Source organism: Novosphingobium sp. UBA6272, from assembly GCF_002440635.1.
In the GTDB taxonomy this organism is placed as follows: Bacteria; Pseudomonadota; Alphaproteobacteria; order Sphingomonadales; family Sphingomonadaceae; genus Novosphingobium.
Genome location: NZ_DJUW01000033.1, coordinates 1 through 113,855, shown reverse-complemented (window position 1 = coordinate 113,855; position 113,855 = coordinate 1). Strand labels below are relative to the sequence as shown.

Here is a 113,855-nt window from a genome sequence, read left to right as displayed (position 1 = left end):
GGACAGCGGCTCGTCGAGCAGCAGCACCTTGGGGCGCATCACCAGGCTGCGGGCGAGGGCGACGCGCTGGCGCTGCCCGCCCGACATCTGATCGGGCTTGCGATCCTCGAACCCGCCCAGGCTGACCAGTTGCAAAGCCTCGCGCACCCGCTCGTCACGCTCGGCCCGGCCGACGCCGGCGATCTTCAGGCCATAGCCGACATTCTCCGCCACGCTCATGTGCGGGAACACGGCGTAGGACTGGAACACCATGTTGACCGGTCGCTTGTTGGGCGGGATCCCGGCCATGTCCTGCCCGTCGATCAGGATCTGGCCCTCAGTCGGCAATTCGAACCCGGCGATCATCCGCAGCAAGGTGGTCTTGCCGCAGCCTGACGGCCCCAGCAGCACGAAGAATTCGCCGGACTTGATATCGAGCGAGACATTGTCGACCGCGGTGTGCTTGCCAAAGCGCTTGGTGACGCCGCGGATCTGGATGATGGGATCGGCTTCGGACATGTCAGTGGGTTTCCGCAATGCCCTTCACCCCTTGCAGCTTCAGAGCCACGGCGGTGAGAGCGATGGTAAGGAGGATCAGGATGGTCGATGCGGCATTGACCTCGGGCGTGACCGAGAAGCGCACCATCGAATAGACCTTGACCGGGAAGGTGATCGTATCCGGCCCGCTGGTGAAGAAGGTGATGACGAAATCGTCGAGGCTGAGGGTGAAGGCCAGCAGTGCCCCGGCAACCAGCCCCGGCTTCATGTGCGGCAGCAGGATATCGCGGAAGGTGGCCCATTCGCTGGCGCCCAGGTCCTTGGCGGCTTCCTCCTGCTCGCGGTTGAAGCTGGCCATCCGCGATCGCACCACCATCGCCACGAAGGGGAAGCAGAAGGTGATGTGCGCGATGGTGATCGCCGAGAGGTTGAGCGGCCAGGGCAGGTCAGTTGGCCAGTCAACCTTGGCGAAGAAGATCAGCATTGCCACGCCCATGCAGATTTCGGGGACGATGATCGGCAGGCTCATCACACCTTCAACGGCGCCTTTCAGCGGGAAGCGGAAGCGCCAAAGCATGACCCCGGCGAGTGCCCCCAGTATCACGCTGACGACTGTGGCCAGCGCGGCAATGGTCAGCGAATTGACCAGCGCTTCGACCAGGGTGTCGTTGTTGAGCGCCTTTTCGTAGTATTTCAGGGTGAAGCCCTTCCAGGCGACATTGCGCTTGGAATCGTTGAAGCTGAACACCATCAGCACCAGCAGCGGGGCATAGAGGAACACCAGCGTTGCCCCGACCCACAACCGCATCCAGGTCTTGCGGGTATATTCGAGCGGGGCGACCGGGCGGCGGGCGAACAGGGCCATCAGCGCGCCTCCTTCTTGCGATCGCCGCGCAGCGACTGGATCGCCACCAGGATGAACATCGCGTAGATCAAAAGGAATGATAGCGCCGCGCCGAACGGCCAGTCATTGGCCCGCTTGAACTGGCGCTCGATCACATTGGCGATCATCTGGCTGTCGGTGCCGCCCATCAGGTCAGGCGTCAGATAGGCGCCGAGCGCCGGGATCAAGGTGATCATCACCCCGGCGGCAATACCCGGGCCGGCCAACGGAACCACGATCTTGGTCAGGGTGCGGAAATGCCCCGCGCCCAGATCGAGGCTGGCCTCGATCAGCGACTTGTCGAGCCGGTCGAGCGCGGAATAGAGCGGCAGGACCATGAAGGGCAGGTGGACATAGACCAGCCCCAGAACCACGGCGAAATTGTTGTAGAGCAGCGGGACCGGGGCCCAGGCCTCCAGCGGTTGCAGCCCGACCAGGGTCTTGAGCCAGCTGGCCCCGTCCCACAGCGCGCCGAGCCCGCGGTTGGCATAGCCGTTGGAGCCCATCAGCATCATCAGCGCATAGGTGCGGATCAGCAGATTGGTCCAGAACGGCAGCATGATCGCCAGCAGCAGCCAGGGCCGCCACTTTTCCGCGGCAAAGGTGATCGCCATGGCCACCGGGAACCCGATGATCAGGCAGATCAGCGTCACCAGCGCGGCGACCGCGAGGCTCTTTCCGAAGATCGAAAGATAGAGCCACTCGGTCGCGCGCTTGTAGTTGTCGAGCGTGCCGGTGATGGCGATGTCTGCCGGCCCGGAATTCTGGCCGAAGCTGTAAAGCCAGACGATTCCCATCGGCACCAGGAAGAACAGCACCAGCCAGAACAGCGGCGCGCTGGCAATCGCCGCGAACGGGCGGCGGTGCTGTTTCCAGTCTTGCAGCGACATGGCCTTAGGAAGCCCGAACGCGGGTGAAGGCCTCCTCGTAGAGCGGCTGGAGCTTGGGATTGTACTGGGCGTATTCGCACTTGGCGAGCAGCTCTGCGGGCGGGAAGATCACCGGGTTGTTCTTGTAGTCGTCCGGCATCAGCGCCTTCGCGGCGGCATTGGGGGTGGGGTAGAGGATCGTTTCGGTGATCTTCTTGCCGGCTTCCGCGTCGAGCAGATAGTTGATGAAGGCATGGGCATTCTTCGGGCGCGGTGCACCCTTGGGAATGCACAGGTTGTCCGAATTGAACTGGCTGCCTTCCTTGGGCAGGACGAAGCCGATGTCATCGTCTTCCTTCATCGCCTGCGCGATATCGCCGTTGTATTCCAGCACCAGATCGACTTCGCCCTTCAGCAGCATGTCCTGGCCATTGTCTTCGTGGAACGCCTTGATGTTGGGCTTCTGCTTGATCATCATCGCTTCGATGGTCTTGATATCGGCCTCGGTCAGTCCGTTGACCGACTTGCCCAGATACTTCGCATAGAGCCGGAACATGTCGCCGGCTTCCGAAAGCACCGCGATGCGGCCCTTGTACTCATCTGAATCGAACAGCACCTTCCAGCTGTCGGGCACCGCGTTCACCTTGGACTTGCGATAGCCGATCCCCAGGGTCAGCCAGGTATAGGGCATCGAGTGCTTGCGCTTGGGGTCATAGGCCACGTCGGTATATTCGGGCGCGATGTTCTTGAAGTTGGGGATCAGCGAGTGATCCAGCGGGGTCAGCATATCGGCCGCGGCCATCCGCTCGACGAAATCGTTCGAAGGCACGATCACGTCATAGCCGGCATTGCCCGCGCGCAGCTTGGCGAACAGCTCGTCATTGCTGGCGAACAGCGTCATGTTGACCGCGGCGCCGCCGGCTGCCTGGAAATCGGCCAGGGTCGTTTCGCCGATGTAGGTATCCCAGTTGTAGAAGTTGAGCTTGGGCTCTTCGCCGGTCGGGGCGATCTTGGTGGTGCCGCCGGCTGCCGGTTTCTCGTCCTTCTTGCCGCAGGCCGCCAGTCCGCCCAGGCTGATCCCGATCGCGGCCACGCCCAGCGATTGCAGCAGCGAGCGCCGGCCGAGGCGCAGATTACCCGAGTTTTCGATTCCGCTCATTGCACCACCCCTTATTGGACCCTCTTCTCCACCGGTGATGCTAGCGGCTTGCGCGCGCTTGCCAAGCACCGAAGCGAAGAGAATGCCCGCTCTTGCGCGGGGGGCCAGTAGATTATACGAAGCGATAGCTATCGAAAAAACCGATGAACATCACTTTTCGCCAGATTCGCTACTTCATCGCCGTTGCAGAGGCGCGCTCGGTTTCGGGCGGATCGAGCGCGGTCGGGATCTCGCAAAGCGCGGTGACCGATGCGATCCGCACGCTCGAACTGGAAACCGGGGTCACCCTGTTCCACCGCCATGCCAAGGGCGTGACGCTGACCCGCGAGGGGCATCAGTTCCTGCGCCATGCCCGCTCGATCATCGGCGCGATCGCCGACATGGCCGGCGGGGTCGGCCGCGATCAGGACCAGACTGCGGGCACGGTGCGGATCGGGGTCACCCCGGTGGTGACCGGCTATTTCCTGACCGACCTGCTCAGCCGCTTCCGCAAGCTGTTCCCGCGGATCGAAATCAATCTGGTCGAGGACAAGCGCAGCTATATCGAACACATGCTGGTCGGCGGCGAGCTCGATCTGGCGCTGCTGATCGTCTCCAACCTGGAGGAACGCAGCGCGATCGATCACGAGGTGCTGCTGCGCAGCGAATGCCGCGCCTGGCTCGCGCCCAGCCACCCGCTGTCCGATGTCGACGGGCTGACCCTGGCTGAACTGGAAAACGAACCGGTCGTCGCGCTCCAGCTCGACGAGCTGGAAGGGCTGATCGACGGGATCTGGGGCAAGTTCGACCACCCCCCGCGCGTCGCCTGGCGGACCAGCAGCATGGAGGGCGTCCGAAGTCTGGTCGGCACCGGGGCGGGGATCACCCTGCTGCCCGACCTGGTCTATCGCCCGTGGAGCCTGGACGGCGACCGGATCATCGCCAAACGCACCCGCGAAACGCTGCCGACGGTCGACATCGGCGTCGCCTGGCGAAGACTGACCCGGCACAGCGAGGCGGCGAGTTTGTTTATGGAGACGGTGCACCAGCACCGGCGCTAGTTCCTCCCCCTTGGGGGAGGGGGACCATGCGAAGCATGGTGGAGGGGTACAGGCGAGTGATCCTGACCTCCCCGGCCAGCTCGGGAACACTTGCCTGTACCCCTCCACCACCTGCGGTGGTCCCCCTCCCCGTTCCGGGGAGGAACTAGGCGTTCCTTAAGTACCAGACATAATCCAGCTCGGTCACTTCGGCCATGAACCGGGCCATCTCGACGCCCTTCACCGTCGTGTAGTGCTTCACGAACCGCTCCCCCAGGTACTGCTTCATCAGCGCGGACTTCTCGAAGGCTTCGATCGCGGCGGCCCAGTGGTTGGGCAGGCGGATGTCGGCGCCTTCGGCTTCATAGCCGTTGCCGACCACCGCCGGGCCCGGATCGATCTGGTTCTTGATCCCGTGAAGCTGCGCGGCGAGCACGGCTGCCATCGCGAGGTACGGATTGGCGTCGGCCCCGCAGATGCGGTGCTCGACATGGCGCGAGGCGGGTGAGCCAGCGGGAATGCGCAGCGAAACGGTGCGATTGTTGACTCCCCAAGTCGCCGCGACCGGGGCATAGGAATTCGCCTTGAAGCGGCGGAACGAGTTGGCGTTGGGGGCAAAGATCGCCATCGAATCCGCCAGCAGCGCCTTCATCCCGCCGATCGCATGGCGCAGCAGCTCGGTGCCTTCAGGCTTTTCGCTGGCAAAAGCGTTCTTGCCCTGCGCGTCGTTCATCGAGATGTGCAGGTGCATGCCGCTGCCGGCGGTTTCGGCGAAGGGCTTGGCCATGAAGGTCGCCTCCATCCCGTGCTTCACCGCCACGCCCTTGACCAGGCGCTTGTACATGATCGCATCGTCGGTGGCGCGCAGCGCGTCGGGCTTGTGCCGCAGGGTGAATTCGAACTGGCCGGGGGCGTACTCCGAAATCCCGCTCTCGAGCGGCAGGCCCTGGATATCGCAGGCCTCGTACAGCTCGTCGAAGAACGGCTTGAGGTCTTCCATCTCGCGCAGGCCATAGACCTGGATGTCGCTGGAACGGTGATCGGTCAGCTGGCCGCGCGCGGGAACCGGGCGGCCGTCCTCCAGATCGCAGAGATAGAATTCGAGCTCGACCGCGACCACCGGGGTCAGGCCTTCAGCGGCCAGCCCGTCGATCACCTTGCCCAGCACGTGGCGCGGGTCGAGGTCATTGGGGGTGCCGTCAAGCTCGTAGAAGCTGGTCAGGAACTGCGCGGCATTCTCGCCCAGCCACGGCGCGCGGACCAGGGTGCCGGGGACGGGGTAGACGTAGCGGTCGGCATCGCCGTCTTCCCAGACCAGCCCGGTCTCCTCGCAGTCGCGTCCGGTGATATCGACCACCAGCACCGATCCGGGCAGGAACCGGCCGCTTTCATAAACCGCGATCACCTCATGCTGGCGCAGCCGCTTGCCGCGCGGCACGCCGCACATGTTGGTGAAGATGATGTCGATCGCATCGATATCGGGATTGGCCGCAAAGAAGTCGGTCGCTTCCTGGGCCAGGGCGCGCTTGTTTGAGCTTTCTGCAGGCATGGTAATCTATCCAATCAGCGTCTTGAGGCAGTCGTCGAGCACTTCGGCCAGGCGGTCAACCTGGGACTGGGTGGTGGCGGGACTGACCAGGGTCATGTTGTGGAACGGCGCGATCAGCACGCCGCGGTTGATCAGGAACAGATGGAGCGCGTGTTCCAGCGCTCCGTGCATCTTGGCGCGGGCCTCGGTGCCGTTGCGGGCCGGCTCGGCCTCACAGATGAACTCGCCGCGGCTGCCGATGTGGGTGACGTGCCAATCGAGCCCGCGTCGCGCGATCACTTCGCGCAGCTGTTCGGCAAGCTTTTCCGCCAGCGGCAGCATGTGATCGTAGGCTGCCGGGGTCATCACTTCGGTCAGGCAGGCGCGCATGGCGGCCAGCGCCAGGGCATTGGCCGATAGCGTGGTGCCGATCCCGGAATGGCCCTTTTCGCCTTCGTCGCGGAGCCGCTCCATCCGTTCGGCCACCTCGGCGGTGAAGCCATAGACCGCACAGGGAACGCCGCCGGCCACAGGCTTGCCCAGCACGAACATATCGCCCGGCGGTCCTAATGTGGCGCTATAGCCCCCGTAACCGGTGCTTATCGTGTGCGTCTCGTCCCAGACCAGCAGGGTGCCATGCCGGGCGGTCAGCGCGCGCAGGGCTTCCAGATGGCCGGGATCGGGCAGGACCATGCCGACATTGGTCATCGCCGGTTCGGCCAGTACGCAGGCAATATCACCCCCGGCGAGTGCGGCCTCCAGCGCGGGCAGATCGTTGAATTCGATCACCACGGTATGCTCGCGCACATCATAGACCTGGCCGACCAGGCTGCAGCGCAGCTCGGGCAAGCCGTCGCGCAGGTCGACGAACACATCGTCGACCGCGCCGTGATAGCAGCCGTTGAAGACCAGCACCTTGCTGCGCCCGGTAATCCCGCGGCACCAGCGAATCACCGCGCGGTTGGCCTCGCTGGCGCTGCTGGTGACCTGCCAGAACGGCAGCTTGAAGCGCTTTGCCAATTCATCCGCAACCACCACCGCGTCTTCGGTCGGGAGCATGTAGGTGAGGCCCCGCGCGCCCTGCCGGGCCAATGCGGCGGCGACCGGGGCGGGGGAATGACCGAACATCGATCCGGTGTCACCCAGGCAGAAATCGTCATAGCGGTGCCCGTCAACGTCCCACAGTTCCGCGCCAATCGCCTTGTCAGCAAACAGCGGGAAGGGGGTGTCCCAATCGAGCATCCAGTGGAACGGGACACCCCGGTGCCAGTGCCGCGCCGCCGCTTTGGCCAGCTCGGCCGAGCGCGGGTTGGCGGCACCATAGCGTTCCCGCTCGGCGGCCAGCATGGCGGCGATGGCGGCGCCAGCGATCACAGCCGGTCCCTCAGCGCGTAATAGAGCATCCCCAGCACCGACAGCGGGTGGCGCAGCAGCGGCCCGCCGGGGAAGGGGCGGCCCGGCAACTGGGCGAACAGGTCGAACCTCTCGGCGGTGCCCTGCATCGCCTCGGCGATCAGCTGGCCGGCGAGCGTTGTCACCAGCACCCCGTGACCGGACCAGCCGTGGGCATAAAACGCATTGCCGATCCGCCCCATATGCGGCAGCCGGTTGAAAGTGACGCCAACCATCCCGCCCCAGGCATGCTCGATCGGAACGCCCTTGAGCTGCGGAAAGACCCGTTCGAGATAGCGCCGGACGAACCCGGCAACATCGGCCGGCGGGCGCGGGGTGTACTTCTCGCCCCCGCCGAAGATCAGCCGGTTGTCAGCGGATAGCCGGTAATAGTTGAGCACGAACTTGCTGTCCGCCACCGCCGCGCCCGAGGGGATCAGGGCCCTGGCCTGGGCTTCGGACAGCGGCGCGGTGGCGACATTGTAGTTGGCGATGCCCATGGTCATCCGGCCCAGCCGGGGCTCAAGCTCGCCCATCGCGGTATCGCAGGCCAGCACGGCATAGCGCGCGGTGACCTTGCCCTTGGCGGTGCGGGCCACGACCGGACTGCCATGGTCGATCGCAGTCACCCGGCTGCCTTCGAAGATCCGCACGCCAGCCTTGATCGCCGCCTCGGCCAGGCCAAGGGCATAGTTGAGCGGGTGGAGATGCCCGCCGTTCATGTCGATCATTCCGCCATGGTAGATCGGACTGGCGACGAAATCGCGGACGTCCCCGGCGCTGACGATCGATGACAAGGGATAGTCGACGAGCCGCCGCAGACAATCGAGTTCGCGCTTCATGTCGTCGAGGTGTTCGCGTTTGGCAGCGGCGTGAAAATGGCCGTGGCGCAGGTCACAGGCGATTGCATGCTGCTTGATCCGGCCGCGGACCAGATCCCCGGCGCTGTTGGCCAGCAGGATCAGGCGGCGGGCATGATCCTCGCCGAAGTGCCTGACGAGTTCGCAGGCGCCCCAGCGCAACCCTGGGATCATCTGCCCGCCGTTGCGCCCCGAAGCGCCCCAGCCGATCCGCTCGGCCTCCAGCAGCATGACCGAGAACCCGGCCTCTGCGGCATGCAGCGCGGCAGACAGGCCGGTAAAGCCCCCGCCGATCACGACCAGATCGGCGGCCTCGTCACCCGCCAAAACGGGCTGGGCTGGAAACGGATTGGCGGTTGCCGCGTAATAAGACGGCGCGTGCGGCAGCATCCTAAACCTTCAGCAGCAGGTGTTCGCGCTCCCACGATGAAATCACCGACTGGTAGGCGTAAAGCTCGGCGTCCTTGATCGCCCAGAACACTTCGAAGAACTCTTCGCCCAGCAGGCTCTTCACCGGCTTGCATTGGTAAAACCGGTCGAGCGAAGCCTCGAGCGTGCGGGGCAGCGTGCGGGCCCGGTTATAGGCGTTGCCTTCCAGCATCTTGGGCGGAACCATCCGCTCTACCATGCCGACATAGCCGCAGATCAGCGAGGCGGCGATGGCCAGGTAGGGGTTCGAATCCGCCCCCGGGAGGCGGTTCTCGACCCGGCGGTCCTTGGCTTCGGAAATCGGCACGCGGAACCCGCAGGAACGGTTGTCGCTGCCCCAGTGGACGTTGATCGGGGCGGCGGTATCGGGCCGCATCCGCCGGAACGAGTTCACATTGGGTGCGACCATCGGCAGGATCTGCGGCATCAGCCGGACCAGCCCGGCGATATGGCTGCGGAACAGCGCCGAATCCTTGCCGTTGTTGGTCGAAAAGACGTTCCGGCCGGTCTCCATGTTGAGCACCGACTGGTGGATGTGCATGGCGCTGCCCGGCTGATCGGTCATCGGCTTGGCCATGAAGGTCGCATAGACCCCGTGTTCCAGCGCGACCTGGCGGACGATCCGCTTGAACAGCAGCACCTGGTCAGCCAGCGCCAGCGGATTGCCGTGGATGAAGTTCACTTCGAGCTGGGCGGCACCTGCCTCGTGAATCATCGTGTCGATGTTGAGTTCGGCCTTTTCGCACCAGTCATAGATCTGCTCGATGATCTCTTCGAACTCGCCCAGCGCCTCCAGCCCGAAGGCTTCGCTGGCGGTTTCGGCGCGGCCCGAGCGGCCCGGCGGCGGAACCAGCGGAAAGTCCGCGTCGATGTTCTTGGTGACCAGATAGAATTCGGCCTCCGGCGCGATCACCGGCTGCCAGCCCTTGGCCTCGTACAGCGAAAGCACCTTCTTCAGGATCTGCCGCGGGGCGATCTCCACCGCCTTGCCCGAGGCATGATAGCCGTCGCAGATCACATAGGCGGTCGGCGTCTTGAAGCCCGGCGCCTCGCGAATGGTCGAGGCGTCGGGGACCAGGATCAGGTCGGGATCGAAATCGGGTACGATATGCTCGATATCGTCGGGATAGCCGCCGGTGACGGTGACGATGAAGACGCTACCGGGGATGCGCAGCGTGCGGTCAGTCACCGATTTGATGAACTTGCCGGCCGGAAGTACCTTGCCGCGCTGGATCCCGTTGATATCCGGGACAATGCATTCCACCTCGCTGATCCCGCGATCCTTGATCCAGCTGGCGATGTCGGTGGTCATGTTGGGTCTCGATGGTAACGGCGGATGCGGGGCGCTTCACCCGGCATCCGCCTATCCTAGCTTAGAACCCGAACTTGAGCGAGGCTACCACCGTCGCATCGCCGGCCGTGGTCAGCGAATGGGCCGTATCGACATAGTCGACCGAACCGGTGAGCCCGCTGCCAAGATCGACGCTGAGGCCCAGCAGCCAGTCCTTCTTGTGATCGGCAAAGGCGCCGTTCTCGAACCCGAAGGTGCCGTGGACCGAAACCGGTCCCTTGCCCAGCGGAGCCTCGCCCGAGATGTAGACATAGGTGTTGTCGTTGCCGCCCAGGTTGTCCTGCTTGGGGGCATAGGCTACACCGACCTTCATGTCTGCCGGGCCGACCTTGGTGCCGACCGCGCCATAGACTTCGAAATAGTTGAAGCCGGCATTGTCGAGGTAGGTGTAGTATATCCCACCGACATCGAGGTTGACGTTGCCGACGTCCTTGGAAAAGCCGACCGTCCAGTCAACCTCCAGGTCATCGGCCTTGCCGGTGCCGAGATCGGCGTTCGATGCCCAGGCCGAGGCATAAAAGCCGGATTCGTGCGTCACGCCTACTGAAAGCGTCGCTTCGGGATCCTTGCCCGAGAGCGAGATGCCGCGAAAGCGGTAGTCGCTCAGCACGCCGATTTCGCCTTCCAGATCCCAGGTCGGGGTCGCTTCTTCCCCGGCGGCGGCTTCTTCGGCATGGGCGACGGCCGGAATTGCGGCGAACGGCACGGCCAGCGCGGCGGCGGCCAGCAGATGCGTAATTTTCATTTTGCAGTCCCCTCATCTTTTTTACGCGAACGATCGTGCTTGCTGGTTTACCGGGGTCGGACGCGGGCGATATGGCTTATTGCTCGTACCATCCAACCCGCGCCTGCGACCACAAGGGGCCCCGGCCGATCATTGCAGAAAGGCAGCATGGCGGCAAATTGCCCGTAATGCCAATGGGATTTATTGGAGCTATGGCTATCGGCTTTTCCGATAGGCAAGCTTGATCCGAACCGAATAGCTTCACTCAACCGTCCAACCTATCACCTATGCTCAGCGCCACGGAGTAGCCATGTCACAGGGTAACGACCTTTCCGCTTTCTGGATGCCATTCACCGATAACCGCGGGTTCAAGGCCCAGCCGCGGATGTTCGCTTCGGCACAGGGCATGCATTACACCGCTACCGCCGGGCACAAGGTCCTCGATGCCACGGGCGGGCTGTGGTGCAGCAACGCCGGGCACTGCCGCGCGCCGATTGTCGAGGCGATCCGGGCTATGGCCGGCGAGCTCGACTTTGCTCCGACTTTCCAGCTTGCCCATCCCAAGGCCTTCGAAGCGGCGTCGCGGCTGGCGCTGCTGATGCCGGAAGGGCTGGACCGGATCTTCTTTACCAATTCGGGATCGGAAAGCGTCGATACCGCGCTCAAGATCGCGCTCGCTTATCAGCGTTCGCGCGGGCAGGGCAGCCGGACCCGCCTGATCGGGCGTGAGCGCGGCTATCACGGGGTTGGCTTCGGCGGCATCTCAGTCGGCGGGATCGTCACCAACCGCCGTCAGTTCGGGACGCTCCTGGCCGGGGTCGATCACATGCGCCACACGCACGATCTCGCCCGCAATGCCTTCAGCCGGGGCCTGCCCGAGCATGGCGCGGAGCTGGCCGACGATCTGGAGCGGATTGTTGCGCTGCACGGGGCCGATACCATCGCGGCGGTCATTGTCGAGCCGGTGGCGGGCTCCACCGGGGTGCTGATCCCGCCGCAGGGTTATCTGCAGCGGCTGCGCGAAATCTGCGATCGCCACGATATCCTGCTGATCTTCGATGAAGTGATCACCGCTTTCGGCCGGGTCGGCAAGGCCACCGCCAGCGAGCGCTTCGGGGTCACGCCGGACCTGATCACGATGGCCAAGGGGCTCACCAATGCCACGGTGCCGATGGGCGCGGTCGCGGTGCGGCGCGAGATCTACGAGACCGTGGTCGGCAATGCCGGGCCGGGGATCGAGCTGTTCCACGGCTATACCTATTCGGGCCACCCGCTGGCGGCGGCTGCGGCCTGCGCCGCGCTCGATCTCTATGCCGCCGAAGGGCTGTTCGAACGGGCGATCGAGCTGGAGAGCTATTGGGGCGACGCGGTTCATTCGCTGAAGGACGCGCGCCACGTGATCGATTGCCGCAATATCGGCCTGATCGGCGGGATCGAACTGGAACCGCGCCCGGGCGCCCCGACCAAGCGGGCGATGGAAGCCTTCCACCGGGCTTTCGATCAGGGCCTGCTGATCCGCGTCACCGGGGATATCATCGCACTGTCCCCGCCGCTGATCCTCGAGAAAAGCCACATCGATGAGATCTTCGGGAAGATCCGCGAAGTGCTGGCGACGATCGACTAACTGAGCGCGCGGGCCACGCTGACGAACTCGGCCACGGTCAGCGTTTCGGCGCGGCGCTGCGGATCGATGCCGAGCTGATCCAGCGCGGCGAGCGCGCCGGGCAGCCCCTTCAGGCTTTGCCGCAGCATCTTGCGGCGCTGGCCAAAGGCTGCCTCGGTCACCCGTTCGAGCATCCGCGCCGATACGCCTTCCGGCATCGCCGCCGGAGTAACATGAATGATCGCGCTCATTACCTTGGGCGGCGGCGTAAAGGCGCTGCGGTGGACCTTCATCGCCAGCCGCGCCTCTGACCGCCACTGCGCCAGCACCGCCAGCCGGCCATAGGCATCGCTGCCGGCCTCGGCGACGATCCGATTGGCCACCTCAAGCTGGAACATCAGCGTCAGCGAGGCCCATTGCGGCGGCCAGCTTTCGCCGCCCAGCCAGCCGGTGAACAGCGCGGTGCCGACGTTGTAGGGCAGGTTGGCAACGATGTGGAACGGGCCCTCGATGCCGTGGGCGACCTTTGTGGCATCGCCGTGGATCACCCGCAGCTGGCCCGGAAAGGCCTCGTCCAGCTCGGCCAGCGCGGGCAGGCAGCGCCGGTCCATCTCGACTGCGGTAACCTGCGCCCCGGCACGCAGCAAGGCGCGGGTCAGGCCGCCCGGTCCGGGGCCGACCTCCAACACCTGCTGACCCTGTAGCTTGCCCGGGATCGCGGCAATCCGATCGAGCAGTTGCTCGTCGAACAGGAAATTCTGGCCCAGCGCCTTGCTGGCGAACAGCCCATGGCGATTGATCACTTCGCGCAGCGGCGGAAGATCAGTCATCGTAAAGCCCAAGCCGCCGCAAGGCGCAGTCTCCGGCCATCCGGATCGCCGCGATCATAGCCCCGGGATCGGCCCGGCCGGTCCCGGCAATGGCAAATGCGGTGCCGTGATCGGGGCTGGTGCGGACCACCGGCAGGCCCAGGGTGACATTGACCCCTTCATCGAAATCGAGTGCCTTGAGCGGGATCAGCGCCTGATCATGGTACATGCACAACGCCACGTCGTAGGTTTTGCGCGCACGGGCGGTGAACAGCGCGTCGGGCGGATGCGGCCCGGTTACGGCCAGGCCCTCGGCCAGCAGATGCGCAATCGCGGGGGCGATGATCCGCGCTTCCTCATCCCCCATGCGGCCTTCCTCACCGGCATGAGGGTTGAGCCCGGCAATCGCGATGCGCGGATTGGCGATCCCGAAGTCGCGGATCAGGGCCATGGCGACAATCCGGGCCTTGCGCTCGATCAGCGCCGAGTTCAGCTGCCCTGGCACTTCGGACAAGGCAATGTGGACCGTCAGAGGCACCGCGCGCAGCTGTGGTCCGGCCAGCATCATCACCGCATCACCGGGGGCATAACCGCAGGCATAGGCCACGAATTCGGTCTGGCCAGGATGTTCGAAGCCGACTTCGGCCAGACGCGCCTTGGATACCGGGGCCGTGACAATGCCGGCCACTTCACCGGCCCGGGCCAGCCCGGTCGCTTCGCGCAGGCTGGCCAAGGCCAGCGCGGCACCATCACGGTCCGGTTCACCCGGCCGATAGTCTCCATCGGCTCCGTCGAGCACCGGCAGGGCATGATCGAAGCAATCGAGCGCTTCATGCGGATGGAAGACGGCCCGCACCGGAACCTGCAACCCCCGCCGCTTGGCAGCGGCGCGCAGGATTTCGGGCCCACCGGTGACCAGAAACGGCATTAGTCCATGCGTGTGACGCGCGGCCCAGGCCGCCGCGATCAATTCGGGGCCGACTCCGGCGGGGTCGCCCAGCGATACCGCGAGCGGCGCCCCCTCCATCGCCAGATCAGTCGCCGTAATCGATCACCGCATCGCGGCGAAGGTCGCGCATGTAGGTCTGGGCGCGCCGGTTGATCCGCTCATCCTCAAGCTGGGCCTGAACTTCTTCGAAGTTGACTGAGCCACCAGCCTTGGGATCATCGCGGCCGCACAGCATCAGCACCCGGACTCCGTCCTGGATCGAACCGAACGGCGGGGTGGTTTCACCCAGTTGCAGGCCGAGGACCAGTTCCTGCAACGGCCCCGGCAGGTCGCGCGCCTTGATCGCCTCGTTGTTGACCACTTCGGCGCCAAGCTGACCAGCTATCGCATCGGCGGCGGCGCAGCCCTTGGCGGCCTTGATCTTGGCGGCGAAATCCTGGGCCCGGGCTGTAGCTTGGGCTTCGGTGGTTCCGGCCGGGAAGCTGATCGCGATCTGCTTGAGGTTGAGCGTGGCATCGCGCGGATCGGCGGTCAGCACCTTGCGCTTGTCGATCAGCACCACGATCGAGAACCCGCCGCGTACTTCGATCGGGCCAGCGAGCTGGCCAGGCTGGAGCGTCTGGACCACCGGATCGAGCTCCGGCGGGAGAACGCCAGCGCGAATCCAGCCGAGATCGCCGCCGACTGAAGCGGTCGAAGCTTCTGAGAATTGCCGGGCATAGCCGACAAAGCTGCCGCCCTTTTGCAGCTGTTCGACGATCTTCATCGCGTTCTGCATCACGGCGTCGCGGTTTTCGGGATTGGCCGAAAGGAAGATTTCGCCAACCCGGTATTCTTCGCTGCCGCGCGCGGCTTCCTGGCGGGTGATGTTTTCGCGAACCTCGTCCTCGGAAACATTGACGAACGGGGTAACATTGCGGCGCAGCAGCCGCTGCCACGAAAGTTCGCCACGGATCTGGCGCTTCAGTGAATTGGGCGAGGATCCGATCTTGGCCAGATAGGCATCGAGCTGCTTGGGGTCCTGGCCGAAGTTCTGCCGGGCGATCCGCTCATAGCTCGCATCGACCTCGGCCTCATCGACTGCCATGTCCTGGGCCCGGGCTTCCTGAATCTGGAGCGTTTCGTCCATCAGATTACGCAGCACCTGCTGGCGCAAGCGGCCCAGTTCCTCTTCACCGATCTTGCCGCCGCTGGCCGCGACGATCAGCGCGACGCGCTGGTCGATATCGGTGCCGGTGATCACTTCGCCGTTGATGATCACGGTGGCCTTGCGGACATTGGGATCGTTCTTGCCGAAAATCACGGGGTTGTCGGGCAGGGCCAGATTGCCGCCCTGGGTGGGCGGCACATCCTGTGCGGCGACCACAACCGGCGCGCACAGGGCAAGGGCAGCGGCGGAGAGGGCATAGCTGTGAAGACGGGTAAGGCGGAAGCGCAAGGGGCGTGTCACCGTGTAAAATTCCCAATAGAGACGGGCGAAAGCCGCGCCAGACTTGCCGGGGCCAATGCCGAACGCTGGCTTAACCTTGGCTGACGCAAGCGCGGATAGCGCGATTGCACCGACTTAGCCAAGGCTAAAAGCCGAGGTTCTTCACCGCAATGTGAATCTGGAAGGTATTGCCCTTTTCGGCGTCCCCGGTCCCGACATAGTCGCGCCGCCAGGTGACGTTGATTTCCAGGCAATCGTCCTCATAGGCCACGCCGACGCGGGTGCGGATCGGCTGGAACCCGTCAACCCCGACCAGGCTGGGATCGTCGTTCAGGCCGGTCAGGTCGAACACGCCCGAGCCGAACAGAGACCAGTTGCGGGCAAAGCTTACCCGCCCGGCGATGCGCAGTTCCTCGCGGTCCTTGAGATCCTCTATCCCGGCGCCGACATCGCGGTTGAGCCGCAGGTAGCCGACCTCGAGGTAAGTGCCTTGCGTTCCGACAGCAGCGTCGAATTCGTTGCGGCGGATCGCCAGGTTGTCCTTGTCGAGCCGGAACCGGTGCGTGACCTTGACCACATCGCTGAACCGCACTTCGGTGCGCCCGACCACGTCCGAAGTCCGCTCGGACAGGCCGGTGCCATCGGGCAGCAGGGTCGAATTGTTCGACAGCCGATAGCTCTGCCCGATCGTGGTGTTGATCCGCAGGCCCGGCCGTTCGAACTGCCAGTCGAACCCATAGGTAAAGCGGACCCCGTCCTCGATCCGGTCATAGCCGGGGAAGCGGTTAAGCGCGAAGAGGTTCGAATCCTCGAGATCGATCGCGCGCGCATCCTCGTTCGGCACTTCGAGATTGCGCAGCTTGGGGGTGGCGACGATCTGGATTCGCGGAGTCAGGACCTGGGTTCCGCCGAGGAACTCGCCGACCAGCGGCCATTTCAGGTCGACTGCTGCTGCCGCCAGCCCGCGGGTCTGCCAGCCGGGGTTGCCGCGATAGGAAGCCGTGGCGGTCAGCGCATTCTCGTCAGAATGATAGACATCGCCGCGGGCCAGCGCGGTGACGGTCACTTCCTGACCCCACGGCGTGATCCGGCGCAGGTCCCATTGCGCGCTGGCAAAGGCGCGCTGACTGTCCTGCCCGGCAGTGCGGGTGATCGCCAGGCTGTTGGCCTGCAACTGGATCCGCCCGCCGAGCCAGGGATCGGTCAGGCGGCGGCGATAGTCGATCTCGGGCAGGGCGATCGGGACCAGACCCTGTGCGTCGTTGACCCGCAGCGTCTGCGTGGCCCAGCCGGAAATCGCCAGGTAGCTGTCGGGATCGATCCGTTCGAGCTGGATGGTGGAACGTAGCCGGTCATCGCGGCTGATGTCATAGCGGCGCAGGAAGGTGCGGTCGGAAGCGACGCGGCCCGAAAAGGTCATGCTCCAGTTCGGATCGAACTGATAGCGGCCATTGGTGAACAGGTAGCCGCGAAAGTCCGGCTGGCTCGCCGCGACCGGGCCGCCGACCGGGATGCGGCTGGAACGCGTAACGTATCCGGTTGCCTGCAAGGCGCCGTGCTTGGTCAGCTGACGGTATTGCGCCGAAACCATCGGCGGTGCGGCGGTAAACAGATAGCCGGTGATCGCCACATCGCGGTTGTCAGACAGCCGCTGGTACCAGGTATCGGAGATCTGCACCCCGTTCGAGGCGGAGAACTTCAGGTCCGGAATGAGAAAGCCCGAAATCGGCCTGCCATCGGTGGCGATCTTGATCCCCGGCAGTGGCGGCAGGCGCAGCCCGAACACTTCGGGACGGGCGCCTTCGAATTTCACCAGCTTGAGCGCCGGATCATAGATCACCCGCTTGGCGGTGATCCGCCAACTGGGATTGCGCGGGCAGCCCTTGTCGTCCTCCACCGCGCAGGCGGTGTAGGCGGCATTATGCAGCAGCACCCTGCCATCATCGAGCCGCTCGCCCTTTACCGCCGCCAGCCGCCCGCCTTCGCGCAGCGCCAGCAGCATGTTTTCCATCGCCCCGGCCTGAAGTTCCTCGGTCAGCTCGAGACTGTCGGTGAACAGCTGGTTGCCGTCGGCATCGACGAAGCGGATGTTGCCTTCGGCGCGGATCTTGCCGGTCTTGCGGTCCCAGACGAGGCGATCGGCGCGGACCGACTGGTCACCCCGGCGCAGCACCACGTTGCCGAACACGGTCGCCACATCGGAATTGTCGTCATAGCTTGCGCCATCGGCCTCGAACTGGATCTGGTCGTCCGCCGCGGCCGGCGGCGGTGCAACCTCTGCTGCCGCCGGCTCGCTCACCGCCTCTTGCCCATGCGCCGCCAGCGGACAGCCGAGCGCGGCGAGCGCCAGCGCGGCAACACCGGTCCGGATGCGTTTCGGGCACAGATCATGTTGCGGCAAATCACGCCGCTCGGGCAGGAGCATGGCTTGCCTATCGCACCGCCCGCGCCTAACTGCAATCCACGCCATCAGCATGCGGCAACGCTTTGTCGCTGGGGCAGCATTTCCAGTGGGAGCCACCATGCAAATCGAATTCCTGTCCGGTCCCGTTGTGCCGACGACCAGCCCGATCGCCTATGTTATCGATCAGGAAGCCATTCCCACCAGTCTTGAAGCGATTGTCGCCGAAGGCGCGCGGGCCAGCCGTTTCGTGGGCAAGACCGGGCAGTTGCACGAAGCCTTTGTCAGCCGCGACGGCGCCGTGGTGCGCGTGGCGCTGGCCGGCGCGGGCGAGCCGGGCGGCAAGGATCGCAGCGCCGCGCTGGAACGCGCTGGGGCCGCGATTACCGCCAAGTATCTGGCATCGGGGGAAAGCGCGCTGACGATCGATTTCACCGGGACCAGGCTCTCGGCCGGGGATGTCGTTTCGGTCCTGCTCGGTGCCCGGCTGCGCGGCTGGCGCTATGACAATTACCGCACCAGGCTGCCTGAGGAACAGAAGGCCAGCCTGAAGGCGATCAAGGTTGCCGGCGCGCCCGAAGGCAGCGAAGCAGCCTGGGCCGTCGAAGCGGCGCTGGCAGACGGGATCGAGTTCACCCGCGAACTGGTCACCGAACCGGCCAACGTGATCTACCCCGAAAGCTTCGTCGAACGCGCCCGGGCCCGGATGGCCGGGACCGGGATCACCGTCCGCACCCTCGACGAAGCTGAAATGGCGGCGCTCGGCATGGGCGCATTGCTGGGCGTGGCGCAGGGCTCGGTCCGCAAGCCGCGGCTGCTGATCATGGAATGGAACGGCGGCGCTGCGGGTGAGCGTCCGGTGGCCTTCGTCGGCAAGGGGGTCACCTTCGATACTGGCGGAATCAGCCTGAAACCGCCGGCCGGCATGGAAGATATGAAGTGGGACATGGGCGGAGCCGGGGCGGTTACCGGCGCGATGCTTGCGCTGGCCAAGCGCAAGGCCAAGGCCAATGTCGTCGGGGTCTGCGGCCTGGTCGAGAACATGCCCGATGGCAATGCCCAGCGCCCGGGCGATGTGGTCACCACCATGTCGGGCCAGACGGTCGAAGTGATCAATACCGACGCCGAAGGGCGGCTGGTGCTGTGCGATGCGATCACCTGGACCCAGAAGGAATTCAACCCGACTGCGGTGATCGATCTGGCCACCCTGACCGGGGCGATGATCATCAGCCTTGGCCATGAACACGGCGGGATCTTCGCCAATGACGATGGCCTTGCCGACAAGCTGCTGGCTGCCGGACGCGCTTCGGGGGACAAGCTGTGGCGGATGCCGATGGGCCCGACCTATGACAAGCTGATCGACAGCCCGATTGCCGACATGAAGAACGTCGGCCCGCGCGAAGGTGGCTCGATCACCGCTGCGCAGTTCATCCAGCGCTATGTCGACAAGGGCACCCCCTGGGCGCACCTCGACATCGCCGGAATGGTCTGGGCCAGCAAGCCCGGCCAGACCTGGGACAAGGGCGCGACCGGCTTTGGCGTGCGCGTGCTCGACCAATTCGTGCGGGACAATCTTGAGGGGTAATGCGGGTCGACTTCTACCAGCTCAGCCAGACCCCGGTCGAAGGCGCGCTGCCGCCGCTCGCGGCGAAAATGCGCGAGGCCGGGGCCAAGGTGCTGGTGGTTTCCGGCGATGATGCGCAGCTTGCCCGGATCAGCGACGCGTTGTGGGGGGTGAAGGAACAGTTCCTCGCCCATGCCCCGGCGGGCGGGCCGCACGATGCGCGCCAGCCGATCCTGCTGGCTGACAACCTCGCTCCGGCCAATGGCGCGACCTATCTCGCCCTGGCCGACGGGCAATGGCGCGACGGGGCCGAAGCGTTCGAGCGGGTGTTCCTGCTGTTCGACGGCTCGACCATCGACGATGCCCGCGCGACCTGGCGCGCGCTGGGCGAGCGCGAGGGGATGGAGCGCAACTACTGGCGGCAGGAAGGCGGCCGCTGGACCAAGGCCGGCTGACGTATCCGCATCTTGCAGCGCAGCATTTTCCCCGCTAGGGGCGCGGCCAATCTCCCAAACCATAAACCTCGCAAGGAACATCGTCATGGCGGTTACCCGCACCTTTTCGATCATCAAGCCCGACGCCACCCGCCGCAACCTGACCGGCGCGGTCACCAAGATGCTGGAAGAAGCCGGCCTGCGCGTCGTCGCTTCAAAGCGCATCCACATGACCCGCGAACAGGCCGAAGGCTTTTACGGCGTGCACAAGGAACGCCCCTTCTTCGGCGAACTGTGCGATTTCATGATGAGCGAGCCGGTTGTGGTGCAGGTGCTGGAAGGCGAAGACGCCGTCACCCGCAACCGCGACGTGATGGGCGCCACCAACCCGGCCGATGCCGCCGAAGGCACCATCCGCAAGGCATTTGCATTGTCGATCGGTGAAAACACCGTCCACGGCAGCGACAGCGAAGAGAATGCGGCGATCGAAATCGCTTTCTTCTTCAAGCCGGAAGAGATCGTCGGCTGATCGCCAAGACGGCAAACAAAAGGGCCGCCGGAGCAATCCGGCGGCCTTTTTTGTGTTTTGACTCGGTGAATTGACACAGCGCAAGGCACCCCGCGCGACCTTGGCCGATTCCTGTTGGCATCAACGCCAGACAAGGGAGACGGCATGTCGCATACCCCCCATGAACTCGCCGACGAGTTTCCGAATGACCACGCGCTGCTGCACGAACTGAAGCTGCACAACTCCCACTTCGTCACACTGGCCGACCGCTATCACGAAGTGAATGGCGAGATTCACCGGATCGAGGCCGGGGTTGAAACCCCCTCGGACGAATATGCCGAAACGCTCAAGAAAAAGCGGCTGGGCCTGATCGACGAGATTTCCGGGATTGTTGCCAAGGCCAAGGCCGAAGCCTGATCAAATCGATCCTCCCCATTTGGCTTCGCAAAGCGGGGAGGATCGGTTAGCCTGCCGCGCAAAGGAGACCGGCGATGCGCGGGATGGGTGCAACCGAGGGCGAGGATTGCCCGTTTGAGTTCAATTTCGATCCGGCCACCTTCAAGGTCGGCGACACGGTCAGCTATCGGGTCAACACGATGGAGGACTGGCCGTTTGTCGGGACCCTGCTGGAAGTGCATGCCGATTACGTCGTGATCAGCCCCGGCCCAACCGAGCCCGACGCTCGCTACAAGGGCACGCGTGAGAGCAGGCCGATGGTGGACGGGAGCGAGATTGGATAGCGGCCGGCTGCCCGCTATGGGACTGTCATGCTTGGGAGCGGTCGTTCCAGACACGGCGCCATTGCGGACTCCGGAAGTATGGCCCAGAATATCTGGATGTACGCTCGTCGCGCAATTGTCCTAGTGGCCTTTCTTACCCTCGTCGGCCTCGCTGGGTTCCTTGCAATGGAGCTTGTCGAAGAACGTTGGAAGACGCGCATTCGGGACGAAGATGAACCCTTCGTTCGACTTGCCTACCTGCGAGAGGGCGCGACGAATGACGAAGGCGTGCGCCACCTGATGAAACCGCTCTATCCTCGGGTGATCCGCTTCCCGAACGAAGTCTGCGTGCAGCTCAATTCAAAAATGGGCTGGACTGATGGCGGCAGCATCTACTGCTTTGATCCGAAAAATCGCAGCGCAACCCGCTCGTTTCCGGTGCGTCCTTAGCGTCCGCTTTCCCCAACACATAAGACATTCGATTGACCAACTTGGCGAGCCATTGGCCGACGTCTCGCTTGCTCCGCGTCTGACTAGGCGCCCTAAAACCCGTCCGCGGCGTCCATCAGCGCCGTCAGCTTCTTCGGCGCAACACTCCGCCAGGACCGGGCCAGCCATTCCGCCACCGCATCCCAGTCCGTATCGCCCAGATCGAGCCGGATGCCGATCCAGCCGTCGCCGAAATAGGCCGGACGGTAATAGCGATCGGGGTCGTTCTCGATCAGCTGGGCCTGTTCTTCCGGCCCGCTGATCTTGACCAGCAGTGCGGTCTTGCCGTCGCCGTGGTGATCGTTGGAGACCCAGGCGAATTTCTTGCCCTTGATGATCCCGAAGCAGGGCATGCCGTGGGACAGGCTCTCTTCGGCTTCGGGCAGGGCCATGGCCCGTTCGCGCACCTGCCCGGTCAGCCATTCGGGCGAGGTCGCCTGGCTGACCAGCGCGGCGAGGCAGCGCGAATAGAGCTGGTGCTCGGCAATCAGCACCCGCGCGGCCAGGCTGTCGGCCGTGTCGCCGGGTAGCACTGCCACCGGGGTCTGGCCCAGCACCGGCCCGTCGTCCAGCTCGGCGGTAACCAGGTGGACGGTGCAGCCGCCATGGCTGTCCCCTGCCTCCAGCGCACGGTCGTGGGTGTGGAGACCCTTGTATTTGGGCAGCAGGCTGGGGTGAATGTTGACCATCCGGCCTTCCCAGCCGCTGACGAACTCCGGCGTCAGGATTCGCATATAGCCGGCCAGCGCGACATACTGCGCGCCGCTGGCCCGGATCGCGGCGTCGATTGCCAAGTCGTGCGCCGCGCGGTCCATGCCTTTGTGGGGCAGGACGAAGGTGGGCACGCCTTCGGCCTCGGCCAGCTTCAGCCCGCCGGCTTCGGGGTTGTTCGAGACGACCAGCACAATCTCATAGGGGCAATCGGCCTGCCGCGAGGCATAGAGCAGCGCGGCCATATTGGTGCCGCTGCCCGAAATGAGCACGGCGACCGGAGTGCGCTGCGAAGCCATCAGCTCCTCTCCATTTTTGGCGAATGCCACAAATGGGGAGGTGGCTGCCGCGACATGCGGCAGACGGAGGGGGAATGGCGCAAGGGTCGATACCCCTCCGTCATTCGCTGCGCGAATGCCACCTCCCCATTTGCGCCTGCGGCGAAAATGGAGAGGACCTTATCCAAGGTGAACGGCTTCCCAGGCATCGCGCGACGACCACACTTCTGCGCCGCCTTGAACAGTGCAGCCGCGCGGGCCGGGCTCGATCGCGCCGATCACGTGGACTGTCTCACCCGCGGATTCCAGATCGGTCTGAACGCTTGCCGCGTCAGCGGCGCTGACCGCCAGGACCACGCCGATCCCGCAGTTGAAGGTCCGCGCCATTTCGGCCGGTTCGATGTTGCCCTGCGCCTGCAGGAAAGCCATCAGCCGCGGCTGCTCCCAGGCACCGGCATCGATCCGGGCGTGCAGGCCTTCGGGCAGGACGCGCGGGACGTTTTCCAGCAGGCCGCCGCCGGTAATGTGGGCCAGCGCGTGGATCCGTCCGGAACGGATCACCGGCAGCAGGCTCTTCACATAGATCCGGGTCGGTTCGATCAGATGGTCGATCAGCAGCCGGTCCGCATCGAACAGGGCCGGGCGGTCGAGCTTCCAACCCTTGTCCGCCGCCAGTCGCCGGACCAGCGAATAGCCGTTCGAATGGACCCCCGAGCTGGTCAGGCCCAGCAGCACGTCGCCGCTGGCGACCTTGTCCCCGGTCAGCTGCTCGCCGCGCTCGACCGCGCCGACGCAGAAACCGGCCAGGTCATAGTCGCCGGCCGCGTACATCCCCGGCATTTCGGCGGTTTCTCCGCCGATCAGCGCGCAGCCGGCCAGCTTGCAGCCTTCGGCGATGCTGGCGACAACCCGTTCGGCAACCCCGGTCTCCAGCTTGCCGGTGGCGAAGTAATCGAGGAAGAACAGCGGCTCGGCGCCCTGGACGATCAGATCGTTGACGCACATCGCGACCAGATCCTGGCCGATCGTGTCGTGCCGGTCATGGTCGATCGCCAGTTTGACCTTGGTGCCGACGCCGTCGTTGGCGGCGACCAGCAGCGGATCGGTATAGCCGGCCGCGCGGGGATCGAAGAACCCGCCGAAGCCGCCGATTTCGGCATCGGCGCCGGGCCGCGCGGTCGCCTTGACCAGCGGCCCGATCGCCTTGACCAGCGCGTTCCCGGCGGCGATCGAGACGCCGGCCTGCTCATAGCTGTAAGACTTTTCAGACATTGCAGGCGCGCCTAGCGCTTTCCCGCTTGGATTTCCACGGATGATTGGGCAAAAGGCCTTCGGTTTTCCCCGATGGCTGTCGCAACCTTCCTTTCCTCGCCGCGCTTCAGGCGCCCCGGCCCCGCCGCTACGCTGCTGGGCGGGCTTGGTATTGCGCTGGCGGCAGCGCTGCTGCTGGTCGGCCCGGACCGACTGATTGCGCAGATCGAAGGCGATCGCGGGATCATCCCGGTGGCCAGCACATCCGACATCGAGATCACCGGGATCGAGGTCAACACCACCGGCGACAATGCCGAGGATGCCCGGCTCAACGGCTGGCAGGAAGCCGCGCGCAAGGCCTGGGCCAAGGCCGGCGGCCCGGCGATGGCCGATGGCCAGATCCAGTCGATGGTCGGCGCCGTGGTGATCGAGCGTGAGCAGATTGGCCCGCGCCGCTATGTCGCGACGTTGAGCGTGGTGTTCGACCGGGCCCGGGCCGGGCAATACATTGGCGGCAAGGTTGGCGGACGGGCCCATTCGGCCCCGCTGCTGGTGATCCCGGTGCTTTATTCGGGCGGGACCGCGCAGGTTTACGAGATCAAGGGCGCCTGGCAGCGCGCCTGGGCCGAGTATCGCGCCGGGACCAGCCCGATCGACTATGTCCGACCATCGGGCGGGGCGGGCGATTCGCTGCTGATCACCGCCGGGCAGCCGGGACGGCGCAGCCGCGCCTGGTGGCGCAACATTCTCGACCAGTTCGGCGCTGCCGACGTGATCATGCCCGAAGCGCGGCTGGAGCGGCAGTGGCCCGGCGGGCCTGTGCGCGGGGTGTTCACCGCGCGTTACGGGCCCGACAACACCTTCCTCGAGAGCTTTACTCTCACCGCCAATGACGAGGCGGGCGTGGCCAAGATGCTGGGCGAGGCAGTGGTGCGGATCGATGCGATATACGCCCGCGCGCTGGCCGAGGGACGGCTCAAGCCTGATACCACACTCAACGTGCGCACCGGGCTCGATCCGGGCCTGGCCGCGCTGATTGCCGCCGGGCAGGCACCCGAGGCCGCACCGAGTGCCGCGCCGACAGCAGCCGCAAGCGCGGCGCCAACTGCGACGCCGACCGTGGCGGCCCCGGTCGAAACCCGCACCTTCACCGTCCAGTTCGCCTCGCCCGATGCCGGTGCGGTCGATGCCGCGCTGGGCGCGGTACGCGGCTCGCCGGGGGTCAAGGGCGCCTCGACCACCAGTCTCGCAATGGGCGGGACCTCGGTCATGCGAGTGACTTACGAGGGCGATATCGGCACGCTGGCCGATGCGCTCCGGGCGAGGGGCTATAGAGTGACCGTCGGCGCCAACGCGCTCTCGATCCGGCGCTGAGATGTCGCAGATCGTCCTTCCCTTGAACGTCGGGAGCGGTGCGCCTTCGCGGATCGTACTGGGCAGCGCCAACCGCGCCGCGATCGAGGCGATGGCAGCGGCCGCGACCTGGCCGTTCCGCACCGCGATCCTGTTCGGCCCACCGCGCTCGGGCAAGTCGTTGCTGGCGCGCTGGTTTGCCGAAAGCGGCGCGGGCGAAGCAATCGACGATGCGCCCCTGCTCGACGAGACTGAACTGTTCCACCACTGGAACCGCGCGCAAGAAAGTGGCACCCCGCTGCTGCTGACCGCGACCGGGGGAGAGGAGAGCTGGCGCATCGCACTGCCCGACCTCGCTTCGCGGCTCGGTGCGGCGCTGCACCTCGAAATCGGCACCCCGGACGATGAGATGCTGGGCGAGCTGATCGCGCTCCATGCCGAACAGCGCGGGCTGGCGCTGGGCCCCGATGCACTGGCCTATCTTGTCCCGCGCACCGAGCGCTCCCATATCGGGGTCGAGCGGCTGGTCGCGGCAATTGACCGGATCAGCCTTGAGCGCAAGGCGCCCCCGACCCAGGGGATCTGGCGTGAGGCGCTTGAAGAGGTACTGGGGCCGAGCGAGCCACGCTTGCTTTAAGCCCCGGTTTGAGGGACAATGGGGGTACGATGTTCGACGAATTGACCCGTTATCTGGACTCGGTGGTCGCCCGCGATCCCAGCCCGCGTTCCCGCTGGGAAGTGCTGATGTACCCCGGAGTCTGGGCGCTGGGCCTGCACCGGGTGGCGCACTGGCTGTTTGAGGCGGAGCTCTATTTCGCGGCCCGCTTCGTCAATACCTTCAGTCGCTTCCTGACCGCGATCGACATCCACCCGGGGGCGAAGATCGGGCGCAATTTCTTCATCGACCACGGCTTTGTGGTGATCGGCGAAACCGCCGAAATCGGTAACAACGTTACCATGTACCAGGGCAGCACGCTGGGTGGGACCAACCCGACCAATGGCGAGGGCGGCAAGCGCCACCCGACCCTGGGGGACAATGTGATCGTCAGCCTCGGCGCGGCGATCCTCGGCCCGCTCAACGTCGGGGCAGGCGCAAGGATCGGGGCCAATGCGGTGGTCACCAAGGACGTGCCCGAAGGCGCGACCATGGTCGGCATCCCGGCCAAGCCGACCCTGGTCGAGGTCAAGCCTGAAACCCAGAACTTCGTGCCCTATGGCACCCCCTGCAGCGAACGGTTCGATCCGGCGACGCAGAAGCTTGAGCTGCTCCAGTGCGAAATGCAGGTCATGCAAAAGCGGCTGGCCCAGCTGATGGAAGAGCGTGACGCGCTGGCCGCGAAGCAAAGCGCCGGGCGCAAGGGCAAGGCCAAGAGCGCTTGAGCGCAGAGGTCACGCCTTTCCCCATCCACGCGGTCCGGGCCGCGCAAGTGGGGTTTGAACGGGACGAACTGCAGCGCATCCTCGATCTATACGGGCGGCTGGTCGCCGCAGGGCAGTGCCGCGACTATGCGATGGATTTCGGCAAGGATGCGGCGGTCTTCTCCGCCTTCCGCCGCGCCGCCGAACGGCCGATGGCGCGGATCGAAAAGCGCCCGTCGCTGCGCGGCAAGCAGGGCATGTGGGCGCTGATCGGCGAAGCCGGCCAGATTCTGAAACGCGGCCACGAACTGGCCGGCGTGCTGTTCCCGCTGGAGCGCAAGCTGCTCAAGCTGGTTGAGAACTAAGCCCCTCCGTTCCACATCGTACCTTATTGGCCCTTCCCCATTGGGGAAGGGTTGGGATGGGGGTTCCACGCCAGCGTCGACGTTCGGCTTTGCCTCACTCCCCCACCCCTAACCCCTCCCCGACGGGGAGGGGGATCAAGATGCTGGCTCGATCAAGTTCGGAAAAACCCCCAACGGAAAAGGCCCCGCCGCAGCGCGGCGAGGCCTTCTCCCTGAACCTTGCCGGTTCTTACGCGGCGCTTAGCGCCATGCCGCGCGGCAAGCGATTCTGCATCCCTCCCGGCAGCCGGGCGACCAATGCCGAGCGGATCGGGGTCCAGAAGGCCGAGAGCGCGAGCAGCGCTGAACCGATCACGAGGCCGGTGAGGGCAACGTTGAGCTCAACCGCGCCGAACCGGTCGAACAGCCAGGTCAAGGCGATCAGCACATAGGCCAGCGCCGAAACCAGCAGCGCCCGGCGATCGACCGCCAGCGCGACCATGCCCATCAGCACATAGACCGCGAGCACGCCCAGCGCCGAAGCTGCGCCGATATTCTCGCCCTCGCTCACCCCCAGCCAGTTGAACAGCGGGTGCGCGATCATCGGCGCGGCCAGCAGGTGCAGCCAGAAGGCGACGTCGCTGCGCCGGGTCTCGCGGGCCGGATCGGTCATGTCCCAGCGCATCGCCACCGCGAAGACGGCGATGCCCGCCAGGAACACCAGCGGCAGCAGATAGGGCTCGGGATCGGTGTCGGCATTGACCGCCATCAGGCCCGATACCGCCAGCGCGATCGTGGTCAGCGCCAGTGCAGCGGTGCCGGCCGCCACCGTGATCGGCACCATGAAACGCCGCCAGTGGACATAGGCCGCGGCGGCGGAAATCAGGCCGATCCCCGCGCCGATCATGGCTGTCACCGAATTGGAGAAGTGCGGCCGGGTCGAATCGATGATTTCGATCGGCACTGCGGCAACTCCGCCGACAAAGGCGAGGAGCAGCACGATCGAAGGCAGCGCCATACGGCGCTTGCGGGTAAAGAATTCGGCCAGCATCCAGGCCGCCCCGGCCACCAGCAGCCCTGGCACGCCCGGCGCAATGGCATTGCCGATCCCGGCTGCCGCCACCAGCAGCAGTACGGCGGCAATGGTCACGAAAATATCGTTGAACCCGGTAATCAGCCGGAAATGCTCTTCATCGGCACTGGGCGCGGCGCGCATCCCGGCCGCGTGGACGCGCAAGGCCTCCGCCGCGTCGTGACTTATCACGCCTGCGGCAACCGCCGATTGCAGGTCTGCTTCACTGTACATGGCTTATCCTCCCCTGGGGAATGGGGGGGAGTGTGGCAGAGGTGTGTTAGTGTGTCAATACGGTGTCCGTTATTGACTCCAAAGGGAAACAGGCAGAGCCTTCGCTGCTATCATGGTTATCCAACGGCGCTTTTCCCGTATCGCGGCGTCCCTTGCCGCCTTGTCGCTGACCCTGGCGCCAAACGCAGGTCAGGCCTGCACCCTGATCGCGATCGAGGAAATCGGGACCAACCATATGCGGGCGAAGTGTCAGCAGGCGCTGGCCAGCCCCAAACGGTTTCTGGCCAAGCTCAAGGCGGACGCGTTCGATTGGGCGGAATTGCGCGACTATGTCGTGGCGTTTGACGACGGCAAATACGGCTGCCGCAAGAACAAGCGGTTCGTTTTCCGCATGCTGGACAGCTATTATTCGGTAGGGAACCGCAAACTAACCGATCCGGCACTGTTGCAGCGTTATGCGTTCAATTTTTCCGAAGATGCAGACCCGGCCAAGCGGGGCTACGTCTACAACCTCCTGTGGCTGTTCACTGAGAGTGGAACCTACCTGCCGATGGGCTGGACCGAAGCTGATGCCCGCGCCTTTGTCGAAAGGCCGGAGCATTGGCCGATTGCCTTGGCCAAATTCGGCAAGATGCGCGCGCGCGATGACGCCGTCTTTGCCAGTCTCGTCGATCCGCAGAGCAGCCATTTTGACCGTCAGCGCGCGCTGAAATTGCTGGATTTCCCATCGAAGCATTTGAGGCAGCGTAAAATTCTGGTGGCGGAATTGTTCGCCGATCCCCGGTTCGGCCCGCCCGAATATGCGATAGCCGAGCGATTGCTGCCGGTTGCGGCGCTTTATCCGGTAGAAGAGGAAAGTCCGGCGCGGCAACAGGCTCGGGCAATCTGGGGCAGGGTGATCGATGCCTACAATCAAAGCGGCGATCCGGCCTTGCGGGCAAAGGCAGACGATCTGCGCGCAAAAATGGCGCCACTGGCGCTGAATGGCTGGCCGGTGGTTGCTCCGGCAAAGGACGGCCGCGTCTGGCTCTCGCCTGCTGATTGGCCGCAGAAGGTGCGCAATCCCTTTGTAGGGGTGCAGCTCCGGGCGGCCCTGATGAACGCAAACGACTATCCGTCCCGGGCCCTGCGCGAAGAGCGGACCGGCAAGGTAACCCTGGCCGTCCGCTTTGGTCTGGACGGCAAATTTGCTGCTCTTGATGTGGTGCGGTCCAGCGGACACACCGATCTTGACGAACAGGCGGCGAAAACCATTCTCCGGCGGTTCCGTCCAAAACTGACTGAAATGACGGTCGAAGGCTATCAGGGCCGCGAGGTGATGGTCCCGCTGGTGGTGGTCAATTGGGACATCTCCGAAGAAAGCGGCGAGAACGGTGAAGTCGGGCTTGGCCACTTTTCCAGCGGCGTGCTTTCCGTCGTTGCCCTCTCGCGCTTCGCGGATGTCAATCAGGGTTACAGCTGCGGGATTCCCCCCTCCATTTTCGTCTGATCCTGTTGGAGTGCGGCTGGCGGCCTGACGTGTAACTCTTTCCTACATCGCCCAAATCTGCCTTAACCTGGGCGATGCAGCCCGACTCCCCCGCCCGCAAGGCCAAGGCCCGCCACATCCGCATTCCGCCGTTCCTGCCGGTGCCACTGCGGGTGCGTGCGGATGGCTGGACGGTGCTGCGGCAGGCGCAGTTCCTGGTCGCGCTGGCGCGGACGCGGTCGGTTGCGGCGGCGGCGCGCGAGGTGGGGTGCTCGCGGGTTTCGGCCTATGAACTGCGCGGCCGGCCGGGGGCGGAAAGCTTTGCCGCGGTGTGGGACGGGGCGCTGGCGGGCAATCCCTGGGCCGTGCCGAAGTTTACACCCCAGCAGCGCTTGCGTGCTGCCGCCGAAGGGCTGGTCAGGCCGCTGGTCTGGGAGGGGCGGTGTTACGCAATCGCCCGGAAATACGACACTGCGGCGCTGCGCGGGCTGCTTGCGCGGTACGCCCGGGTCCGCCGCAAGGGCTGGGCGCGGGGTGGAAATTCACAGGGTTTGGATGGGGGTTTGTTGTGAACAATGGGCGGGGCAGATCCTCCCCATTTTTGGCGAATGCCACAAATGGGGAGGTGGATCGGCGCAGCCGAGACGGAGGGGTTTGGACGCTGGCGTCGTTACCCCTCCGTCAGCCGCCTTTGGCGTCTGCCACCTCCCCATTTGGCTTCGCAAAATGGAGAGGATCTATGCGATCAGCCCAGCCCGCCGATCTTGGCCAATGCGGCCATCACCACCTGGCTCTGTTCGCCGCCCGACTGGGGGACGATCTCGCCCGCGCGGTCGATGATCTGGTCCCAGTGCGCGGCGATGCCTTCGGGGGTGCGCTCGTCTGCGGGGAGGGCCACGCCCGGGGTCAGCGTGATGTAGGCCGCGTGATAGGCGCCCGCGCCCGCGCCGCAGATCATGTTGGTCGGCGCATCCTCGCTGACCAGGTAGAGCGCCATCGGCGCGACGTTTTCAGGCTTGAGCGCATTGAACAGCATTTCGGGCATGCCGAGGTCTTCGGTCATCCGCGTGCCCGCCACCGGGGCCAGCGTGTTGACCCGCACGTTGTACTTCGCGCCTTCCAGCGCCAGCGTCTTGGTAAAGCCCGCCAGGCCCAGCTTGGCCGCGCCATAATTGGCCTGGCCGAAGTTGCCGAACAGGCCGGTCGAGCTGGCGGTGTTGAGGATCCGGCCATAGGCCTGCTCGCGCATCAGGTCCCACACCGCCTTGGTGCAGTTGGCGCTGCCGTTAAGGTGGACGTCGATGACCAGCTTCCAGTCGGCCATGTCCATCTTGGCAAAGCTCTTGTCGCGCAGGATCCCGGCGTTGTTGATCAGCACATGGACGCCGCCCCACATTTCCTTGGCCTTGGCGACCATTTCGACCATCTGTTCATATTCGGTGACTGAGCCGCCGTTCGACATGGCTTCGCCGCCGGCTGCCTTGATTTCTTCGACAACCTTGAGCGCGGCGTCGGAATGGCCGGTGCCGTCGCGGCTGCCGCCCAGGTCATTGACGACAACCTTGGCCCCGCGCGCCGCGAGTTCGAGCGCATAGGCCCGGCCCAGGCCGCCGCCAGCACCGGTGACGATCGCGACGCGATCCTTGAACGAAATGGTCATGAGCGATTCTCCGCTGAAAAGGGGTTATCCCGCTGGGGAAGCGGGCGCGGCATGGCATGCGGCGCAAGGGCTGGCAATATGCCGCAGTGCAGCACTTGCTTTCCCTAGCGTCAATCCCCAGCGCAACGCAGCCGCAGCACCGAATTCCGGTGCGACTCGGACGGATCAAAGGGTGCGAAGGGTGGGCGCCAGTTCGTCGAAATGATCGATCACCGCGTCCGCGCCCAGTTCGTGCAGCGGGGCATCGACAAAGCCGAAACTGACCGCCACGCAGGGCATGGCGGCGGCCTGGGCGGCGCGGGTATCGAAGGTGGTGTCGCCCACAAAAGCCGCGCGCCCGCCGCCGCATTGCTTGACCATTGCCTGGAGCGCCGCTGGATCAGGCTTGAGCGGGTAAGTGCCGCCGCCGATGATCGAGGCGAAGCGGGGTGACAGGCCCAGCTCGTCGAACAGCTTCACCGCCAGATGATGCGGCTTGTTGGTGACCACCGCCAGTTTGACCCCGGCTTCTTGCAGTCCGTCCATCATCTCCGCGCCGCCGGGAAACAGCGCGGTGTGGTGGGCGATGTTCTCGCCATAGTAGCCGACCAGAACTTGCCGCAGCGCCTCAAACTCGATCCCCTCGTCCCCGCCAGTCAGCGCCAGTGCGCGGCGCAGCATCAGGCCGGAACCGCCACCGATCAGGTTGCGGACCTCGGCATAGGGCACCTCGGGCCTGCCAATCGTGCCCAGCGCATGGTTGAGGGCAACGCCCAGATCGCGCGAAGTGTCGAGCAGCGTGCCGTCGAGGTCGAAACCGACGATATCGAAGGGAATTGTCATCCCTTCGGCCCATACTGGCAAAACCCCCGCCAACAACCCCGTTCGTCCTGAGCTTGTCGAAGGACTGTCCTAATTGCGTCAGCGCATGGTGGCACGAAGAAAAAGGCAGTGCTTCGACAAGCTCAGCATAGTCGGGGGTGGTGGCGGGGCGATGGTCCCATAACGATTGTGGAATCGGCAAGCATTTGGTGGCATGGGGCTTAACCATGAGTTCCAAACACGCCCTCGCCATTGTTACCCTCGCCGCCGGCAAGGGCACCCGCATGAAAAGTGCCGTGCACAAAGTGCTGCACCCGATCGCCGGTCGGCCGATGATCGAACACTTGCTGGCCAGTGCCGCTGAGCTTGCGCCGGAACGCTCGGTGGTTGTCGCGGGGCACGGCCGTGAGCAGCTGGAGGCGCAGCTTGGCGACCGTGCGGCAATCGCGGTGCAGGACCCGCAGCTGGGCACCGGGCATGCGGTGCAGCAGGCGGAAAGAGCGCTGGCGGGTTTCGCTGGTGACGTGCTGATCCTCTATGGCGATGTGCCGTTCGTTTCCGCTGAAACGATGCGCACGATGATCGATCGGCTCCACGGAGCCGACAATCCCGCCGTGGTGGTGCTGGGCTTCGAACCCGCCGATACGCTCGCTTATGGGCGGGTGATCACCGATGGCGACCGGATCGTGAAGATGGTCGAGCACAAGGACGCCAGCGAGGCCGAACGCGCCTGCCGCCTGTGCAATTCCGGGCTGATGGCAGTCCGCAGCGCCGACCTGTTCGGCCTGCTGGCGCGGGTCACCAACGAAAACGCGCAAGGCGAATACTACCTGGTCGATGTGGTCAACGTGGCCAATGCCGATGGCCGAACCTGCGCGGTGGTGGTCACCTCCGATCCGCACGAGGTTGAAGGAATCAATTCCCGCGCCGAACTCGCAACCGCCGAACACCGTTGGCAGAACCGCCGCCGCAAAGCGGCGATGGACGATGGGGCCAGCCTGATCGCGCCCGAAACCGTGTGGTTCGCCTGGGATACCGTGCTGGGGCAGGACGTGCTGGTTGAACCCAATGTGTTCTTTGGCCCTGGGGTGACCGTTGCCGACAATGTCACCATCCGCGCCAACAGCCATATCGAGGGCGCGAGCCTCGCCTCCGGCGTCGAAGTCGGCCCCTTCGCCCGCCTGCGCCCCGGCGCGGTGCTGGAAGAGAAGGCCAAGGTCGGCAACTTTGTCGAGGTCAAGAAGGCCACGCTGGGCAAAGGCGCCAAGGCCAATCACCTGTCCTACATCGGCGATGCCGAAGTGGGGGCCGGGGCCAACATCGGCGCGGGCACGATCACTTGCAACTACGACGGCTACTTCAAATACAAGACCGTCATCGGCGAACGCGCCTTTATCGGCAGCAATTCGTCGCTGGTCGCCCCGGTGAAGATCGGAGCCGACGCGATTGTTGCGGCGGGCAGCGCGGTGACTCGGGATGTGGCGGCGGGCGAACTGCGGATCGTGCGCGGGGAACAGCTGGTCAAGCCGGGCTGGGCTGACCGGTTCCATGATGCGATGAAGAAGAAAAAAGGTGGGAATTAATGGACGTCTATCAGTTGATGGCTGCGCTTTCTTGGCCAATTGTAGCGCTTATCGCGATAGCGGTCCTTGGGCCTGGAGGTGTCTTGAAAGGTGCCGTCGGGGAATTGGCGAATAAGTTCATGAGTATAAACAGCTCGGTCAAAGAGTTCAAAGAGGCAGTGGAAAATTTCAACGAAAATCAACGATCTTTCGGCACTTCAATTTCCGCGATTAGAGAACTCAATGGGGAACTTACGAGAATCTCAGGAGCACTGGATTCGGTTCGCAAAAATACCAGTGAGATTGTGATATCGCAGGGCAAGACGGAAATTTCGGAACGCCAATCGGATGAGTCCGATGCACCTGAAATTAGTGATTTGGCCGATCAAATTGAACTTAGCCCAAGCGAAATGTATGAGCGCATTTTCGAGCGATGGTCTTGCATACAAGAGCTGCTAAAAGCTCGAGTGGGACCAGACATTTTCGACGGTCGATCAGTTGGATCGATGGCTTGGTTGCTAACTGACCGCCGGCGTAAGGTAAAACATATCGAGTCGGCCGATGCTGAGTTGATCGGACACCTTCACTCTCAGTTCAAACGATTCGTCAGACTTTCAAACAGCAAGGATGAATGGTTAACGCCTGAGGTCTATTTGAACTTTGTTCGTGGGTCGGAACGGGCAGAGAAAATATTGACATGATATCATGATATGATATCAGTATATCAATGACTCGAATCCTCGCCGATCTGCCCGATGAAGACATCAAGTGGCTCGATGCCCGTGCGGCCGAGCAGGGCAAGTCGCGCGCCTCGGTGCTGCGTGAGGCGGTACAGGCCTATCGGGCTGAAGGCGGTGACGATTGGCTCGAGGCTGGATTTGGCTTGTGGGCGCGGCATGGAATTGAATTCGATCCCGTTGAATACGACCGCAAGCGCCGCGCCGAATGGACCCGGCCCTGGGACGATGATTACGAGGAAGTACGCGCGGAATCGCCCGATTGCTTCGACGAATACGATGATCGCGAGCGAGCGCATTATCTCGCGCTTCAAGCCAAAGCGGCGGCCAAGCGCAAGAAGAACGCTGCATGAGTGGCTACAGCTTCGATGCCAATATCCTGATCGATGCGCTTTGGGATCATCCACCAGCTCATGCGGAAATCAGGCGCGCAGGGGCCAGCGGTGCTCGCATCTGGGTCAGCCGGATGGCATGGGTCGAAGTTCTGTCGAAAGGCAGTGATGCCACATTGCGTGAAGCGATGCGCTTTCTCGCACGGTTCAGTGTCGATGAGGTCGACGAAGAAATCGCGCTTCGTGCGGCTTCATTGCGCCGTGAGCGACCCCGTCTCAAGTCGCCAGACGCGATCATCCTTGCTTCGGCGCAAGTTCGCGGGCGGGTTCTGATAACGCGCAACACCAGAGATTTTCCCGCGCAAATGCCCGGCATTCGCGTACCCTACAGTCTAGAGCGAGGTCTGACCTAAATGTGCGGCATTATCGGCATCGTCGGCAAGGAACAGGTAGCGGACCGGCTGGTCGATGGCCTGCGGCGGATGGAGTATCGCGGCTATGACAGCGCGGGCGTCTGTACGGTCCACCAAGGCCAGCTGATCCGCCGCCGCGCGCCGGGCAAGCTGGTGAACCTGGTGCGCGAACTCGCCCGCGATCCGGCGCCAGGCACTACCGGGATTGCCCACACTCGCTGGGCCACCCACGGCGCGCCGACTGCGGCCAATGCCCACCCGCACGCCACCCAACACCTCGCGCTGGTCCACAACGGGATCATCGAGAACTTTCGCCAGCTGAAGGAGTCGCTCACCGCGCGCGGCCGGACCTTCGAAAGCGAGACCGATACCGAAGTGGTCGCGCATCTGGTTTCCGAGCAGGTCGAGGCCGGGCTGTCCCCCGCCGACGCGGTCAAGACGGTGCTGCCGCAACTGCGCGGGGCCTTTGCCCTGGCGATCGCATTCCGCGAACATCCCGACATGCTGATCGGCGCGCGGCTGGGCTCGCCTTTGGTGCTGGGCCATGCCGATGGCGAGACATACCTCGGTTCCGATGCACTGGCGCTCGCCCCGCTGACCCAGCAGATCACCTATCTCGAAGAAGGCGACTGGGTGATCGTGACCCGCGAGGGCGCGCAGATCTATGACAAGGACAACCAGCCGGTCGAACGCGAGGTTACCACCTCGGGCGCTTCGGCGGCGGAGATCGAGAAGGGCAACTACCGCCACTTCATGCAGAAGGAGATCTTCGAGCAGCCGACCGTGGTGGCGCAAACGCTGCGCAGCTATATCCGCCAGCTGGATCAGACCGTCGCACTGCCGCAGTTCGATTTTGACCTCTCCAGCATCAACCGCGTCACCATCGTCGCTTGCGGGACCAGCTACTACGCCGGGATGGTCGCCAAGTACTGGTTCGAGCAGTTCGCGCGCCTGCCCGCCGACATCGATTTTGCATCTGAGTTCCGTTACCGTGAACCCGTGATGGAGCCGGGCGGGCTCTCGCTGTTCATCTCGCAGAGCGGGGAGACCGCCGACACGCTCGCCGCGCTGCGCCACTGCAAGGCGCAGGGCCAGACCATCGCGGTGGTGGTCAATGTTCCCACCAGCTCGATGGCGCGCGAGGCCGACTTGCTGCTGCCGACCCATGCCGGGCCGGAGATCGGGGTTGCCTCGACCAAGGCCTTCACCTGCCAGCTCGCGGTGCTTGCTGCGCTCGCCGCACATATGGCGGTCAAGCGCGGGCGGATGAACCGTGCCGAAGAGGCCGAGGTGGTCAAGCACTTGCTCGAAGCCCCCGCCAGCCTCAACGCCGCGCTGGCCCACGACGACGAAATCGCGGCCATGGCCCACCTGATCGCCCCGGCCCGCGACGTGCTCTATCTGGGCCGCGGGCAGGACTATCCGCTGGCTTTGGAAGGTGCATTGAAACTCAAAGAAATCAGCTATATACATGCCGAAGGTTATGCATCGGGTGAAATGAAGCACGGCCCGATCGCGCTGATCGACGAGGCGGTTCCGGTGATCGTCCTCGCGCCCTCAGGTCCGCTGTTCGAAAAGACCGTCAGCAATATGCAGGAAGTCCGCGCGCGTGGCGGCAAGGTGGTGCTGATCAGCGACAAAGCCGGGATCGATGAGGCTGGTGAGGGCTGCCTGGCTACGATCGAGATGCCATCAGTCCACCCCCTGATCGCCCCGCTGGTCTATGCCGTGCCGGTGCAATTGCTGGCATACCATGTCGCCTGCGTGAAGGGCACCGATGTCGATCAGCCGCGCAACCTGGCCAAGTCGGTAACCGTCGAGTGAGGCTGGAGGGCGGCTGTCACTGCGGCGCGGTACGCTTTGCTGTTGAGGTTGAGCCACCGGTGGAACTGCTGGATTGCAATTGCTCGATCTGCGCCAAGTCTGGCCTTCAGCATCTGATTGTACGCCATCAGGATTTTGCGCTTCTGTGCGGTGAGGAGGCTTTGCAGTCTTATCGCTTCGGTACGCGCGCAGCGGAGCACCTGTTCTGTAAGACCTGCGGGATCAAAGCGTTTTATCAGCCGCGCAGCCACCCTGGTGCATGGAGCATCAATTTCCGCTGCCTTGATCCGGGCCATGGCCTTGAACCAAAGGTACAGTCATTCGACGGTCGCAATTGGGAACAGGCTCGTGCCTTGCTCGATCAAACCGCACGACCGACCTGAATTACGGTTTTCGCCTCGTAAACTTTACGGGGCGCTAACAATTTCATCCTAATCAGGGCGCGTGAGCAAGCCTGACACCGCCTCGTCCACGTTGCCCAGAAGCCTGCCGGTCATGGCGGTTCTCGGTCTGACCGATCCCGCCGAAGGGGATTGGGGGCGGCTGCGTGGCTTGCAGTACTCCAGTCTGGCGCGGAACACGGTCGCACGCGGCCTGGCCCACGGCATCGCCGCGCTTGGCGTGCTGCGGCTCTACTACGGCTCAATCCATATCGCTGCATTGATCGGTTGGATCGCCGTATTGGCGGCCAGCCTGTTCTATGGTGCCAAGATCGACAAGGCCCTCGGAGATGCCGATCGGCGGCGCATTTCCAAGGAGGAGGTCAATCGCCAGACGCTGAGTTCGATCGGCAATGCGCTGGTCTGGGTGGTGCCGCTGGCGACATTTGCGCCGTTCAGTCCACCGTCCGCGCAGCTTGAACTTTGGGCGGTCTGCGCCATGCTGATGACGGCATCGGCGATGCTCCTTCCGGCCGTGCCGCTTGGCAACTTGCTGTTTGCTGCGATCGTCGGTGGGGCTGCGCTGGTCAGCTTCCTGTTCGGCGGCTCGATCGAAATGGCGCTGCTGTCTTTGGTATTTATGGTAATCGTCGGGCTTGGCGCGATTGAGAACGCGCGATTCTTCCTGACCGCCCGGATCGCCGAATCCGCCATGGCCGAGAAAAGCGAAGTCGTCTCGATGCTCCTCCGTGAATTCGAAGAGGGCGAGGCCGATTGGTTGTGGCAAATCGATCCTTCGCGCCGGGTACGCTCGGCCAGCCCGCGATTTGCTTTTGCCTTGGGGCTGTCGCCCGACGAGATCGAAGGCAAACCCTTTATCCAGCTGATCGCAGGTCCGGCCTGGGACACCGGCCAGTTCCCATCAAGCCTCCATGACCTGGCCGAGCGGATCAAACGGCGCGAAAGCTTTTCAAACCTGCTGGTCCGGGTGACGATCAACAACCAGCAACGCTGGTGGGAGCTTTCGGGCACCTCAAAACTGGACGAGGACGGCAACTTCGACGGATTCCGCGGGGTCGGTTCGGACGTAACCGAACAGCGTGAGTCGAGCGAGAAAATCGCGCACATGGCGCGTTACGATACCCTGACGGGCCTGCCCAACCGGATGATGGTGACCGAGGCGCTGGGCGAAGCGATGCGCTATGCCGATCAGTGGCGCACCCGCTGCGCCTTCCTGATGATCGACCTCGACCGGTTCAAGTCGGTTAACGACACGCTGGGCCACCTGATCGGCGATCAGTTGCTGGCGCGCGTATCGGAACGGCTCAAGTCGATCATGACCGACAACGAACTGGTCGGCCGACTGGGCGGCGATGAATTCGCGATCGTGATCCGCGACGCATCCGATCACAACCGGGTTGTCCGTGTTGCCGATGCAGTGATCGAACTGCTCTCACGCCCGTATGAAGTCGAGCATCACACGCTTTACATCGGTGCTTCGGTTGGCTCGGCGATCGGTCCGCGCGACGGCACCACGGTCGAGACGCTGATGCGCAATGCCGACCTTGCGCTCTACCGCTCGAAGGAAGAAGGCGGCGGGGTCCACCACGGTTACGAGCCTTCGCTGCACCAAGAGGCCGAAGAACGCCGTAAGCTGGAATTCTCGCTGCGCCGCGCGCTCGAAAAGAGCGAAATGATGTTGAACTATCAGCCGGTGGTCGATGCCAAGGACGAAACCATTGTCAGCTTCGAAGCGCTGCTGCGCTGGAACAGCGAGGATCACGGCTTTGTCAGCCCGGCCAAGTTCATTCCTCTTGCCGAAGATACTCGCCTGATCGTGCCAATCGGCGAATGGGTTCTGCGCGAGGCTTGCCGCGAGGCGGTGCGCTGGCCAAGTAACATCAAGGTTGCGGTCAACGTGTCAGGTGAGCAGTTGCTCGATCCAGGCTTTATCTCAAGCGTAGTGACTGCCCTCAGCTCCAGCGGCTTGCCGGCCCAGCGGCTTGAGATCGAAGTGACCGAATCAATTTTCGTGCGCGATTCCAGCACTGCGCGGGCCGCGCTCGAACAGATCATGTCACTGGGCTGCGGGATCGCGCTCGACGATTTTGGGACAGGCTATTCCTCGCTCGCCTATATCCGCAACCTGCGCTTCTCGACGATCAAGGTCGATCGCTCATTTGTGACGGGGGCAGCGCTGGGTAATCCGGAAAGCCTGGCGATCATCCGTGCCGTTGTGGCCATGGCCGAAAGTCTGGAGATGTCGACCACCGCCGAAGGCGTGGAAACCGAGCATGAACTTGAGGTAATCCGCCAATTGGGTTGCCGCAAGATCCAGGGTTATTACTTCGGCCGGCCTATGGGCGCAACCGAAGCGCGCGGCCTGTTCCAGGGCTCGCAGCTGCGTCAGGCCAACGCCGGTTAGGCTGAGGCCAGCGCGTTCAGCGCACTTTCAAACAGCGCGCGGCCATCGGTGCCGCCCTGTTCCGCCTCGATCATCCGTTCCGGATGCGGCATCATCCCGAGCACGTTGCCGGCCGGGTTCAGAACACCGGCGATGCCCCGGGCCGAACCGTTGACGTCCTCACCATAGCGGAACGCCACGCGGCCATCGCCTTCCAGTCGGTCAAGCGTCTCGGTGTCGGCGAAGTAATTTCCATCGTGATGCGCGACCGGGATCGTGATCGTCTGGCCGGCGCTATAGCGGCCGGTAAACAGGCTTTGGCTGTTCTCAACCGTCAACGCGACTTCGCGGCAGACGAAGTTCATCCCGGCATTGCGCAGCAGCGCGCCGGGCAGCAGGCCGCTTTCGGTCAGCACCTGAAAGCCGTTGCAGACGCCCAGCACCGGAACCCCGCGATTTGCGGCGGCAATCACGGCCTGCATGATCGGGCTGCGTGCGGCCATCGCGCCGGAGCGCAGGTAGTCGCCATAGGAAAAGCCGCCGGGCAAGGCGATGAAATCAAGGCCTTGAGGCAGTTCGGCGTCGGCGTGCCAAACGCGGTGCGGGGCAGTGCCCGAGACCTTTTCGAGCGCGTCGGCCATGTCCCGGTCGCAGTTCGATCCGGGGAAGGTGATGACCGCGCTGCGGAAGCTCATGCCGCCAACCTTTCGATCCGGTAGTTTTCGATCACCATGTTGGCGAGCAGCTGCTTGCACATGGTATCCAGCTGTTCGTCGCTGACAGTGTCGTCGACATCAAGCTCGATCATCTTGCCGGCGCGGACATCCTGCACACCGTGGATGCCCAGACCCTCGATCGCGTGGTGGATCGCACGGCCCTGCGGGTCGAGCACACCGTTCTTGAGAGAGACGAACACGCGGACCTTCATGGCATGGGCCTTTCGCTGGGGATTCGGTTGCCGCGCCTATGCCGCCGCCAGCCGCCGGGGGCAAGCCGCGAGCTGCGGGGATTCACAGCCGGAGTGAGAAGGGCACTGATAACATGAATGAAAGTTGCAAAATGGAATGATTTGCACGTTATAACGTTTCATGTCAGCCTCGAGTCGATCAAAGCAAGAGGAGGCGAAGACATGGCAAACAACCGTCTATCGCGGACCCGTCAAACGGGCCTCGCAATCACCCTTAGCATCGCGATGGCAATGGCCGCCTGGCCAGCCGCCGCGCAGGATAGCCAGGCCGAGGAGGAGGACGACGCAAACAGCAGCATCGTCGTAACCGCAACTTCGGTCCGGCAAGGCGGGGCGCAGGATATTCGCCACTTCCGCTGGGTCTCGCTCGACGGCGATTTCCTGCCGCAGACCTTCAGCCTGACCATGGAAGGGTTGATGGGCGAGCATGACCTGACCCTGCCCGAACGGAGCCCTTGCAAGCAGACCTTCTGCCTGACCGGTGCGGCAATGCCCGCCGCCTTGCCGCTGCGCCCCGATGACAAGTGGTTCGTCGGCCTTGGCTTTGCCAGCAACATCGATGCCGAAGCCTACAAGGCCGAGCCGGTCAGCCTGGTGATTGTGGTAGACCGCTCCGGCTCGATGAGTGGTTGGCCGATTTCGCAGGTCAAGGGCGCGCTCCACACCTTGGTTGGCAAGTTGCGCAAGGGCGACCGGATCGGGATCATCACTTATGGCTCCGAACCGCAAACGCACCTTGAAATGACCGAGTTCGCCGGCAACGAGGGCATGATCCGCAAGGCGATCGACGGGATCGAGATCGAAGGCTCGACCGCGATGGAGGAAGGGCTGGAGGCCGGCTATACGATGGCCGAGGCCGAACTGCCCCGCAGCCACGGCAAGACCCGGGTCATGCTGTTCACCGACGAGAACCCCAATGTCGGCGATACCAGCGCCGAGGGTTTCATTGGCCAGGCCGAAGGCGGATCGGCCAAGGGAATCGGGCTCACCACCTTCGGGGTCGGGGTGCACTTCGATGCGGCACTGGCTACCAAGGTATCCAGCGTGCGCGGCGGGAACCTGTTCTTTGTCGACAATCAGGGTTCGGCCAAGGCCATCTTCGACCGCGAATTCTACAACATGGTCAGCGAGGTCGCGCACGATATCGATCTCGCGCTGACCCCGCCCAAGGGCTACCGGATCACCGGCGTGTTCGGCGTGCCCGATGGCCTGATGAGCAGTGCCCCGGAAGGCACGGTCAAGGTGACCATTCCTACCGCGTTCCTTTCCAGCAACGGCGGCGGGATCTACGTGACCTTGGGCAAGGACGGAGCTCATGCAAACTTGCCCGAAGCAGAACTGGCTTCCGACACGCCGCTGCTGACTGGATCGCTGCGCTACACCGATGGACGCAGCCGCGCGGTCGGTGAGGACCGTATTGCCGTGGCCCTGCCGCAGGGCGAAGCACCGGTGCCGCTGCGCAAGGCGCACTTCCTTGTCGACGAGTTCACCACGCTCCAGACCGCGCTGAACGGCTATCACCAGGGCGGCGACAAGAAGGTGGCCTTCAATCTGATCGACGGCCTTTCGCGGCGCCTCGATGCCAGCGAACTGCCGGGCATGCAGGAAGAAACCAAGCTGGTCGGCGGCCTGCGCAGCCGCGCTGCCTATGTCGCCGGTTTCCAGGGCGAGATGCCCAAGGAATTGCGTCCGCTGGCGCTGAAGGGCGAATGGGAAGTGGTGCGCCAGAACGGCCTGATTGACATTGCCCGTGGCGATACCGTTGAATTCACCGAGGACGGCGAATTCATCACGTCCCGGCAGAAGGGCGATGACGTCTACCAGAACGTACAGGTCAATGAGCGTCAGGTCCGGCTGGTCGATGTCGATCTGGTGTTCGACTACCGGCTGCAAGGCGACCGGATCTACCTCAAGACCCCAGACGGCGGGAGTGAGCTGATCCTGCGTAAGCCGCGGCTGGACTGAGCTAGCTGGAGGCGCTGTCCATGACATAGCCCATGGCGCGCACGGTCCGCAGCGGATCGGGCGCGCCATTGGCGGTGAGTGCGCGGCGCAGGCGGCCTACCCAGACGTCGACCGTGCGTTCGTCGATCGCTTCGCCGTCTTTGCCGAGGTGTTCGATCAACGCGGTGCGGCTGAATACCTGGTCAGGATGTTCCATGAAATGCGCAAGCAAACGGAACTCGTTGGGGCGCATCGGCACCGGCTCGCCATTGATCCGGACCTGATAGGCCGCGCGGTCGAGCAGGATCGCGCCGTTGGTCAGACGGTGGCGGGTCGGCGCGCTGCTTGAAGCCAGGCCTTCGACCCGTTCGACGATCCGCGCGGCATCGAGCGGCCCAGGCAGATAGTCATCCGCCCCGGCCTGCAAGGCCCGGCGCTTGGCGTCGGGGCTGGCATCCTCCAGCACCAGGGTCAGGTGCGAAGAGCGGGTGGCGGGCGCTTCACGCAGCCTGCGGCACATTTCGAGCCCGGACATGGAAGGGCACAACCAATCGACGAATCCCCAAACCTTTCCGGGCAGCGGAGCTTCGGGCGGCCCTTCTTCAAGAGCCACGATTTCCCAGTCCGGACGACGGCGCACCAGATCGGCGACCAGGGCAGGCGGGGTGGAGGTGAGGAGCAGGGTGGTCTGGTTGTCCATAACGCTAGCGGAATCAGTCTGGCTAGGTTGCGACAATGCCGTGTCGAGGTGACGGTTTTGTGATGCAAATATGACAGGTTGGTTGCGGTCAGCCGCGAACCCTGCGGAACAACTGCGTCTGTCAAATGAGTGTCAGGTTATTGTCATATCTAAATGGGTGAAGATCGGCCTGGAAAGGTATAGATTCCCAGCAAAATCGAGGGAACCATCATGCGCTCACGCCTCTTCCTTGCGCTTGCCTTGCTCGGCATTGCCACGCCGGCGCTGGCCGACAAGCTGGTGTTCGATCATCGCATCTACCAGCCGCTGAAGGAGGCCTTTGATAGCGGCAATGCCGACCTGATCGCCTTCAACGACAAGAATCCGGCCTATGTGACCGATCTGGTCGTCGTGCGCGGCAAGTCGACCAAGAGCTGGACCGAGGCGATGATTATCATTGCCCGCAAGCCCGATACCAAGGTTCCGGCCCCGGCTGACTGGATGGCCGAGCTTCAGCGCCAGGCCGATGCGCAGTGCCCCAGCCGGTTCACTGTCATCGCGCAGGATGAAGGTTCGATCACGCTGGAACGGCAATCGCAGGGTTGCCCGTCAAGCTATCCGCAGTCGGCGCTCTATCGAATCGTACAAGGCAAGCCCTCGCTGTTCCTGCTCGGCGCGATGAGCAAGGACGGTTTCACCCCGGAAGCCCGCAAGGCCTGGCTGGCGCTGTTTGCCAGCGCCCGGCTCGACTGAGTTGAAAGCCAGGGTCGTCGCCGTGTCAGATTGCTGACACATTGCGGACTCTCAACCTACGCACAAGCGACACAGACGAATCCTAGAGGCGGCCCTGAGGCCGATCCCGGGGGTGAGTCGCGGCCGCTTCTCACTCCCTGGTCCGGCATCGGACACATGTCACAATGACTCAGGGATTTATCATGAACCGCCAGTTTTCGCGTTCGTCCGCTTCCGCCCTTGCGCTCGCTGTTGCGCTTGGCCTGTTCAATGGCCAGGCCGCCCAGGCCGCCGTCACCCTGACGGATGAAGGTGTTGTGGTTGACGGCGCCAGTGCCGACGCCACTGCCGATCAGGACCAGCCGAGCCCCGAATCCGCCGCCGCTGACGAGGATAGCGGTGGTCTGACTGACATCGTTGTAACCGCGACCAAGCGCGAAACCAACCTGCAGCGCACCCCGATCTCGATTTCGGTGATGGGCGCGGAAACGATCCGCGAACGCAAGGTTCAGAGCCTGATGGACCTTGCCGATGGCGGCATTCCTAGCCTGCGCGTCGCACCGTTCGAATCGCGTCAGTCGGCGCTGACCGTCGGTATCCGCGGGATTGTTCCGCTCGACGCCAACCAGCCCGCGCGTGAACAGGGTGTCGGCATCTACATTGATGGCGTCTATCTGGGCCGCCAGCATGGCCTCAATACCGGCCTGTTCGACGTCGAGCGGGTTGAAGTGCTCAAGGGGCCACAAGGCACCCTGTTCGGCCGCAACACCGAAGGCGGCGCAGTCTCGATCATCTCGAAGGCTCCGACCGGCGAATTCGGTGGACGGGTTGATGGCGGTTTCGGAAGCTTGGGCAGCTACAACGCCGGGGTTCACTTGAACATCCCGACGATTGCTGGCTTCTCGTTCAAGTTCGACGCCGTTGTCGCGCATCAGGGTCCGGTGACCAAGAACCCGTTACCGGGTCAGGCTGGTTGGGGTCAGTTTGACCGCCAGGGTCTGCGCGCTGCCGTTCGCTGGCAGCCGTTCGAAGGGCTTACCAACGACTTTTCGTTCGATATGGCTCATGACGAGAACTCGCCATATTACAGCCAGTTGCTGAACTATAACCCGAACAACTGTGTCGGCGGTGGTTCGAACCTCGCGCCGCTTCCCATCCCCAGCGGCAGCACTTGCGTCACGCCGGGCACCAACTTCATCGGGACCCAGGGAACGATCCGTGCGCTCACTCCCGGGGTGGTGGTCAATGGCCAGACCCTGATGCGCGAGGCCGACATCGGCGTTCCGCAAAAGCTCACGGTCGACAAGACTTTTGGCTTCACCAACGTCCTAAAGTGGAAGTTCGGCCCCGAACTCGAACTGCGTTCGATCACCGCATGGCGCGGGGTTGAGGTCGAGCAGAACGACAACGCCGGTGGTCTGCACCGCGTTCCGGTGTTCAACGTTACAGCGGCCTGCAGCGCAGCCACTCCGTGCGCGTTCAGCCGCTATAGCCGCGCCGACCTGTTCCAGCGCCAGTTCAGCCAGGAACTTCAGGCCGTCGGGTCGATCGGTCAGGTCGACTATGTGCTCGGGCTCTACTACTTCAACGAACGCGTTCGCGACGATGCCGCCACTCCGAACTCGATGGGCGCAATTGCCGTGCTGAGCGGAGCAACGGTTGTCGGTGTCAATTTCGCGCCGATCCCGTTCTGCACGGGCGCGCCCAATCCTACGCTGGGCAACGCAGTCCAGGGCTGCTCGATCGACCGGGCTTCGCGGGTCTTCTCGAAGAGCTATGCTGCCTACGGTCAGCTTACCTGGAACCCGACCGATGCGCTGCACGTGACCGTTGGCGGGCGCTACACCAATGACAAGAAAAAGGGCGAACTGCTGTTCTCGCGCGGCGTGAACTACATCACTAGCCCCGCCACCGCCGCAATCAATGGCTACACCCCGCTCGACAAGTCGTGGAACCGCTTCAATCCGATGGCCACTGTGGCTTACGATTTCAGCAGCTCGGTCCACGGCTATGTCAAATATGCCACCGGCTATCGCGCCGGCGGGGCCAGCTCGCGTACGTCTGACTATCGCGCTTTCGATCCGGAAGACGTGAAGAGCTATGAAGTTGGCTTGAAGGCCGATTTCTTCGACCGCCGCGCCCGGATCAATGTTGCGGCCTACATGATGGACCGCAAGGGCAGCCAGGTCGACCTCTCGACCATCCAGCCGACCGCAACCGGCAACTTCAACAACCTGGTTACCTTCAATGCCCCCGGCACGACCAAGATCCGCGGTGTGGAAGTCGACCTGACGGTGAAGCCGACCGATCGCCTCAAGTTCGACCTGTCCTACGCCTATACTTACACCGATATTCCGGCGGTCCCGGTGACCTACCGCGAATTCACCTCGGCCGGCGTGCCGACCGGCAATTCGTCCACCGTGCTGCAGAAGTTCTACATCGTCTATACCCCGCGCAACGCCGCGAGCGGTTCGGTCGACTATGAAATTCCAGTTGGTTCGGGTGACACCAAGGTCAAGTTCCACGTCGATGCGAACTACTCGCAGGCCACCCAGAGCTTTGACCAGTTCGCGACCAAGGCCGACGAATCATTCATCGTCAACGCCCGCCTTTCGCTGATCGACATCGACCTGTCGGGCGGCCCGAAGCTCAACATCGGGCTGTGGAGCCGCAACCTGTTTGACAACCAGTTGGTCTATCGCCGCGATCCGTCGAACAGCCTGCCCTCGGTGCAATCGACCGCGGTTGCTGGTGTTCCCAACATCACCCAGATCGGCAGCGTCAGCGGCATCCTGGGTGATTACGGCAACTTCAACATGCCGCGCACCTTCGGGATCGACGCGTCGCTGAAGTTCTGATCGACTTTTTCAGTTCCTCCCTGAACGGGGGCGGGGTGCCAGGCACTCCGCCCCTTCTTTTTTCCGCTGGAATAACGGCCAGCGCCAGCAGGGGAGGGAGGGTCTAATTCTTCGGCGCGGACGTGACCGGATCGTCTACCCCTTCGGGCAAGACATCGACTTCCAGCGCCGACTCTGCGCTGAGGTATGTCTTCGCCAGGGCCTGAAGTTCGGCTGGGGTGATCGCCTTCAGCAAGTCCTTCGACTTGGCATAGCGTTCCATCTGCTCGGGCTCCGTCTGGGCGCGGTCGACAAAGCTGAGCCAGCCGGCGTTGGACTTGAGCAAGTTGTCGAGCCCTTCAAGCAGCGGCTCGCGGGCGCGGGTCAGCACGTCGTCAGTAACCGGCGCATCACGCATTGTACCGACCGTCTCGAGCATTGCCGCGCGAGTCGCGGGCACTTCCTTGACGTCGACCGAGGCGTTGATCGAGAAGGTGCCGTAGTTCTTCCAGGTCCGCGAGGCATTGCTGCTCGCGCCGGGGGAATATGCCTTGCCGAGCTTCTCGCGCAGCGTGTCGGTAATCTCGATCCGCATAACCCGTTCGAGCAGTTGGAGCTGCAAGGCGGCATTCAGATCCTCGCCGTCGCGGGTCGGCCAGATGAACGTGACAAGTCCCTGGTCCTTGGCACCCGTGTGCCGCAGCACCTTGCGGCTGCGATCTTTGGTGAAGGGGCGGTCGCGGCGATCATCATAGGGGCGGAAATCGGACTCGCGCTGGGGCAGGGCGCCAAAGGTGCGGGCAACCATTGCCACAGTCGCGGCCTCATCGATATCGCCGACGATCCCGATCTCGATCGCGCCGTTGCGGAAGCGGTCAGCAGTATCCTGCTTCAGCCCGGCAAAGGTCAGTTTGCGGTAATCCTCGACCTTGCCCAGGCTAAAGCGCGGATCGTTATCCGAGACGATCCCGCCGACATCGGCCGAGAGCGCCGAACCCGGAGTCGCCCGCAGGCTGGCGAACAGATTGTTGATCGACTGCAGGAACAGTGTTTCGCCTTCCTTGCGGTAACCCGGATCGGTCACCTGCGCGGTCATCAGCTGCAATTGCAACTCCAGGTCGCGCGGGGTAGTGGCCGAGGTCGCCACGAAAGTCTCGTCGGTCGCGGCAAAGTTGGCCGAAACGGTCCGCCCGGCGAGCAGCGAATCGAGCTCGTCCTTGCTGTGCTTGCCCAGCCCGCCGACCGCGAGGACCGAGATCATCTGGGTCGCCAGCGGGTTCTCGCGCGTAGCCAGCATGCTGCCGCCATCGACTGAAATCTGGATCAGCACCTGGTCCTGCTTGAGTTCGGTCCGCTTGAGGTTGAGCCGCACGCCGTTGGCAAAGCGGATCGTGCGGATCCCCAGCAGGGGTTCGACCGTGTCGCTGACCACCCGGCCGGCCGGGCCAAAATCGGTATAGCCGAAACTGCCCGCCACCTTGCGCTCGGCCGGACGGATCGGTGCGGCCATCGCTTCGGCCCAGGCCTGTTGCAGCCCCTTGCCGCCTCCGGCTGGCGGGGTTCGGCCCTGGAAGCGCAGCAGCGGATCGTCGAGCGGGACGGTCTCGCGCTTCAATGCAGCCTGGACCGCTTCGGGCGTCACTTCGGGCAGGTATGCTTCAAGCCGGTCGAGCGAGTTGGTGGGGGTGTCAGGCACCTTTTCATTGATCACCAGCGCTTCGGCCGCGCCGAGCAGCTGGGCATTGCTGCGGGTCGCCTCGCCCTTGGCGGCATTGGCATGGGCGGTGCGGATGATCGCGACCTGTTCTGCCACTTCCTCGGGGGTGAAGCCGAAGGTCATCGCCCGGCGATATTCGAGCGCCGCCTCGATCATCCCGCGCCGCCACTTGCCGTCGACCGTATCGATCGAAAGCTCGGTCGCGCGGCCTTCCTTGAAGACGTCGCTGGTGCCGAAGCTGGCATTGCGGAACGGGGCGTCGGTCTCGCGCGTGCGGCGCAGCAGGCGGCGGTTGATGATCGCATAGCCGACCTGGCGCAGCAGGTTCTCCTTGCGCTGGGCAAGGCTGTCCGGCTCGACCAGATAGGCCCCCTTGCGGCTGGCGCTGACCCGTTCCGACAGCGCCGGATCGATGTAGACATCGGCCTGCCCCTTGGCCTCCAGCGTCACCGGGCCGACCTTCGGCATCGGATCGACCTTGGCCGGCTTCCAGCTGCCGAAGCGATCCTTGATCTTCTGCTCGACCAGCGCGGCATCGAAATCGCCGATCACATAGACCGTCGCGTGCTGCGGCACATATTCGCGCTGCCAGAAGCCCTTGAGCCCCTCGGCACTGGCATTGGCGAGCGATTCCGCCGTGCCGATCGGCAGCCGCCGCGAGAGGTGCGATCCGGGCAGCAGGAACTCGATCTGGTCCTGATAGGCCTTCAGCGCATAGGAATTGCGATCGCGCATTTCCGACTGGACCACCCCGCGCTCGCGATCGACCGCACCGGGGTTAAAGCTCAGCTCGCTCGCCGTCTCGCGCATCAGCATCAGCGCGATGTCGAGCAGTTCGGGATCGTTGCGCGGCAGGTCGAGCTTGTAGGTGGTGCGATCATACCCGGTCGAGGCATTGGTATCGGCGCCGAAGGCCAACCCGTGCCGTTCCAGCAGCTTGACCATTTCGCCTTCGGGAACGTTGGTCGATCCGTTGAAGGCCATGTGCTCGACATAGTGGGCAAAGCCGCGCTCGGCATCGCTTTCGTCCAAGGCGCCGGCGTCGATCTGCAGCCGCACCAGCGCCGTGCCCTTGGGCGTGGCGTTCTGGCGGATAACATAGCGCATTCCATTGGGCAGGCGGCCAAAGCGATAGCCGGGATCGACCGGAACGTCACTCTGCTCAAAGGCCCAGGTCCCTTCGGGCAGCGGCGTGCTGGCAACCTGTTTGACCTGCGGGGCGCAGGCGGCGAGGGCCAGGGTGGAAATCGAAAGGACGAACAGCAGCTTGCGGTTTTGCATGGTGGCTTGGTGGCCGATTGCGGGGCGCAGGGCAAGTGCCCGTCGGGGCGGGTCAGCCCGAAAAGCCGCCCTCCGCCAGGAACGCCAGCTCCTCCGCCGTGCTTTCGCGCCCCATGCAGGCGTTGCGGTGCGGGAAGCGGCCAAAGCGCAAGATGATGTCGCGGTGCATCGCTGCCCACTCGCTCCAGGTGCTGCCGCTTTCGGCATCCAGAGCCTGACACTTGGCGAGGCTCAGGTCCTGGTCGGCCAGATTCTCCGAATGCTCGAACGGCAGATAGAAGAACACCCGCAGCGCCGGATCGCCGGCCTGATCATGCCCGGCATCCAGCGCGGCGCGGGCCAGGCTGCGGGCCAGCGGATCGGTGGCGAAGGCATGGGCCGAACCGCGCCACAGGTTGCGCGGAAACTGGTCGAGCAGCAGCAGTAGCGCGAGCGCGCCCTCCGCGCTGGCTTGCCAATCCGCCAGCTCACCCCGCGCCGCGGCGTGATGCGCCTCTGCAAAGCGCCGGGCAATCTCGGCATCGAACGCGTCGTCCTTGGCGAACCACCTGGGCGGTCCGGCCTCGCGCCAGAAGGCGATGATCTCTGCCGCGGCGGGCAGGGCCATTACTTCCCGCGCAGCTTGCGGTGCGCCGAAAGGTCGAACACTTCGCTCGGCCCGTTATCGGTTTCGAGCAGGCCGAGCCGCCGGGCGACCTCCTGATAGGCCTCTTCCTCACCGCCCAGATCGCGGCGGAAGCGGTCCTTGTCGAGCTTTTCGCCGGTGGTCATGTCCCACAGACGGCAGCCATCGGGGCTGATCTCGTCGGCCAGGATGATCCGGCTGTAATCGCCGTCCCACAGGCGCCCGAATTCCAGCTTGAAATCGACCAGCCGGATGTTGATCGCGGCAAACATCCCGCACATGAAATCGTTGACCCGGATCGCCATCGCCGAGATGTCCTGCATCTCCTCATTCGATGCCCAGCCAAAGCAGGCGATGTGCTCTTCGGCGATCAGCGGATCGCCAAGTGCGTCGTCCTTATAGTAGTATTCGATCAGGGTGTGCGGCAGCGGCTCGCCCTCGGGGATGCCAAGCCGGGTCGAAATCGATCCGGCCGCGACGTTACGCACCACCACTTCGATCGGCACGATTTCGACCTGCCGGACCAGCTGCTCGCGCATATTGAGCCGCTTGATGAAGTGGGTCGGGATGCCGATGTGGTTCAGGCGGGTGAAGACATATTCGCTGATCCGGTTGTTGATCACGCCCTTGCCGTTGATCGTGCCCTTCTTCTGGGCATTGAAGGCGGTGGCATCGTCCTTGAAATACTGGATGATCGTGCCCGGCTCGGGACCCTCATAAAGGATCTTGGCCTTGCCTTCGTAGATCTGGCGGCGACGGGACATGGGGAGCTTCCTTATGCGCTAAAAGCCAAGCCCCGGCAGTTGCGGGTCAGTGTGACTCGCGCGGCCGGGGCGGTTTCCAGCGCCTTACGCGATTTGGGCGGGGGGTGCAATGTGGTGCTCGGGACGCGGTGGCTGGGCGGACAAGTGGACACGGAACGAGGGGTGAAACCTGGCCCAAATCGACCCGAAACGCAGGCCCTGCGCGGCTTTGTGGATTTGGGGGTGTAAACTTCCGGATTGGGGCGCGTCGCCGGGGAGGCGGGAACCGGCGGACGGGGTCGTGGGAAGTATGGGCATCGGCGGTCCTGACGGGAGAGGGGCCGGCAGTGTGACAGGACGGGGCGGTGTAGGACAGCGAAATAGTCCGCTCAGAGCAGGTCCATCTGCTTGTCCTCATCTCCCTTCGCTGCCGCGCTCTTCACCGCATCGCTGCGTGCCATCGGCAGGTTGAGGCGGACAGCCGGCCTGTCTGGCCGCTCGAAAAGCTCGGCCACGGTCACGACCTGCAACCGGTCATCCTCCCGGTCAAGCAGCGGATGCTTGTACTTACCAGCGGCGGCAATTTCGTCGCGCATCGGCTTGGTCGGCAAGCTGGTGCAGATCAGAAAGCCGAACTCGGCCTTTTCGCGGATGCGGTCTGAATTGAGCGTGGCGAGGTCGGCGCGGGTGCCGGGGCGGCTTTTGACCTGGAAGATCGCCTTGCCGTTCTCGCCCTTGTCCTTCAGGAAATAGGCAATCCCGTCGATCCCGCCATCGGCCCCCTTCTTCTCGTTGATCCGCGCCTGGTTCTTCGAATAGGTCAGGATCGCCCACTTTTCGAACTCCTTGCGGGTCTTGTCATCCTTGCGGTTGGCAAGGGCCATGGCGCTTTCCAGATCGCGTGGCACGCCGTCCAGCTTGATGCTGGCTTCGATCGCGGGCCAATCGTCCTTGTACCGGTCCTCCATCCGCTTGAGGATCAGCGATATCGACTGATAAGTGATATCGATCCCGATCCAGCGCCGGTTGAGGCGCTGGGCGACCGCGACAGTGGTGCCGCAGCCGCAATAGGCGTCGAGCACAGTGTCGCCTTCGTTGGAACTGGCCTTGATGATGCGTTCGAGCAGGCCTTCTGGCTTTTGCGTGGGGTATCCCAGCCGCTCGGGGTCCGTCGGTCCCAGCGGTTTCACATCCTCATCTATTCCGCCTTTAGTCCCGAAGACCACGCCCTCCGTGTAAGCCTGATAAGCCCAAACGTCATTGATTGCTGTGCCGTCACGCTCGTCGAGATAGCGAACCATGATAGGCCAAGCTGACTTCCCATCATCCTCGACAAGCCCTTGCTCGAAAAGAGCATCAAGCTTTTGGATGCTATTGAGTTGCTTGTATTCAGGCGGCATCAGTTCGTCATAGAACGAAGGCACTGCCCAGTGTCGGTTGGTGCGCTTCGGATCAAATCTTCTCCAAACTTCGCCCGATGGACCTTCGGTCCAACCGGCCCCGGTCAAGACGTTGCCGCCGGAGCTAAACTTGTAGCGACCATCAGCCTGACGTTTGTACCGCGTATCGACGTGCCCTTTCATGTAGGGCTTCCGCACGATGTTGAACAAAAACTGCTGTGACTTTGTGTAGTAGAAAATCGTGTCGTGAACTGGGCCGAACGATGAGCGGGGGCTGTGATGACCAGTCCGTTTCCAGATAATCTCGTTCTGGAATAATCCGCCCTGACCACAGAACACCGCATCCACTACCAGTTTTAGATAATGCGAAGCAGTCGGATCGCAGTGCAGGTAAAAGCTGCCGGTCGGTTTAAGCACCCGGTGGATTTCAACGATCCGCAGGGTCATATGGATCAGATAGGCCAGCAGGCTGCCGCGCCCCAGCACCTTTTCCAGCCCGCGGATCAGTTCAACGGTCTGTTCGGTCCATTGCGTTTGGCCTACATGGCCATGCAGCCGTTCGATATCCAGAATGTATTCCAGCCCTTCCGCGGCTTCATCGCCCCAGTTCCACGTATCGACAAAGGCCTGGGCCTGGGCCGCATCTTCGCTGCCCTGATTGTTGTAGATCTGGAAATAGTTGCGCTTTGAATTAAACGGTGGGTCGATATAGCACAGATCGACGCTTTCGCTGGCGATCTTGCGGCGCAGCACGTCAAGGTTATCGCCGTAATACAATTCGTTCTGCGGCACTTGGGCTGACTCCGGCAATTACACTACGCGCTGGGTAATGCGGTGAAATGGACCCTGAAACAAGTTCAGGGTGACGATTTCCCGGAAAGATTGCACCAAAGCCGACGGGTTGACCTTGGGCGGCAACGCCCGCCATCCCATCGGAAGGCGGGCGCTACTTGCTCTGGCCGAAGTATGGCGGGCCAGTCCGCCCTACTTCCCGCCCAGCAAATTCGCTTTCCAGAACATCAGCTCGACCCAGAACTGATAGTCGGCGTTCTCCTTCTTTCCGAAGCCGTGGCCTTCGTTCATCCCGACCAGGTGCCAGGCGCTGCGGCCCTTGGCGCGGACTGCGGCGACGGCCTGGTCGGCCTCGCTCTTGGGCACGCGCGGGTCATTGGCGCCGGTCACGACCAGCAGCGGGATCGCCAGCTTGTCGATCTGGGTCAGCGGGCTGATTTCCAGCAGCTTGGCGCGCTGCTTGGGATCGCGCTCGTCGCCATATTCCACCCGGCGCAGGTCGCGGCGGTAGGACTGCGTGTTTTCCAGGAAGGTGACGAAGTTGCTGATCGCGACGATGCAGTCCGCTGCCTTGAAGCGCCCACCATAGCGGATCGCGGTGGCATAGCACATGTAGCCGCCATAGGACCCGCCCTGGACCGCGATGCGGTCCTTGTCGATCGCGGCGTCGCCTTCCAGCCGGTCAAGGAACGCGCCGATGTCCTTCACCGAATTTTCGCGCAGGAACGGCCCGTTATCGAGGCTGACGAAGCGCTTGCCGAACCCGGTCGAGCCGCGGACGTTGGGATAGAATACCGCCACGCCCAGTTCGTTGAGCAGGTAATTGGTCCGCCCGCGGAAGCCGGGGGTGGACTGGCCTTCGGGTCCGCCGTGGATGTTTACGATCAGCGGACGCTTGCCAGGGAACTTCGCCGGATCGGGACGATAGAGGAAGCCACTGACCGGTTCGCCGTCAAAGCTCTTCACCTCGACGAATTCGGGTTCGACGTTGACCGCGGGATCAAGCCCGCCGGTTTCGCTGAAGGTCCAGCGGGTGACGGCAAGGCTCTGCGGATCGACCGAATAGGCATCGGCCGGAACCTTGGCCGAGGATACGGTCAGCCCGATCGCGCCCCATGGGGCAATATCGACCCCGCCGATCGTCCCCTTGGGCAGACCGGTCACTTCACGCACCGCGCCGCTTTTGGGATCCATCAGCTTGAGTTTGTAGGCCCCGGCTTCGTTGATCGTATAGGCGATGAAGCTGCCGTCATCGGCGATGTCAAAGGTTTCGACATCCCACTTGGGTTCGGGACTCTTGGCGGTGAACTTGCCGGTCTTGGGATCGAGCGTGCCGAGCCGCTGGAAATCGCTGCCTTCGTCGCTGGTCACCCACAGGGTGCCATCGGGGGCGATCCGCCCGCCGCCATAGGCGATGCTCTTCTTGTGATCGCCGATCGGTTTCATCGCCCCGCTGGCGAGATCGAGCCAATAGAGGTCGGTCTTGGTGACAGAAACATAGTTGGCGACCACCGCGTTCTTGTTGTCCGGCGTGAAAGCGGCCAGAGCCCAGCCGCCGCCGGTGACTTCCTTGACCAGCCGGTTGGTCGCAGGATCGCGCGGGTCCATCACGTATAGGTCATTGTCAGTCCCGTTGCGGCGGGTCGAGCTGTAGGCGATCCACTTGCCGTCGAGGCTGACCGCATTCAGGCCATTTCGGCTCTTGCCGTCGGTCAGCAGCGTCAGCTTGCCGTTCTTCATGGTGTAGAGCTGGTAGAATTCGTTTCCACCCTTGTCCTTGCTGACGATCATGGTGCCGTCGCCCGGCAGATAGGTGCCGCCCAGTGGTTCGGGCTCAAAGCTGATCTGGGTGCGGGCCATGCCCGGACCCTTGACGCTGTGCAGCTGCGATACGTTGCCGAACCGGGTCGAGATCAGCATCGACTTGGTCACCGGATCCCAATCGACGAAGCCGGCGGTGCGGAATTCCATGTAGGGCCGGGTCGCATCGACCAGATCGAGCGGTACGGCCGGTATGCCGTCGGCAACCAGCGCGGCCGGTTTGGCTGCGGCGGGTGAAGCGGGCGCGGCTTCCTGTGCCTGTGCCAAGGCGGGCATGGTCAGGGCGGTAAAAGCTAAAAACAGATGGCGCATTTCAGAAGGTCCCCTTTGGCTTAATAGGTTGCCACAACAGTTACACGACGGGCGCGAACCGCAACCGCGCAATCGACGAACTGCCCATGACGTCCCCATGGAAAGCTGAAAAGGCCGCTAGACCTGTTCCTTGGGGCAGGTGTTGCCGTTCACCCACTATCCTCGACCATTCGTCGAACGCGCGGCCGCAGTGCGTTGACAGTCGAGTCTGCTGGTCTATTGGCACAAATCATGGAGCCGCCCCCAAATACGGCTCCTCCACGCTAGTCCTCCCCAGGATGCGTTAGGTTTGATTTACAGGGAGAGAACCATGAAGTTCAGTTCCGTCTTGGGTGCCGGCGTATCTGCCGCTGCCCTGCTTTTGATTCCGGTCACCCCGGCATTCGCTCAAGACACTGCCCCGGCCGATGAAGAAGCTGCCGAAGAGGGCGAAATCGTCGTCATGGCCCAGGGCCGCGCCCAGGCGCTGGCCGATGTGCCGGTGGCGATTTCGGCGGTCAACGCCGATGCCCTCGCCAACAGCGGTGCCAATGACATCCGCCAGCTCAACCAGCTTGCTCCGTCGCTGATCGTTTCGTCGACCGGTTCGGAAGCCAACGGTTCGGCCCGTATCCGCGGGATCGGCACCGTGGGTGACAACCCCGGTCTCGAAAGCTCGGTTCCGGTATTCATCGACGGCGTCTATCGCTCGCGTTCGGGCATCGGCCTCAACGAACTGGGCGAGATCGACCGCGTCGAAGTCCAGCGCGGCCCGCAGGGCACGCTCGGTGGCCGCAACTCGTCGGCCGGGATGATCGCGATCTATTCGAAGAAGCCGCAGTTCCAGTTCGGCGCCTCGGGCGAACTGACCTATGGCAACTATGATTTCATGCGCGCCTCGGCCTCGGTCACCGGTCCGATCAGCGAACAGCTGGCAGCCCGCGTGGACGGCGTCTATGTCAGCCGCAACGGTTTCTACACCGATCCGCAGAACAACATCGACGTCAACGATCGTAACCGCTTCTTCCTGCGCGGCCAGCTGCTGTGGGAGCCCTCGAGCGACCTCACGGTCCGCCTGATCGCCGACTACACCTGGCGCAAGGAACGCTGCTGCGCCGCGGTTTATGTTGACCGCAGCGTCAACCAGTACATCGGCGATCTCAACAACCCGTCGACGCCGCTGACCCCGCTGCAGACCAACGGCAACAACATCATCAACGTGCTGCGCGATCTGGGCCAGCCGCTGGCCGGCTTCAACGCCGGTTACGACCGGACGATCTACGTCAACACCGGTCGCAGCTTTGAAGGCAAGACCAAGGATTATGGCTTCTCGGGCGAGATCAAGTGGGATCTGGGCGGCGCGACGCTGACCTCGATCACCGCTTACCGCGAATACCGTTCGGGCCAGGGCAGCGACACCGACTACAGCCGGGTCGACATCCAGTATCGCACGCCGAGCGACGATATCTATCGCCAGTTCCACACCTTCACCCAGGAATTCCGCCTGCAGGGTGAAGCCTTTGGCGGCAAGCTCGACTGGCTGGTCGGCGGCTTCTATGCCGACGAAAAGCTGACCGCGCGCGATAACCTGAAGTTCGGCAGCCAGTATGGCCGCTTTGCCACCTGCCGCATCATCTCGGGCGGCGGTCTGGCCGGGCTCTATTCGCCGACCAGCCCGTCGTGCGTCGCCCCGGTTGTCGGTCCGGCGACCCTGGCCGGTGCAACCGGCGCTTCGGGTCCGGACATCGTTGCGGCCTTCACCGCGCTCGATGGCCTGAACAACCTGGGTTCGACCACGGATGAATATCGCCAGCACGACAAGAACTGGGCGCTGTTCACCCACAACATCTTCCACATTACCGATAAGCTCGATCTGACGCTTGGTGTTCGTTACACCAACGACAAGAAGGACTTCGGCGCCACCTTCGGCAACAACAACACCGTCTGCACCACCGTGCAGGGCCTGGTGACCGACGATCTGACCAGCCCCAACGCCACCGCCCGTGCGCTGGCCGGGGCGCTGATCGGCCTGTCGTGCCAGGGCAACTCGACTGCCGAACTGAACGGTGTTTCGATCGCCTCGAAGCGCAGCGAAGACGAATGGACCGGCACGGCCAACCTCTCGTATCGTCCGACCGACGATCTGATGGTCTACGCCAGCTATTCGCGCGGCTACAAGGCTGGCGGCTTCAACCTTGATCGTTCGGCGCTCAAGAGCCCGACGTTCAGCTTTGCCAGCCAGGGCGGGGCCCAGGCGCTGGTCGGTGCACTCCAGTTCGCGCCTGAACTGGTCAACAGCTACGAACTCGGTGCGAAGATCTCGGGCCGGATGTTCAGCGGCGGGATCACCCTGTTCCGTTCGGACTTCAGCAGCTTCCAGTTGAACACGTTCAACGGCACGGTCTTCCTGGTGCAGAACATCAACGGCTGCCAGTCGAGCCTTGGCGGGCTGGACCGGGATGCCAGTGCTGCGACCGGGGCCTGCCCGTCGGGCGACGTCGGTTATGGCGTGCGCGCGCAGGGCTTGGAACTCGAAGGCGCATTTACGCCGTCGCCGTTCTTCCGCGCAACTGCCGGGGCTACCTATGCCCGGACCAAGTATCGTGAGAACTTGGTCGGCAATGCCGCTGGCGCCCCGCTCGATCCGGCACTGCGCAGGTTGCCTGGTCAGTTCATGTCGAACGCGCCGGAAATGGTCATCACCACCAGCGTCGCCTGGACCCCGGATATCGGCAACAGCGGCCTTTCGGCGCTGTTCTATGTCGATAGCCGCACCAGCACCGACTACAACACCGGTTCTGACCTGTTCCCGCAGAAGAACCAGGACGGCTACACCTTGGTCAACGCCCGCGTTGGCCTGCGTGGCGCCGACCAGAAATGGTCGCTGGAATTCTGGGTGCAGAACCTGTTCAACGTCGACTATGCTCAGGTTGCCTTCAACACGCCGTTCCAGGCCGGGACCACTGCCGCGCCGTTTAACGACGCCGGCAACTATCCGGGTGGCCGCCAGCTGTTCTCGCAGTTCCTCGCCGAACCGCGGACCTTTGGCGTGACCGTACGCGGCAAGTTCTGATCGAACTTCGCCGTCGGGCAAAAATCAGGCAGGGCGGTTCATGCCGCCCTGCCTTTTTTGTATGTGGCGCGGCAATTGAGTTCGCAGGGCGCCGCCGATAGGAAGCGCCGCGAAGGAGAGACCCGATGGACCGTGCCGAAGCCCTTGCCCTGCTGACCCGCTACTACGCCGCCTTCAACGCCGGTGACTGGCAAGGGATGCTCGATTGCCTCGACGATGACGTAGCGCACGATATCAACCAGGGCGCAACCCAGCGCGGCAAGGCCGTCTTCGGCGCTTTTCTTGCCCATATGGAGCGTTGCTACAAGGAGCGGCTCGACGGGATCGTGCTGATGGCCAGCGATGATGGCACGCGCGGTGCGGCGGAATTCACTGTCCATGGCGAGTATCTCTCCACCGATGAAGGCCTGCCCGAAGCCGCCGGACAGACCTATGTCCTGCCGGCCGGGGCTTTCTTCGCGATCGCGGATGGCAAGATCACCAGGGTAACGGTCTACTACAACCTGGCCGACTGGACCGCGCAGGTGGTCGGTTGACGCTAACCGTCCGCCCGCTGACCGGCGCGGAAATCCGCGCCGCAATCGCCGATCTGGCCGCGCTGCGGATCGCGGTCTTTGCCGCCTTTCCCTATCTCTACGATGGCGATGCGGGTTACGAGGCGGAATACCTGAAGGAATTCGTCGCCGCCCCCGATGCCGTACTCGTCGCGGCCTTTGACGCGGATCGGATCGTTGGAGCGGCCACAGCCAGCCCGATGTGGGCGCAAAAAGCCGAATTCCGTGCGCCGTTCGAAGCGCGCGGGATTGCGACCGACCGTTTGTTCTACTTCGGCGAGAGCGTGCTGCTGTCCGACTATCGCGGGCACGGGATCGGCCATGCCTTTTTCGACCACCGCGAGGAGCAGGCGCGCCGTTGCGGCGCTACGGCTGCGACCTTTGCCGCAGTGATCCGCCCCGATGACCATCCGGCGCGGCCGGACGGCTACACCCCCCTGGAAGCCTTCTGGGCCAAACGCGGCTATGCCCCGGTTCCCGGCTTCATCACCGAACTGGCCTGGAAGGAACATGGGGAGGCGGGCGAAAGCCTCAAGCCGATGCAATACTGGATGCGCGCCCTGTGACCCGCTTCACCGTGGCTGCTGCGCAGTATCCGATCGAGCAGCTGGCCGACTGGTCAGCCTATGCCGCCAAGCTTGAAATGTGGGTGGAGGCGGCGGCCCGGGGCGGGGCAAGGCTGGCGGTGTTTCCCGAGTATGGCGCAATGGAGCTGGCCTCACTCGATCCGGCTACGATGGGCGATCTGGCGGGTTCACTCGCGTCAGTCAGCGCGCTGTTGCCGCAAGTCGATGCGTTGCATGCCGATCTAGCCCGGAAATATGATCTGCATATCCTCGCCGCGAGCGCGCCCTGCGCGGTCGGCGATCGTTACGTCAACCGTGCCCGGCTGTTCACCCCGCAGGGCAAACTCGGGATCCAGGACAAGCTGGTCATGACCCGGTTCGAGCGTGAGGAGTGGCACGTTTCCGCCTCTTCGCCGTTGCGGCTGTTTCAGACCGCACTTGGAATAATCGGGATAAACATCTGTTACGACAGCGAGTTTCCATTGCTGGCTCGCGCTCAGGTCGAGGCCGGGATGGAGCTGCTGCTGGTCCCCTCGTGCACCGATAGCGAGCACGGTTACTGGCGCGTCCGGCTGGGCGCGCAGGCCCGTGCGTTGGAGGGGCAGTGCTATGCGGTCCAGTCGCCCACGGTTGGCACGGCAGACTGGTCTCCGGCGGTTGACGTCAATCGCGGCGCGGCGGCGGTCTATGGCCCGCCCGATCGCGGCATGCCGGCCAATGGCGTGCTGGCGATCGGCGAAATGGACGCTGCGCAATGGGTCCTTGCCGAAGTGGACCTTGGCAAAGTTGCCGAACTGCGCGCCGACGGTGGAGTCCTCAATGCCCGTCACTGGGCCGAGCAGCCGGGCGGCGACCCGCTCCCACCGGTCGAGGTGGTGGACTTGCGCTGAAGGGCAGGGCAGTCTGGCCACGATGTTCAGACCGCTGATCCCGCTCGCCCTTTTTGCACTGTCCGCTCCGGCGCTGGCCGATGCGCCAGCCGCCGTGCAGGCGGTTCCGGCCAAGACGATGCAGCAGCAGGTCGAATCCACGCTGGCTGCCGCGCCGCAAGGCACCCGCTTCGGGCTGCTGGTCGTGGACGAGGCGGGCAAGGTGGTGGTTTCGGTCAACCCCGACCAGCGCTTCATCCCTGCATCCAATACCAAGATGTTCACCACGGCGGCGGCCTATGCGCTGCTGCCGGGGATGGATCAGCCGGATTCCGTTGGCGGGACCGAGGTCGCGCTGGTTCCGGGCAAGGGCGGCCCCAATGTGGTGCTGCGCGGGCGCGGCGACGCCCGGATGTCGAGCGCGGCGGACTGCAAGGCCAATTGCCTCGCCGAACTGGCCGATGCCGTGGCAGCGAAGACCCGCAAGGTCCACGATGTCGTCGGTGACGACACCTTCTGGCCCGACCAGCGCTGGGTTCCGGGAATGAGCTGGAACAATATCGGCACTGATTCCGGCACGGCCACTTCCTCGCTCAACCTTGATGACAACGAATTGCGGATCGTAGTGACCCCTGGCGCTGCGGGACAGCCGCCTGTGGTGACCATTCCCGCCTATTTCACGTTGCGCAATGAAGCGGCAACGGGCCCAGTGGGTCGCAAGACCGAGCTGTTCCTCGATCGGGCGGTCAATGGCAGCGAATTGCGGCTGTTCGGAACCATCGGACTGGGAGCGAAGCCCTGGACCGAACGGATCGGGATCGACGATCCAGCGCACTATGCGGCCTTTGTCTTCAAAGGTATGTTGGAACGACGCGGGGTCAAGGTGACCGGCAAAGTGCGGGCGGTTCACCGGCCACTGCAATTGCGCGATATGGTCCGTCCGCAGGAAGGAATGGCCCCGCTGACAATGCCAGGCATGGCGCCCCTGGCCCGCCTCATCCCGCCGCCGTTGGCCGAGGACGTGGTGGTGATCAATCAGGTCAGCCAAAACCTGCACGCGCAGGTGCTGTTTCGGCGGCTGGGCGATCGGGAAGGAACCGGGTCCGAGCAATGGGCCGGGAAGGCCATGAACGGCCTGTTCGAAAAAGCCGGCATTCCCCGCGCCGGATACGACTTCTCCGACGGTTCGGGCATGTCGACCTATAATCGCGTTTCCCCCCGCGCGATGATCGCGCTGTTGCGCTGGATCGATGGCCAGCCATGGGGTTCGGTCTGGCACGCTTCGCTGCCGGTTGCCGGGCGTGACGGGACGCTGAAGCGGCGCTTCATCGGCACGCCATTGGAAGGCAATCTGACCGCAAAGACCGGCACGCTTAACGCCACCAATGCCTTGTCGGGTACGTTTCGGACCGCCAGGGGGCGGCGCTTCAGCTTCGCCTTCTTCGCCAACGATGTACCCGATGGCGCGAGCGCCTTGCCGGCGATGGAAGCCGTGCTGTTGGCGGTCGCTGCAGGTAATTGAACAATTGCGACATGGCCGTGTGGCGCGGCTGCAACAATGTTGCCGCAATCCCCGACAATCGATAGCGAAAGCGAACCGAACGCTATCTAGGCACTGGCGACTGCGGTTTGCTTTGATAGTCTGCCGCCATTGCACTTTGGCGTTTGGATAGGGGGTTACGATGATTTCACGGAGCATCATCCGGTCAGTTCTGGCTTGCGGCGTTTCGTTGGGTGCCTTTGCCGCTCCGGCGCTCGCGCAGGACTCCGACATCTCCTCACCCAACAAGGCTGAGGCGGAAGACACGGGGCTAATCGTTGTCACCGGTTCGCGGATCAAGCAGGATCCTAGCAAGAGCGCGCTTCCGCTTGAAATCCTCGTCCCGGCCGATCTCGGCCGCGAGGGAATTTCCAGCCCGGAGCAGATGATCTCCTTCCTTGCCGCCAACGGCAACGGCGCAGACAATCTCGCTTCGAACTCCGACGTTGTGTCGGGCGCGCAGCGCGGCACCAACGGGCTTTCCGCCGCGAACCTGCGCGGGCAGGGCAGCGCTTCCACCCTGGTCCTGCTCAACGGTCGCCGCGTCGCCGCGCACGGGCTTCAGGGCTCGGCGGTTGACGTCAACCAAATCCCCTTCGCCGCGATCGAACGGGTCGAAGTGCTGAAGGACGGAGCGTCGGCCATCTATGGAACCGACGCGATCGGCGGGGTGATCAACTTCATCACCAAGAAGGACTTCACCGGCCTGACGCTCAACGGCTTCACCGATTTCACCCAGGAAGGCGACGCGACGATCTATCGGGTTTCGGGCACCGCCGGTTGGGGCAAGCTGGACGAGCAGGGCTTTAACGTGATGGGCTCGGTCAGCTATTCCACCAACGGAATCCTGTTCGGCAAGGACCGCGATTTCGTCAACGGTAACCAGCCTAACCGGGGTCTTTCGATCGATACCCGTGGTACTCCGGTTGCAACGGCCTTCCCGATCAACCCGACCGCAGCTTTGGTGGGCATTACCCAGGGTGGGACGCTGCTGGGCGGAACAACGGTTGGATCGCTTTCGGCCAATCCGGGCTTCTTCATCCCCGGTACCACAACCCCGGCTAGCGGCGGGGTCAACATCCTTGACCTGCCGGGCGGAGCTGGCTGCGAAACGATGGACGGCGGCATGGCCTATGATGCGGTGCTGTGGTCCAACCCGACCGCAGCCCTGGCCTGCGCCTGGGATACGGGCCGCGCCGCGACGCTCCAGCAGCCGCTCAAGACCCTGACCTATTATGGCCGCGCCACTGCCAACCTGGGCGGCGGGCATCAGGTCTATGCGGAAGTGACCGGATCGGATGCGACCTCGCACAAGATTTTCTCGCACAATCAGTATTCGGCTAACAACACGTCGCTGCCGATCGCCTATCCGCTCAATTCTCTCACTGCCGCAACCTACAACTCGGTCTATGACCAGTTGGCGGCGGCGCTGCCCGCGCTAGGCGCGGTCGGGGATCGCACCGTCGACGCGACCGGGCGCTATGGCATGCCGATCGCCTTCCGGTTCCGCTGCATCGCCTGCGGACCGCGCGAATATACCACCAATACCAAGACCCTGCGTGCCGCAGTCGGGCTGGAAGGCCCGCTGTTTGCCGATTGGGAATACCGCGCCGGTGCCTCCTATGCGCAGAGCAAGGCGACGTCGGAGCTCGGCTCAGGCTATCACTATCGCGGCGTGTTCACCTCGACGGCGCAGGCCAGCGCCTCGGGCGTAGCGGGCGCAGCAACCGGCCGCGCCGATCCGCGCGCACCGACCGCGCCGGGTGCTACCGCTCCGGGTATCGTCGGCCTGTTCAACAGCGGGATCATCAATCCCTTCTCGGTCGTGCAGACCCCCGAAGCCATGGCGGCGCTCAATGCCGTTTCGGCCCGCGGGGTCAAGCTCTATGGCGGGAAGTACAAGGTCCGCCAGTTCGACTTCTCGGTTTCGGGCAGCCTGTTCGATCTGCCGGGCGGCCGGGCACAGTTGGCCTTGGGCGTCGACTACCGCAAGGAATCCTACAGCTTCGACGGTTCGTCGGCCGGTGCAATCACCTCGCCCGACATCTTCAACGTCGCCTTCGACAACGTCAACGCACTGACCGAAGTCTCGCGCGATGTGAAGGCAGCCTATGCCGAAGTCCTGTTGCCGATCTTCGACATGCTCGAAATCAGCGGCGCTGTGCGGGTTGACGATTACACCGGGTTCGGATCAACGGTGAACCCCAAGTTCACCGCCAAATTCCAGCCGATGGACTTCATCATGCTGCGCGGATCCTACAGCACCGGCTTCCGCGTGCCGAGCTTCAACCAGATCAACAACGGCGTTACTCAGTCGCCAAACCCGGGCAACACCCTGACCGATCCGAGCACCTGCCCGGCCGGCGGCGTGGTCAACGTCACCCCTGGCTGCGCCCAGATCAACCCGGATTCGCTTTCGGGCGGCAACCTCAACCTCGGGCCGGAAACTTCCAAGCAGTACACCGTCGGGATCGTGCTGCGGCCGATGAACCGGGTGAGCTTCTCGGCCGATTACTGGTCAATTGCGGTGGATGACGTGATCGGTTCGATCACCATTCCGCAGCTGCTGGCCAACTACCAGGCCTTCCCGGAACGGATCGTGCGGACCGGCGGGATCATCACCCTGGTTGACCTGCGCACCGGCAACTTCGGCTCGCGCCGGACCCGCGGCATCGATTTCAGCGCGCGCGGCGCAATCGATGGCCTGGGCGGCACCGTCTCGATGGGCTTCGATGGAACGCTGCTGATCGAGAAGAAGGAAAAGCTGCTTCCCAACCTCAACTACAGCAACCTCTTAGGCGTGTTCTCCTTTGCCGGAGACCTGGGGCTGAAGTGGAAGCACAATGCCTGGATCAGCTATACCAAGGGTGATTTCGGGCTGACATTCTCGCAGATTTATCGCGGCGGCTATGCCAACCAGGCCCTGCCGGGCTCGGCCGCGCGGCCCGAATTCAATCCCCGCGTCAAGCCGTACATGATCTACAACATGACCGTTTCGCAGAAGATCGACGATCGCCTGCAGCTGACGCTTGGCGTCAAGAACGTGTTCAACACCGATCCGCCCTTCGCGATCACCTATGACAGCAACACCGGGGCTGGCAGCAGCTGGGAACCGCGGGTTGCCGATCCGCGTGGCCGCTCGGTTACGGTGGCGGTCGAGGCCAAGTTCTGATCCCGGATCCGGGAAAATCGCCGAAACAGTGGCGCGGGAATCAAGCATTCCCGCGCCTCTTTTCGCTTAAGCGACTAATATGCCGGACATTTCTTCATTAACTGGCCGTTTACCCTGATTTGCCACATTACAGTTGGGCGCAAAAACAGGTTGCAACGGTTTGAACATGGCAAATGAGCCGGCATTCAAGACGACAGGTGGGCGCAGGACCGAACGGCGGTTCTGGGCAGCTGAAGTGCAATTCCGCGCCGGCACTCGCCGGGCGAACGTCAAAGTGCGGGACATTTCCGAATTCGGCGCAAGGATCGAAGGCGTGTTCCTGGTCCATGTCGATGATCGTTTCTACATCAAACTGCCGGGTATGGAATCGATCGAGGCGAGGGTCGCCTGGGTGGCGAACTTCGAATTTGGTTGCGAATTCATCCGCCCGCTCAATCCGGTCATCCTTGAATCGGTGATTGCCAACCGCCATTGAGCCGCGCAGCGTTGCCGTCGGGCGCGCGCCGCGACATAACCCGGCCATGGCAAGCCTCCATCCTGATCGCGGTCACGACCTGATCGAAGGCGCGCGCGTATTGCGCAGCGGCCCGACCTGGCTGGCGCGGCTGATCGCGGGCCGGGCCGAACCCTTGCTGGACCGGATCGACCGCGGGCTGGAAAGCGGTAGCATCCGCGTAACCTTGCCCGATGGATCACGTCGCACCCTGGGCGGACGGTCTCCCGGTTTCGAAGCTGTGGTCGATCTGCGCAGCTGGCGCGCGCTGCTGCGCATGGCGACGGCGGGTTCGATCGGCGCCTATCAGGGCTGGGAAGCGGGCGACTGGGCCAGTCCCGATCCCGTACAACTGCTGGCGCTGTTCGTCGCCAATGCCGATGCGCTGGGCGATACCGGACGGGCACATGGGCCCTGGCGCTGGCTCGGCCGCCTGCTCAACGTTCTGCGCCGCAACAGCCGCGCGGGCGCGCGCCGAAACATCCACGCCCATTACGACCTCGGCAATGATTTCTATTCGGCCTGGCTCGATCCCGAACTGGTCTATTCAAGCGCGCGGTTCGACGGGGCGGGGCGGGACCTGGCTGTCGCCCAGCAGTGCAAGCTCGATACGATTGTCGAGCGGATTGCCGGGTCCGCTTCGGTGCTTGAGATCGGCTGCGGCTGGGGCGCGCTGGCACAGCGTTGCCACGATGCCGGCATGGCGGTGACCGCGATCAGCCTGTCGGACGAGCAACTGGCCTATGCCCGCGCGCACCGCGCCGCGGCCATCGACTTTCGCAATCAGGACTACCGCGATGTCACCGGGCAATTCGATGCAATCGTCAGTGTCGAAATGGTCGAGGCGGTGGGGCAGGCCTATTGGCCCGACTTTTTCGATTGCTTGGCCTGCTGCCTGAAACCGGGCGGTCGCGCGGCAATCCAGTACATCACGATCCGCGACGAGCTGTTCCCGGCCTATGCCGCCAGCGCCGATTTCATCCAGGCCTATGTTTTCCCGGGCGGCATGCTGGTCAGCGAGGCAGCATTTCGCAAGCTGGCGGCAGAGCGCGGGCTGGGCTGGGAGGATCAGGCCTGCTTCGGGATCGACTATGCTGAAACGCTTCGGCTCTGGCGCGGGGCGTTTGAGCATGCGGCGGCAGAGGGGCGCTTGCCGGCTGGGTTCGACGATCGTTTCGTCCGGCTCTGGCGGTTCTACCTGATGTATTGCGAAGGCGGATTCCGCGGCGGCGGAATCGATGTCCGGCAGGTTACGCTAACCCGGCCGCTTTGACTTGGCTCCTGCCCGGGCACGGATCTGCCGTGCTATGGGGGGTAGGGACACACGGAGTTTTGCGAACCGCGCGCCCGGGCAGGAGTTCCGGCCTGGCCCGGTCCGTCAGGCCAGCGGTCTGAACGGAGCGTCGGCGCGCCAGCGGGTCAGGATGTTGTCGTGAACGATAGGCGAGAGCAGCTTCTCGAAGGCACAGCCGGTCAGGCTGTTGTCCCACCAGACCACTTCGGCCTGCAGGGCTTCGATCCCCGGCAAGGTCAGCCAGCAGACGGTGCCGGGGTGAACCCGGTTGACCGCCGCGGCGCAAAAGCCGCTCAGAGAAAGGTCGTGGACCACGGTTTGAAAGCCGCGGCCGCCCGATACCCGCATCATCGCGGGAATGGTAATCCGCGTGCGCGGCGCGCTGCGGTCCTCTTGCGCGGCTGTGAAATAGGAATCCCTTTGGATCAGCAGGTTTTCGGCCATTTTAAACGCCCCTTGTGTGACAGGCTTAGCGCGGGGTTTTGCGGTAAGCTTTGCCGAATATGGAGCAGCGCGGTTGCCCGCACTTTACGATGCGTGGTTAACCCGTTCGCGGTGCGGGCTGGCGAACTGTTCACCAAGCAAATCAACCACGCGGTTGGCGACGACCTCGGGCGCTTTCACGGTCTTGGGATCTTCGCCCGGATAGGCCTTGGCCCGCATCGCTGTGCGGGTTGCCCCTGGATCGACAATTGCGACCCGTAACTTGCTGATGTTACGGGTTTCCTGGGCATGGCATTCAATCAGGACCTCAGCCGCGGCCTTGCTGGCGGCATAGGCCCCCCAAAAGGCCCTCGGGGCAGTGGCGACGCTGGTGGTCAGGTAAACCAGCCGGGGATCGTCGCTGGCCTTGAGCAGCGGGTCGAACCGGGCGAGCAGCGCCTGGGTGGCCAGAACGTTTACGGTCAGCGCTTTGGAAAAGCCGACCTGATCGATATCCTTGGCGGCCATCAGCTCGGGCAGGACCGCTGCGCTATGAACCATGATGTCCAGTTTGTGCCAGCGTTCGGCTACGGCATTGGCCAGCCGCGCAATCCCATCGGCATCGGCCAGATCGACCGGAGCGATCGTTGCACTGCCACCGGCTTCGAAGATTCGCTCCTCAACCGCTTCCAGCAGGCGTGTGTCGCGTCCGGTCAGAACGACATGGGCTCCAGCCCCGGCCAGCGCTTCGGCAATCGCCGCACCGATCCCGCGGCTCGCGCCCGTTACGAGCGCGATCTGGCCAGTCAGGTCGGTCATACTACTTCGCCGACCGTCAGCGGCAATTGTGCTGTATCGGTTTCACGCTCAGCCAGGTCGGTCAGGCTGGTCGGATATTCGCCGGTGAAGCAGGCGTCGCAGTGCTGCGGGCAAGCGGCATTGCGGCTCGGCTCGCCAACCGCGCGGTACAGCCCGTCAATCGAGACAAAGCCCAGGCTGTCGGCGACGATGAACTTGGTCATCTCCTGGATATCCATCCGCGCGGCGAGCAGCTTGTGCCGCTCGGGCGTATCGACCCCATAGAAGCACGAATGGCTGGTCGGCGGGCTGGCGACCCGGAAGTGCACCTCCTTGGCCCCGGCATCGCGCATCATCTGCACGATCTTCATCGAGGTGGTGCCGCGCACGATCGAATCGTCGATCAACACGATCCGTTTGCCGGCAACAAGCGCGCGGTTGGCGTTGTGCTTGCGCTTGACGTCGGCATGGCGGGCGCCATCCGACGGCTGGATGAAGGTCCGCCCGACATAGTGGGAGCGGATGATCCCGAGCTCGAAGGGAATGCCGCTCTGCTGGGCATAACCGATTGCCGCGGGCACGCCGCTATCGGGCACCGGTATCACCAGGTCGGCGTCGGCTGGACATTCCTTGGCCAGTTCCATGCCGATCCGCTTGCGCACTTCATAGACCGACTGGCCGCCCATCACCGTGTCCGGACGGCTGAAATAGACGTGTTCGAAGATGCAAGGCCGCGGGCTGGGCGATCCGAACGGGCGGTGGCTGGATACCCGGCCATCGGCGCGCACTTCGATCATCTCGCCGGGCTCGACTTCGCGGATCACCTCGGCACCGACCACGTCGAGCGCCACGCTTTCGCTGGCAAAAACGGTGGCATCGCCGATCTTGCCCATCACCAGCGGACGGATCCCCAGCGGATCGCGGCAGGCGATCATCCGCTTGGGAGTCATGCAGATCAGCGAATAGGCGCCCTCGATCATCCGCAGCGCATCGACAAACCGGTCAAGCAGTTTGGGAAAACGGCTGGTTGCGATCAGGTGGATGATGACCTCTGTATCGCTGCTCGACTGGAAGATCGAGCCGCGCTCCACCAGTTCGCGCTTCAGCGCCATGGCGTTGGAAATGTTGCCGTTGTGTGCCACCGAAAAGCCGCCACGCGCCAGATCGGCGTAAAGCGGCTGGACATTGCGCAGGCCCTGGCCGCCGGTGGTCGAATAACGGACGTGACCCGAGGCCATCTCGCCCGGCAGTTCCTCGAACTGGGAATTGGCTGAAAAAACCTGGGCGACGTGGCCCAGGCCTCGGCGGGCGAAGAATTCCTTGCCGTCGAAGCTGACGATGCCAACCGCTTCCTGGCCGCGATGCTGCAATGCGTGGAGGCCAAGCGCGGTCATGGCCGAGGCTTCCTTGCTGCCGATCACGCCGAAAATGCCGCACTCCTCGCGCAGCTTGTCACCGTCTGCGTCAAGGAAGGGGTGGGTAAGGTTCATGGAGAATCGCCTGGCCCTTGGAAATGCCCTGTTCCCGCGCCTTTGGCCCTGAACGCGCGCGAAGGCAAGGGCAGGCGCGGATGCACTCAACAAGCATCTGATCTGCACACGAATTCGCTTGTCGGGCGCAGCGGGTTGCGGTCAACTCGGCGCGGTCTGAGAGGAGAGTTGCATGTCCCCCCGTTTTCTTGCCGTGCTCGTCGCCATGGGCCTCGCCGGTTTAGCCGCCCCAGCGCCCGCCAAGCAGGCGGAGCCAAACGTAACGCTGCATATCGAAGCCAGCGCGCAGATTGCCCCAGACAGGGTGGTCCTGCCGCTCAGGCTTTCGACACAAGGCGATAGCAACGCCGCAGCAGAAGCCGGCCTGGCCAAGCAGGAGGCAGAAGTCAGACAACAACTTGCCGAATTTGGAATCAATGCTGCCCGGATCAAGCTCGATGGGGATGTGTCTTTCGTGACCATGGCCGCAGTTTGTCCGGCCGGCGAAGCAGCAGCAGCCCAGGCTGCGCCGAGCGTCCCCAGGCGCGGCAAGGTGCGTGCGGCAGCGCAGTCTGAATATTGCAGCCCCGAAGCGATCGAGGCGAACAAGACCCTGCTGGTTGAGGTCGATGGCTCTGAAACCGTCGACCGCGTGCTGAGAAGCCCGCTAGCAGAGATGGCGGCGGGCGGAAGGCGCTCGATCATCCACTCTCAATCGGATCCTGTTGCTGCCCGCAAGAAGGCGCGGGGGCAGGCAATTGCGAAGGCTCGCGCCGAGGCAGAGGCCTATGCCGACGCGCTGGGCTACCGGGTGGTGCGGATCGAGCGGGTCAGCAATGCCCGGCCGGCAATGAACATGAATGATCTGATCGCCTTCATCGCGACCATGGAAGACCGCTCGAGCAGGATCCAGCCCGGATGGTTTGGTGCAACGATTACCGAAACCGTTGCAATCGACTTCGTGATCGCCCCGAAATAGCAGCGCAGGAGCTGGGCGGCCTTGCCCTTAAGGCGGGCGCCGCCTACATCGCGGCTCAATTCCCCGTTCCGCAATGCGCCGAGGCCTGCTTGATCCTCTCCCCCTTCGAATGGACCATCGCCAAGCGCTATATGCTGCCTGAGCGCAGCGAGGCGGTGATTGCGGTCGTCGCCGGGATCGGGGTCGGCGTGGTTACGCTTTCAGTCGCGATGCTGGTGATCGTGATGAGCGTGATGAACGGTTTCCGCGCCGAACTGTTCGACAAGATCGTCGGGCTGAACGGCCATGCCATCATCCAGGGCTATGGCGGGCGGATCGACAATTGGCGGGCGGTACTTGCCGATACCAAGGCTGCACCAGGCGTGGTCAGCGCGTCGCCGCTGATTGAGCAGCCGCTGCTCGCCACCTTCAACGGCCGGGTCGAGGCGATCTTCAACCGCGGTCAGACCCAGGAAGACATTGCCGAGCTGGCCCCCAAGGTGGTCTCCGGCAACATCGCCGCGCTCAAGCCCGATGCCGGCAAGGTTGCGGTCGGCTCGCAGCTGGCGATGAACCTCGGGCTCCGGGTGGGCGACAGCATAACGATCATCAATCCGCAGGGCCAGTCGACTCCGTTCGGCACGGTGCCGCGCCAGGTTGCTTACGAGGTCGCGGCGATTTTCGAGATCGGGGTCTATGACCTCGATCAGCGGTTCGTGGTGATGCCGATGCAGGATGCCCAGACCCTGCTGATGCTGGGTGATGCGGTGGGGATGATCGAGGTCAAAGTCGACGATCCCGATCGGGCCGCCCAAATCGTCGAGCCGGTTCGTGCCAAATATGCCGGGCAGCTCGCCGTGGCCGACTGGAAGACGATCAATGCTACCCTGTTCGAGGCGTTGCAGGTTGAGCGGGTGGCGATGTTCTTTGCGCTGTCGATCATCGTGCTGGTCGCGGCATTCAACATCCTCTCCAGCCTGATCATGCTGGTTCGTTCCAAGACCCGCGACATTGCGATCTTGCGGACCATGGGGGCCAGCCGCAAGTCGGTGCTCAAGATCTTCGTCACCACCGGTTCGGTGATCGGGCTGGCCGGCACGCTGGGCGGACTGGCTTTGGGCTTTCTGGTGCTGTTCTTCCGCCAGCCGATCGTCCACTTTATCGAACTGGTCACGGGGCAAAGCCTGTGGGACCCCCAGATCCGCTTCCTTACCGAGCTGCCGAGCCGGACCGATCCGGTCGAGGTGACGCTGATCTGCGTGATGGCGCTCGGATTCAGCTTCCTCGCGACGCTTTACCCGGCCTGGCGCGCGGCCAGCACCGATCCCGTGCAGGTGCTACGCTATGAGTGATGCCGCCGTAATCGAACTGACCGACCTCACTCGCAGCTTCGAGCAGGGCGGAGAGCGGATCGACGTGCTGCGCGGGGTTAACCTGGCGGTCCAGCCTGGTGAAATCGTCGCGCTGCTTGGTCCGTCCGGTTCGGGCAAGTCCACGCTGCTCCAGGCGGTTGGCCTGCTTGAGGGCGGCTTTGGTGGATCGATCAGGATCGCCGGGGTAGAGGCAGGTGGGCTCAGTTCCGATCAGCGAACCGACCTGCGCCGCAGTTTCGTCGGCTTCGTCTACCAGTTTCATCACCTGCTGCCGGATTTCACGGCGCTGGAAAACGTCGTCCTGCCGCAGCTGGTGGCCGGCAAGGCGCGGGCCGAGGCGGAGGAGCGCGCGGCCGAACTGCTCACCGCATTGGGCCTGGCCGAACGCCTTAGTCATCGCCCGAGCAAGCTTTCCGGCGGCGAACAGCAACGCGTTGCGGTTGCCCGCGCGCTGGCCAATCGCCCAGCGCTGGTGCTGGCCGACGAGCCGACCGGCAATCTTGACGAAAAGACCGCTGACAAGGTGCTCGCCCAGTTCCTTGATCTGGTCCGCACCACCGGTAGCGCGGCGCTCGTCGCGACACACAACGAGCGGCTTGCCGCCAGGATGGACCGTGTGGTGCGCCTGCATGAGGGCCGACTCGAATAATGCCATTGCTAACCGCGCTCGCGCTTGTTCAGGCCGCGACAGAAGAGCTTCCTCCACTTGGCTCCGCAGGGCCACCCGTAGCTGCCGAAGCTCCTGCTGACGCTTGCAGCGGCGCAACCTATGCCGCATTCGATTTCTGGCTGGGTGACTGGACGGTCTATGCGAAGCAGGATGGCACGCTGATCGGCAAAAGCCGGGTCGAAAAGATCAACAACGGCTGCGCGGTCCGCGAAACCTGGTTGCCGCAGCAGGGCAAGGCCGGGGGCAACCTCAACGCCCCGGACCTGATCACCGGGCGCTGGCACCAGTACTGGATCGATGCCCATGGCAACCGCGTCGATCTGGAAGGCGGGCTTTATCAGGGAGCAATGCTGCTGGCGGGTCCATGGCGGCGCGTGAACGGTTCAACGCAGGATGCGCTGCTGCGGATTACCTATACCCGGCTCGATCCGGATTCGGTCCGTCAGCTCGCCGAATTTTCCGAAGATGAGGGACTGACCTGGCAGGTCAGCTTCGATTACCTGTACCTACGGGCAAGGCGCGGCGATTGACGCAGGCACGATCCAGCCTATCCTGCGCAGTAGAGAATTTGGGGACATGAACATGACGACCATCGCCGACTTTACCGCCGACCTGCCGGGCGGCAAACAGATCAACCTGGCCGACAAGGCTGGCAAGGTGCTTCTGGTGGTCAACACTGCCAGCAAGTGCGGCTTTACCCCGCAGTACGATGGTCTTGAGGCTCTTTACAAGAAGTATGGGGATCAAGGCTTTGAAGTGCTGGCCTTTCCGTGCAACCAGTTTGGCGCGCAGGAACCCGGCGATGCCGGGCAGATCGAGGAATTCTGCAAGGTCAACTTCGGGCTCTCGTTCCCGCTGATGGCCAAGGTTGAGGTCAACGGCCCGAACGAGCCAGCGCTTTACTCGTGGCTCAAGAGCGAGGCCCCGGGCCTGATGGGCACCAGGTCGATCAAGTGGAACTTCACCAAGTTCCTGGTCGACCGCAGCGGCAAGGTGGTGCGCCGCTATGCGCCGACCGACAAGCCCGAGAGCATCGCCAAGGACATCGAAAAGCTGCTCTAGCGTAGACGAGCCGTAAGGGCAGCGAAGGAGCTTTCCCAACCATCGCTCTCCAGCTTGTGAAAAGCCGACGCGGCCCTTTGCGAATCCCCGGTTTGGTGCCTAGGGTCTGGCCATGGCCTTCGAACCTTTCGTCCCGCTGCGCGTCCTTTCCAGCTATTCGATGCTCGAAGGGGCAATCGACCCCAAGGCGATCGCCAAGCTGGCCAAGGACCGCGGTTTTCCGGCGATTGCGCTGGCCGATCGCAACGGGCTCTACGCCGCAATGTCGTTCGCCGGGGCGGCCCGTGATGCCGGAATCCAGCCGATCATCGGTACGCTGCTGGGGGTCCAACGTGAGCTGGCCGGGCCGATCGACTGGCTGGCGCTCTATGCCCAGAATGAAACCGGCTGGAACAACCTGTGCCACCTGGTCAGCCGGGCGCATCTCGATCGCCCGCTTGAGCTGGAACCACATGTTACCTTCGCCGATCTCGACGGCCATTCCGACGGGCTGATCTGCCTGACCGCCGCCAGCGAAGGCGCGCTGGTGCGGCTGCTGGCTGAAGGGCGGAGCGAAGCGGCAGAGGACTATTGCGAGCGGCTGCAGGCGCTGTTCCCGGACCGGCTCTACATCGAGATCGCCCGGCGCGACGATCCGCTGGAGGAGGCTGCCGAAGAAGCGCTGATCGATCTCGCCTATGCCCGCGATCTGCCGCTGGTGGCGACCAACCCGGCGTCCTACGGCGAGCCCAATTTCCACGCCGCGCACGATGCCATGCTGTGCATCGCCAATTCCACCCACGTCGACGCAGCTGAGCGGCCGCGTTCCAACCCGCAGTGGTGGGTGAAATCATGGCCGATGATGCGCGAGCTGTTCGAGGATCTGCCCGAAGCGACCGCCAACACGCTAGTGATCGCGCAGCGCTGCGCCTTTGCCCCGCCCAAGCGCAAGCCGCTGCTGCCAAGTCTGGCCGGCGATTCTGCGGGCGAAGCGCAGATGCTGATCGACGATGCGCGGGCGGGACTCGCGGTCCGGCTTGCACCCTATTACCCCAACGCCGCTCAGGCTGAGCTTGTCGAAGCCCTCAGTGCCGAAGGCGAGGCCCGGCGCGAGGCCTTCGACAGGCTCAGGCCGAGCGGGGTAGGGGAGGAATTCCTCGAATACGCCGACCGGCTCGATTTCGAAACCGGCGTGATCAACAAGATGGGCTTCGCCGGCTACTTCCTGATCGTGGCCGACTTCATCAAATGGGCCAAGGACAATGATATTCCGGTGGGACCGGGGCGCGGTTCGGGCGCAGGTTCAGTGGTGGCCTGGGCGCTGACCATCACCGATCTCGATCCGATCCGGCTCGGCCTGCTGTTCGAACGCTTCCTCAACCCGGAACGCGTCTCGATGCCGGACTTCGATATCGACTTCTGCGAAACCCGCCGCGGCGAAGTTATCCGCTATGTCCAGGCCAAGTACGGCCACGATCACGTCGCCCAGATCATCACGTTCGGCAAGCTGAAGGCCCGCGCGGTGCTGCGCGATACCGGCCGGATCCTGCAAATGAGCTATGGCCAGGTCGACCGGCTGTGCAAGATGGTGCCCAATCATCCGACCGATCCGTGGAGCCTGCCGCGGACGCTCAACGGCGTGGCCGAATTCAAGCGTGAGTATGATAACGACGACGAGGTTCACCGCCTGGTCGATCTGGCGGTGCAGCTCGAAGGGCTCAACCGCAACAGCTCGACCCACGCCGCAGGGGTGGTGATCGGCGATCGTCCGCTGGCGCAGCTGGTTCCGCTTTACCGCGATCCGCGATCGGACATGCCGGTCACCCAGTTCGACATGAAATATGTCGAGGATACCGGCCTGATCAAGTTCGACTTCCTGGGCCTCAAGACACTGTCGGTTCTGAAGAAGGCGGTTCAACTGCTTGAAAAGCGGGACATCACCATCGACCTGTCGCTGCTGCCGTGGGACGACAGCGAGGTTTACGATCTGCTTCAGCGCGGCGAGACAGTCGGTGTGTTCCAGCTCGAATCCGAAGGAATGCGGCGCACCCTGGCGGCAGTCAAACCGACCAATTTCGGCGACATTATCGCGCTCGTCTCGCTCTACCGTCCGGGCCCGATGGACAACATCCCGCTGTTCGGGCGGCGCAAGAACGGCGCGGAATCGATCGAATATCCGCACGAGAAGCTGGAAGGAATCCTCTCTGAAACCTACGGCATCTTCGTTTATCAGGAACAGGTGATGCAGGCCGCGCAGATCCTGGCCGGCTATTCCCTGGGCGATGCCGACCTGCTGCGCCGCGCGATGGGCAAGAAGGTCCAAGCCGAAATGGATGCGCAGCGTCAGCGCTTCGTCGATGGCTGCCGCGAGGTTTCCGGGATCGAGGCCGCCAAGGCCAACGAACTGTTCGACTTGATCGACAAGTTCGCCGGCTATGGCTTCAACAAGTCGCACGCCGCCGCCTATGCTTTGCTGGCTTACCAGACCGCCTGGCTCAAGACGCATTACCCGCACGAATTCTATGCCGCTTCGATGTGCTTCGACATGCACCAGTCGGAAAAACTCGCGACCTTCGTCGATGACCTGCGCCGGGCCGGCTACGCGCTGGAAGGGCCGGACATCAACCACAGCGAGGCCGAATTCACCGTCGAGCGGACCGAGGAAGGCTATGCCGTGCGCTATGCCTTGGCGGGGATTCGCAACGTCGGCGAAAAGGCAATGGATTCGATCGTTGCCGAGCGCGAGGCGAACGGGCCTTTTGTCAGCCTGGAAGACCTGTTCCGCCGTGCCCCCCAGGGATCGATGAACCGCCGCCAACTGGAAGGGCTGGCCGCCGCAGGGGCATTTGACGCGCTGGAACCCAATCGGGCGCTGGTGTTGGCCAATGCCGACATGCTGCTGGCGGTCGCCGACGAAGCGGAGCGAACCCGCTCGAGCGGGCAGGCCGGGCTGTTCGGCGGAGAGGATCATGCCGCCCCGGCGCTGCGTCTGGCCGAGGTTGAGCCGTGGTCCAAGGCCGAGCAGATGGCCAGAGAGCGCGAGAACTTCGGGTTCTATTTCGCCGCTCATCCGGTCGAGCAGTGGCGCGCGGTGGCCAGCGCCAATGGCGCGCGGTCCTATGCCAGCCTGATGGAAACCGGCGTGCCCGGTGGAGGCCGGGCCCAGGCAGTGATGGCGGCGATGGTCGAAAGCGTGAACCGCGGCAAGACCCGGCGCGGGGCCGATTTCGTGCGCGCCGATTTCTCCGACAACTCGGGCCAGTTCTCGGCCGCCTGCTTTGAAGAGACGCTGGTCGACCCAATGCTGCAATGGGCCCGCGAAGGAACCTGCCTGCTGCTGACAGTCGAGCTCGATTCGCCCAGCCCGGACGAGCCGCCGCGGATCACCGTACGCGGCGCGCGGCCCTTGTCCGAAGTGAAGAGTGCGGCCAGTATGGTGCTGAAGTTCGACGTGCTGCGGCCCGAGGTCTTCGCGGACCTTGCCATGCTGCTGGTTCCGGGCGCGGATGGTCGGGGCGAAGTGATCGCCCGGCTGCGGACCGGGCAGGGAGTGGAGCCGCTGGTCCGGCTCGGGCGTGACTTTATGGTCGATGGGGAACTTGCAGAACGCTTGGCAACCATCGAAGGAGTTGCCAATGTGTCGCTAAGCGCGCGGCGGGGGGCAGGGCACCTGAAACTCGTCGCGTAAGCTGTCCTTCGAGACGCCAATGAGCCTTCGACAGGCTCAGTCCCATTGGCTCCTCAGGATGAGCGGGTTTTTTCCGTTCATCCTGAGGAGGGACTGAGCGAAGTCGAAGGCCCGTCTCGAAGGAGCTGGAACTGAGGAGAGGTAAATGCTGGGAGCCATGCAGGATTGGGACCTTCGGGTCACCCACCTGATCGATCACGCCGCACGCGAGCACGGCAGCCGCGAAATTGTCACCCGCTGGGCCGATGGCAGCGAAACCCGCACGACCTGGGGCGAGGTCCGCAGCGATGCGCTGAAGATGACCCAGGCACTGCGCAAGCTGGGGGTGCAGAAGGGCGACCGGATCGCCACCCTGGCGATGAACCATGCGCGCCACCTGGTCAGCTGGTACGGTGCGGTGGGCGTGGGCGGGGTGCTCCACACCGTCAATCCGCGGCTGTTCGACGACCAGCTGGAATACATCGCCAATCACGCTGAAGATCAGGTGCTGCTCTATGACGCGGCCTTCAGGCCGATTGTCGAGCGGATGAAGCCGCGCTGGACCACGATCAAGCACTACATCTGCTACGACAATGGCGAGTTCGAGGACTGGATCGGGGCCGAGGACGGCCAGACCGAATGGGCGACCGGCGATGAGCGCGATCCGTGCATGCTGTGCTACACCAGCGGCACCACCGGCAATCCCAAGGGCGTGCTCTATGAGCACCGCTCGACCATGCTCCACGCGATCACCGGGTTGCAGCCGGCGATCTTCGATTTCGATGCGACGGCGGTAATGCTGCCGGTAGTGCCGATGTTCCACGCGGCCAGCTGGGGCCTGCCGTGGTCGGGCGCGGCGGCAGGGATCAAGTTCGTGTTCAGCGCGGTCAACGATGCCGCAGTGCTGTGCGATCTGATGAACCGCGAGAAGGTGACCCATTCGGCCGGGGTGCCGACAGTCTGGCTCGCGACGTTCCAGCACATGGACGCAACCGGAACCACGCTACCGACGCTGCGCCACGCCATCATCGGCGGCTCGGCCGCGCCGCGCTTCATGCTCGAACGGCTGATGAAGGCCGGTGTCCATGTTGCGCATGCCTGGGGCATGACCGAAACCAGCCCGATCGGCACGACCGGGGCGAAAACCTTTGACTGGGAAGACAAGGATTTCGAAGGCCAGCTCGATATCAAGCAAATGCAGGGCCGGGTGCCGTTCGGGGTCGAGCTGCGCTGTGTCGATCTGGGCGATCCGACCAAGGTGCTGCCGCGCGATGGGCAGACCAGCGGCGCGCTCCAGGTGCGCGGGCCCTGGGTGATCAAGCGCTATTTCAAGGCCGAAGCCGACGCCACCGACGCCGAACAGTGGTTCGACACCGGCGATGTCGCGATCCTGCATCCGGATGGCACCTTGCAGCTGACCGACCGGACCAAGGACGTGATCAAGAGCGGCGGCGAATGGATCAGCTCGGTCGAGCTTGAGAACGCGGCGATGAGCCACCCGGCGGTGGCCGAGGCAGCCGCGATCGGGATCTATCACCCCAAATGGGACGAGCGTCCGATCCTGGTGGTGGTGAAGAAGGCCGGGGCGGAAGTAACCGGTGACGAGATCAAGGCTCACCTGGCCAAGACCTGCGCCAAATGGTGGCTACCCGACGCGGTTGAGTTCGTTGCGGAGATTCCCCACGGCGGCACCGGCAAGGTCAGCAAGAAGGACCTGCGCGAACAGTTCCGCGACTACAAGCTGGTGGATGCCTGATGGTTGGCTACGTCGATCCATCCCGCGAAAACTGGCAGGCCTTCAAGGACCTGCCGCGCGACACGCCGATCCACATGCTCAACCTGATCAAGTTCCGTGAACTTGCGGAATACCCCGAAGGCCACCCCAACCACGGCAAGGGCCTGACCGGGCGCGAGGCCTATGCGATCTACAAGGAAGGCTTCCAGCGCGTGGTCGCGGACGATGGCGCGGCGATGGTATGGGAAGCGCCGATCGAATGCGTGGTCACTGGTCCGGCAGGCGAATGGGACGAGGCCTTCGTGATGGGCTATCCAAACAGCGGCCTGTTCATGGCAATGGTCAAGAATGAGGAATATGTCCGCGACGTCGTGCCGCACCGGACGGCGGCTGTGGCGGACAGCCGGTTGATCCGCTTTCGCGGCTAGAGCAACCGCATCTGCCCATCGGCTTCGGGCCGCACGAATTGTCCGGAGTCCAGCACGGGCTGCTCGCGGTTGAGGCCAAGGCGCCTGGCGGCGAGGCGGAAGCGGGTGCGGAACAGGTCGGCCCAGGGCCCCAGCGGCTTCATCCGGGTGAAGAAGCCGGGATCGTTGTCCTTCCCGCCCCGAACCGACTGGACGATGGACATGACCTTGCCTGCGCGGTCGGGATAATGGACGTCGAGCCATTCGCGAAACAGCGGGGCTACTTCATGCGGCAGGCGCAGCATGATCCAGCTGGCCGATTTGACCCCGCGCGCTGCGGCCGCCGAGAGAATGCCCTCGATGAATTCATCGGTGATCGAGGGGATGATCGGGGCAACCGAAACATGGGCGGACACGCCGGCCGAAGCCAGTTTTCCAAGCGCATCGAGCCGTTTGGCGGGCGAACTTGCGCGGGGTTCGAGCAGGCCGGAGAGTTTCGGATCAAGGCTGGTGACAGAGATCGACACCGCAGTCAGGTTCAGCCGGGCCAGTTCGGCCAGCAGATCCAGATCGCGCACAACCCGTGCCGACTTGGTGGTGATCGTCACCGGGTGCCGCGCCTCCAGGCAGACTTCCAGCACCGCGCGGGTGATCCGGTAGCGGTCCTCGATCGGCTGGTAGGGATCGGTATTGGTCCCCATCGCGATCGGTGCGGGCTTGTAGCCCGGCTTGGCCAGCGTCTGGCGCAGCAATTCTGCCGCATTGGGCTTGGCGAACAGTCTGGTTTCGAAATCGAGGCCGGGTGAGAGGTCGTGGTAGGCGTGAGTCGGGCGGGCATAGCAATAGACGCAGCCATGCTCGCAGCCGCGATAGGCGTTGACCGAGCGATCGAACGGAATGTCGGGCGACTGGTTGAACGACAGGATCGTCCGCGCCTTCTCCTCAGTCACCGTGGTGCGCAGCTTCGGGCCGGGTCCGTCGACCTCATCCCGGGCGTCAAGCCATTCCCCATCCGCCTCGCGCGCGTTTAGGCCGAAGCGCTGCGGGACGGCACCAGATTGCGCGCCGCGGCCGTGGTTGGGCGAGGGGTGACTCATGACTGCATGAGAACATAAAAGGAACGAATCCGCAATCCATTCCAGTACGCGACAAGTTCTATTCTTGCGGCCTGACGTAACCGCTAGCGCGGACACACGCCGGTGTAGCCGCCTCCTGATAGGGCTTGTCCCAGCAATGCAGCAGGCCTGACAGGACGCCTGCATTGATTGCGTTGGACTGTCCGGGATGGAGCTTCAGCTCTGTCAGCGCGTTTGCCAATCCATCGCGATCTCGCATCAGGAATGCATAGGTTCCCTGCACATAGGGGTTCTATCGCAGCCCTCCGACTTCGGTTTCACGCCGTGCAGTCGCAATCATGCGTGCAGCCTCATCAGTCCGTCCGGCAGAGGCAAGCGACTGGCCAAGATGAAACCGTGCCGAGGTCTGCCAGCGTTCGCCGACCGGAATTGGCCCATAGACCAGATAATCGGCGTAGGCGCGAACCGCAGAATCATAGCATTCACGCGCCATCAGTGCGCGCCAGCTTGTCGGCGTGGCAGCTTCCTGATCGAACTCCCGCCAGGTCAGAGATCGATTGGCGATCAAATCAGCCTCGCTGACGCTGCATTCTGTTCGCGCAGGAGCGGTGCCGGTTGATGCGATTGGAGGCGCGGTCGAGCAGGCGGCGACCAGCGAGACAAAGACTATGCCCGCGACCCGTCGCATCAAACTTCCCTGAGCCGTGGCATCAGTTCCACGAAATTGCATGGCCGGTTGCGGCTATCCAGCTGCTCGGCGAGGATTCCGTCCCAGCCGTCCTTCACCGCGCCGTTCGATCCGGGCAGGGCGAAGATGTAGACCCCGCGCGCCAGTACGGCGCAGGCGCGGCTCTGTACGGTTGAGCTGCCGATGCTCTGATAGCTGATCCAGCGGAACAGCTCGCCGAAGCCGGGAATGTCCTTATCCTTGATCCGGTCGAGCGCTTCCGGAGTAACGTCGCGGCCGGTCAGGCCGGTGCCGCCGGTGGTGACGATCGCATCGGCCAGCCCGTCATCGATCCACGAATTGAGCTTGTCGGAGATGGTCGGAACGTCGTCCTTGACCACGGCTCGTGCTGCCAGCCGGTGCCCGGCGGCCTTGATCCGCTCTTCCAGCAATGCGCCAGAGGTATCGCTGGCCATGTCGCGGGTGTCGGACACGGTCAGCACCGCGATGTTGATCGGCCTGAATTGCCGGGCCGGATCAACGGCCATAAAGGACAGTCCCGTCGGGCCGCATCCGCACCGCCTGCGATCCGGCCAGGCCCGGGAAAGTCGGCCACAGCCCCTGAGCCAGTGCCATGCGGCTTTCCGAGGGCCCACCGGCCTGGCGCTCGTACATCCAGTAGTTGCGCATCACGATGTTCACATAGCCGCGCGTCTCCCAATAGGGGACGCTTTCGATCCACAGCAGCGGGTCGCCCTTGTCGCGGATTTCATAACGCCAGCGCCCGATCGGGGTCAGCCCGGCGTTATAGGCGGCCATCACCTTGGGCAGCAGGCCCTGGGTGCCGGGGGAATCGCGCAGCATTTCAAGGTGCTTTTGCCCGAATGCCAGGTTGACTTCCGGCTTGCCGAGGTCGCTGGCATTGCCCGCCACGCCAAGCTTGGCAGCGTGGTCCTTGGCCGCGGCCGGCATGATCTGCATCAGCCCGCGCGCGCCGGCCGGGCTGACCACCTTGGTCCGGAACACCGATTCCTGCAGGGTATGGGCATAGACCAGCGCCGGGTCGACCTTCCAGCCGTTGACCGGGGTCCACTTCGGCGTGGGGAAGCGCGCCGCCGGTTCGGGCTTGCCGCCCGGCGGGGCATTGTAGGCCATCCACATTTGCGTCCCCGGCATGCCGAGGCTGCGGGCCAGGCGGGAGAGCGGCTGGTACTGGTTGGCCATGCCGATCTTGGCCTGATGGCGCAATACTTCGTCGGCGAGGCCATCCTGACCGATTTCCGAGAGCATCACCGCCGCCCGGACATTGGGCACGTCGCGCAGCGATTGCCAGTCGGACTGGGTGAAATCAGGCGCTTCGTGAGTTTTGGGTACGGCCACGCCGAGCTGTTCGATCGCCAGCATGCCGTAAAGCGTTTCGTCCATCCGCGCCGCGGCCTTGAGCGGCAGGGCGGCTTTTTCCGGCTGGCGGCAACGGACCAGCGCGCGGCTTTGCCAGTAATGGCCCGCGGCTGTCAGCTCGGCATTTTCGGACAACTGCGCGGTGCGGCCAAAGGCATCGGCGGCGCCGGTGCAGTCATCCATCCGCCAGGCGGCGAGTCCCGCAATCCACCACCCTTCGGCCACCCACGGACCGGCACCGTCCTGCGCGGTCTGGGCCAAGGCATAGGCCCCGGCGTCGTTGTTCTCGATGTAAAAGCTCCACGCCACCTTGGATCGCCATTCGGCGCGGGTGCGCGGGGAAAGCTGGCTGTCGATGCCGTCGAGCACAGCTTTCGCCCCGGCCGGGTCGTCGGCCTTGATCTTGCCGTTGATCGCCGCAGCGACCGAACCGGGCATGGTCCCGTCAGCGCTTTCGCGCGGACGGATCCGTTTGGCGAAGCTGGGCAGGCTGACCAGTCGGTTCGGCTGGGGCAGCGCCGGCGAACTGGTCGCGCCGCGCTTTTGCGCCAGGGTGACGATCTGTTCGGCCTGGGGCAGGGTAACTCCGCGCGCCAGCCAGGCGTCAAGCTGCTCAAGCTCGATCTTCGGCGAATTCGGAGCGAGGAAATATTCGGCGCGGGCCACCTGGTGCAGCGGGCCATCGGGGCGCTGCGCGAACATCGCCTGGACCTTGGTCCAGTCGCCGCGCTCGATCGCCGCGAACAGATCGCGATAAAAGGCGCGGTCTTCCGCGCCCAGCAGGGACGGAACCTCGGAACGGTTGGCGCGCTTGGCGAAGTATTCCATCGCGGCGGAATTCGCGCTGGCGGCCTGCGGCGCGCCCAGCACGGCCAGCGCTACGGCCAGTCCTGCCAGTGGATACTTGGTGGCGAAATGCACTGAAATAGGGTCCCCGCTCTGTCCTGGCGGACCGTTTCAGGCCTGCTGCCAATCCAGCAGGGCCCGCCACAAGGCCGCCTTGCCCCGTGGCCGCGCCATCAGGGTATCAAGCCCCGGCGCTGCCAGGGCCGGAATGCTCGGGCCTACATGGTAAAAATGCCGTAAAGGTTCAGCGGTTTTCGTCGGGTCGTGGCCAAGAAGCGATGAGACGTGCTGTCCGAAGCTGATCAGCCGCCGCGGCGCGGCCAAAGCCACGTGATGCAGCGCGAGATCGCCCAGACCCGCCGCTTGCAGCGCGGGCCAATCGGGCATCGGCATGTGGCGCGGCAGCAGGCTGGCGACATAGGCCTGATCGGGTGCAATCCCTATCGCGCCCAGGATCGCGTCCAGCAGCCGGCCCCGCTCGGCCGAAAGCAGGACCTGCGAATCCCCCGCCTCTGGGTGATCGACCAGCACCATCAGTTCCGCGCCTTGCGGTCCGCGCGGCGGGACCCGGTCAAAAACCTGTCCGGAATCGAGCGAAGGCTCGGTCAGCCACCATTGGGTGAAGCCCGCCAGATCAGCCGGCCAGTCTTGCCCAGCGCCGCCGATCCGGGGCGCAGGCGGTGCCGGCGGGGGTGGAGGCGGGGTATAGGCGGCGGGCTCCGGCTGATCCGTAGCGGCAGGTGCGCTGCCCGCCAGCCAGTCCCGCGCGGCCTCGTCATAGTCGAAATCGACTCCCGCCTCGCGCCACCAAGCAAGCGCGGCGACGATATCGCCTGCAAGAGGCCCGCCCGTGCGGTTTGATGGTCCGGAGAAAGTCACCAGTCGGGTCTTGACCTCACCTTGCACAGCAATCAAGGGTCTGGGCCAGATATGCGCAATTGCAGGCTGTAGGAACAGGGACATGAGCGAACGCGAATCGATGCCGTATGACGTTGTGATCGTCGGAGGCGGGCCGGCTGGCCTGGCCGCGTCGATCCGGCTCAAACAGGTCAATCCCGAATTGTCCGTCTGCATCCTCGAAAAGGGCAGCGAAGTCGGCGCGCACATCCTGTCGGGCGCGGTCGTTGATCCCAAGGCGCTGGATGAACTGCTGCCCGATTGGCGGACACAGGGCTGTCCGATGGCGGAAACCCCGGTGACGGACAACTGGCACTGGGTCCTGACCAAGGGCAAGCACTACTCGGTCCCGCACTGGCCGATGCCCCCGTTCATGTCGAATGACGGCAATTACACCGGCAGCCTCGGTAATCTGTGCCGCTGGCTGGCCGGCAAGGCAGAGGAACTGGGCGTCGAAATCTTCCCCGGCTTCCCGGCCAGTGAAGTGCTGTTCAACGAAGACGGCTCGGTCAAGGGCGTGGCGACCCAGGACATGGGCGTGGCCAAGGATGGCAGCCACAAGGGCGATTACCAGCCGGGAATGGAACTCCACGCCAAGTACACCTTCTTCGCCGAAGGCGCGCGCGGGCACCTGACCAAGCAGCTTAAAGCGCGCTACGATCTTGAAGCGAACTGCGAACCGCAGGTCTACGGGATCGGCATCAAGGAACTGTGGGACATCGATCCCGACAAGCACGTGCCGGGCCGGGTGATCCACACCCAGGGCTGGCCGCTCAGCGAAAGCGACAGCTGGGGCGGCGGGTTCCTCTATCATCAGGCGGGTGGCCAGGTTGCGCTCGGCTTCGTCACCGCGCTCGATTACAAGAATCCCTACGTCTATCCGTTCGAGGAGTTCCAGCGCTGGAAGCAGCACCCGGAAATCCGCGCGATCCTGGAAGGCGGTCGCCGCGTTTCCTATGGCGCCCGCGCCATCAACGAAGGCGGTTGGCAATCGGTACCCAAGCTCGATTTCCCGGGCGGCGCTTTGATCGGCTGCTCGGCCGGGTTCGTCAACGTGCCCCGGATCAAGGGCAGCCACACTGCGATGAAGAGCGGTATGCTCGCCGCTGAGGCCGCTGCCGCCGCAATCGCTGCGGGCCGCGAACACGATGCGATGGCCGAATACGACGCTGCAGTGCGTGACAGCTGGATCGCCAAGGAACTCAAGCTGGTCCAGAACGCCGAGCCGATGGTCGCCAAGTGGGGCGGAGACCTTGGCACGATCCTGGCCGGGGCCGACATGTGGCTGCGTACCCTGTTCGGCTTTGGCTTGTGGAAGCCGATGAAGCATCACCGCGATGCCGATTCGATCCAGCGCGCCGACCTCTACCAGCCGATTGAATATCCCAAGCCCGACGGGGTGGTCAGCTTCGATCGCCTGTCCAGTGTGGCGCTGAGCTTCACCAACCACGAGGAAGACCAGCCCTGCCACCTCCAGCTCAAGGACCCGGCGATCCCGGTCACGGTCAACCTGGCGCACTATGCCGGGCCCGAAGCACGCTATTGCCCGGCCGGGGTCTATGAATTCCTCGGCGTGGAAGAAGGCAACCCGCGCCTTCAGATCAACGCCCAGAACTGCGTCCACTGCAAGACCTGCGACATCAAGGACATGACCCAGAACATCAACTGGGTGACGCCGGAAGGTGGCGGCGGGCCGAACTACCCGAATATGTGATATGTCCTCCCCGTAGCGGGGAGGGCTTCACGCCGTTCGGCTAGCCATGGAGGTTCCGATGTGGGGATCGACTGTTTTGCTGCCTCTGCTGGCAAGTGGCGCAGCCGCTTTGCCGCTGCCGGACCATGTCGACATTCCTGACGGCTTTTCGACTACGATCTGCCCCACTGAAGCGGCTGCGCGCACCATGCTGGCGGACTATTACCGGGTCAAACCGGCTCCGAACAACCATATCACTGATACCGAACGATATTTTGCGGGGCTGAAGGCAACCGGCTGTGCGCAGGATTCGCCGCGGACCGGAACGATCATCATCAAGACGGTGGTCGCCCGGGTGGAACTTACCTTGGCTGACGGCAAGGAAAGCTACATCGTCTACCGCGGAGTAATGGGCAGCGCAGCCACCCCCGTGATCGGGATTGTGGACGAAGGCAACAACAATGGCTTTGCTCGCACCGAATTGGCGAGCTGGAAAGAATCGCACGCAATCGATGGTTGGCTCGACGCACGCGGGATGGATCAGGAGATCGCGATCTTTTATCGCTGCGAGACCCCGGAACTGGCGCGTTCCGTCGTCGCATCGATGAAGGTAATGACCAAGGCGCAGTGGCAACCCTATCGCGCCAAACTCAAGCAGGTCGCCGCGGCAAAGGGCTGCCGTCCAGCCCGTGACCGCTATTATGTAGCCGCGCTGCTTGACCAGACTTACAACGATTGCGGCAATGAATGCGGGATCGATCTGATTGCAATCGAGGCGACTGAGCGATCGGGGTTGAAGGTCGGCCTGGTTTATGATGCTTCCGAGATGTGAGCGGCAATGCCCGTGCAAACACCCCGATGATCGAAACCGCCTATGCCAAGATCAATCTAGCGCTGCATGTCCGGCGGCGGCGGGATGATGGGTATCACGACCTTGAGACACTGTTTGCCTTCGTCGATACGGGGGACATGCTGAGCGTTCAGCCGGCTGCGCGCGATGAACTGCGGACACTGGGCGAGTTTGGCGGCGCGCTGACCGATCCCTTCGACAATATCGTCATGAAGGCACTCTCGGCCTTGCCTCGGCCCCAGGGCTGGGCGGTGATGCTGGAGAAGAACCTGCCGGTTGCGGCGGGACTGGGTGGAGGCTCGGCCGATGCCGGGGCGGTGTTCCGGCTGGTTGAGCGGGAATATGGCCTGCCTGATGATTGGCATGCGCGGGCGGCCCAGCTGGGCGCCGATGTGCCGGCCTGTGTCCGCAGCGAGGCTTGCATCGGGCGCGGCACGGGAACAGAGCTTGAGCCGATCGAGAACGATCTGGCGGGCATGCCGGTGTTGCTGGTCAACCCGCGCGTGCCGCTGAGCACCGGGCCGGTGTTCAAGGGCTGGGACGGGCTGGATCGCGGGGCGATGCGGCAAGGCGCGGTTTCGGCAATCGCCCAGGCGGGCCGGAACGACCTTGAGCCTCCGGCCATCGCCTTGTGCCCACAGGTGGCCGAAGTGCTGGCGGCCTTGCACGCGACTGATCCGTGGCTGGCGCGCATGTCTGGATCGGGTGCGACTTGCTTTGCGCTCTACAATGATGCCGCGGCCCGCGATGCCGCCCAGGCAGCCATGCCGCGCGAATGGTGGACCATGGCCGGAGCGCTGCGATGAGTGAAGCCTTCCGCCTGCTCGGCACCCCGCGGTTTGGTGGTATCCTGGTGGTGTCGGACCATGCCTCCAACCGCGTGCCGGACGATATCGAGCTCGGCATCGATCCCGCATTGCTCAGCCAGCACATCGCGGTGGATATCGGCGTGGCCGAAGTCGGCGCCTTGATGGCCCAGCGCCCCGGCATCGCGGCGTTTCAGGCCAATGTCAGCCGGCTGGTCTGCGACGGCAACCGCGAGCCGCACGCGCCGGCGGTGATCCCGATCGCCAGCGATGGCCACGCGATCCCCGGCAACGCGCTCGATCACGCGGCCCATCTCGCCCGGCTCGATCGGTTCTTTCACCCCTACCACGCCGCACTGGCGGATGTGCTCGACAGCGCCCCGCCGGCGCTGATCCTCTCGCTGCACAGCTTCACCCCGCAGCTCGCCTCCAGCGAAGAGCCGCGCCCCTGGCAAGTTGGCGTGCTCTACAACCAGGATGACCGTGCGGCCCGGATCGCGATCCCCATGCTCGAGGCCGAGGGGCTGGTTGTGGGCGACCAGCAGCCCTATTCGGGCAAGCTGCTCAACTACACCATGAACCGCCATGCCGAGGCCGATGGCCGGCCTTACCTGGGCATCGAAGTGCGACAGGATCAGATCGGCGATGCAGCGGGGCAGGCGCGCTGGGCGGAACGGTTGAGCCGGATCGCCAATGCGGTCGCTTTGCGGCTGGAGTAGATTGGTTCACGCAGAGACGCAGAGAAGAAAGGAGAGGCGCAGAGGGGCGTAGCCCTCCCGCCGAAGGCGGCTTGTTTTTCCGCACGTTGCAAAAAGCCCGACTCTGTGAATCTGAAAGCGGCTTCGCCGCTAGTGCGACATCTCAGCGCCTCTCTTTTCTTCTCCGCGCCTCTGCGCGAACCCCTTCTTTCTCTGAGATAACAACCAACAGCAGATCGCGTACGCAACATCTTTGCGCCTTCGCGCCTTTGCGTGAACCAATCTTCCTCTTGACCCCACACCGCAACCTCGCAAGAGCGGACCGACACGAGGAGTCCCGATCATGCCCGCCTATCGTTCCCGCACTTCCACCCATGGCCGTAACATGGCCGGCGCGCGGGGGCTGTGGCGGGCGACGGGGATGAAGGACGGCGATTTCGGCAAGCCGATCATCGCGGTGGTCAACAGCTTCACCCAGTTCGTTCCGGGCCACGTCCACCTGAAGGATCTGGGCCAGATGGTCGCGCGCGAGATCGAGGCGGCGGGCGGGGTTGCCAAGGAATTCAATACCATCGCCGTCGATGACGGGATCGCGATGGGTCACGATGGCATGCTCTATTCGTTGCCCAGCCGCGACCTGATCGCCGACTCGGTCGAATACATGGTCAACGCCCACTGCGCCGATGCGATGGTCTGCATTTCCAACTGCGACAAGATCACTCCCGGCATGCTGATGGCGGCGATGCGGATCAACGTGCCGGTGGTGTTCGTTTCCGGCGGACCGATGGAGGCCGGCAAGGTCGTGCTCCGCGGCAAGGAAGTCGCGCTCGATCTGGTCGATGCGATGGTTGCCGCCGCCGATGACAGCTATTCTGACGAGGAAGTAAAGGCGATCGAGCGTTCGGCCTGCCCGACCTGCGGATCGTGCTCGGGCATGTTCACCGCCAACTCGATGAATTGCCTGACCGAGGCACTGGGCCTGTCGCTGCCCGGCAACGGTTCGCAGCTCGCCACCCATTCGGACCGCAAGGAGCTGTTCCTGCAGGCCGGACGCACCGTAGTCGAGCTGTGCAAGCGCTATTACGAGCAGGACGATGAATCGGTGCTGCCGCGCGCGATCGGCAATTTCAAGGCGTTCGAGAACGCCGTATGCCTCGATATCGCGATGGGCGGGTCGACCAATACCGTGCTCCACCTGCTCGCCGCCGCGCATGAGGCCGGGCTGGACTTCACCATGAAGGACATCGACCGGCTGAGCCGCAAGGTACCGTGCCTGAGCAAGGTCGCCCCGGCCAAGAGCGACGTCCACATGGAAGACGTCCACCGCGCTGGCGGGATCATGGCGATCCTGGGCGAGCTTGACCGGGCCGGGCTGCTCCACACCGATCTGCCGACCGTGCACAGCCCGACCATGGCCGATGCGCTGGGCAAGTGGGACATCAAGCGCACCAACGACCCGGCGGTGCAGACCTTTTTCAAGGCCGCGCCGGGCGGAGTGCCGACCCAGACAGCGTTCAGCCAGAGCCGCCGCTGGGAAGAGCTCGATCTTGATCGCGAGAACGGCGTGATCCGCAGCAAGGAACATGCCTTCAGCCAGGATGGCGGGCTGGCCGTGCTCTATGGCAATATCGCGCTGGACGGCTGCATCGTGAAGACCGCCGGGGTCGATGACAGCATCCTGAAGTTCACTGGCCCTGCCAAGGTGTTCGAAAGCCAGGATGCCAGCGTCACCGCGATCCTGACCGGGCAGGTTGTGGCCGGCGACGTGGTGGTGATCCGCTACGAGGGACCCAAGGGCGGTCCGGGCATGCAGGAAATGCTCTATCCGACCAGCTATCTCAAGTCGAAGGGGCTGGGCAAGGCTTGCGCGCTGCTCACCGACGGTCGCTTTTCCGGCGGGACCTCGGGCCTGTCGATCGGCCATGCCTCGCCCGAGGCGGCCGAAGGCGGGGCAATCGGACTGGTTGAGACCGGCGATCTGATCGAGATCGACATTCCCGGCCGCACTATCAATCTGGCGGTATCGGATGAAGTGCTGGCCGCGCGCCGCGCCGCGCAGGATGCCAAGGGCTGGCAGCCGGCCAAGGAGCGCCCGCGCAAGGTTTCGGCCGCACTGCAGGCCTATGCCGCGATGACCACCAGCGCGGCGCGCGGTGCCGTGCGCGATGTTTCGCAGCTGAGCGGAAATGCCAAACGCGGCTGATCAGGTCCTCACCGCCGCGCAAATGCGTGCGGCGGAAATGGCGCTGATTGACGGCGATACCAGCGTCGAGGAACTGATGCAGCGCGCCGGGCAGGGCGCGGCGGAATGGGTCTGGCGGATCTGCGGCGGGCGCACAGTCACCGTGCTCTGCGGCCCCGGCAACAACGGTGGCGATGGCTGGGTGATCGCCGAAGCGATCCGCCAGCTTGGCGGCGATGTTGCGGTATTCACGGCGGCCGATCCGGCCACACCGGCGGCGCAGCATGCCCGCTCGGCCTACAGCGGTACGGTGCTCGATGCTTCGGCCAATCGTTCGGGCGAGGTCCTGGTCGATTGCCTGTTCGGGACCGGGCTGACCCGTCCACTGATCCCGGAGCATCATGCCCTGCTCACCCGGCTTGCCGCCGCGCATGACAAGCGCGTGGCGATCGATCTGCCCAGCGGGATCGATACCGACCTTGGCCAGCCGCTCAACCGCGACCTGCCGGATTACGATATCACAATCGCGCTCGGTGCCTGGAAGCCCGCCCATTTCTTGATGCCCGCTGCGGCGGCGATGGGCACCCTGCGGGTGGTCGAGATCGGGATCGGCGCGGTCGAAGGCGCGGCGTGCGTGGTAACGCCGCCGCTGCTTTCCGCTCCGGCTGCGGATGCGCACAAATACACCCGCGGGCTGCTCGGCGTGGTGGCCGGCGCGATGCCAGGGGCGGCGCTGCTGGCGGCGCGTTCGGCGCAAGGGGCAGGGGCTGGCTATGTCCGGATCTATGCCGAAGACCCGATCGATGCGCCCGCCGATCTGGTAGTCGATCGCCAATCGCTGGCCGAAGCCTTGCTGGATGGGCGGATTTCAGCCTTGCTGATCGGGCCGGGGCTTGGGCGCGGCGGCGAAGCGCGGGAACGGCTGGCAATTGCCCTGTCCGAGCAGCGCCCTGCCGTGCTCGATGCCGATGCCTTGGTACTGCTCGGGCCGCGGCTGCTGGCCGAACACAAGGCGCCGCTGATCGCGACGCCGCACGATGGCGAGCTGTTCGCGCTGGAGCGCGCCTTTGGCCTCGACGCGGCTGGCAGCAAGGTCGAACGCGCCGTCGCGCTCGCCAAGGCGGCCAACATGCTGGTGGTGGCAAAAGGGCCCGATAGCGTGATCGCCGCGCCCGATGGCCGCCTTGCCTTCGCGCCGCGCGCCTCCAGCTGGCTTTCGACCGCCGGGACAGGAGACGTCCTTGCCGGAGCCATCGCCAGCCGCCTCGCTTGTGGCACGGAGCCGTTCGTGGCCGCCTGCCAGGGCCTGTGGCTGCATGCAGAGGCCGCGCGGCTGTGCCGTCCGCCCTTTACCGCCGGGCGGCTTGCCGAGACCGTGCGGAGCGCCTACGCGGCCTGCCTGTGAGCCAGGCTGAAGAAATCATCCGCATCGCCGCCAAGGGCGACGGCGTTACCGCGTCGGGCAACTTTGCCTGGGGTGCGGCGCCGGGGGACTTGTTGCGCGGCGACGGCAGCCTTGAATGGGGGCCGCACCATGTTCAGCCGCCCTGCCGCCATTTCGACCAGTGCGGCGGGTGTCAGCTGCAACAGCTGGATGAGGAGAGCCTGGCGCAGTTTGTCGAAGCGCGGGTCAGCAATGCCTCCAGCGCGCATGAGCTGGGCGCCGAGCATATTGCCGCGCCGCATCTTTCCCCGCCGGGTAGCCGCCGCCGGGCTTCGCTGCGGGCGGAAAGCTCGCAGGGGCGGGTGGTAATCGGGTATCGCGAGGCCAGATCGCACCGACTGGTCGAACTGGCCGAATGTCCGGTGTTGCGGCCCGAACTGGTCGCGGTCCTTGCGCCGCTGCGCAAGCTGCTGATTGCGCTGGGGCAGGGGCAGGGCAAGCCGAAGAAGGGCAAGCATGCCCGCTCGAAGATGGCCGCCGACGTGGAACTGACCCTGATCGACCAGGGTGTCGATCTTGGCATCAAGGGCCTCAGCGCCGAAGGGCTGGCACTGACCGAAGTCATGCTCGACTTTGCGCGGGACCAGGGGCTGGCGCGGCTGACGCTCGATAGCGGCTATGGTCCGGATACGGTGTGGGAGCCTGAGCCGGTCACTATCACGCTGTCCGGCGTGGCAGTGCCGTTTCCGCCCGGCTCTTTCCTGCAGGCGACCGAGGATGGCGAGGCAGTTCTGGTTGCCGCCGCGCGAGAATGGCTGGCAGGCTGCGGTACAGTCGCGGACCTGTTTTCCGGGCTCGGCACCTTTGCTTTCGCGCTGGCCGGACCCGAAACCAGGGTGCTCGCCGCCGAGGCCGCCCGCGATGCGCATCTGGCCTGCAAGGCCGCCGCCGGGATTAGCGGCAAGCCGATCCACGCGCTCCACCGCGACCTGTTTCGCAATCCGCTGTTGGCCGAGGAGCTCAACCGCTTCGCCGCCGTCCTGCTCGATCCACCCCGGGCCGGCGCGCGCGAGCAGGTTGAGCGGATCGCCGAGAGCAGTGTGCCCCGCGTGGTCTCTATCAGCTGCAACCCTTCCAGCTGGGCCAAGGATGCGCGCACGTTGGTGGAGGCCGGATTTGTGCTGAAGGAACTAAGGCCGGTGGGTCAGTTTCGCTGGTCGACCCATGTGGAACTGGCGAGTCTGTTTGTGCGGCAAGGCGGCTGATGGACGATATCGTCAACGGGCTGCTGTTGCGTCAGAGCAGGATTTTGATGGTCCGTCGTAGTGCGCAGCGCTCGACCTGGCCTGATTGCTGGAGCTTTCCTGGCGGGCACGTCGAACCTGGCGAATCACTCAATCAAGCGTTGATTCGCGAGCTCTCTGAGGAAATCGGCATCGTGCCGACGGGCTGGACGGAACTGGCAAGGTTTGAGGCAAGGCGGCAGTCCAAGCGATTTCATGTCTACCTGGTCACTGCCTGGAGCGGTGAGCCTACGCTGTTGGGAGACGAGCACTCAGAGTTTTGCTGGATCGAACCTCTGCGAGCTACCGAACTCCCGGACCTTGCGCTCGATTCCTATCCTGGCTTGTTCCGGACCCTTGCCGCCCAGTTGCGTGCCGAGGGGTAGCAATTGGAACTTGAATGCTAAAATGCAAATGGGGCCGGTGTTTCCACCAGCCCCACGCTCGCCTGCTCTGGTTTCGGGCGACTTGGGCGATCGCCGTTCCCGAGGGAGCTCTCAAAACTGTTTCGTTCGACCCTTGCGGACCGTTCTCGACGGTTCCTTCTGCTACTCGGTGGCTCGTGAAGAGCCGGCTTTCATCGCCTTACACCGCTGCCGGCGTCCGGTTCCGTCAGGCGGTTGGTTCCGGCCCGAGAGCCTTTCCCTTCCGCCTGGCGGTTCCGTGACTGCAACTCCGCCTTGCCGTTCCGGGCCTTCCGATCCGCTTCCGGCCGAAGCCTTCCGCTTTCCTTCCGCCCTTTCCGACCGCTGGTGAAGCAGCCTGCTGACTGCGCGCCGCTCGCTGCATCTGCGGTTCGCCAGATTCAGACCGAAGTCATCCTGAGGCGTGTTTTCCGACACTGCTGCGGGCATCGCTGCCAGATCGTGAGGTTTATGTTTTCCCTATCCGTTTCAACGGTTTCCCGCCGGAACTTCAAGTGCGGTTCCACGCTCTCGATGACTTGAAGCTGCGCCTCGAAAGTGAGTCGCGCAAGCGGAAAATGCTGCACTTATCCACAGGCGGCCACTTTGACGGTGGATAACTCCGTGTGTGCGGTGGACAGATTGATCGAGTGCGCTGCTTGCAGCAGATTCGCAGGTGTTCTGGATTTGCAAATCCCTCACGCCAAGACGCCAAGAGCTCTCGCTTGCGGCGAATCTGCTCTTTTCTCCATGCGCGATCCAAATGGCGACCGACGAGAAAACGATCGCCCGCCGTGCTGACGCAACATCCTCGCGCCTTGGCGTGCGAAATTCGTTACCGGTCCCTCTGCGCGAGCAATCGCAAGCGTAGCGCATTGAGCTTGATGAAGCCCGCCGCGTCCTTCTGGTCATAAGCGCCGGCATCGTCTTCGAAGGTGACGTGGCGTTCCGAATAGAGCGAATTGGGGCTCTTGCGGCCGACCACACTGGCATTGCCCTTGTAGAGCTTGAGCCGGACGGTGCCGGAAACCTTTTCCTGGCTGAGGTCGATCGCCGCCTGCAGCATCTCGCGCTCGGGCGCGAACCAGAAGCCGTTGTAGATCAGCTCGGCATACTTCGGCATCAGCTCGTCCTTGAGGTGCGCTGCGCCGCGATCGAGCGTGATCGATTCGATGCCGCGGTGCGCGCGGGCATAGATCTCGCCGCCCGGGGTTTCATACATCCCGCGGCTTTTCATGCCGACGAAGCGGTTCTCGACCAGATCGAGCCGGCCGATTCCATGGCGCTTGCCCAGCGTGTTCAGCTCGGTCAGCAATGTGGCGGGCGACATCGCCACGCCGTTCAGAGCGATACCGTCGCCACGCTCGAAATCGATGGTGATGTATTCCGGCTGGTCCGGCGCGTTTTCCGGATTGTCGGTGCGCGAATAGACATAGTCCGGGGTTTCTTCCCACGGGTCTTCAAGCACCTTGCCCTCGGACGAGGTGTGCAGCAGGTTTGCGTCGGTCGAAAACGGGCTTTCGCCGCGCTTGTCCTTGGGGACGGGGATCTGGTGCGCTTCGGCCCAGGCGATCAGCGCGGTGCGGCTGGTCAGGTCCCATTCGCGCCACGGGGCGATGACCTTGATATTGGGATCGAGCGCATAGGCCGAGAGCTCGAACCGGACCTGGTCATTGCCCTTGCCGGTCGCGCCGTGGGCGACCGCGTCGGCGCCGGTTTCGTGCGCGATCTCGACCAGCCGCTTGGAAATCAGCGGGCGGGCGATGGAGGTGCCGAGCAGGTAATCGCCCTCGTACCGCGCATTGGCGCGCATCATCGGGAAGACGAAATCGCGGACGAACTCCTCGCGCAGGTCGTCGATGTAGATGTGTTCGTCCGGCACGCCCATCAGCTTGGCCTTGGCCCGGGCCGGCTCCAGCTCTTCGCCCTGGCCGAGGTCAGCGGTGAAGGTCACCACCTCGCAGCCATAGGTCACTTGCAGCCACTTCAGGATCACCGAGGTATCGAGCCCGCCCGAATAGGCCAGAACGACGCGCTTGATATCGGACATGATCGACGACTCCCGCTGAAATGTGCGGGGGCGCGGCTAGCAGGCGGGGGGGCAGGGCGCAACGATTGCGTTTACGATTTCCGCGGCCTGCGATAGCTTCGCCGCCATGACACGCTGGATCGAGATTGCAGAGCCACATGACCTGTCGGGCTATCTGCGCCCTTTGCGCGTGGCACCGCCACCCATGATCCCGGCCTTGGCGCATGGGGTGCGCTCGGCGGATGGTCCATTCACCCCTTTCGCACGGATGACCGATCCAGGTGGCGACAAGGTGGAGGACGGTGCCTGGCGCCACCCGGACGGCACCATGACCGTGGCATGCACCACGGCGATGCCGGGGGTTACTGCGGAAATGTGGGATTGGTGGTTCGGCTGGCACAGCCTGTCCAGCGCACGCTATCGGCTGTGGCATCCCGAGGCGCACAGGAAATCGCAGCTGGCGCTCGATTGCCGGCACTTGCCGATTGGCCGCCCGCGCTATGTCGGCAATGTCAGCGCGGTGGACGAATTCATCGGCCCGCAAATGACCAGGCTGGCCATCGCCTTTGTTCCGCCTGCCGAATTCGGATTGGATGCGGCAAAAGTCGATGCGATGGGTACCGCAGTTTGCGCCAATGTTTCGCTGCGGCGAGAGCGGATGCATAGCAGCCAGCTGGTCCACCTGATCGAGAATGCCGCCGATGGCTGCGTGATGCATAGCCGTTTTCACCTGGGAGAGCTGCGCAGCCAGGTTCCGCTGTTGGGCCCACTGCTAACCCTGCTGCTCAACCGCCCGGGCCCGCGCCGCAAGCTGGCGAACGACGGTATCGGGCTGGCGCTGTTGCAGCATTGCTATAAAGAGATGCACCACCTGGCGGCGATCCTGCCGGCGTTGCACCAGCGATTTGGAGGGGAGTAAGCCATGGCTAAAGCTGAACTCAAAACCACGGCGACCGAAATCAGCGTAGCGGATTTCATTGCCGCGCAGGGCGACGCGCGGCGGCGCGAGGAAGCGGCGGTGATCGATGCGATGCACCGGCGGGTGACGGGGCTGGAGCCGAAAATGTGGGGCCCCTCGATCATTGGCTATGGCAGCTACAACTACAAATACGACAGCGGCCGCGAGGGCACTATGTGCCGCGGCGGATTCAGCCCGCGCAAGGCGGCGATGACGCTCTACCTGATGGGCAACTATTGCGATCGCCAGGCCGAAGTCGATGACCTGTTCGCCCGGCTGGGCAAGCACACCACCGGCAAGAGCTGCCTCTATATCAAGAAGCTGGCCGATGTGGATCTGGATGTGCTCGAGCGGCTGGTGGCGATCAGCTGGGACGTGATGAACGAGAAGTATCCAAAGTGAACCTCTAGTGCGACGATTTTGGCCTGCGTGACCGCAATCACGGCGCGGATGAACAAATCAATGCAGATCCCATCTTGCCGCTCAAGGACGGCAAGGCTGATGGGAGTATCGCAAAATGGCCAACTTGAAAGAAGCTGTGAAATTGACGGCGGGTTCGGTTCTGACCGTCGGCATCGCGGGATTTATTGGTATATTCCTTTACAAGTTTGCACAAAATCCAGACCTGGCATGGCTATCCGGGATCGAGCCGGGGCGGGCGTTGCTGATGGTTGTGATCGTGGCGGCAACTGTTGGTTATGGCGGAATATTGCTCAACCGGGCGATGGGGGTTGAGACCGGGAAAGCCGATGAATTCGAAAAGCAGTTTCGCATGGGCCGGGAGATATTCTTGGTGTTCACTGGAATTTGCGGGACGGTGGTGGGATTCTACTTCGGCACTTCAAGCCAGGCACCGTCGAACACAGCCGTTGGGGTTACCACGACCGTTGCCGCGGACGGAGCAATCGCCGCAACGCTGGCTGGCGGCACGCCTCCTTACAAGGTTGAGCTGATCAAAGGCTCAGTCCGCCTTCCGTTTGTGGCCAATCCAAATGACGCGAGCCAATTTACGCTGGCTGCGGATGGCAAACACTGCCCCACCGACTATGGCTTTGAAGTGACTGGTGCAGATGGCAAGAAGTACGCGGCAGCTGCGCCCCGACTTTCTTTGCCGGATGACCATAAATGGAAATGTCCGGAACTACCGGCTGTTGCTGGATCGTCGAGCCCGACGCCTTCCGGCCAGGCTGCCCCTGGAAATGGCGCCGCCCGTCAATGATCGCCCACGGATTTTTCCCGCAACCTGTTTGACTCCAAGCGCCTTGACCCCACATCCTGTCCGCCACTCGCTTGTGATGACAGGGAAGATCCGGAAATGGGTATGTGGAGCAAGGCGGCGGAGATGGCGGGCAAGGCTCCGCCAGAGCGGAACCGCTACGTCGATTTCCTGCGCGCGCTGTCGATCATGGCGGTGGTGGTTGGGCACTGGCTGGTCGCTGCGCCCTATATGAAGGACGGCGCGGTGGAAGGCGGGCACCTGCTCGGCATCCTGCCCTGGACCCAGTGGCTGACCTGGGGCTTTCAGGTGATGCCGCTGTTCTTCTGCGTCGGCGGCTTTTCCAACGGGGTTTCGTGGGCCGCGACCAGAGCCAAGGGCGGGACTTTTTCCGACTGGTTCGGCGGGCGGGTGCAACGCCTGATCAACCCGGTGATGCCGCTGTTCCTGGTCTGGTCGGTGATCGCAATCGCGGGGACAACGCTGGGGATCGAGCGCGAAGTGGTCAAGATGGCGGCGCAGCTGGCGCTGATCCCGGTCTGGTTTCTGGCGGTTTATCTGATCGTCTCGGCGCTGGTTCCGTTCACCCATGCTGCCTGGCAACGCTGGGGGATGGGCAGTTTCTGGGCGCTCGTTTCGGGCGCGGTGCTGGTCGATTGGCTGTCGATCGGCCTGGGCATTCCGGTGGTCAATTGGCTCAATTTCCTGTTCGTCTGGCTGGCGATCCACCAGCTCGGCTATGCCTGGCAAGAGGGGCGGTTCCGCCAGCCGCTGATCTGGGGGCTGGTTTCGCTGGCTGTGTTGTCCGCGCTGGTCCGGTTCGGGCCCTATCCGGTGGCGATGATCGGGGTGCCGGGCAATGACTTGTCGAACTCGATGCCGCCCACGCTGGCGCTGCTCGCGCTGGGTAACATGCAGATCGGTCTCGCGCTGGCGCTGGAGCCGGTCATGCGCCGCCTGCTGGGCACGGCCTGGCTGTGGACGGCAACCGTGCTGGTCAACGGGATGATCATGACGGTCTACCTCTGGCACCTCACCGCCTTCGTGCTGGTGATGGTCGCGGCCTGGCTGATGGGCGGGGTGGGGCTTGATGTCGCGCCCGGCAGCGCCGATTGGTGGCTCGCCCGCCCGGTCTGGTTCGCCCTCTATATCGCCGTGACCTTGCCGCTGATCGCAATTTTCTCGCCGTTTGAGCGGATGGGCAGCGCGGCCAAGAATGGCGAATTGAAGCAGGTGCCCCACTGGCGCCTGATCCTGGGCCTCGGACTGATCTGCCTTGGCCTCACGCTGACCGCCGCGATCAGCATCGCCAGCCCGGAAGGGGTGACGGGGCTGCGGATCTGGGTGGTGGCGCTGCCGTTCATCGGCGCGGCGCTGGTCGGGTTCGGTCCGGCCTATACGCTGGCCAAGCGGTTCGATCGCTGACCTTATTCCGCCGCCTGCTTCTCCAGATGCCATTCCGGAGCCTCATCCAATGCTGACAGCCGCGCCGCCTCCTGGCTGATGTAGTCGCGCGTCATCGGCACGGCACTGCGGTTCTTGACGCTCTGGATGTGGAAGTTGACCATGCCGCCATGGGCAAAGCTCTGCTCAGCGCCCGCGAGGTAGAACTGCCACATCCGGAACAGCCGGGCATCGTAGAGCGCGGTAATCTCGGCTTCGTGCATTGTCGTGCGACGGTACCATTCGGCCAGGGTGTGAGCGTAGTGATAGCGCAGCACCTCGATATCGGCGATTTCCCAGCCGGTCTTTTCGCAGGCGCTGACCAGTTCGCTCATCGCTGGGATATAGCCGCCGGGGAAGATGTATTTGCGGGTCCACTTGTCGGTTGTGCCGGGGCCGTTGGTGCGGCCGATCGTGTGGGTCAGCATGATCCCGTCATCGGCCAGCAGTTCGTTGGTCTTGGCGAAATATTCGGGCAGGTGCGGTGCACCGACGTGTTCGATCATGCCGACACTGGTGATCCGGTCAAACGGGCCGCTAACATCGCGGTAGTCGGTCAGCTGGAACTTGACCTTGTCGGCCACGCCGGCCGCCTCGGCGCGTTCGTTGGCGAATTTGACCTGATCGGGAGCGAGCGAAACGCCCAGTACCTCGACCCCGAAATGGCGGTTCATGTAAAGGCCCAGCCCGCCCCAGCCGCAGCCGATATCTAGCAGGCGCATGCCCGGCTCCAGCCGCAGCTTGGCGGCGATCAAGGCCTTCTTGTCGACCTGCGCGCGCTCCAGCGAGTTTGCCGGGTCCTTGAAGTAGGCCATGGTATATTGCCGGTCCTCATCGAGGAACAGCTCATAGAACTGGCGGGTCAGGTCATAGTGGTGGACCACGTTCTTGCTGGCCTTGACCCGCAGGTTGATCTGGTCAGCCTTGGCAAAGATCCAGTCGATCCCGCGCTTCAGGGGGTTCGGCGCACCGATCCCCTTGCCGCGGTTGGCGTTCATCATCACTAGCAGGACCATGTCGCGGATATCGTGCGGTGGCTCCACTACCAGCCGCCCGTCCATATAGGCTTCGCCCGCGCCGACCCGGGGGTCCTTGGCGACGTGCAGGGCCGCGCCTTTGTCGGTAAAGCGGATCGTCACCGGATCGGCGGAAAGATCGCCATAGCGGTATTCGCTGCCGTCGTGATCGATAACGCGTAACTGGCCTTCCTTGACCAGCGCGGAGAGCATTTTGTTGAGTAACCACATGGGCAGCTAGACTATGCCTCGATGCGGTTGGTGCAAGGCCAAATCAGCCAAGCCAGCCAAAGATTTCGGCCAGTTGCCAAAGCCCCAGTACCAGGAACAGCAGCGCGGCGAGGGTGCGGGTCAACTTCATCGAAACCCGCCGTTCGATCGCTTCGCCAAGAAAGACTGCCGGACCGTTGGCCAGCATCATGCCCAGCGTGGTGCCGGCGGTCACCGGCAGCACGGCTTGGTAGTGCGCGGCAAGCGCGATCGTCGCGATCTGGGTCTTGTCGCCCATTTCGACCAGGAAGAAACTGACCAGCGTGGTCAGGAATGCCCCGCCGGCGCTGCGGACTGTGTTCTCGTTATCGTCGAGCTTGTCGGGCACCAGCGTCCAGGCCGCCATCGCGATGAAGCCCAGCGCCACCGCAATCCGGAACCAGTCAGCCTGCAGCAGTCCGGCGACCTGGCTGCCGACCAGCGCGGCCAGCGCGTGATTGGCCAGCGTCGCGACCAGGATGCCGGCAAGGATCGCCCAGGGCGCGCGCAATCGCGCGGCCAGGACGATGGCGAGCAACATGGTCTTGTCGCCAATTTCGGCGAGGGCAACCACGGCGGTGGAAGAGAGGAAAGCATCCACGGGTTGGTCAAACATTCAACTGGGCAAGCAATGCCATGGCCTCGCCGTCACCCCATGCCATCTGGCATCCTACCGCCTTTGCATCCGGGTAGACATCGGGCTTCGCAGTGCGAACCCAGCCGCCGACGATGTCGTTCTGGCTTTGGCAGAATTCTGCGAGCCGGCTGCACAGCGTTTCCTGGAGCTCGATGTGAGCACCGCTGGCAAGATCAAAAATCGCCTGCCGCAATGAATCGTAGTCCCAGATTGAAGCGCCGTCGTCTCCGGCGCCAGGATCCCGCTCGACCACCAGGGCTGCAGAAACCAGGATGCGCTGCTTTGCGGCGCGTTCGAAATCGTGAAGTCCGATCGAAAGCTCAACCGCCTGGGAATCCAGAAACAGCAGGTACCTCATCCCGCTTGCCTCACCATATACATTACGTCGCGTTTCTGGCGGACGAGGTGTTGCCCGGAATCGACAAGCAGCGTGGTGCCGTTGGCGACTGGGCCGGTGACAAGAAACCAGGCTGCCTCAGCAATATCGCTCGGCTGGTTGATGCGCCGAAGCAAATTCATGCTGGCGCTTTGCGCGAATTCCGCTTCGGTCTGATCATGGCTGGGCAGGGTCAGACCCGGAGCGAGGCCATAGACCCTGTCGGCGCTGCCTTCCCGGGCCAGAGCCAGCATCTGCCCCGCTGCAGCCAGGCCAGCCTTCGATACGGTATAGGAAAAGAAATCCGGATTAAGGTTGGCAAGCTTTTGATCGAGGAGATTGACCAACCGCCGTCCAACCTCGCTTTTGGCACGGGCCAGAAACCGGGCCGCCAGCTGTATATTGCCGCGCAGGTTCACCGCCTCGATCCGATCCCAGCTTGCGGCATCGGGTTGCTCGGGCCAATCGGGGATGAAAAGCGATGCGTTGCAGATCAGCGCGCGCCAATCGGGCAACCGAGCCGCGAGATCGTCAACTGCGGCCAAAGCCCGCTCCGTATCGGCAAGATCGAACCCTATCAGCTCGCACGAATCCATGGTCTCGGCCAGGCTTTCGGCTTCGGCGCGATTCTGGTGGTAATGGATGACGACATGCCATCCGCCAGCTGAAAAGCGTTCGGCGATGGCGTGCCCGATCCTCGTGGCGGCGCCGGTAATCAGGACTGCAGGTTGGCTCAAGCGGAAGCCCCGGTAGCCGGTTCGAACAATTCCGGCCGTTCGTGCAGCATCGCCCGCAGCATCAGCATCAAGTCCTGGGCAAAGTCGAGCTGGTGGACCGGGTTGGTGAGGAACTCTGGAGCCAGTCGCTTTACGGCAACAATCGCCAGGTATGGTTTTCCATCAAGCAGACAATTCGTCATGGAGTCCGCAATCCAGTACCCTTCGTGGCGCGCGCCTGCGATCGAATGCCCAAACAGCTCGGTCACGTCGGCGGCTTTCGACAGGTCTTTGACAAGGCTGCGCAAGATCAGAATATTTACGTTGGCCTTGGTCGCGTTGAGCTCTACCCGGAAGGGCAATCGCCTTAGACATTGGTTTAGCTCGATTGGGAGGCCGCGGCTCGGCCTGACCAATACCACATAGTTCGCGATCGACGAATTTGCAGCGGCCTGGATCTGGATTTCTGGAGCCGCAATCTTGGGAAACCGCCCGCTCGTTTTGGACGCCTCGAAGTCTTGCCCTGGTTCTTCGAACAAGACAGTCATGGCAGGAACAGTTTCCGTCAGAAACAGTGCTGACCGGGAGACCAAGGCATCGACCCCGGAGTGGCTGTAGCTGAGCAACAGCCCGCCAATCAGGAACGGCAGCAAGATGCCAAGAATATAGGTGCCTGCTTCGATCCAGCCAGGCCGGTCGCTATCAATGATGCCGATCGCAGCTGTGGCCAGATAGATCGAGCCCAGCAATGCAAGAATGACTAAGACGGCAATTCGAACCCAGCGCGGCACAACCATGATCGCCAGGTTGGATACAAAGTTCATCCGGACACCCCTTTGCCCGCACAATGTCCGATCCTATGCCGGGAGTAAAGGCCAGCAGGCAGTTCGGAGTTCTCCATGGCACTGAGATTGATGCCTGGGAGATTCGGGATGGTGCCGTGCGAGTGGAGGTGAGGCGGCCAGACCGGTCCGTGCGGCGCGGCCGCCGCACGGTGCCATTCGATGGCCCTGATCTAGCGGCAGCGGGTCCGGCCCCTGGCCAGTTCGTTGCCGATCAGCGCGCCGGCGGCTGCGCCCAGGATGGTGCCGGTGGCACGTTCTCCGCGGGTATCGACCGCGCGGCCTAGCAGTGCGCCCAGCGCCGCGCCGACCAGCAGACCGACAGTGCCGTCGCCGCGGCGGCAGTAATAGCGACCGTCCTGGCCTTCCCAGTAGCGGATGCCGTTATCGGTGCGGCGATAGTCGATATCGCCGTGGCGATCGCGATAGCCGTGAGCCGGTGCCCATGCCGGCGGGCGGGCAAAAGCCGGGGCGGTCGCGGTAAACATGGTGGCGGCGATAACCGCTGCGGAAAGGGCCTTCTTCATCGGGCTTGCTCCTGTTGTTTTCTTCACGGGAGCAAGGTGAACGCCGGCAAATGAACCGCAGATTTCCACCTTTGGTGAACCGTGCGGCAAAGGCGGCGAAGCGTTATTTCGCCGCCGTAGCGGGCGCATCCTTGGCCCAGGGATTGACGTGAGGCTTCGCTCCGTTGGCTTGCTTGGCGGGGGCAGGGGCTGCCGGTGCCTCCTCGGCCTTGCCCGAGCAGCCGCCCAGGGCGACTGCCGCTGCGAGTAGTACTATAATTGACCGCTTCATGATGATCGGGCCTCCCGCGGCCCGCCTAGGCGCTGCGGCTTAACATTTCGGCAGGTTCAGCCGAGCGCGGCCTGTTTTTCTTCGGCCAGCCGGTCCAGTTCAGCCCGGCTGAGCTTTTTGGCGGCGGTTTTGAGTTGGCCGCAGGCGGCATCGATATCGCGCCCGCGCGGGGTGCGCACCGGGGCGCTGATCCCGGCTTCGAAGACGATCCGCGAAAAACGCTCGATTCGTTCCGGCGTGGAACATTCGTAGATCGCGCCGGGCCAGGGATTGAACGGGATCAGGTTGACCTTGGCCGGCAGCTTGTACTGCTTGATCAGCCGGACCAGTTCGCGCGCATCCTCGTCGCTGTCGTTCTTGTTCTTCAGCATGACATATTCGAAGGTGATGCGACGGGCGTTGCTGGCACCGGGATAGTCGGCGCAGGCCTGGAGCAGTTCTTCAAGCCCGTACTTGCGGTTGATCGGCACAATCTCGTCGCGAATTTCCTTGCTGACCGCGTGAAGCGAAACCGCCAGGTTCACGCCGATTTCCGCGCCCGCGCGGGCCATCATCGGCACCACTCCGCTGGTGGATAGCGTGATCCGGCGCTTGGATAACGCCAGCCCGTCACCGTCCATCACCAGTTTCAATGCATCGCGGACATTGTCGAAATTGTAGAGCGGCTCACCCATGCCCATCATCACGATGTTGGTGAGCAGGCGCCCATCGGATGAATAACCGCCGTCTTCGTCAACCAGGTCGTCACCCAGCGCGGCCAGATCGGCCTGCCCGGCGCGGGGCCATTCGCCCAGTGCATCGCGCGCCAGCATGACTTGCCCGACGATCTCGCCCGGGGTCAGGTTGCGGACCAGCCGCATCGTGCCGGTATGGCAGAACCGGCAATTGAGCGTGCAGCCGACCTGGCTGGATACGCACAGCGTGCCGCGGTCCGCATCGGGGATGAAGACCATTTCGTATTCCTGGTCGTCATCGGTCTTGAGCAGCCACTTGCGGGTGCCATCGCTGGAATGCTGCGCCTCGACGATTTCGGGCCGGCCGATCACGAACCGCTCGCTCAGCCAGGGCCGCATGGTCTTGGCGATATCGGTCATCGCGTCGAAATCGGTGACGCCGCGGTGGTAGAGCCAATGGAACACCTGCTTGGACCGCAACTTGGCGGCCTTGGCATCGAGCCCGGCAGCTTCGAACAGTTCGGCGATGCGCTTTTTCGGCAAGCCGATCAGATCGATGCGGCCATCCGCACGCGGCGTTATCTCGCGCGGGGTGGGGACGGGATCGAACTGTCCCGGGATCGGCATGAGTGCGGTGTCGGCCATAGGCCGCGCGATATAGGCTTGGGCCAGCGGAAAAGCTACCGCAACTGCGCGCAGCCCAGTGCCGCGGCGTCCAAGGCGGTGGCGGCGCCTTCCAGCGAGTAACTGTTGCTGAAGCCCCGGCCATTGGCGTCTCGAGCATTGATCACCATTTCGCGGGCCGATCGCATCGCTGCGATCACCGCCGCATCGCTGCCCTTGTCCGCTGCCCAGGCATCGCCGCCACCGCCCACCAGCGCAATGCGCTGCCCGCCGATCAACAGGCTGACCGGGGCACCAGGCTGGAGCTTGCGCGACAGACGGAAATGGACTTGGCCGCGCACCCCGGACTTGGGCCACCAGCCGACCGAGACGAAGGGCTGGAAATCGCGCTGCATGGTCGATGGCGCGGCCATGGCGATGGCATAGCAGCGCGGGGTCTGCGGATCGCGGAACGCGCCCCAGCTGCCGAACATGCCCAGCGCATCGCGGGCCAGCGCGGGAGTCGCGGCCAGGGCGAGCAGGGTAAGGGAGAGGATGAGGCGACGTTTCATCGGTTGCCGCTCATTGCAGAATCGCAGGCGCGGAGGAAGGGGTCAGAATGCATTCTCCGGCGCATCCTTGCGCTTGTCGGTGCCCAGCGCCCGATTGAGCATGGGCCGAAGGGCAAACAGCAGAACCGCGCCGGCCAGCCCGATAGCGCCGTCCATCGCCCAGAAGGCCGAAGGGCTCATCCGTTTGAAGTTGATGCCGATTACACCCGCTGCAAGGTGAGCGATAAAGGGCGAGATGAAGGCGCCGCTGACCATGGTTGCCACCACGGCCCGGGGCGCAACACCGCTGACCAGCGAGAGCGTGGTCGGCCAGTAATACATCCAGCCCACCCCCATCAGGAAATAGCAGGCGATTGCCCAGATCAGCGGAACCGAGTCCTTGGCGGGAAAGATGAAGCTGCCGGCGGCGAGGCCGAGGGCTGCAACCCCGACCAGCCCGGTGCCGATCGCCATCTTTCCGAGACTGTCCGGTTCGCGCCGCTTGCGCGCCTGACTGGCCCAGAACATGACGAGCAGCGGGGCCGAGGCTATCGCCCCGATCGAATCCATCGATCCGAACCATGTCGCCGGAACGAATCCCAGATTGACGTAGCTGTCGACCCAGATCGGGCCGATCGTCCAGACCATCGGATAGGTGATTTCGGCCGGCATAGTCAGCAGGATCACAGCGATCAGCGCCAGCACGACCTTGCCATCGGCCTTGCTCAGCGGGGGATGCTGGAAATCGGCATGGCGGCGCGGGGGGGTATCGGGCAGGTGCTTTTGGCCGGCGAGATAGGTCGCAAGGGCCACCAGCATCAGCCCGGCGGCAACGGCAAAGCCGGCATGCCAGCCCCAAATCGCGGCAACCGCTCCGGTCACCAGCGGACCGGCGGCAGCGCCGATGTTGATCCCGGTCGAAAAGATCGCAAACCCGCGGTCGCGCATCGAGGCGTCGTCTTGCGGATAAAGCGTGCCGACTTGCGAGGAGATGTTGCCCTTGAGCAGGCCCGAGCCAAGGATCAGCAAAACCAGCGCCACGACGAACAGCTGGTCGAAGGTCATGGCGAGGTGCCCTGCGCTCATCAGCAGCACCCCGATTGTCACTGTCCGCTTGGCGCCCAGCAACTGGTCGGCAATCAAGCCGCCCAGCAAGGGGGTGAAATAGACCAGCCCGGAATAGAGGCCGGCAATGACCGAGGCGAAGCCGACATTGCCGAGCGTTCCAAACATGCCTTCCGCCATTCCGCGCAGCGCGGCCAGGCCCCAGACGTTCTCGGCAAATTCCGGCAGCAGCAACTGCTTGACCATGTATAGCGTCAGCAGCGCCTGCATTCCATAGAACGAGAAGCGTTCCCACAGCTCGGTCCCGGCCAGGAAATAGAGCCCGCGCGGGTGTCCGCCGGGCGATCCGCCCTGTCGCTCTGCCGTGCTGCTCATCCCCGGTGCTCCCCGTTCTGGTCCTTGCGGCAATGGTTAGAGCAATGCCAGCCGGTTACAAGCCGGGGCTTGGCGGGTTGTTGCTTGGCAGGACTGCCATTCCCCGTTAGACCACTGAAAAACGGTCGCGAATTGCAAGTCCACATTGGGGGGATACTGGCGTGCGGCTACCGTTTGATCATGCGCAATTACGCTTCCTGAAGGCCATGGCCGAAGCGCTGTTCGACGATTTCGAGGAAATGGCGATCAGCGTCGACGAGGTGGTCGACAACGTGCAGAATTTCTTTGCCATGGTCGGCGGGACCAAGGCGCAGGAGATCAGCTGGTCGCTGCGCCTCGCCGAACTGGCGATGGCACCGCTCTTCACCGAGCTGTCGGTCGAGGCGCGCAAGGAGCGGATCCGCAACCGGATGCGCGACAGCAGCTTCGATGCCTTTCAGGACATGGCGAAGCTCCGCTCGATCGTCTATTTCGGCTATTACGGACATTGGATCGATCCGATCGGCCGGAGCAATCTCGATGGCGGGCAGACCGCCAACAAGGACAATCCGGTGCTGAAGCAGATCGGTTTCACCCTGCCCAAGTTCCGCCAGCGCGGGCCGGCCGAAGTGCCTTTGGAGCGGGTCGACGGGCGCGAGATCGCGCGCGAGCACGTTGTGCCCTTTGCCAGCGTTTCGGACGATATCGACGTGATCGTGGTCGGCTCCGGATCGGGCGGGGCGGTGTCTGCGCACAACCTTGCCAAGCGCGGCTACAAGGTGCTGGTGATCGAGGCCGGCCCATTTCACCCTTCGCCCGAGATCACCCATGAGGAACGGCGGATGGTGCCCGCCCTGTTCAAGCATGGCGCGCTGCAAAGCACCCGCGACAACGATTTCATCGTCTTCCAGGGCCGCAACGTCGGTGGCTCACCCACCATCAACAACGGCATCTGTCTGCGGATGAAGGGCGACCGGCTGAGCCATCCGATGGCGCAGGACGTCTTCGCCAAATGGGCCAGCATTGGCGCCCCGATCGACGAGGCGCGCTTCATGCAGTCGTACGACGTGGTTCACGGCGAGCTGCAGCTGGGCGAGGCAGAGCCGCGTTCCGGCAAGACCAACGGCACGCACCTGACCCGCGGCTGGACTGAATTTGCGGCGCAAAGCGACGATCCATGGTTCCGGCAGGCCCGCGCCGGTTGGTTCACCAAGAACTTCGGCCCGCCTGGAACACCGCAGGCCTGCGCCTATTGCGGCTATTGCAACACGGGCTGTCCTTATGGCCGCAAAATGGGCATGGCGCAGACCTATCTGCCCTGGGCCTGCAGCCGCCACGGCGCGCGAATCCTGGCCGGCACCAAGGTCGAGAAGATCCTGTGGGCGCGCGGTACCGGCCAGACGCGGCGCGCGATCGGGGTGCAGGTAATCGATCCCGATGGGGCCCATCATGTCGTCAAGGCGCGCAAGGGCGTTGTCGTCGCGGCCGGCACCATCGCCTCGTCGCTGTTGCTCGAGCGCAGCGGGATCGCCGGGACCGGGCGGCAGATCTCGCTCAACGTCGCTTCGCCGATCATCGCCTTGATGCCGGACAACGCCACTCCGGCCTGGGACGAGGACCAGATGACCAGCGTGGTCGATTGCGGCGAGTTCCTGCTGGAGAGCCATTTTCAGCCGCCGATGTCGATGTCTTCGATGATGCCCGGCTGGTTCGGCGATATGGACAAGCGGATGCGGGCCTACAACCGGGTCTGCTCGGCCGGGATCCTGTTCCCGGCTGATCGGCGCGGCAATCTGGTCGGCGGAAAACTCGACATGAAGCTGACGCTCGATGACATTCACCTGATCCGCCGCGCCTCGGCCACCTTGGCCCGGGTCCACTTCGCCGCCGGCGCGCAGGAGGTCTACCCGGCGCTGCTGAAAGGCCAGACGCTGACCCCGGCAATGGACATCGACGCCTTTTACCGCGATGCGGTGAAGGAAGCCGACGATATCACCCTGTCGAGCTCGCACCCGCAGGGCGGCAATCCCATCCATGAGGACCCGAACGAAGGCGTGGTCGATCCGCAGTGCCGGCTGCACGGCGCGGACAACGTTCTGGTCACCGACGCCAGCGTCTTCCCCAGCTGCATCCGGGTCAACGCGCAGTACACCACCATGGCGATGGCGCACTATGCGACAGGGTATGGGGATCCGTTTGGGGCTTGAACTGCCTGTGTAAACACCTAAACCCGTTCGTGCTGAGGAGGGGACTGAGCTTGTCGAAGGCCCCGTCTCGAAGCACCGCAGCGCTGGGGGCCTTCGAGACGCCTTCGGCCTTCGACAAGCTCAGTCCTACGGCTCCTCAGGACGAACGGATCTGCTTCTTAGGGCGGTCTTACTATCACGCTTCTTGCCATCGAGTTCGGACCGGGCCCGCTCTGCCTCGGCCTGGCGAGCTTTGCGATCGGCTTTGGCCTGGCCGAATTTCGCGCGATTGGCATTGGCTTGGCGGGTCTTTTCAGCCCGGTCCTTGGCCTTGCGGGCCATGCGCAGGTTAATCACCTCGGCCAAGGTCAGCTGCCCTCCGGATAGGAAATCGCCAGCACTTCCCATTCCTTTTCGCCGCCGGGCAGCACCACTTTGCGCAAATCCCCCAGCGCCGCGCCGCGCAAGGCCCGGGCGAGGGGGGCGCTCCAGCCGATCTTGCCGGCCGAGGCGTCCTGCTCGTCATCGCCGACCAGGGTCAGGGTGCGCTGGTTGTCATCCTCATCGGCGATTGTCACGGTGGCACCGAACCACGCGCGGCTGCGGTCGTCCTGGCGGGCCGGATCGATCACCCGGCAGGCCTTCATCCGCCGGGCGAGGTGTGCCAGCTCGCGGTCGATCTCGCGCATGCGCTTGCGGCCATAGAGGTAGTCGCCATTCTCGCTGCGGTCGCCATTGCCGGCGGCCCAGCTGACGATCTCGACAATCGCGGGGCGTTCGGTGCCCAGCAAGTGATCGTAACGCGCGCGCAGCGCCGCCATCCCGGCCGGGGTGATCGGCGGACCGTCGGGCTTCATCCCGGATACCGCTTGCCCAGGAAGAAGCTTAGCGGGTTGGGTCCCTTGTTGATCGCGCGGGCCGGGTACATGGTTTCATAGACCACCGCGTTTTCCAACACCCGTTGCACGTAGTTGCGGGTTTCCGAAACCGGGATCTTTTCGACCCATTCGACCCAGTCGATCCCGCCGGTGCGCGGATCGCCGTTGCTGCGGAGCCACTTGTTCACATTGCCCGGCCCGGCATTATAGGCCGCGACGGCGAGCGGATAGGACCCGCCGTAATAGTCCAGCATCCGCCGGAAATAGCCGTCGCCCAGCAGCAGGTTGTAGCCGGCGTCGGTGGTCAGCGCCTGACGGTCATAGACCAGCCCCATCTTGCCGGCCTGTTCGTTGGCAGTGCCCGGCATCAGCTGCATCAAACCGCGCGCGCCGGCGTGGCTGACCGCGTTCATCGCGAACTGGCTTTCCTGGCGGCTGATCGCGTGGACGAAGGTCCAGTTCGAACCGACCGGGATCGGGATCAGCGGAAAGCTGGTCTTGCGGAACACCCCGTGCCCGTCGACATGCGCCGCCTGGCCCAGGATCACGCCCAGATCGCGGCGGCCCAATTCGCGTGCCAGATCGGCGACCAGCACGTGATCGCCTTCGCTGTCGGCCTGCTCGGCGATTTCCTTGAAGAACCGCACAGCGGTCGGCCAGTCGCTTTCGCGCGCCACTTCGCGGACCGCCTTGGTCAGCGGCTGGGCGTTGAAGGCGTCGCGCTGGGCAGGGGTGGGGGCTGCCGTGGGCGAGCTTTCCAGCACCGGCATCGGCCGGCCCAGTCGTTCCAGCGCGAGCATGCCGTAGTATTGGTCAGGATAGACTGAGGCCAGTTCGAAATAGCGGCGGGCCTCGGCCTGGTTGCCGCCCTGCGCGGCGGCGCGGCCGGCCCAGTAAAAGCCCTTCGATCGGGTCTGCGGGGTGCGCGCAGCGGCGCCATAGCGCCAGAACAGCGGCGCGGCGCGGCTTCCGTCACCGAGGCTCCACAGCGCCTTGGTCCCGCCCAGCCACATCAACGAGGTGTAATCGTCGCGGATCGAAAAGCTCTGCGCCGAAACGTCGGTCCCCGGCGCGAACATGTCATCGACTGAACCGGCGACCCGCATCGCGCTGCCAGCATCGACATTGCGCGCAACCGCCAGCATCTCGCCGATCCACTTGCGCGGATCACGCGGCGGGGTCGCAAAGCGGGGGCGGGTCACGATCATGTTCGCGGCGGTTGCGCTCTGGCCCGAGCCGCGCAGCTGCTTGCTGCGGTTGTAGACATAGCCGGGATCGCCCAGCACCTCTGCGCCGAGCTGGATCCCGACGCTGGCCGGATCCTTACCTCCAACGAGTCCGACCCGCGCCGCGAAGTAACTGCGCCGTTCGGGCGATACGAACAGCAGTTGCTGCTCGGCCGAGGCGGAATCACTCGCCCACAGCAACGCGTCCATCCGGGTATCGTGATCTGCCGCGGTCAAGCTTGAGCCGAGCCGGGCGAAGATCGTGCTGGTGATCAGCGGACCCATCGTTCCGCCGCGCCAGGCCTCAAGCGCAACCTGCTGCGCTTCGGGCCGGCCCATGGCATAAAGCGCGACGGCATATTGCCCGCGCCCAGCGTTGGTCAGGGGCGGGAAACGGTCGAAATAGGCGGCAATCTGCTGGGGCGGTGGGCTTTCCCGTTCCAGCGCGCGTTCGGCATAGGTGCGCAGCTTGGCCTCGTCCGGCAGCCCCGGATAGGTCAGCACAAAACTGGCATAGTCTCCGAAGGGGAAGTTGGGGCTGGCCGTCAGCAAGCGCCAGCGTTCCACCGCCATGTGCATGTCGCCGGGCGGCAGCACCTTTTGCGCGCTGCGCGCCTGATCCCACTCGGTCCCGTCGGAGTGAGCCGACTGGGCGAGCGCAGGAGCGGCGTGGAAGGCCAGCATTGCCAAAGCGGAAACGAATGTAGTGCGATGCATGCTGGACATTCTGGGGGTAGGCTCCTTATGGCAAGCTGAACGGCGCCTATGGCGCATCTGCAGGGATAAAGTCCATGTTCTCCGGCTCAATTCCGGCGCTAGTCACCCCCTTTAAGAACGGCGTCGTCGATGAAACGGCCTTTCGCCGCCTGGTCGACTGGCAGATCGAAGAGGGATCGAGCGCGCTGGTCCCCTGCGGCACCACCGGCGAAGCCCCGACGCTGAGCAACGACGAACAGCACCGCCTGTTCGCCATCACGGTCGAGCAGGCCAATGGCCGGGTCCCGGTGATCGCCGGCTGCGGCAGCAACGATACCCAGACCGCGCTGTGGCACATGCAGGAAGCCAGGGCAGTAGGGGCCCAGGCCGCGCTGATGGTCGCGCCCTATTACAACCGGCCGAGCCAGGCCGGACTGCTGGCGCATTTCAGCTATCTGGCCGAGCGGGTCGATCTGCCGATCGTGCTCTACAATGTCCCCGGCCGAACGGTGACCGATATCAAGCCCGAAACCGTGATCGAACTCGCGCGCCGCTTCCCCGACCGGATCGTCGGGATCAAGGACGCCAGCGGCGACATGACTCGGCTGACCGCGCACCGGCTGGCGCTGGGCGCGGGATTTGCCCAGATCTGCGGCAACGACGACATGGCGCTGCAGTACAACGCCGGGGGCGGGACGGGCTGCATCTCGGTAACCGCCAACATCGCGCCGAAGCTCTGCGCCGAATTCCAGGCGGCCAGCCTGGCAGGTGACCTGGCCAAGGCGCGCGAACTCAACGAAAAGCTTTTTAAGCTGCACCAGGCCCTGTTCACCGATGCCTCGCCGGGGCCGCTCAAGTACGCGATGGCCCGGGTCTTGGGCTGGATCGGCGATGAGGTCCGCCTGCCGCTGGTGGCGTGCAGTGCTGAATCACGCGCGGCGGTCGATGCCGGGCTGGCGCTGGCTGGTTTGACATAAAGTCCTCCCTGTTGCGCAGCAATGGGGAGGTGGCAGCCCGCAGGGCTGACGGAGGGGTAATGGATCGCAAGCGCCCAACCCATGATTATGCAAAGGCTCGCCAGTTACGCTCCAGCATGAGCTTACCCGAAGTCCTGCTTTGGAATTACCTGCGCAGAAAGCCGCAGGGCGTAAAATTTCGGCGTCAGCACCCGGTCGGCAGTTACGTGATTGATTTCTACAGTCCTTCAACGCGGATCGGAATCGAAATCGACGGCATCGCTCATGATATGGGCAATCGGCCGGCATCCGATGCAACCAGGGATGAATGGCTGGCCGGTCAAGGTATTCGGATTGTGAGAATTCCAGCAAGTGAAGTTCTGGAGTCGGTTGTCGATGCGGCTGCGGCGATTGTCGCGCTTTGTAGCGGGGCTGATTGACCCCTCCGTCATTCGCTGTGCGAATGCCACCTCCCCATTGCTGCGCAAC

102 protein-coding genes (1 of these 102 running past the window's edge) are annotated in these 113,855 nt (G+C 63.9%); 55 read left to right on the top strand and 47 right to left on the bottom strand.

Annotated features, from left to right (window positions below):
• The 4 genes in view from B2V17_RS15540 to B2V17_RS15525 are tightly spaced (at most 4 nt apart) and all read right to left on the bottom strand, a layout consistent with a single transcriptional unit that may run on beyond the window.
• Positions 1-498: the beginning of an ABC transporter ATP-binding protein gene (locus B2V17_RS15540; RefSeq protein WP_292999253.1), read on the bottom strand. The gene continues 630 nt to the left of window position 1, outside the view; the window shows 498 of its 1,128 coding nt (coding positions 1-498); the start codon lies at positions 496-498; its stop codon lies beyond the left edge, outside the window.
• 1 nt (position 499) lies between these two features.
• Positions 500-1,342 carry an ABC transporter permease gene (locus tag B2V17_RS15535; RefSeq protein ID WP_292999251.1) on the bottom strand — a complete coding sequence of 281 codons (843 nt, stop codon included), beginning with the start codon at positions 1,340-1,342 and terminating at the stop codon, positions 500-502.
• Positions 1,342-2,250, bottom strand: a complete 909-nt coding sequence (locus B2V17_RS15530) for an ABC transporter permease (protein WP_292999249.1) — start codon at positions 2,248-2,250, stop codon at positions 1,342-1,344. The genes B2V17_RS15535 and B2V17_RS15530 overlap by 1 nt, the downstream gene beginning before the upstream one ends.
• Before the next feature lie 4 nt (positions 2,251-2,254).
• Positions 2,255-3,388 carry an ABC transporter substrate-binding protein gene (locus B2V17_RS15525; RefSeq protein ID WP_292999247.1) on the bottom strand — a complete coding sequence of 378 codons (1,134 nt, stop codon included), beginning with the start codon at positions 3,386-3,388 and terminating at the stop codon, positions 2,255-2,257.
• Between the two features lie 143 nt (positions 3,389-3,531).
• Here B2V17_RS15525 and B2V17_RS15520 point away from each other — a divergent pair, with 143 nt between their 5' ends.
• Entirely contained in the window at positions 3,532-4,428 is an 897-nt protein-coding gene (locus B2V17_RS15520; protein ID WP_292999245.1) for a LysR family transcriptional regulator, read from the top strand.
• A gap of 145 nt (positions 4,429-4,573) precedes the next feature.
• Here the strand turns inward: B2V17_RS15520 and B2V17_RS15515 are convergent, their stop codons facing one another.
• The 5 genes from B2V17_RS15515 to B2V17_RS15495 form a co-directional block, all read right to left on the bottom strand.
• Entirely contained in the window at positions 4,574-5,956 is a 1,383-nt protein-coding gene (locus tag B2V17_RS15515; RefSeq protein WP_292999243.1) for a glutamine synthetase family protein, read from the bottom strand.
• A 6-nt stretch (positions 5,957-5,962) separates the two neighbouring features.
• Entirely contained in the window at positions 5,963-7,309 is a 1,347-nt protein-coding gene (locus tag B2V17_RS15510) for an aspartate aminotransferase family protein (protein WP_292999241.1), read from the bottom strand.
• Positions 7,306-8,577 carry an NAD(P)/FAD-dependent oxidoreductase gene (locus B2V17_RS15505; protein ID WP_292999239.1) on the bottom strand — a complete coding sequence of 424 codons (1,272 nt, stop codon included), beginning with the start codon at positions 8,575-8,577 and terminating at the stop codon, positions 7,306-7,308. The genes B2V17_RS15510 and B2V17_RS15505 overlap by 4 nt, the downstream gene beginning before the upstream one ends.
• A 1-nt stretch (position 8,578) precedes the next feature.
• Positions 8,579-9,928, bottom strand: coding sequence for a glutamine synthetase family protein (locus B2V17_RS15500; protein ID WP_292999237.1), 1,350 nt, complete (start codon positions 9,926-9,928; stop codon positions 8,579-8,581).
• Between the two features lie 61 nt (positions 9,929-9,989).
• Positions 9,990-10,712 carry a TorF family putative porin gene (locus tag B2V17_RS15495; protein WP_292999235.1) on the bottom strand — a complete coding sequence of 241 codons (723 nt, stop codon included), beginning with the start codon at positions 10,710-10,712 and terminating at the stop codon, positions 9,990-9,992.
• A gap of 289 nt (positions 10,713-11,001) precedes the next feature.
• Here B2V17_RS15495 and B2V17_RS15490 point away from each other — a divergent pair, with 289 nt between their 5' ends.
• Positions 11,002-12,315, top strand: a complete 1,314-nt coding sequence (locus tag B2V17_RS15490) for an aspartate aminotransferase family protein (RefSeq protein WP_292999233.1) — start codon at positions 11,002-11,004, stop codon at positions 12,313-12,315.
• Here the strand turns inward: B2V17_RS15490 and rsmA are convergent.
• From rsmA to B2V17_RS15470, 4 genes are all read right to left on the bottom strand, one after another.
• On the bottom strand, positions 12,312-13,124 hold the full coding sequence (gene rsmA / locus B2V17_RS15485) for a 16S rRNA (adenine(1518)-N(6)/adenine(1519)-N(6))-dimethyltransferase RsmA (RefSeq protein WP_292999231.1): 813 nt from the start codon (positions 13,122-13,124) through the stop codon (positions 12,312-12,314). The two genes, B2V17_RS15490 and rsmA, sit on opposite strands and share 4 nt — an antisense overlap.
• Complete coding sequence (gene pdxA / locus B2V17_RS15480) at positions 13,117-14,130, bottom strand: 4-hydroxythreonine-4-phosphate dehydrogenase PdxA (RefSeq protein WP_292999229.1); 1,014 nt, start codon at positions 14,128-14,130, stop codon at positions 13,117-13,119. The genes rsmA and pdxA overlap by 8 nt, the downstream gene beginning before the upstream one ends.
• 7 nt (positions 14,131-14,137) lie before the next feature.
• Positions 14,138-15,502, bottom strand: a complete 1,365-nt coding sequence (locus B2V17_RS15475) for a peptidylprolyl isomerase (RefSeq protein ID WP_414690823.1) — start codon at positions 15,500-15,502, stop codon at positions 14,138-14,140.
• A 124-nt stretch (positions 15,503-15,626) separates the two neighbouring features.
• Positions 15,627-17,906: an LPS-assembly protein LptD gene (locus B2V17_RS15470; protein WP_292999227.1), complete on the bottom strand. Its 2,280-nt coding sequence runs from the start codon at positions 17,904-17,906 to the stop codon at positions 15,627-15,629.
• 97 nt (positions 17,907-18,003) lie between these two features.
• Here B2V17_RS15470 and B2V17_RS15465 point away from each other — a divergent pair, with 97 nt between their 5' ends.
• From B2V17_RS15465 to B2V17_RS15440, 6 genes are all read left to right on the top strand, one after another.
• Positions 18,004-19,467: a leucyl aminopeptidase gene (locus B2V17_RS15465; RefSeq protein ID WP_292999225.1), complete on the top strand. Its 1,464-nt coding sequence runs from the start codon at positions 18,004-18,006 to the stop codon at positions 19,465-19,467.
• Complete coding sequence (locus tag B2V17_RS15460; RefSeq protein WP_292999223.1) at positions 19,467-19,901, top strand: DNA polymerase III subunit chi; 435 nt, start codon at positions 19,467-19,469, stop codon at positions 19,899-19,901. The genes B2V17_RS15465 and B2V17_RS15460 overlap by 1 nt, the downstream gene beginning before the upstream one ends.
• Positions 19,902-19,986: 85 nt before the next feature.
• Positions 19,987-20,409, top strand: a complete 423-nt coding sequence (gene ndk, locus B2V17_RS15455) for a nucleoside-diphosphate kinase (RefSeq protein WP_292999221.1) — start codon at positions 19,987-19,989, stop codon at positions 20,407-20,409.
• Between the two features lie 144 nt (positions 20,410-20,553).
• Positions 20,554-20,805 (top strand): YdcH family protein, encoded by a 252-nt coding sequence (locus B2V17_RS15450; protein ID WP_292999219.1) that lies wholly within the window; start codon positions 20,554-20,556, stop codon positions 20,803-20,805.
• Positions 20,806-20,879: 74 nt separating this feature from the next.
• The gene (locus B2V17_RS15445) at positions 20,880-21,128 is read left to right on the top strand and encodes a hypothetical protein (protein ID WP_292999217.1); all 249 of its coding nucleotides are present in this window, start codon (positions 20,880-20,882) and stop codon (positions 21,126-21,128) included.
• Positions 21,129-21,206: 78 nt separating this feature from the next.
• Positions 21,207-21,557 carry a hypothetical protein gene (locus tag B2V17_RS15440; protein WP_292999215.1) on the top strand — a complete coding sequence of 117 codons (351 nt, stop codon included), beginning with the start codon at positions 21,207-21,209 and terminating at the stop codon, positions 21,555-21,557.
• Between the two features lie 92 nt (positions 21,558-21,649).
• On the opposite strand, the gene purN is transcribed toward B2V17_RS15440, so the two are convergent.
• Positions 21,650-22,606, bottom strand: coding sequence for a phosphoribosylglycinamide formyltransferase (gene purN / locus B2V17_RS15435; protein WP_292999213.1), 957 nt, complete (start codon positions 22,604-22,606; stop codon positions 21,650-21,652).
• Positions 22,607-22,765: 159 nt separating this feature from the next.
• Positions 22,766-23,857 (bottom strand): phosphoribosylformylglycinamidine cyclo-ligase, encoded by a 1,092-nt coding sequence (purM, locus tag B2V17_RS15430; RefSeq protein WP_292999211.1) that lies wholly within the window; start codon positions 23,855-23,857, stop codon positions 22,766-22,768.
• Positions 23,858-23,929: 72 nt separating this feature from the next.
• Here purM and B2V17_RS15425 point away from each other — a divergent pair, with 72 nt between their 5' ends.
• The 4 genes from B2V17_RS15425 to B2V17_RS15410 are packed head-to-tail and all read left to right on the top strand — an operon-like array spanning position 23,930 to position 26,913.
• On the top strand, positions 23,930-25,210 hold the full coding sequence (locus B2V17_RS15425) for a heavy-metal-associated domain-containing protein (protein ID WP_292999209.1): 1,281 nt from the start codon (positions 23,930-23,932) through the stop codon (positions 25,208-25,210).
• A gap of 1 nt (position 25,211) precedes the next feature.
• Entirely contained in the window at positions 25,212-25,826 is a 615-nt protein-coding gene (locus B2V17_RS15420) for an ATPase (RefSeq protein WP_292999207.1), read from the top strand.
• A gap of 29 nt (positions 25,827-25,855) precedes the next feature.
• The gene (gene epsC, locus B2V17_RS15415; protein ID WP_292999205.1) at positions 25,856-26,569 is read left to right on the top strand and encodes a serine O-acetyltransferase EpsC; all 714 of its coding nucleotides are present in this window, start codon (positions 25,856-25,858) and stop codon (positions 26,567-26,569) included.
• Positions 26,566-26,913 carry a DUF2794 domain-containing protein gene (locus B2V17_RS15410; protein WP_292999203.1) on the top strand — a complete coding sequence of 116 codons (348 nt, stop codon included), beginning with the start codon at positions 26,566-26,568 and terminating at the stop codon, positions 26,911-26,913. The genes epsC and B2V17_RS15410 overlap by 4 nt, the downstream gene beginning before the upstream one ends.
• A 229-nt stretch (positions 26,914-27,142) precedes the next feature.
• Here B2V17_RS15410 and B2V17_RS15405 read toward each other — a convergent pair whose 3' ends face one another.
• Positions 27,143-28,198, bottom strand: coding sequence for a hypothetical protein (locus B2V17_RS15405; protein WP_292999201.1), 1,056 nt, complete (start codon positions 28,196-28,198; stop codon positions 27,143-27,145).
• Between the two features lie 319 nt (positions 28,199-28,517).
• Between B2V17_RS15405 and B2V17_RS15400 the strand changes: the two genes are divergently transcribed.
• Positions 28,518-29,687, top strand: a complete 1,170-nt coding sequence (locus B2V17_RS15400) for a TonB family protein (RefSeq protein WP_292999199.1) — start codon at positions 28,518-28,520, stop codon at positions 29,685-29,687.
• 74 nt (positions 29,688-29,761) lie between these two features.
• Positions 29,762-30,238: a hypothetical protein gene (locus B2V17_RS15395; protein WP_292999197.1), complete on the top strand. Its 477-nt coding sequence runs from the start codon at positions 29,762-29,764 to the stop codon at positions 30,236-30,238.
• A 173-nt stretch (positions 30,239-30,411) separates the two neighbouring features.
• Here the strand turns inward: B2V17_RS15395 and B2V17_RS15390 are convergent, their stop codons facing one another.
• Positions 30,412-31,326, bottom strand: a complete 915-nt coding sequence (locus B2V17_RS15390; protein ID WP_292999195.1) for an SDR family oxidoreductase — start codon at positions 31,324-31,326, stop codon at positions 30,412-30,414.
• Between the two features lie 165 nt (positions 31,327-31,491).
• Positions 31,492-32,148 carry an HAD-IA family hydrolase gene (locus tag B2V17_RS15385; RefSeq protein ID WP_292999193.1) on the bottom strand — a complete coding sequence of 219 codons (657 nt, stop codon included), beginning with the start codon at positions 32,146-32,148 and terminating at the stop codon, positions 31,492-31,494.
• Between the two features lie 206 nt (positions 32,149-32,354).
• Between B2V17_RS15385 and glmU the strand changes: the two genes are divergently transcribed.
• The 7 genes from glmU (at position 32,355) to B2V17_RS15350 (ending at position 39,800) form a co-directional block, all read left to right on the top strand.
• Entirely contained in the window at positions 32,355-33,710 is a 1,356-nt protein-coding gene (gene glmU, locus B2V17_RS15380) for a bifunctional UDP-N-acetylglucosamine diphosphorylase/glucosamine-1-phosphate N-acetyltransferase GlmU (RefSeq protein ID WP_292999192.1), read from the top strand.
• Positions 33,710-34,390 carry a hypothetical protein gene (locus tag B2V17_RS15375; RefSeq protein ID WP_292999190.1) on the top strand — a complete coding sequence of 227 codons (681 nt, stop codon included), beginning with the start codon at positions 33,710-33,712 and terminating at the stop codon, positions 34,388-34,390. Before glmU ends, B2V17_RS15375 begins: the two co-directional genes overlap by 1 nt.
• 26 nt (positions 34,391-34,416) lie before the next feature.
• Positions 34,417-34,779, top strand: coding sequence for a ribbon-helix-helix protein, CopG family (locus B2V17_RS15370; RefSeq protein ID WP_292999188.1), 363 nt, complete (start codon positions 34,417-34,419; stop codon positions 34,777-34,779).
• Entirely contained in the window at positions 34,776-35,171 is a 396-nt protein-coding gene (locus B2V17_RS15365) for a PIN domain-containing protein (protein WP_292999186.1), read from the top strand. The genes B2V17_RS15370 and B2V17_RS15365 overlap by 4 nt, the downstream gene beginning before the upstream one ends.
• Positions 35,172-36,995, top strand: a complete 1,824-nt coding sequence (glmS, locus tag B2V17_RS15360) for a glutamine--fructose-6-phosphate transaminase (isomerizing) (protein ID WP_292999184.1) — start codon at positions 35,172-35,174, stop codon at positions 36,993-36,995.
• The gene (locus tag B2V17_RS15355) at positions 36,992-37,378 is read left to right on the top strand and encodes a GFA family protein (protein ID WP_349679981.1); all 387 of its coding nucleotides are present in this window, start codon (positions 36,992-36,994) and stop codon (positions 37,376-37,378) included. The genes glmS and B2V17_RS15355 overlap by 4 nt, the downstream gene beginning before the upstream one ends.
• Before the next feature lie 112 nt (positions 37,379-37,490).
• On the top strand, positions 37,491-39,800 hold the full coding sequence (locus tag B2V17_RS15350) for a putative bifunctional diguanylate cyclase/phosphodiesterase (RefSeq protein WP_292999301.1): 2,310 nt from the start codon (positions 37,491-37,493) through the stop codon (positions 39,798-39,800).
• Here B2V17_RS15350 and purQ read toward each other — a convergent pair.
• Together purQ and purS are read right to left on the bottom strand one after the other, a co-directional pair.
• Entirely contained in the window at positions 39,797-40,474 is a 678-nt protein-coding gene (gene purQ, locus B2V17_RS15345; RefSeq protein ID WP_292999180.1) for a phosphoribosylformylglycinamidine synthase subunit PurQ, read from the bottom strand. The two genes, B2V17_RS15350 and purQ, sit on opposite strands and share 4 nt — an antisense overlap.
• A complete protein-coding gene (gene purS / locus B2V17_RS15340; protein WP_292999178.1) occupies positions 40,471-40,707 on the bottom strand; it encodes a phosphoribosylformylglycinamidine synthase subunit PurS in 237 nt (78 codons plus the stop codon). The genes purQ and purS overlap by 4 nt, the downstream gene beginning before the upstream one ends.
• A gap of 201 nt (positions 40,708-40,908) precedes the next feature.
• Between purS and B2V17_RS15335 the strand changes: the two genes are divergently transcribed.
• Positions 40,909-42,711 (top strand): vWA domain-containing protein, encoded by a 1,803-nt coding sequence (locus tag B2V17_RS15335; RefSeq protein ID WP_292999176.1) that lies wholly within the window; start codon positions 40,909-40,911, stop codon positions 42,709-42,711.
• 1 nt (position 42,712) lies between these two features.
• Here the strand turns inward: B2V17_RS15335 and B2V17_RS15330 are convergent, their stop codons facing one another.
• Positions 42,713-43,390 carry a response regulator transcription factor gene (locus B2V17_RS15330; protein ID WP_292999174.1) on the bottom strand — a complete coding sequence of 226 codons (678 nt, stop codon included), beginning with the start codon at positions 43,388-43,390 and terminating at the stop codon, positions 42,713-42,715.
• A gap of 210 nt (positions 43,391-43,600) precedes the next feature.
• On the opposite strand from B2V17_RS15330, the gene B2V17_RS15325 reads away from it, so the two are divergent.
• Both B2V17_RS15325 and B2V17_RS15320 read left to right on the top strand, forming a co-directional pair.
• Positions 43,601-44,122, top strand: a complete 522-nt coding sequence (locus tag B2V17_RS15325) for a hypothetical protein (RefSeq protein WP_292999172.1) — start codon at positions 43,601-43,603, stop codon at positions 44,120-44,122.
• A 182-nt stretch (positions 44,123-44,304) separates the two neighbouring features.
• Entirely contained in the window at positions 44,305-46,959 is a 2,655-nt protein-coding gene (locus B2V17_RS15320; protein ID WP_292999170.1) for a TonB-dependent receptor, read from the top strand.
• 103 nt (positions 46,960-47,062) lie between these two features.
• Here B2V17_RS15320 and B2V17_RS15315 read toward each other — a convergent pair whose 3' ends face one another.
• The 5 genes from B2V17_RS15315 to B2V17_RS15295 all read right to left on the bottom strand — a co-directional run bounded on the left by B2V17_RS15315 (position 47,063) and on the right by B2V17_RS15295 (position 55,629).
• Positions 47,063-49,936, bottom strand: a complete 2,874-nt coding sequence (locus B2V17_RS15315) for a M16 family metallopeptidase (protein ID WP_292999168.1) — start codon at positions 49,934-49,936, stop codon at positions 47,063-47,065.
• Between the two features lie 52 nt (positions 49,937-49,988).
• Positions 49,989-50,543, bottom strand: a complete 555-nt coding sequence (locus B2V17_RS15310; protein ID WP_292999166.1) for a DUF924 family protein — start codon at positions 50,541-50,543, stop codon at positions 49,989-49,991.
• Complete coding sequence (gene purC, locus B2V17_RS15305) at positions 50,543-51,325, bottom strand: phosphoribosylaminoimidazolesuccinocarboxamide synthase (protein WP_292999164.1); 783 nt, start codon at positions 51,323-51,325, stop codon at positions 50,543-50,545. The genes B2V17_RS15310 and purC overlap by 1 nt, the downstream gene beginning before the upstream one ends.
• Positions 51,326-51,693: 368 nt before the next feature.
• The gene (locus tag B2V17_RS15300) at positions 51,694-53,496 is read right to left on the bottom strand and encodes a DNA methyltransferase (protein WP_292999162.1); all 1,803 of its coding nucleotides are present in this window, start codon (positions 53,494-53,496) and stop codon (positions 51,694-51,696) included.
• Positions 53,497-53,688: 192 nt separating this feature from the next.
• Complete coding sequence (locus B2V17_RS15295; RefSeq protein ID WP_292999160.1) at positions 53,689-55,629, bottom strand: S9 family peptidase; 1,941 nt, start codon at positions 55,627-55,629, stop codon at positions 53,689-53,691.
• A gap of 310 nt (positions 55,630-55,939) precedes the next feature.
• Here B2V17_RS15295 and B2V17_RS15290 point away from each other — a divergent pair, with 310 nt between their 5' ends.
• The 8 genes from B2V17_RS15290 (at position 55,940) to B2V17_RS15255 (ending at position 67,148) form a co-directional block, all read left to right on the top strand.
• Positions 55,940-58,681 carry a TonB-dependent receptor gene (locus tag B2V17_RS15290; RefSeq protein ID WP_292999158.1) on the top strand — a complete coding sequence of 914 codons (2,742 nt, stop codon included), beginning with the start codon at positions 55,940-55,942 and terminating at the stop codon, positions 58,679-58,681.
• Between the two features lie 125 nt (positions 58,682-58,806).
• Positions 58,807-59,217, top strand: a complete 411-nt coding sequence (locus B2V17_RS15285) for a ketosteroid isomerase-related protein (RefSeq protein ID WP_292999156.1) — start codon at positions 58,807-58,809, stop codon at positions 59,215-59,217.
• Positions 59,214-59,801 carry a GNAT family N-acetyltransferase gene (locus B2V17_RS15280; protein ID WP_292999154.1) on the top strand — a complete coding sequence of 196 codons (588 nt, stop codon included), beginning with the start codon at positions 59,214-59,216 and terminating at the stop codon, positions 59,799-59,801. The genes B2V17_RS15285 and B2V17_RS15280 overlap by 4 nt, the downstream gene beginning before the upstream one ends.
• On the top strand, positions 59,798-60,691 hold the full coding sequence (locus B2V17_RS15275) for a carbon-nitrogen hydrolase family protein (RefSeq protein WP_292999152.1): 894 nt from the start codon (positions 59,798-59,800) through the stop codon (positions 60,689-60,691). Before B2V17_RS15280 ends, B2V17_RS15275 begins: the two co-directional genes overlap by 4 nt.
• Before the next feature lie 22 nt (positions 60,692-60,713).
• Positions 60,714-62,192 carry a D-alanyl-D-alanine carboxypeptidase/D-alanyl-D-alanine endopeptidase gene (gene dacB / locus B2V17_RS15270; RefSeq protein WP_292999150.1) on the top strand — a complete coding sequence of 493 codons (1,479 nt, stop codon included), beginning with the start codon at positions 60,714-60,716 and terminating at the stop codon, positions 62,190-62,192.
• A 160-nt stretch (positions 62,193-62,352) separates the two neighbouring features.
• Entirely contained in the window at positions 62,353-65,382 is a 3,030-nt protein-coding gene (locus B2V17_RS15265; RefSeq protein ID WP_292999148.1) for a TonB-dependent receptor domain-containing protein, read from the top strand.
• A 166-nt stretch (positions 65,383-65,548) separates the two neighbouring features.
• The gene (locus B2V17_RS15260; protein WP_292999146.1) at positions 65,549-65,857 is read left to right on the top strand and encodes a PilZ domain-containing protein; all 309 of its coding nucleotides are present in this window, start codon (positions 65,549-65,551) and stop codon (positions 65,855-65,857) included.
• A 46-nt stretch (positions 65,858-65,903) separates the two neighbouring features.
• On the top strand, positions 65,904-67,148 hold the full coding sequence (locus tag B2V17_RS15255) for an SAM-dependent methyltransferase (RefSeq protein ID WP_292999144.1): 1,245 nt from the start codon (positions 65,904-65,906) through the stop codon (positions 67,146-67,148).
• 105 nt (positions 67,149-67,253) lie between these two features.
• Here B2V17_RS15255 and B2V17_RS15250 read toward each other — a convergent pair whose 3' ends face one another.
• From B2V17_RS15250 to purF, 3 genes are all read right to left on the bottom strand, one after another.
• Positions 67,254-67,613, bottom strand: a complete 360-nt coding sequence (locus tag B2V17_RS15250) for a PilZ domain-containing protein (protein WP_292999142.1) — start codon at positions 67,611-67,613, stop codon at positions 67,254-67,256.
• Positions 67,614-67,697: 84 nt separating this feature from the next.
• Entirely contained in the window at positions 67,698-68,411 is a 714-nt protein-coding gene (locus B2V17_RS15245) for an SDR family NAD(P)-dependent oxidoreductase (RefSeq protein ID WP_292999140.1), read from the bottom strand.
• The gene (gene purF / locus B2V17_RS15240) at positions 68,408-69,880 is read right to left on the bottom strand and encodes an amidophosphoribosyltransferase (RefSeq protein ID WP_292999138.1); all 1,473 of its coding nucleotides are present in this window, start codon (positions 69,878-69,880) and stop codon (positions 68,408-68,410) included. Before purF ends, B2V17_RS15245 begins: the two co-directional genes overlap by 4 nt.
• A gap of 172 nt (positions 69,881-70,052) precedes the next feature.
• Here purF and B2V17_RS15235 point away from each other — a divergent pair, with 172 nt between their 5' ends.
• The 8 genes from B2V17_RS15235 (at position 70,053) to B2V17_RS15200 (ending at position 79,731) form a co-directional block, all read left to right on the top strand.
• Positions 70,053-70,838 (top strand): SIMPL domain-containing protein, encoded by a 786-nt coding sequence (locus tag B2V17_RS15235; protein ID WP_292999136.1) that lies wholly within the window; start codon positions 70,053-70,055, stop codon positions 70,836-70,838.
• Positions 70,839-70,927: 89 nt separating this feature from the next.
• On the top strand, positions 70,928-72,169 hold the full coding sequence (locus B2V17_RS15230; RefSeq protein ID WP_292999134.1) for a lipoprotein-releasing ABC transporter permease subunit: 1,242 nt from the start codon (positions 70,928-70,930) through the stop codon (positions 72,167-72,169).
• The gene (locus tag B2V17_RS15225; protein WP_292999132.1) at positions 72,162-72,839 is read left to right on the top strand and encodes an ABC transporter ATP-binding protein; all 678 of its coding nucleotides are present in this window, start codon (positions 72,162-72,164) and stop codon (positions 72,837-72,839) included. Before B2V17_RS15230 ends, B2V17_RS15225 begins: the two co-directional genes overlap by 8 nt.
• Positions 72,839-73,390 carry a hypothetical protein gene (locus B2V17_RS15220; protein ID WP_292999130.1) on the top strand — a complete coding sequence of 184 codons (552 nt, stop codon included), beginning with the start codon at positions 72,839-72,841 and terminating at the stop codon, positions 73,388-73,390. Before B2V17_RS15225 ends, B2V17_RS15220 begins: the two co-directional genes overlap by 1 nt.
• 52 nt (positions 73,391-73,442) lie before the next feature.
• Positions 73,443-73,922 carry a glutathione peroxidase gene (locus tag B2V17_RS15215; RefSeq protein WP_292999128.1) on the top strand — a complete coding sequence of 160 codons (480 nt, stop codon included), beginning with the start codon at positions 73,443-73,445 and terminating at the stop codon, positions 73,920-73,922.
• Between the two features lie 112 nt (positions 73,923-74,034).
• Positions 74,035-77,589, top strand: coding sequence for a DNA polymerase III subunit alpha (gene dnaE / locus B2V17_RS15210; RefSeq protein ID WP_292999126.1), 3,555 nt, complete (start codon positions 74,035-74,037; stop codon positions 77,587-77,589).
• Positions 77,590-77,734: 145 nt separating this feature from the next.
• The gene (locus B2V17_RS15205) at positions 77,735-79,324 is read left to right on the top strand and encodes a long-chain fatty acid--CoA ligase (protein WP_292999124.1); all 1,590 of its coding nucleotides are present in this window, start codon (positions 77,735-77,737) and stop codon (positions 79,322-79,324) included.
• The gene (locus B2V17_RS15200; protein ID WP_292999122.1) at positions 79,324-79,731 is read left to right on the top strand and encodes a DUF1330 domain-containing protein; all 408 of its coding nucleotides are present in this window, start codon (positions 79,324-79,326) and stop codon (positions 79,729-79,731) included. Before B2V17_RS15205 ends, B2V17_RS15200 begins: the two co-directional genes overlap by 1 nt.
• Here the strand turns inward: B2V17_RS15200 and B2V17_RS15195 are convergent.
• From B2V17_RS15195 to B2V17_RS15175, 5 genes are all read right to left on the bottom strand, one after another.
• Positions 79,728-80,807 (bottom strand): PA0069 family radical SAM protein, encoded by a 1,080-nt coding sequence (locus B2V17_RS15195; RefSeq protein WP_292999120.1) that lies wholly within the window; start codon positions 80,805-80,807, stop codon positions 79,728-79,730. The genes B2V17_RS15200 and B2V17_RS15195 overlap by 4 nt on opposite strands.
• Positions 80,808-81,078: 271 nt before the next feature.
• Entirely contained in the window at positions 81,079-81,474 is a 396-nt protein-coding gene (locus B2V17_RS15190; protein ID WP_292999118.1) for a hypothetical protein, read from the bottom strand.
• The gene (gene moaB / locus B2V17_RS15185) at positions 81,474-82,001 is read right to left on the bottom strand and encodes a molybdenum cofactor biosynthesis protein B (RefSeq protein WP_292999116.1); all 528 of its coding nucleotides are present in this window, start codon (positions 81,999-82,001) and stop codon (positions 81,474-81,476) included. Before moaB ends, B2V17_RS15190 begins: the two co-directional genes overlap by 1 nt.
• Positions 81,991-83,682, bottom strand: a complete 1,692-nt coding sequence (locus tag B2V17_RS15180; protein ID WP_292999299.1) for a lytic transglycosylase domain-containing protein — start codon at positions 83,680-83,682, stop codon at positions 81,991-81,993. The genes moaB and B2V17_RS15180 overlap by 11 nt, the downstream gene beginning before the upstream one ends.
• A 129-nt stretch (positions 83,683-83,811) precedes the next feature.
• Positions 83,812-84,579, bottom strand: a complete 768-nt coding sequence (locus tag B2V17_RS15175; RefSeq protein WP_292999114.1) for a hypothetical protein — start codon at positions 84,577-84,579, stop codon at positions 83,812-83,814.
• Between the two features lie 82 nt (positions 84,580-84,661).
• Between B2V17_RS15175 and B2V17_RS15170 the strand changes: the two genes are divergently transcribed.
• From B2V17_RS15170 to B2V17_RS15135, 8 genes are all read left to right on the top strand, one after another.
• Positions 84,662-86,311, top strand: coding sequence for an electron transfer flavoprotein-ubiquinone oxidoreductase (locus B2V17_RS15170; RefSeq protein WP_292999112.1), 1,650 nt, complete (start codon positions 84,662-84,664; stop codon positions 86,309-86,311).
• A gap of 58 nt (positions 86,312-86,369) precedes the next feature.
• Positions 86,370-87,122, top strand: a complete 753-nt coding sequence (locus B2V17_RS15165; RefSeq protein WP_292999110.1) for a hypothetical protein — start codon at positions 86,370-86,372, stop codon at positions 87,120-87,122.
• A gap of 26 nt (positions 87,123-87,148) precedes the next feature.
• A complete protein-coding gene (locus tag B2V17_RS15160) occupies positions 87,149-87,946 on the top strand; it encodes a 4-(cytidine 5'-diphospho)-2-C-methyl-D-erythritol kinase (protein ID WP_292999297.1) in 798 nt (265 codons plus the stop codon).
• Positions 87,943-88,665 carry an N-formylglutamate amidohydrolase gene (locus B2V17_RS15155; RefSeq protein ID WP_292999108.1) on the top strand — a complete coding sequence of 241 codons (723 nt, stop codon included), beginning with the start codon at positions 87,943-87,945 and terminating at the stop codon, positions 88,663-88,665. The genes B2V17_RS15160 and B2V17_RS15155 overlap by 4 nt, the downstream gene beginning before the upstream one ends.
• Before the next feature lie 322 nt (positions 88,666-88,987).
• A complete protein-coding gene (ilvD, locus tag B2V17_RS15150; protein WP_292999106.1) occupies positions 88,988-90,847 on the top strand; it encodes a dihydroxy-acid dehydratase in 1,860 nt (619 codons plus the stop codon).
• Positions 90,831-92,231 carry an NAD(P)H-hydrate dehydratase gene (locus B2V17_RS15145; protein WP_292999104.1) on the top strand — a complete coding sequence of 467 codons (1,401 nt, stop codon included), beginning with the start codon at positions 90,831-90,833 and terminating at the stop codon, positions 92,229-92,231. Before ilvD ends, B2V17_RS15145 begins: the two co-directional genes overlap by 17 nt.
• Complete coding sequence (locus B2V17_RS15140) at positions 92,228-93,475, top strand: class I SAM-dependent RNA methyltransferase (RefSeq protein WP_292999102.1); 1,248 nt, start codon at positions 92,228-92,230, stop codon at positions 93,473-93,475. The genes B2V17_RS15145 and B2V17_RS15140 overlap by 4 nt, the downstream gene beginning before the upstream one ends.
• The gene (locus B2V17_RS15135) at positions 93,475-93,879 is read left to right on the top strand and encodes an NUDIX domain-containing protein (RefSeq protein WP_292999100.1); all 405 of its coding nucleotides are present in this window, start codon (positions 93,475-93,477) and stop codon (positions 93,877-93,879) included. The genes B2V17_RS15140 and B2V17_RS15135 overlap by 1 nt, the downstream gene beginning before the upstream one ends.
• 853 nt (positions 93,880-94,732) lie before the next feature.
• Here the strand turns inward: B2V17_RS15135 and B2V17_RS15130 are convergent.
• The gene (locus B2V17_RS15130) at positions 94,733-95,947 is read right to left on the bottom strand and encodes an argininosuccinate synthase (protein ID WP_292999098.1); all 1,215 of its coding nucleotides are present in this window, start codon (positions 95,945-95,947) and stop codon (positions 94,733-94,735) included.
• Between the two features lie 106 nt (positions 95,948-96,053).
• Between B2V17_RS15130 and B2V17_RS15125 the strand changes: the two genes are divergently transcribed.
• The 4 genes from B2V17_RS15125 (at position 96,054) to B2V17_RS15110 (ending at position 99,525) form a co-directional block, all read left to right on the top strand.
• Positions 96,054-96,845 (top strand): DAPG hydrolase family protein, encoded by a 792-nt coding sequence (locus B2V17_RS15125; protein ID WP_292999096.1) that lies wholly within the window; start codon positions 96,054-96,056, stop codon positions 96,843-96,845.
• Positions 96,846-96,848: 3 nt separating this feature from the next.
• Positions 96,849-97,286, top strand: coding sequence for a DUF1801 domain-containing protein (locus tag B2V17_RS15120; RefSeq protein ID WP_292999094.1), 438 nt, complete (start codon positions 96,849-96,851; stop codon positions 97,284-97,286).
• 115 nt (positions 97,287-97,401) lie between these two features.
• Entirely contained in the window at positions 97,402-98,103 is a 702-nt protein-coding gene (locus B2V17_RS15115; RefSeq protein WP_292999092.1) for a hypothetical protein, read from the top strand.
• Between the two features lie 96 nt (positions 98,104-98,199).
• On the top strand, positions 98,200-99,525 hold the full coding sequence (locus tag B2V17_RS15110) for an acyltransferase family protein (RefSeq protein WP_292999090.1): 1,326 nt from the start codon (positions 98,200-98,202) through the stop codon (positions 99,523-99,525).
• Positions 99,526-99,527: 2 nt separating this feature from the next.
• On the opposite strand, the gene B2V17_RS15105 is transcribed toward B2V17_RS15110, so the two are convergent.
• The 9 genes from B2V17_RS15105 to B2V17_RS15065 all read right to left on the bottom strand — a co-directional run bounded on the left by B2V17_RS15105 (position 99,528) and on the right by B2V17_RS15065 (position 107,445).
• On the bottom strand, positions 99,528-100,790 hold the full coding sequence (locus tag B2V17_RS15105) for an SAM-dependent methyltransferase (RefSeq protein ID WP_292999088.1): 1,263 nt from the start codon (positions 100,788-100,790) through the stop codon (positions 99,528-99,530).
• 43 nt (positions 100,791-100,833) lie between these two features.
• Positions 100,834-101,409, bottom strand: coding sequence for a TMEM165/GDT1 family protein (locus B2V17_RS15100; protein WP_292999295.1), 576 nt, complete (start codon positions 101,407-101,409; stop codon positions 100,834-100,836).
• Positions 101,410-101,416: 7 nt separating this feature from the next.
• Positions 101,417-101,803: a dihydroneopterin aldolase gene (locus B2V17_RS15095; protein WP_292999086.1), complete on the bottom strand. Its 387-nt coding sequence runs from the start codon at positions 101,801-101,803 to the stop codon at positions 101,417-101,419.
• On the bottom strand, positions 101,800-102,558 hold the full coding sequence (locus tag B2V17_RS15090) for an SDR family oxidoreductase (RefSeq protein WP_292999084.1): 759 nt from the start codon (positions 102,556-102,558) through the stop codon (positions 101,800-101,802). Before B2V17_RS15090 ends, B2V17_RS15095 begins: the two co-directional genes overlap by 4 nt.
• Complete coding sequence (locus tag B2V17_RS15085; protein ID WP_292999082.1) at positions 102,555-103,361, bottom strand: hypothetical protein; 807 nt, start codon at positions 103,359-103,361, stop codon at positions 102,555-102,557. The genes B2V17_RS15090 and B2V17_RS15085 overlap by 4 nt, the downstream gene beginning before the upstream one ends.
• Before the next feature lie 191 nt (positions 103,362-103,552).
• Entirely contained in the window at positions 103,553-103,906 is a 354-nt protein-coding gene (locus B2V17_RS15080; protein ID WP_292999080.1) for a glycine zipper 2TM domain-containing protein, read from the bottom strand.
• 327 nt (positions 103,907-104,233) lie between these two features.
• Positions 104,234-105,496 (bottom strand): 23S rRNA (adenine(2503)-C(2))-methyltransferase RlmN, encoded by a 1,263-nt coding sequence (rlmN, locus tag B2V17_RS15075; protein WP_292999078.1) that lies wholly within the window; start codon positions 105,494-105,496, stop codon positions 104,234-104,236.
• A 35-nt stretch (positions 105,497-105,531) separates the two neighbouring features.
• Positions 105,532-106,026: a hypothetical protein gene (locus B2V17_RS15070; RefSeq protein WP_292999076.1), complete on the bottom strand. Its 495-nt coding sequence runs from the start codon at positions 106,024-106,026 to the stop codon at positions 105,532-105,534.
• A gap of 42 nt (positions 106,027-106,068) precedes the next feature.
• Complete coding sequence (locus B2V17_RS15065; protein ID WP_292999074.1) at positions 106,069-107,445, bottom strand: peptide MFS transporter; 1,377 nt, start codon at positions 107,443-107,445, stop codon at positions 106,069-106,071.
• 161 nt (positions 107,446-107,606) lie between these two features.
• Here B2V17_RS15065 and B2V17_RS15060 point away from each other — a divergent pair, with 161 nt between their 5' ends.
• Positions 107,607-109,631, top strand: coding sequence for a GMC family oxidoreductase N-terminal domain-containing protein (locus B2V17_RS15060; RefSeq protein WP_292999072.1), 2,025 nt, complete (start codon positions 107,607-107,609; stop codon positions 109,629-109,631).
• A 126-nt stretch (positions 109,632-109,757) separates the two neighbouring features.
• Here the strand turns inward: B2V17_RS15060 and B2V17_RS15055 are convergent, their stop codons facing one another.
• From B2V17_RS15055 to B2V17_RS15045, 3 genes are read right to left on the bottom strand one after another with little or no spacing between them, the layout of a single operon-like run.
• Positions 109,758-110,018, bottom strand: a complete 261-nt coding sequence (locus B2V17_RS15055) for a DUF4169 family protein (RefSeq protein ID WP_349679980.1) — start codon at positions 110,016-110,018, stop codon at positions 109,758-109,760.
• Positions 109,979-110,467: a GreA/GreB family elongation factor gene (locus B2V17_RS15050; protein WP_292999068.1), complete on the bottom strand. Its 489-nt coding sequence runs from the start codon at positions 110,465-110,467 to the stop codon at positions 109,979-109,981. Before B2V17_RS15050 ends, B2V17_RS15055 begins: the two co-directional genes overlap by 40 nt.
• Complete coding sequence (locus tag B2V17_RS15045) at positions 110,464-112,431, bottom strand: lytic transglycosylase domain-containing protein (protein WP_292999066.1); 1,968 nt, start codon at positions 112,429-112,431, stop codon at positions 110,464-110,466. Before B2V17_RS15045 ends, B2V17_RS15050 begins: the two co-directional genes overlap by 4 nt.
• A gap of 74 nt (positions 112,432-112,505) precedes the next feature.
• On the opposite strand from B2V17_RS15045, the gene dapA reads away from it, so the two are divergent.
• Positions 112,506-113,387 (top strand): 4-hydroxy-tetrahydrodipicolinate synthase, encoded by an 882-nt coding sequence (gene dapA / locus B2V17_RS15040; protein ID WP_292999065.1) that lies wholly within the window; start codon positions 112,506-112,508, stop codon positions 113,385-113,387.
• Between the two features lie 59 nt (positions 113,388-113,446).
• Entirely contained in the window at positions 113,447-113,806 is a 360-nt protein-coding gene (locus B2V17_RS15035; protein ID WP_292999064.1) for an endonuclease domain-containing protein, read from the top strand.
• Positions 113,807-113,855 lie beyond the last annotated feature (49 nt).

Excerpts from the sequence above, each read along its gene's own strand:
- B2V17_RS15085 (WP_292999082.1), bottom strand. The coding sequence starts at position 103,361 with ATGAACTTTGTATCCAACCTGGCGATCATGGTTGTGCCGCGCTGGGTT.
- B2V17_RS15470 (WP_292999227.1), bottom strand. The coding sequence starts at position 17,906 with ATGCTCCTGCCCGAGCGGCGTGATTTGCCGCAACATGATCTGTGCCCG.
- B2V17_RS15390 (WP_292999195.1), bottom strand. The coding sequence starts at position 31,326 with ATGACCATTTCGTTCAAGGATCGCGTCGCGATCGTCACCGGTGCTGGC.
- B2V17_RS15335 (WP_292999176.1), top strand. The coding sequence starts at position 40,909 with ATGGCAAACAACCGTCTATCGCGGACCCGTCAAACGGGCCTCGCAATC.
- B2V17_RS15490 (WP_292999233.1), top strand. The coding sequence starts at position 11,002 with ATGTCACAGGGTAACGACCTTTCCGCTTTCTGGATGCCATTCACCGAT.
- purC (WP_292999164.1), bottom strand. The coding sequence starts at position 51,325 with ATGTCCCGTCGCCGCCAGATCTACGAAGGCAAGGCCAAGATCCTTTAT.
- B2V17_RS15180 (WP_292999299.1), bottom strand. The coding sequence starts at position 83,682 with ATGGAATACTTCGCCAAGCGCGCCAACCGTTCCGAGGTTCCGTCCCTG.
- B2V17_RS15035 (WP_292999064.1), top strand. The coding sequence starts at position 113,447 with ATGGATCGCAAGCGCCCAACCCATGATTATGCAAAGGCTCGCCAGTTA.
- B2V17_RS15215 (WP_292999128.1), top strand. The coding sequence starts at position 73,443 with ATGACGACCATCGCCGACTTTACCGCCGACCTGCCGGGCGGCAAACAG.
- pdxA (WP_292999229.1), bottom strand. The coding sequence starts at position 14,130 with ATGGAGGGGGCGCCGCTCGCGGTATCGCTGGGCGACCCCGCCGGAGTC.
- B2V17_RS15070 (WP_292999076.1), bottom strand. The coding sequence starts at position 106,026 with ATGAAACGTCGCCTCATCCTCTCCCTTACCCTGCTCGCCCTGGCCGCG.
- B2V17_RS15350 (WP_292999301.1), top strand. The coding sequence starts at position 37,491 with ATGGCGGTTCTCGGTCTGACCGATCCCGCCGAAGGGGATTGGGGGCGG.
- B2V17_RS15505 (WP_292999239.1), bottom strand. The coding sequence starts at position 8,577 with ATGCTGCCGCACGCGCCGTCTTATTACGCGGCAACCGCCAATCCGTTT.
- dacB (WP_292999150.1), top strand. The coding sequence starts at position 60,714 with ATGTTCAGACCGCTGATCCCGCTCGCCCTTTTTGCACTGTCCGCTCCG.
- dapA (WP_292999065.1), top strand. The coding sequence starts at position 112,506 with ATGTTCTCCGGCTCAATTCCGGCGCTAGTCACCCCCTTTAAGAACGGC.
- B2V17_RS15235 (WP_292999136.1), top strand. The coding sequence starts at position 70,053 with ATGTCCCCCCGTTTTCTTGCCGTGCTCGTCGCCATGGGCCTCGCCGGT.
- B2V17_RS15450 (WP_292999219.1), top strand. The coding sequence starts at position 20,554 with ATGTCGCATACCCCCCATGAACTCGCCGACGAGTTTCCGAATGACCAC.
- B2V17_RS15440 (WP_292999215.1), top strand. The coding sequence starts at position 21,207 with ATGGCCCAGAATATCTGGATGTACGCTCGTCGCGCAATTGTCCTAGTG.
- B2V17_RS15115 (WP_292999092.1), top strand. The coding sequence starts at position 97,402 with ATGGCCAACTTGAAAGAAGCTGTGAAATTGACGGCGGGTTCGGTTCTG.
- B2V17_RS15205 (WP_292999124.1), top strand. The coding sequence starts at position 77,735 with ATGCTGGGAGCCATGCAGGATTGGGACCTTCGGGTCACCCACCTGATC.
- B2V17_RS15145 (WP_292999104.1), top strand. The coding sequence starts at position 90,831 with ATGCCAAACGCGGCTGATCAGGTCCTCACCGCCGCGCAAATGCGTGCG.
- purQ (WP_292999180.1), bottom strand. The coding sequence starts at position 40,474 with ATGAGCTTCCGCAGCGCGGTCATCACCTTCCCCGGATCGAACTGCGAC.
- B2V17_RS15500 (WP_292999237.1), bottom strand. The coding sequence starts at position 9,928 with ATGACCACCGACATCGCCAGCTGGATCAAGGATCGCGGGATCAGCGAG.
- B2V17_RS15310 (WP_292999166.1), bottom strand. The coding sequence starts at position 50,543 with ATGGCCCTGCCCGCCGCGGCAGAGATCATCGCCTTCTGGCGCGAGGCC.
- purF (WP_292999138.1), bottom strand. The coding sequence starts at position 69,880 with ATGAACCTTACCCACCCCTTCCTTGACGCAGACGGTGACAAGCTGCGC.
- B2V17_RS15295 (WP_292999160.1), bottom strand. The coding sequence starts at position 55,629 with ATGCGCCATCTGTTTTTAGCTTTTACCGCCCTGACCATGCCCGCCTTG.
- B2V17_RS15375 (WP_292999190.1), top strand. The coding sequence starts at position 33,710 with ATGGACGTCTATCAGTTGATGGCTGCGCTTTCTTGGCCAATTGTAGCG.
- B2V17_RS15260 (WP_292999146.1), top strand. The coding sequence starts at position 65,549 with ATGGCAAATGAGCCGGCATTCAAGACGACAGGTGGGCGCAGGACCGAA.
- B2V17_RS15225 (WP_292999132.1), top strand. The coding sequence starts at position 72,162 with ATGAGTGATGCCGCCGTAATCGAACTGACCGACCTCACTCGCAGCTTC.
- B2V17_RS15325 (WP_292999172.1), top strand. The coding sequence starts at position 43,601 with ATGCGCTCACGCCTCTTCCTTGCGCTTGCCTTGCTCGGCATTGCCACG.
- purM (WP_292999211.1), bottom strand. The coding sequence starts at position 23,857 with ATGTCTGAAAAGTCTTACAGCTATGAGCAGGCCGGCGTCTCGATCGCC.
- B2V17_RS15195 (WP_292999120.1), bottom strand. The coding sequence starts at position 80,807 with ATGAGTCACCCCTCGCCCAACCACGGCCGCGGCGCGCAATCTGGTGCC.
- B2V17_RS15320 (WP_292999170.1), top strand. The coding sequence starts at position 44,305 with ATGAACCGCCAGTTTTCGCGTTCGTCCGCTTCCGCCCTTGCGCTCGCT.
- B2V17_RS15065 (WP_292999074.1), bottom strand. The coding sequence starts at position 107,445 with ATGAGCAGCACGGCAGAGCGACAGGGCGGATCGCCCGGCGGACACCCG.
- B2V17_RS15520 (WP_292999245.1), top strand. The coding sequence starts at position 3,532 with ATGAACATCACTTTTCGCCAGATTCGCTACTTCATCGCCGTTGCAGAG.
- B2V17_RS15255 (WP_292999144.1), top strand. The coding sequence starts at position 65,904 with ATGGCAAGCCTCCATCCTGATCGCGGTCACGACCTGATCGAAGGCGCG.
- B2V17_RS15160 (WP_292999297.1), top strand. The coding sequence starts at position 87,149 with ATGATCGAAACCGCCTATGCCAAGATCAATCTAGCGCTGCATGTCCGG.
- glmU (WP_292999192.1), top strand. The coding sequence starts at position 32,355 with ATGAGTTCCAAACACGCCCTCGCCATTGTTACCCTCGCCGCCGGCAAG.
- B2V17_RS15285 (WP_292999156.1), top strand. The coding sequence starts at position 58,807 with ATGGACCGTGCCGAAGCCCTTGCCCTGCTGACCCGCTACTACGCCGCC.
- purS (WP_292999178.1), bottom strand. The coding sequence starts at position 40,707 with ATGAAGGTCCGCGTGTTCGTCTCTCTCAAGAACGGTGTGCTCGACCCG.
- B2V17_RS15530 (WP_292999249.1), bottom strand. The coding sequence starts at position 2,250 with ATGTCGCTGCAAGACTGGAAACAGCACCGCCGCCCGTTCGCGGCGATT.
- B2V17_RS15445 (WP_292999217.1), top strand. The coding sequence starts at position 20,880 with ATGCGCGGGATGGGTGCAACCGAGGGCGAGGATTGCCCGTTTGAGTTC.
- B2V17_RS15055 (WP_349679980.1), bottom strand. The coding sequence starts at position 110,018 with ATGGGAAGTGCTGGCGATTTCCTATCCGGAGGGCAGCTGACCTTGGCC.
- B2V17_RS15265 (WP_292999148.1), top strand. The coding sequence starts at position 62,353 with ATGATTTCACGGAGCATCATCCGGTCAGTTCTGGCTTGCGGCGTTTCG.
- B2V17_RS15105 (WP_292999088.1), bottom strand. The coding sequence starts at position 100,790 with ATGTGGTTACTCAACAAAATGCTCTCCGCGCTGGTCAAGGAAGGCCAG.
- B2V17_RS15080 (WP_292999080.1), bottom strand. The coding sequence starts at position 103,906 with ATGAAGAAGGCCCTTTCCGCAGCGGTTATCGCCGCCACCATGTTTACC.
- dnaE (WP_292999126.1), top strand. The coding sequence starts at position 74,035 with ATGGCCTTCGAACCTTTCGTCCCGCTGCGCGTCCTTTCCAGCTATTCG.
- B2V17_RS15495 (WP_292999235.1), bottom strand. The coding sequence starts at position 10,712 with ATGAAAATTACGCATCTGCTGGCCGCCGCCGCGCTGGCCGTGCCGTTC.
- B2V17_RS15190 (WP_292999118.1), bottom strand. The coding sequence starts at position 81,474 with ATGCGACGGGTCGCGGGCATAGTCTTTGTCTCGCTGGTCGCCGCCTGC.
- B2V17_RS15465 (WP_292999225.1), top strand. The coding sequence starts at position 18,004 with ATGCAAATCGAATTCCTGTCCGGTCCCGTTGTGCCGACGACCAGCCCG.
- B2V17_RS15515 (WP_292999243.1), bottom strand. The coding sequence starts at position 5,956 with ATGCCTGCAGAAAGCTCAAACAAGCGCGCCCTGGCCCAGGAAGCGACC.
- B2V17_RS15460 (WP_292999223.1), top strand. The coding sequence starts at position 19,467 with ATGCGGGTCGACTTCTACCAGCTCAGCCAGACCCCGGTCGAAGGCGCG.
- B2V17_RS15290 (WP_292999158.1), top strand. The coding sequence starts at position 55,940 with ATGAAGTTCAGTTCCGTCTTGGGTGCCGGCGTATCTGCCGCTGCCCTG.
- B2V17_RS15405 (WP_292999201.1), bottom strand. The coding sequence starts at position 28,198 with ATGTACAGTGAAGCAGACCTGCAATCGGCGGTTGCCGCAGGCGTGATA.
- B2V17_RS15130 (WP_292999098.1), bottom strand. The coding sequence starts at position 95,947 with ATGTCCGATATCAAGCGCGTCGTTCTGGCCTATTCGGGCGGGCTCGAT.
- moaB (WP_292999116.1), bottom strand. The coding sequence starts at position 82,001 with ATGGCCGTTGATCCGGCCCGGCAATTCAGGCCGATCAACATCGCGGTG.
- B2V17_RS15315 (WP_292999168.1), bottom strand. The coding sequence starts at position 49,936 with ATGCAAAACCGCAAGCTGCTGTTCGTCCTTTCGATTTCCACCCTGGCC.
- B2V17_RS15395 (WP_292999197.1), top strand. The coding sequence starts at position 29,762 with ATGCAGCCCGACTCCCCCGCCCGCAAGGCCAAGGCCCGCCACATCCGC.
- B2V17_RS15220 (WP_292999130.1), top strand. The coding sequence starts at position 72,839 with ATGCCATTGCTAACCGCGCTCGCGCTTGTTCAGGCCGCGACAGAAGAG.
- ilvD (WP_292999106.1), top strand. The coding sequence starts at position 88,988 with ATGCCCGCCTATCGTTCCCGCACTTCCACCCATGGCCGTAACATGGCC.
- rsmA (WP_292999231.1), bottom strand. The coding sequence starts at position 13,124 with ATGACTGATCTTCCGCCGCTGCGCGAAGTGATCAATCGCCATGGGCTG.
- B2V17_RS15420 (WP_292999207.1), top strand. The coding sequence starts at position 25,212 with ATGTCGCAGATCGTCCTTCCCTTGAACGTCGGGAGCGGTGCGCCTTCG.
- B2V17_RS15200 (WP_292999122.1), top strand. The coding sequence starts at position 79,324 with ATGGTTGGCTACGTCGATCCATCCCGCGAAAACTGGCAGGCCTTCAAG.
- rlmN (WP_292999078.1), bottom strand. The coding sequence starts at position 105,496 with ATGGCCGACACCGCACTCATGCCGATCCCGGGACAGTTCGATCCCGTC.
- B2V17_RS15385 (WP_292999193.1), bottom strand. The coding sequence starts at position 32,148 with ATGACAATTCCCTTCGATATCGTCGGTTTCGACCTCGACGGCACGCTG.
- B2V17_RS15365 (WP_292999186.1), top strand. The coding sequence starts at position 34,776 with ATGAGTGGCTACAGCTTCGATGCCAATATCCTGATCGATGCGCTTTGG.
- B2V17_RS15370 (WP_292999188.1), top strand. The coding sequence starts at position 34,417 with ATGACTCGAATCCTCGCCGATCTGCCCGATGAAGACATCAAGTGGCTC.
- B2V17_RS15170 (WP_292999112.1), top strand. The coding sequence starts at position 84,662 with ATGAGCGAACGCGAATCGATGCCGTATGACGTTGTGATCGTCGGAGGC.
- B2V17_RS15045 (WP_292999066.1), bottom strand. The coding sequence starts at position 112,431 with ATGCATCGCACTACATTCGTTTCCGCTTTGGCAATGCTGGCCTTCCAC.
- B2V17_RS15535 (WP_292999251.1), bottom strand. The coding sequence starts at position 1,342 with ATGGCCCTGTTCGCCCGCCGCCCGGTCGCCCCGCTCGAATATACCCGC.
- B2V17_RS15125 (WP_292999096.1), top strand. The coding sequence starts at position 96,054 with ATGACACGCTGGATCGAGATTGCAGAGCCACATGACCTGTCGGGCTAT.
- ndk (WP_292999221.1), top strand. The coding sequence starts at position 19,987 with ATGGCGGTTACCCGCACCTTTTCGATCATCAAGCCCGACGCCACCCGC.
- B2V17_RS15110 (WP_292999090.1), top strand. The coding sequence starts at position 98,200 with ATGGGTATGTGGAGCAAGGCGGCGGAGATGGCGGGCAAGGCTCCGCCA.
- B2V17_RS15050 (WP_292999068.1), bottom strand. The coding sequence starts at position 110,467 with ATGAAGCCCGACGGTCCGCCGATCACCCCGGCCGGGATGGCGGCGCTG.
- B2V17_RS15250 (WP_292999142.1), bottom strand. The coding sequence starts at position 67,613 with ATGGCCGAAAACCTGCTGATCCAAAGGGATTCCTATTTCACAGCCGCG.
- B2V17_RS15330 (WP_292999174.1), bottom strand. The coding sequence starts at position 43,390 with ATGGACAACCAGACCACCCTGCTCCTCACCTCCACCCCGCCTGCCCTG.
- B2V17_RS15165 (WP_292999110.1), top strand. The coding sequence starts at position 86,370 with ATGTGGGGATCGACTGTTTTGCTGCCTCTGCTGGCAAGTGGCGCAGCC.
- epsC (WP_292999205.1), top strand. The coding sequence starts at position 25,856 with ATGTTCGACGAATTGACCCGTTATCTGGACTCGGTGGTCGCCCGCGAT.
- B2V17_RS15245 (WP_292999140.1), bottom strand. The coding sequence starts at position 68,411 with ATGACCGACCTGACTGGCCAGATCGCGCTCGTAACGGGCGCGAGCCGC.
- B2V17_RS15155 (WP_292999108.1), top strand. The coding sequence starts at position 87,943 with ATGAGTGAAGCCTTCCGCCTGCTCGGCACCCCGCGGTTTGGTGGTATC.
- B2V17_RS15425 (WP_292999209.1), top strand. The coding sequence starts at position 23,930 with ATGGCTGTCGCAACCTTCCTTTCCTCGCCGCGCTTCAGGCGCCCCGGC.
- B2V17_RS15525 (WP_292999247.1), bottom strand. The coding sequence starts at position 3,388 with ATGAGCGGAATCGAAAACTCGGGTAATCTGCGCCTCGGCCGGCGCTCG.
- purN (WP_292999213.1), bottom strand. The coding sequence starts at position 22,606 with ATGGCTTCGCAGCGCACTCCGGTCGCCGTGCTCATTTCGGGCAGCGGC.
- B2V17_RS15135 (WP_292999100.1), top strand. The coding sequence starts at position 93,475 with ATGGACGATATCGTCAACGGGCTGCTGTTGCGTCAGAGCAGGATTTTG.
- glmS (WP_292999184.1), top strand. The coding sequence starts at position 35,172 with ATGTGCGGCATTATCGGCATCGTCGGCAAGGAACAGGTAGCGGACCGG.
- B2V17_RS15095 (WP_292999086.1), bottom strand. The coding sequence starts at position 101,803 with ATGAGGTACCTGCTGTTTCTGGATTCCCAGGCGGTTGAGCTTTCGATC.
- B2V17_RS15120 (WP_292999094.1), top strand. The coding sequence starts at position 96,849 with ATGGCTAAAGCTGAACTCAAAACCACGGCGACCGAAATCAGCGTAGCG.